Source organism: Comamonas sp. JNW (assembly GCF_003105075.1).
Taxonomy (GTDB): Bacteria; Pseudomonadota; Gammaproteobacteria; order Burkholderiales; family Burkholderiaceae_C; genus Comamonas; species Comamonas squillarum.
On the sequence record NZ_QETI01000007.1, the window covers coordinates 168,981 to 271,413 of the forward strand.

Genomic DNA, 102,433 nt, shown 5'->3' on the forward strand with positions numbered 1-102,433 from the left:
CCTTCAACGGCAAAAAGACCGCCTCTAACCAATGGGATGGCGCTTACAGCCAGAAATACACCAATGCCCGGGGCTACAGCACCACCACGACCTACGACAGCAACTACCAACCGCTGCAAATCACCCATCCCGATGGCAGCGTGGAGAAGTACACGTATGAGCCCGTGTTTGGACGGCAGAGCAGCTACACCAACCAGTTGGGGGTTGTGAGTACCTGGCGCTATGACAGCAAAGGCAATGTCATCGAATGGGTGGAGGCCAAAGGCCTACCTGAGCAGCGCACCACCCTCTACACCTACGACCCCTACAGCCAGCTCACCAGCAGCACAAAGGGCGCGGGCGATGCGACCAAGGCGGATGCGATTACCCAAAGCTGGCAGTACGACAGTGCGGGCAACGTGACCGCCCAAACCGATGGGGAGGGGCACACGAGAACGATGGCGTATGACTTGCGCGGGGCCCCCACCAGCAAGACCGATGCACTGAACCGCACAACCAGCCTGGAGGTGGATGCCGCTGGCAATGTGACCAAGGCCTCCAATCCATTGGGCCACGCTACCCAAATCCGCTATGACGCGAGAGGCAGGCGCACCCATGTCATCAGCCCCATGGGCAACACCCAGGTCACCCGCTACGACCAGCGGGGCCGAGTGATTGAAATCCTGGCACCAGGCGAGACCGAAGGCGCGGGCCGCAGAACCGCCTATGACAGCAATGGCTGGCCTATCCAGTCGATCAGCCCAAGCGGCCTGGTCACAGAAACCACCTATGACGCGAGAGGCCGCATTCAGGCCACCAAGGACCCTGCAGGCAACACCACCAGCTACGAATACGGGGCAGATGATACCGAGCAGGCAGGGCTGCTGATAGCCACCCAGTACCCCACCTACAAAGAGACCTACCGGTATGACCAACAGGGTAGGCTAACGGCGACCACCCAGCACCTGGGTGGCGGAGAGAGTCGCACACAAAGCCAAACCTATGATGTGCTGGGCCAGCGTGTAGCGAGCACCGATCCTGCAGGCAAGACCACGCTGGTTGAGTACGATGCACTGGGCAGAAAGATCAAGGGCACGGACCCCGCAGGGCAATCCACCCAACAAAGCTGGAATGCCTTTGACCAGCTTGTCAGCTTGAGTGATGCCAAGAGCAACACCCACAGATTTGAATATGACAAGTCAGGGCAGCAAATCAAGGAAACCCGCCCCATGGGTGGAGCCATTGCCTACCGCTACGACGCTGCCCACCAACTGGTCTTGCGCACTGATGCCGGTGGCAATACTCGCAGCTACCGCTACGATGCGGCTGGCCGCATGACGCAAGCGCAACACCAGCTTGGCGGCACCACGCTCGATGAAAAAACCAGCTACCAGTACGACAACGATGGGCGCCTTGCTGCCTACGAACAGCAAGATGGCAACGGCCAACTTATCAGCAGCGCCAGTTACAGCCACGATGCCCAAGGACGCACGGCACAAAGCCAAACTACGTATGGAAAAGTAGATGAATCTGGAAACTTCAGCTTCACCACAGGCCAAAGCTTTAACAGCGACGGCCAACTGGCAAGCCACACCTATCCGGACGGCAGCACCCAAACCTATAGCTACACCCAGGGGCAACTCGCCCACATCACGCTACCCAACAGCAGCGAGATCCGCTACCAAAACTACCAGTGGAATATGCCCACGGTCATTCAAACCCCAGGAGCAACCAAATCCTCGGTACTGGATGCCCTGCAACGTCCCACCAGCATCCAAGTCAAGAACGGCAGCAACCAGGTTCTCGCCAGCAAGGCCTACCAATACGACAAGGCTGGCAATATCACCCAGATCGACAGCGACCTGGGCACCACCCAATACGGCTATGACAACCTGGACCGCCTCACCCAGGCAATCCCCGACCAAAGCCTGCAGGGCCTGGGCCTGCCCAGCGAACACTATGGCTATGACGCCGTAGGCAATCGCACCAGTAGCGCGCACCAGCCGGGAGCCTGGGGCTACAACGCCGACAACCAAATGGTCCGCTATCCCCAAAAAGAGCCGTTTAGCCAAAAGCCAGCAGTAGACACCCAGGTGAGCTACACCCCGCAGGGCCATACCCAACAGGAAACGAGTGGGCAGGACAACAAGACCTACCGCTACAACGCGGCCGAGCGGCTGATCACCTACGAGAGCACTGACGGCACGCAAGCGCAGTACCGCTACGACCCATTCGGCCGCAGAATCAGCAAGAGCGTGACCAAAGACGCGGCCACGCAAGTGACCTACTTCATCTACAGCGAGCAGGCGCTCATCGGGGAGTTGGATAAGGATGGCAAGCTGCAGCGAGCCTATGGGTTCAATCCTATTGCGGGTCAGCAGGGGTTGTGGAGTACAGACCCGGTTTGGCAGGCAGAGGTTGTTAATAGTGATTTAGCTAGTTCCCAAACCGGCTATCACTATCTGCATACGGATCATCTGGGTACGCCTGATATAGCGACAGATAAGGCAGGCACGGTTACGTGGAAAAAGATCAATGACGCGTTTGGAACCACTCAAACTGTGGAAAGTATCGCGCAAGTCAATCTCCGATTCCCTGGGCAATATTTTGATGATGAAAGCGGTGTTAATAACAATTACTTTAGAGAATACAACGCAATCATTGGTCGATATATAGAATCTGATCCACTCGGATTAATTAGTGGAGTCAATCTATACTCTTACTCAGTAAATAATTCGTTAGTCAATTATGATGCATACGGCCTTGAATCAAATCAACAATGTGTGGCGGCATGTACTGCTGTGGGGGGCGTGGTTGGAGGGCTTGCAGGACGAGCTGTGGGGGGGGCGGTAGGCGGCTTAGTTGGAGGTGTAGGGGGGACAGTTATTGCTGGTCCGGGTGGAGGTGTTGCGGGCGGCGCAAGTGGTGCAGTAGTAGGAGGGAATGCAGGAGGAAATGCTGGTGCAGCAGGGGGTGCTGCAGCCGGTTATGCATTAGGGAAGGCGCTTTGCCCAGATAAATGTGATCCTCCTGAAGGGACCATTTGCTCGGAATTTCATGCCGATGGAACTCCGCATAGCTCTTCGGATATGGAGGGTAATAATGTAGGTCCTACAATACCACATTGGCATACTTGGCAAATGAATAAAGGTCCGAAGGGTTGTATTTGGAATAAAAGAAAACATTGGAAATCTACATTTAATCATGAGCCTGCGGGAGTGCTTCCCTGCAGCGCCTACCCTAGCTGGAATAATCAAGGAGGACGATAATGGATTATGTGTGTATTGGATTTGATATTCGAATGTGGCCGAGTGAAAGAGAGCAAAGTTCCGAGTGCTCTATTTGGGGTCAGAATGATGAGGTCATCAATATAATCAAGGAGAAATATGATATTTTTGAAAATTTATATCAGCTGTTTGATTTAATAAATCCTTCTGTTTTTCAGTCTATTTGTGATGAGGTTGTGGGTATTCAGGAGTGTAAAGTGATATTAATGCTGATTCCTAAGTCTGTAGCCTTATTGAATCTAGAGAAATTCGGTTATCCTCTTTATGAAAATTTTGATTTTGGAAATTTCTATGAGCTCGGATTGGATGTTAGCGACATAAATGGATTTTATTCTGCGCTTCAAAATCCAGTGATTAAAAGCTTCAGAGGAACAAATGAGTTGTTTTCCCGCGCCGAGCCGCTTGAGGTTCTTGAGGTGTTGCAGCTTGCTGGATTCTCTGATGGAGGGCATAGTCCATATTGCGTAACAAAAATAATGGCTCTAAAAGATAAGTGATAGGCGTTGGAGGTGAGTTTAAGTGATTTGCATTATTTGCATATTAATAGCAAATATAAAATCATTGGGTTTTTGAATATAAATAATTATGCCATTAACCTTGTTGCATAAGTCAGTCGCATTGGTTATGATCTATGGATTTTTTATGCATGCCTCAGCTTCTTATCCTCCTGCCATTAGTTTTTCCGATGTGGTTTGCACTTCGGATGAAGTTGCGTTAGTGCATGTGCATCGAAAAGTTCCTGAGGAAATTGCAGACTCTGTATATAACTTCACCGTAGTTGAAAATATAGTAGGCAACTTTTCAAAATATTCAATGAAGCTAAATGTAAAAAATGCTAATAACCCAGTTCCCACCGAAAGTCATTATGTTGTTTTCTTGAGGAGGGTTGGTGTAGAATATTTCTTCTCTTATGGCTACTTAGGTATGTTTAACGTCTTGAATGTCAAAAGTATGTTTTTGTAAAAATAAATTTGACCAAGAGGTGTATGATTTTTCTAGGTTTTATGAGAAGGTGAAAGCCGCTAAGCTTTTGTGTCCACAACCTGCTCGGTGACAAATTGGGAGTTTGCTATTTCGTAGTGATGGTGAAATAAATAAATGAGGACAATCAAGATAGCAGAGGGACTGAATGAGCGCTTATTTCGAATTGACATTTTTCAAACGGCTTCAAGTAGTCGGCGTGCTGCATACAAGGTCTGTTAATTATTTTTGAACGATTGTTTGAGGTGATGTCCTTGTGGATGGACTTCGGCTGGGAAAGGGTCTTGCTGACCATTGCTTTCTGGTTTATTAGTCCCACCCCACCTCACCAACGCGTTTGAAGTAGGCCTTTCCCCTCTCCAACAGAGACCGCAGCAGAAATCCAGCACTGATCGCAGCGAGACCGCGTTAGAACCACCGCAAGGCGTTCCATTGGCGGCACAAGGCACAACATTCGATGAAAAACCAGCTGCCAATACGACAAGGACGGGCGCCTTGCTGCTTACGAACAGCAAGATGACAACGACCAACTTGTCAGCAGCGCCAGCCACAGCCACGATGTCCAAGGGTGGGCGGCTCAAAGCCTAGGGCTGGATCTTAGTTTGGCAGTAGGAATGGGGCAAAGTGCAGTAGTTTCGGTCGTTGAGGAGAAATGCGGTGAGTGTGAATGATGAGCTAACATTATTCCAGCGTCTTCAAGTAATTAGTGTTTTGCACGCGTGCATACTAATGATTTTGTTTTTATTGGAGATTTTTTTCGATATTCCACTCATAGATTGGTGGTTTGATTCGGATGTTGTAAAAATAGTAATAGCTATTATTCTTTGGTTAATTGATCCAAAGATTGTTGAATTCTTGAATCTGAAGGTGTAATTGGTCGGCCATAGGTTATTCAAATCCGAGGGCTGATAGAAGAATGGACTGAGCCGGTGGGTGCTTCACACTTCGCGTCTTTTGGCGTCATGTAATCGGGTATGTATCAGTCCAAGTAGTGTCAGCTTGATCAGCCCTCGGACAGGCCCGTTGGTTGGCGCAGGCTCAGTCCAAACAAACACTTCAAGGTCTAGCAGAACTGGAGCGCAGCATCGCTGAGCACAGGGGCGCCTGTGGTCGACCACGTACAGGAGCTTGCCATTGGAGTTCGGCATAGAGCCAGACCGATCCCCGGTGCTTGAGCATCTCGTTGTACTCAGAGTCACTAACACCCCATGACACCGAAGATTTACGGTTAAGGCTAGGCGTTAAGCAGCTCGACGCGATTGGTATGATTTTAGTAAAACCAATAGAGGTTTGTTGGCGGAAACTTAACGGCATTGGATGGAATTTCTTTCCAAATGGGATCGTTTGTAAAGTATTATTGAATAAAATAAGAAATTTCTTATCAAGATACTTCTAGATTTAGGAAAGGCACATGCTGTCAAAAGAATTAAAAAATGGGATTATTTTCTCCGCATTGATTTCGTTAATGACATGTATTATTTTGTTTTCATTTGATGAGCAAGTTGCGCGAGTTGATTGCTTGTACCAAGGAAGTGGCGCCGCTAGTGAAATTGCAGAATCTAGCATCAGAAGTCTTTTGGAAATCGAGGAAAAACAACCTATCAATTATATTAAAAGCGAATCTAAAGAGGGCGGGGTTGATTATTATTTCTCCATTGCGGAAAAGGCTTTTAAAGCAAATGTTGTTGACGAAAAGTGTGTTATGGAAATCGAGCGAGTAAATTGATTTAAATTTAAAGAGATTATTGCTTATCCCTGAGATGATCCGCGCGGCGCTGTTGCATAAATAGGCCATAGGCCGAGGCACTCCCAATCCCAAATGGATTTAAGCAGCAGCGACCGTCGGGGCGTACCCAGCGCGGTAAATTGATTGAGGATTGACTCTCGGATATTGAACTCGGCTACCGGACGGTCAAATGTCCTGGCCATCACCTTCTCGCCAAGACGCTTGAGCATTCATCTCGGTTTCTACCAGAGACCTTCGTTGGTAGCTGCTCCATCTTTGCCACATAGCCCGCCCCAACTTCCTACACGCCTTGACCGCTTCATTGCGGTGAGTAAACGCCAGCCCTTTGCGCAGCGTCGCTCCTTTGCGTGGCGGGAAGATTGGAATGGCTTCCCGCAGTTAGAAAGCCTTATGTAAATCCAGCGTGTCGTACGCTTTATCGCCGGTAAAGCTAGCTATCTCTTTATTGCTTGGGTTGACTTAGCAGGTCAGCTGCCATGGGCGAGTCGCCCCTTCATTGGTTGTGACTGCGAGCGATAGACACCCCAACACAGACTTCTCATATCCATATTTGAAATTCTTCGTGGTGCAAAGCCAGCCCGAAAGCTCCAATGGAGGCTTCGTTGCTGCTGCCGCCATGTGATGGCGCAGTCTTTACCTCCAGAAAGACGTCCCATGTTTCAGAGTTTCAAGCGTGTGCTGATCTCCGCTGCCATTGCTGTGGCGGTGCTGCCGGCTGTGGCGGCAGACAAGCTCAAGATCGCTGTCGTGCCCGGTGCCTATGCCGATTCCATCAATGCGGCGGCCAAGGATGCCAAGGCCCAGGGGATCGAGGTGGAGGTGATCGAGTTCACCGACTGGACCACACCGAACGTGGCGGTCAACAACGGCGATATCGATATCAACTACTTCCAGCACCAGCCGTTTCTGGACAACGCGGTGAAGAAGAACGGCTACGCGCTGGCCAGCGCCGGCACCGGCATTCTGGCGAATGTGGGCCTGTATTCGCTCAAGCACAAGAACGTGGCCGATGTGCCCAACAACGGCAAGGTGGGCATTGCCAGTGATCCGGTCAACCAGGGCCGGGGCCTGTTGCTGCTGCAAAAGGTGGGGCTGATCACGCTCAAGCCGGGTGTCGGTTATCTGGGCTCCATCAACGACATTGCCAGCAACCCCAAGTCGCTGCGCTTTGTCGAGGTCGAAGGGCCGCAGCTGGTGCGCATCACCGGTGATGTCGATATCGCCCAGGGCTACCCGCACTTCATCGTGGCAGCCAAAGCCTTTGATCCATCAAGCGGCCTGGCGTACTCGGGCATCGAGGACCAACAGTTCGCCATTCAGTTCGTGGTCAAGAAGGACCGGGTCAACGACCCGGTGGTGCAGAAGTTCATCCGCATCTACCAGAACTCCGAGACCGTGCGCACGGTCAGCAAAAAGTCTTTCAGCAATGACGACCGGCTCTACACGCTGGCCTGGCTGAAGAAGTAAGCCGCGTACCAAGACCTTTCATCAAGCAAGCGAGAAAAACATGACGAACAAGATCAACAGACGCGTGGTGGCTGCAATTGCAGCAGCGGCCATGCTGGGAGGGTGGCAACTGGCGCAGGCAGCGGACAAGATCCGCATCGCCTCCACGCCGGGGGCCACGGCCGACGCCATCAAGGCGGTGGTTGCCGACGCCAAGAGCCAGGGCCTGGATGTGGAGCTGGTCGAGTTCACCGACTGGACGGTGCCCAACGAGGCCGTCAACAACGGCGATGTGGACCTGAACTTCTTCCAGCACCAGGCCTTTTTGAACAATGTCATCAAGGAGCGCGGCTACCAGCTCAAGTTTGTGGGCTTGGGCCTGCTGCAGAACATCGGTATCTACTCCGAGCGCCATCAATCGCTGGCCGATGTGCCGGCCAAGGCCAAGGTGGCGATTGCCAATGACCCGGTCAACCAGGGCCGGGGCCTGGCACTGCTGCAAAAGGCCGGGCTGATCCGCCTGCGCACCGGTGATGCACCCGGCGCCACGGTGGCCGATATCACCGACAACCCCAAACAGCTGCGCTTTTATGAAGTCGAAGGCCCGCAGCTGATCCGCTCGCTGCCCGATGTGGACCTGGCCGTGCTCTGGCCGAGCTACTTTGTCAGCGCCGGCAAGAAGGAGCAGGCCAGCAAGGCCCTGGCCTATTCGGGCATTGCCGACCGTTTCTATGCGATGGGCTTTGTCTCGCAGGCCAGCCGCGCCGACGACCCCAAGCTGCGCAAATTTGTCCAAGTGTTCCAGAACTCTGCGGCAGTCAAGCAGGCGATCAGCCAGCAGTTCAACAACGACCCCAAGCTCTACACCTTGCCCTGGTAAGGGCAGGACACCAGGAGAAGCACATGGCCCTTTCCGCCGTATCCAACGTATTGCGCAGGCAGTTCCGCGCCGAGGCCGAGCCGGCCGCCGAGGGCCGTGCTGCGCGCGCCAGCGCAGCGGTACCAACCGCCGCAAGCGGCCAGGCGCCGGTAGCCGCCGCCCCCTTGGGCACCGTGGTATTCCGCGATCTGGGCAAGGTCTACCGCTCATCGGCGGGTGAGGTGCCTGCGCTGCAGAACATCACCTTGGACATTGCTGCGGGCAGCATCTTCGGCATCATCGGGCGCAGCGGCGCGGGCAAGTCCAGCCTGCTGCGCACCATCAACCGGCTGGAAGCGCCCAGCAGCGGCCAGGTGCTGGTCGATGGTGTCGATATTGGCACCTTGGATGAAGCGGGCCTGGTGCAACTGCGCCGCCGCGTCGGCATGATTTTTCAGCACTTCAACCTGCTGTCGGCCAAGACGGTGTTTGAGAACGTGGCGCTGCCGCTCAAGGTCGCAGGTGTGCCGGCTGCGCAGATCCAGCAGCGCGTGACCGAGTTGCTCGACCTGGTGGGCCTGCAGGACAAGCACAAGACCTACCCCAGCCGTCTCTCGGGCGGGCAAAAGCAGCGCGTGGGCATTGCCCGGGCGCTGGCCACCCGGCCCGAGATTCTGCTGTGCGACGAGGCCACCTCGGCGCTGGACCCGGAAACCACGCAGGCCATTCTTGCGCTGCTGCGCGATATCAACCGCCGCCTGGGCATCACGGTGATCCTGATCACCCATGAGATGAGCGTGATCCGCGAGATTGCCGACCAGGTGCTGGTGCTGGAGAAGGGCGAGATTGCCGAGCTGGGCGACGTCTGGCAGGTGTTTGGCAACCCGCGCCATGCCGCCACCCAGGCCCTGCTGGCACCGCTGCGCCACGGCGTGCCCGATGACCTGCAGCAGCGCCTGCAGCCGCAAGCGCCCGGCACCGGCCGCTTTGAGCAAGTACTGCAGCTGGGCTACAGCGGCCATGACGGGCTGGAGCCGGACTTTCCCCGCATTGCCGAGGCACTGGGCGCCAAGGTGCGCCTGCTGCACGGCGGTGTGGATCGCATCCAGGGCCATGCCCAGGGCCAGCTCATCATCGCCATCGATGGTGCCGCCGCCCGCAACGACTGGGCCGCGCTGACGCAAGGCCCTGCCACCATCGCACATGAAATCAGGGTACTGGGCTATGTTGTTTGAACTGAGTATTTCCATCGACCGTTACTGGAAGGCGCTGGCCGACACCTTCATCATGGTGTCCACCTCGGCCGGTATCGCGCTGCTGGCGGGCATTCCGCTGGCCATCTTGCTGATCGTGACGGCACCTGGTGGCTTTCTCGAATCGCCCCGCACCAACCGCGCCGTCGGCAGCGTCGTCAACGGCTTCCGGGCCACGCCCTTTATCGTGCTGCTGGTCGCGTTGATTCCGTTCACCCGTCTGGTCACCGGCACGACGATTGGCGTCTGGGCGGCGATTGTGCCGCTGGCCATCAGTGCCACGCCGTTCTTTGCGCGCATTGCCGAGGTCAGTCTGCGTGAGGTCGATCCCGGCCTGATCGAGGCGGCACAGGCGATTGGCTGCAAGAAGTGGGACATCGTGCGCCATGTCTACCTGCCAGAAGCGCTGCCCGGCATCATCGGCGGCTTCACCATCACCCTGGTGGCGCTGATCAGCTCGTCGGCCATGGCCGGCGCGGTGGGGGCCGGTGGCCTGGGCGACCTGGCGATCCGCTACGGCTACCAGCGCTTTGATACGCAGGTGATGCTGATCGTGATCGCGGTGCTGATTGCGCTGGTCACCATCGTGCAGACCGCTGGCGACCGCGTGGCGCACTGGTTGCGCAGCCGCTGACCGTCCGCGTTATCGCGGCCCACCACGGCGCAGTGCCGTGGTCTGCAGGCCAGGGCGTGTCTCTGGACTGTCTCTCTCCGAACCCCTTTCAGAAAGCACCGAATGACTTCAGCGGTTGCCCTGGGCGCAGCGTTGCCCGCCGATTCCCCACCCCGCCTGCCTTTGCCGCCCAGCCAGCCCGCGCAGATCCGCAGCGAGGCCGAGGCCTTGCAAGTGGCCGCTGCGCTGGCCGAGAGCTTTCGCGGCGGCGCGGCCCGGCGCGACAGCGAACGCCTGTTGCCCTGGGACGAGATCGAGCGCTATACCGCCAGCGGCCTGGGCGGCATCACCGTGCCGCGCAGCCATGGCGGCCTGCAGGCCAGCTGGCACACCGTGGTGCAGGTGTTTGCGACCATCAGCGCGGCCGATGCCTCGCTAGGGCAAATTCCACAAAACCACTTTGCGCTGGTGCAGAACCTGCGCGATACCGCGAGCCCCGCGCAGCAAAGCCGCTGGTTTGCCGATGTGCTGGGCGGCTACCGGCTGGGCAATGCCGGGCCTGAGCGCAAGGGCCGCGCCGCCCAGCTGAGCGATGCCACCGCCAGCCTGCGCCGGGCGGCCGATGGCCGGCTGCTGGTCAACGGCACGCGCTACTACTCCACCGGATCGTTGTTTGCCCACTGGGTGCCTTTCCGCGCCGAGGACGAGGCGCAGCGCCCCGTGCAGGTCTGGGTGCGGCGCACGGCGCCGGGCCTGCAGATCATCGACAACTGGAACGCCTTTGGCCAGAAGACCACTGCCAGCGGTGGTGTGGTGCTCAAGGACGTTGAGGTCGAGCCGCGCGATGTGATTGCGCTGCATGACCTGAAGGACCGGCCGACCCTGTCCGGCCCGGTATCGCAGATTCTGCAGGCCGCCATCGACATGGGCATTGCCCAGGGCGCGTTCGACGAGGCGCGCCAGTTTGTGCGCGACAAGACCCGTGCCTGGGTGCACTCGGGTGTCGAGCATGCCTGGCAGGACCCCTACATCATCCAGGAGTTTGGCCTGCTGCAGGTGGAGCTGGATGCCGCGCGCGAGGTGCTGCTCGATGCCGCGCAGCAGTTGGATGCCTTCGCTGCCCAGCCCGTCACCGACGAGAGCAGCGCCGAGGCCTCGGTGGCCGTGGCGCGCGCCAAGATCCTGACTACCGAGGCGGCGCTGAACGCCAGCGAACGCCTGCTGGAGCTGGGCGGTACCTCATCGGCCCGCGCCGGCTACAACCTGGACCGCTATTGGCGCAATGCCCGCGTGCACACCTTGCACGACCCGGTGCGCTGGAAATACCACCTGCTGGGCAACTACCTGCTCAATGGCCGCGCCCCGCGCCGCCACCAGTGGAACTGAGCCGCCGCAACGCACAACGACTTTGAAGGGCCAGGCCAGCGCCATGCTGCTGCCAAGCCCATGAGCCACCACCATGACTACCTCTCCCCCTGTGATCGCCGCTGCCAGCCCGGTGGCCCCCGCCCCCGCACCACGCCAGCGCCCCCCCGTGTTTGCCAGCGAGCAGGCCGCACTGCAACAGGCCCAGCAGCTGGCCGATGCCTGGGCCGGTGATGCGGTACTGCGCGACCGCGAGCGTCGCCTGCCCTGGGCAGAAATCGAGGCCTACAGCGACAGCGGCCTCTGGGCCATTACCGTGCCGCGCGCCTACGGCGGCCTGCAGGCCAGCGCCTGGACGGTGGCGCAGCTGATCGCCACCGTGGCGGCGGCCGATGGCTCGCTGGGCCATATTCCGCAGAACCATTTCTATGCGCTGGAGGTGCTGCGCGTGGGCGGCAGCGCGGCGCAGCAGCGCTTTTTCTACGAACGGGTGCAGGCGGGCGAGCGCTTTGGCAATGCACTGTCCGAGATCGGCCACCGCGACTACCGCCGCCGTTCGCGCCTGGAGCGGGGTGACTCCGGCTGGGTGCTCAATGGCCGCAAGTTCTACTGCACCGGCGCCATCTTTGCGCACTGGATTCCGGTGCAGACCATGCAGGTGATCGACGAGGCCCAGGACCCCGTCAGCGTGATGGTGTTTGTTCCGCGCAGCGCGCCGGGCGTGACGGTGATCGACGACTGGGACGGCATGGGCCAGCGGGTCACCGGCAGCGGCTCGGTGCTGCTGGAGAACGTCGCCATCGATGAGGCCTGGATCGTGCCTTTCCAATCGAGCTTTGACAGCCCCAGCACCATCGGGCCGTTTGCGCAGATCATCCATGCCGCCATCGACCTGGGCATTGGCGAGGGCGCGCTGCGTGCCACCTTGCCCTTTGTGCGCAACCAGTCGCGCGCCTGGGTGGATGCCGGCGTGGCGCAGGCGAGCGACGACCCCTTGACCCTGCAGGCGCTGGGCAATGTGGAGCTGCGCCTGCATGCGGCGCGGGCGCTGCTGCGGCGCTCGGGCAGCCTGGTCGATGCCGCGCAGCAGGAGCCCACGGCGCATACCGTGGCTGCGGCCTCGGTGGCCGTGGCGCAGGCACGTGCGCTGGCGCATACGGCCGGCCTGCTGGCGGCCAACAAGCTGCTGGAGCTGGGTGGCACCTCGGCCACCTTTGCCGAGCACGGCTTTGACAGCTACTGGCGCAATGTGCGCACCCACACCCTGCATGACCCCGTGCGCTGGAAATACCATGCCATCGGCAACTATGCGCTGAGCGGCGTACTGCCCCCGCGCCACGGAGCACTGTGATGGCCAGCACCGCTGCCAGCGGGCGTGCGCCCATCATCCTCAATGCCTTCAACATGGCCAGCGTGGGCCATATCAACCATGGGCTGTGGACGCATCCGCGCGACCAATCGAGCCACTACCACCGCCTGGACTACTGGACCGGCCTGGCCAAGGAGCTCGAGCGCGGCCTGTTCGATGGGCTCTTCATCGCCGACATCATCGGCGTCTATGACACCTACCAGCAGTCGGTCGATGTGACCCTGCGCGAGTCGGTGCAGCTGCCAATCAACGACCCGACCCTGGTGGTGCCCGCGATGGCGGCGGTGACCGAGCACCTGGGCTTTGGCGTAACGGTCAACCTCAGCTACGAGCAGCCCTATCTGCTGGCGCGGCGCTTTTCTACCTTGGACCACCTGACCCAAGGCCGCATTGGCTGGAACATTGTCACTGGTTATCTGGACTCGGCTGCCCGCGCCATGGGCCAGCGCCAGCAGCTGGCGCACGATGCGCGCTATGACCGCGCCGATGAGTTTATGGACGTGCTCTACCAGCTCTGGGAGGGCAGCTGGAGCGACAGCGCCGTGCTGCGCGACCGCACGCGCCGCATCTATGCCGACCCGCAGCAGGTGCGCCGCGTGCAGCACAGCGGCCCGCATTTTCAGGTCGATGGCTACCACCTGAGCGAGCCCTCGCCACAGCGCACGCCGGTGCTGCTGCAGGCGGGCAGCTCGGGCCGGGGCCTGCAGTTTGCCGCGCGCCATGCCGAATGCGTGTTCATGGCCATCCAGGACAAGGCCGCCACCGCCACGCTGGTGCGCCAGCTGCGCGCCGAAGCCGTGCGTGCCGGCCGCCAGCCGGGCGACATCAAGGTGCTGGTGGGCATGACGCCCGTGGTGGCCGCCACCGCGCGCCAGGCCCAGGAAAAGTACCAGGAGTACTGCCGCTATGCCAGCCCCGAGGCTGCGCTGGCGCATTTGTCGGCCACGGCCGGCATTGATTTTTCGACCTACCAGCGCGACACGCCGCTGCTGCAGCAGCACCGCAGCAATGGCATCGAGAACTCGATCAAGCGCCTGGCCAATGGCCGTGAGGACTACCGCCTGGGCGACCTGCTCGATGAGCTGTCGCTGGGCGGGCGTTACGCCACCTTCGTGGGCGATGCCCAGCAGATTGCCGACGAGATGCAGTCCTGGGTGGATGAGGCTGGTGTTGATGGCTTCAACCTCGCCCGCACTGTGGTGCCCGAATGCTTTGGCGACTTTATCGACCTGGTCGTCCCCGAGCTGCAGTCGCGGGGCCTGCACAAGAGCGCCTATGCGCCCGGCAGCATGCGCCACAAGCTGTTTGGCCAGGGCGACCGCCTGCCGGCCCACCACCATGCGCAGCAGTTTCGCCAGCAGCCCTCCGTCGGTGGCGCCAGCGTTGCTGCTTCTCCATCCCTCTCCACACCCCGCGCCCAGGCCTTGGCCTGAGCGCCATCCAGGAAACCCCATGTCCCAGAACCCTTCTTCTCCGCTGCCAGGCCAACGCCGGCGTTTTCTGTCCTCGTCGCTGGCCGCTGGCGCCGCGCTGGCCACGGGCGCCTGGCGCAGCACGGCGCAGGCCGCAGTGCCGGTAACGACCAAGGTGCTGAAAGTGGGGGTGACCTCGGGCCCGCATGAGCAGGTGTTCGAGGCCGTCAAAAAGGTCGCCGAGCGTGACTATGGTCTCAAGATCGAGATCGTGTCCTTCAGCGACTATGTGATGCCCAATGCCGCGCTCGATGCGGGTGACCTGGATGCCAACAGCTTCCAGCACGGCCCCTTCCTGCAGGCGGCAATCCGTGCACGCGGCTACAAGCTGGTGGGCTTTGGCCGCACCTGGGTGGGCCCGATTGCGCTTTTCTCCAAGCGCTACAAGCGGCTCGAAGACGTGCCGGTGGGCGCGCAGATTGCGCTGCCCAATGACCCGGCCAATGGTGGGCGCGTGCTGCTGCTGTTGGAGAAGGGCGGTCTCATCAAGCTCAAGCCCGGCATCGACCCGATCAAGGGCGTGTTTGCCTCGACCCAGGACATCACCGACAACCCGCGCAAGCTGCGCTTTGTCGAGCTGGAGTCGCCCATGCTGGTGCGCGCGATGGACGATGTGGAGCTGGCTGCCATCAATGCCGACTATGCCTACAAGGCGGGGCTCAACCCCACGAAGGACTCGCTGCTGGTCGAGGGCGGGGACAGCCCCTATGTCTGCCTGATAGCAGTGCAGGAGAAAAACCGCAACGCCCCCTGGGTGCCGCAGCTGGTGGCCGCCTACCGCACCGACGAGGTGCGCAGCTATATCCAGCAGGCCTTCAATGGCGTGGTCATCCCTTCGTGGTGATCGGCGTCGCTACCCCTGGCATTCACTGATTGCGCTCACCCGCACTGGTTATGACTGACAAAAAAATCATGCATGTCAACGCGTTCAACATGAACTGCGTCGGACATATCCACCACGGCCTGTGGACGCATCCGCGCGACCAGTCCACCCAGTACCACACGCTCAATTACTGGACCGATATCGCCAAGCTGCTGGAGCGCGGCCTGTTCGACGGCCTCTTTATCGCCGACGTGGTGGGCTACTACGACGTCTACCAACGCGGCGTGGACCTGACCCTGCGCGAGGCGATCCAGCTGCCGGTGAACAACCCCTGGCTGCTGGTGTCAGCCATGGCGGCGGTCACGGAGCACCTGGGCTTTGGGTTGACGGCGACGGTCAACGCGCACCAGCCCTACACCTTTGCCCGCGATGTCAGCACCCTGGACCAGCTGAGCAATGGCCGCATTGGCTGGAACATCGTCACCGGCTATGTGGACAGCGGCGCGCGCGGCCTGGGCCAGGATGGGCTGGCCGACCATGACAGCCGCTATGACCGCGCCGACGACTTTCTGGCGCTGGCCTACAAGTTCTGGGAAGGCAGCTGGGAGGACGGCGCCGTGATCGCCGACAAGGCGCGCCGCATCCACACGCTGCCGGGCAAGGTGCACCCCGTTGTGCATGACGGCCCGTTCTACCGCGCCAATGCGATCCACATGAGTGCGCCATCGCCCCAGCGCACGCCGGTGCTGTTCCAGGCGGGCACCTCGCAGCGCGGGCTGCAGTTTGCCGGCCAGCATGGCGAGGGCATCTTTATCGGTGCGCGCACGCCGGAGGCGGCCAGGGGTGCCTCGCGCAAGCTGCGTGCCGCTGCCGTGGCCGCTGGGCGCAGGGCCGATGACATCAAGATCTATGTGGGCGCAGCCGTGGTGGTGGCGCCCACCCAGGCCGAGGTCGAGGAGAAATACGCCGACTACCTGGCCTATGCCAGTGCCGAAGGCGGCCTGGCGCATTTTGCCGCCAGCACCGGCGTGGACTTTGCGCAGTACGACCTCGACGAGCCCATCGTCTACGGCCAGGGCAATGCCATCCAGTCGGCCGTGCAGGCCGCCCAGCAGCAGGGCCTGACCACGCGGCGCAAGCTGCTCGAACAGTTCAGCCTGGGCAGCCGCTACAACACCATCGTCGGCGACCCACAGCAGGTGGCCGATGCGCTGGAGCGTTGGATCGATGTCGGCGAGATCGATGGCTTCAATCTCTCCCGCATCGTCGTGCCCGAGACCTGGGAGGACTTTGCCAGCCTGGCCGTGCCCGAGCTGCAAAACCGCGGCCGCTACCGCACGCGCTACGAAGAGGGCAGCCTGCGCCACAAGCTGTTTGGCCGTGGCGATGGACTACCCGCCAACCACCCCGGCGCGCAGCAGCGCCGATAAGAGCCGCTAACACAACCCTTGATACGTCGTTGCCCTGCCTTGTCGTACTACTGTACTGCCTGCGGCAGGACGCCTAGTCTCAACCGCAAACCTTCGGTTTGCTGGGTCGTGTTACCGGCTCTAAGTACCGAGATTTTTTGAAAGCAGCCATGAAGTTTTTCCCCGCTTTGACAGCCCTGCTGCTGTCGCTCGCCACCTTGGGCGCCGCCCAGGCCCAGCCACTGCGCGTTGGCGTCACGCCCGGCTCGCTCGCCGATTCCGCCCAGATCGCGGCGCGCGAAGCCAAGGCCCAGGGGCTCGACGTTCAGATCGTCGAGTTCACCGACTGGACCCTGCCCAATACCGCGCTGGTCAACCGCGATCTGGACCTGAACTACTACCAGCACCAGGCCTTCCTCGATACCTTCAACCGCGAAAACCGCCAGGACCTGCGCGCGGCGGCCGTGGGCTCGCGCGGCAATATCGGCATCTTCTCCAAGCGCTACAAAAGCCTGGCGAGCCTGCCCACCGGCGCCAGCGTGGCGCTGGCCAATGACACCTCGAACCAGGCACGTGCCATTGCCACCTTGCGCGATGCGGGCCTGGTGACCCTGCGCGCCAATGCGCCGCAGCTGGCCCAGATCGACGACATCGCCAGCAACCCCAAGAAGCTCAAGTTCATCGAAGTGGCCGGCCCCCAGCTGGCGCGGGCGCTCGATGATGCCGACATCACCGTGGTGAGCCTGGGTGGACTGCTGCAGGCGGGCCAGCTCGAGACCGCCCGCCAGGGCCTGTACTACAGCGTCGGCACGGATGCCTTCTGGGCCATCCACTTTGTCACCCGGGCCGATAACGTGAAGGACGCGCGGGTGCGCCAGTTCATTGATATCTACCAGCAATCCCAGGCGGTGCGCCAGCAGATCCATGCCTCGTACGCCAATGAAAGCCGCTTCTACAGCCTGCCCTGGCTGAAGTGAGCCAGCCACCTACCCAAGGAAAGACGATGAAGACATTTGCGCTGAAAAAATACCTGCTGGCGCTGGGCGCCGGCGCCGTTATGGCCACCGCTATGGCGGCCACCGCCGTGGCAGCCCCGCTGAAAATCGGTGTCACGCCCGGGTCGCTCGCCGATTCGGTCCAGGTCGCTGCCAAGGAGGCGCGCCAGGCCGGGCTGGATGTGCAGGTGATCGAGTTCACCGACTGGACCACGCCCAACACCGCGCTGGATGCCGGCGATATCGATATCAACTACTTCCAGCACCAGGCCTTTTTGGACAATGCGATCCGCGACCGGGATTACAAGATCGAGAGCGTGGGCGTGGGCCTGCTGCCCAATATCGGTCTGTATTCGAAAAAGCATGCGGCGCTGGCCGATATCCCCGCCGGCTCCTCGGTCGGTGTGGCCAATGACCCGGTCAACCAGGCCCGGGGCCTGTTGCTGCTGCAAACGGCCGGGCTTATCAGCCTGCGCCCCGGCGTGGGCGCCAAGGCCAGCGTGAACGACATCGTCGGCAACCCGCGCAAGCTCAAGCTGCTGGAGGTCGAAGGCCCGCAGCTGGTGCGTGCGCTTGACGATGTGGCCCTCGCCCAGGGCTATCCGGCCCACCTGGTCAACGCCGGCCAGCGCGAGCTGGCCAGCCGCGCGCTGCTGTATTCGACCGTCGATGACCTGTACTACGCGATCCGCTTTGTGGCCCGCAGCGACCGCAAGCAGGACCCGCGCATTGCGCAGTTTGTGCAGCTCTACCAGGCGTCGCCCGCGGTGGCCAAGCAGATCAGCGCCTCGTTTGCCGATGACGCCAAGCTCTATTCGCTGCCCTGGAAGAACGCCGCGAAGGCCGCGCCATGACCGAGGCCACACTGACACGCCCCGTGCCCGAGGTTGCTGATGCCAAGGCCCCGCGCCTGGCCGATCTGCAGCAGCGCTTTGCGCCGGTGTTTGCGCGCATTGCCGAAGGTGCTGCCGAGCGCGAGCACAGCCGCACTCTCGCCCATGCGCCGCTGCAATGGCTGCGCGAGAGCGGCTTTACTGCCCTGCGCCTGCCCCAGGCTTTGGGCGGCAGTGGCGCATCGCTGGAGCAGCTGATGGCCTTGCTGGTGGACCTGGCCGAGGCGGACCCTAACCTGACCCAGATCCTGCGGCCGCATTTTCTGTTTGTCGACCGCGTGCTCTACCAGGGCTCGCCCGAGGCACAGCGCCATTGGCTGCCGCTGGTGGCCCAGGGCGCCACCTTTGGCAATGCGACGACCGAGGTGGGCGAGGGGGCCGTCGGCAGCCTGCAGACCACCTTGGTGCCCGACCCAGCGGTGCCTGGCCAGTGGCGGCTCCATGGCCAGAAGTTCTACAGCACCGGCAGCTTGTATGCCGACTGGATCAGTGTGCTGGCGCGCGCGGTGGTGCCCGGCCAGCCGGACCAGACGGTGCATGCGCTGGTAGCGGGCGGTGCGGCGGGCGTGGAGCGGCTCGATGACTGGCGCGGCTTTGGCCAGCGGCTGACCGGATCGGGCACCACGGTGCTGCGCGATGTGCCGGTGCCAGCGCATGCGGTGCTGCAGTTCCGCGCGGGCGAGCCTTCGCCCATCGTGGCCTTTGCGCAGCTCTTCCACCTGGCGAGTCTGGCGGGCATTGCCCGCGCGCTGAGCCGCGACACGCTGGCCTATGTGCAACAGCGCCGCCGCGTGTTCAGCCATGGCGCGGCCGCCCTGCCCAAGGACGATCCGCTGGTGCAGCAGATTGTGGGCCAGCTGGCCAGCACCGCCTATATGAGCGAGCTGGTGGTGCGCGATGTGGCCCAGGCGCTGGGCCCGATCTTGCGCAGCGCCGAGGCTGGCCATGAGCGCGCGGACAAGGCCCAGCTCGATGCGCTGGAGCTGCGTGCCGCTCAGGCCCAGGTGGCGGTGGTCGATGCGGTGCTGCAGGCGGCCACGCGCATGTTTGATGTGGGCGGGTCGAGCGCGCTGGCCGAGGACCTGCGGCTGGACCGCCACTGGCGCAATGCCCGCACGCTGGCCTCGCACAACCCGGTCATCTACAAGGCCAAGTCGGTGGGCGACATGCTGCTCAACGGCGCCGAGCCGGTCTACTTCTGGCAGGTGGGGCTCGCAGCAAAAAACGCATAAGAACATGAGATTTCATTCCTTGGCCTGCGGCGGCGCAGTGGTTGTAATGGTTGTCTTGACGCTGGAGGCAGCGACCCGGATAGGCCGGGCCCTGGCCCCTTGCGTGTGAACGACTGGAATGAACATGAGCCGCATCTTGAAAACCGTCATCGTCAATGGCAGCCTGGGCAAGCCTTCGCGCACCCGCAGCCTGCTCGACAGCTTGCATCTGCAACTGGGCCAGGCCCTGGGCCAGTCGGCCCAGGCGGTGCGCCTGGATGTGCGCCATATCGACCTGGTCGATCTGGTGGCCGACATCGGCCCGGTGCTGTACAAGGATGCGCTGTCCGCCGCCGCCCGTGATGCGCTGGAAGCGATCGAGACCGCGGACTTCCTGATCGTCGGCTCGCCCGTGTTCCGGGGCAGCCTGCCGGGCCTGCTCAAACACCTGTTTGACCTGGTGGACCAGCATGCGCTGCAGGGCACGCCCGTGCTGCTGGCTGCCACCGGCGGCAGCCCACGCCATTCGCTGGTGCTGGACCACCAGCTGCGCCCGCTGTTCGGCTTTTTCTCGGCCTTGACCTTGCCGATCGGCGTCTATGCAACGCCCGAAGACATCCAGGGCGGTGTGGTGGTGAGCGAGGCGCTGCACAAGCATATCTCGCTGGCGGTGAGCCTGGCGGTGCCGGTGCTCAGCGCGCTGGCGCACAGCCAGCGCAGCAGCCAGCCTGCCTTGCATGCGCTGGAGCGCCAGGCCGCTTAAGCGCGTTCAGGCTTCTTTTCAAACGCCACCCGCCTGCATACGCTGCGGTCGGGCTGGCGCAGCATGCCCTGCGGCGTCTGCTGCACGCCCCTTGCCTTGCAGCCATCCTGACCCTTTGCCATGGCCTCTACCTCATCCCCACCGGAGCTGTTCTGGTTCCTGCCTACCTCCGGCGATACCCGCTACCTGGGCGCCTCGGACTTTGGCCGCCAACCCACGCCCGAGTACCTGCGCAGCATTGCCACGACCAGCGAGAACCTGGGCTATGACGGGCTGCTGATTCCGACCGGCAGTTCGTGCCTCGACCCCTGGGTGGTGGCATCCAGCTTGGTCGCGGTCACCCAGCGCATCAAGCTGCTGGTGGCGCTGCGCACCTCGCTGGGCATGCCGGTGCCCAGTGCGCGCCAAGCCGCTACCTTGGATCAGGCGCTCGCCGGGCGTTTGCTGCTCAATGTGGTGCCCGGGGGCGATGCCACCGAGCTGGAGGCCGATGGCGTGTTTCTGGCCCATGACGAGCGCTATGCCTATGCCGATGAGTTTCTGAGCATCTGGCGGCGCCTGCTGGCCGGCGAGACGGTGGACCACGAGGGCAAGTACTTCAAGGTCAAGCAGGGCAAGAACTTTTTCGAGCCAGTGCAAAAACCGTATCCGCCTTTGTACTTTGGCGGCTCCTCCGACGCCGCCCATGACCTGGCGGCCAAGCATGTCGATGCCTACCTGACCTGGGGCGAGCCGCCCCAGGCCGTGGCGCGCAAGTTTGCCGATATCCGGGCACGTGCCGCCGCTGCCGGCCGCCAGCTGCGCCTGGGCGTGCGCCTGCATGTGATCGTGCGCGAGACCAACGAGGAGGCCTGGGCCGATGCCGAGCGCCTGATCAGCAAGCTGACCGACGAGGACATTGCGAAAGCTCAGCAGAACTATGCGCGCATGGACTCGGTCGGCCAGGCGCGCATGGCGGCCTTGCATGGCGGTAACCGCCAGAAGCTGGAGGTGGCACCCAACCTCTGGGCCGGTGTCGGCCTGGTGCGCGGCGGTGCCGGTACCGCGCTGGTGGGCGATGCGGCCACCGTGGCCGAGCGCCTGCGCGAGTACATGGACATTGGTGCCGATACCTTTGTGCTGTCGGGCTACCCGCACCTGGAGGAGTCGATCCGCTTTGCCGAATTGGTGTTTCCGCTGCTGGGCAAGAAGAGCGTGACCACCGCGCGCTCGCAGACTGGCGGCGCGTTTGATGTTCGTGGTGTTCAACAATGGAAGGAGTCGGCTTCATGAGCCTGCCCGTGATCGATATGCGCTGCCGGCCAGCGTTCTTGCACAACTTTTTTGGCGCAACGCCCGGCTCGCCCGAGCATGACACCGCCCGCTGGCTGAACCGGCGCGTGGGTACGCGCGGCAGCGATACGCACTTTGAGGAATCGCTGACCCAAGACGGCTTTTTAAAGGCGGTGCGCGATGCCGGCCTGAGCCAGGCCGTGGTCGTGGGGCGGCACACGCCTTCGCAGCACCTGCCCAACGATACGATCCACCAGATCGTGCAGGGCCACAGCGAGTTGCTGGGCATTGCCGGGGTGGACCCGGTGCTGCAAGGCGAGCAGGCGGCGCTCGACGAGATCGAGCGGGCCGTCAAGCAGCTGGGCCTGCGCGGCATCGACCTGGAGCCCGGCTTTGGCGACCCGGCGCGCCACCCCGATGACCCCGTGTACTGGCCCGTTTATGAGCGCGCGCGGGAGCTGGGTGTGCCGGTGTTCCTGATGAGCGGCCCGACCACACCGGACCCGAGCTTCAACGACCCGGCGCGCCTGGCCAAGGTGGCCCAGGCCTTTCCCGATCTGCCGCTGGTCGTCTACCACGGCTACTGGCCGCGTGTGCAGGAGGCCATTGGCCTGGCCTTCCGCTACGCCAATGTCTACCTGGTGCCGGACATGTATGTGTTCCAGCCCGGCCACCAGGCCTATGTGCAGGCGGCCAACCAGTTCCTGGGCGACCAACTGCTGTTCGCCTCGTCCTACCCCTTCCGCCCCATCGGCCAGAGCATTGACGACTTTCTGGCGCTGGGCTTTGACGAGGCCGTGCTGCCCAAGCTGCTGCATGGCAATGCGGCGCGCATTTTGGGGCTGTAGTCGGCCTGCGGCGAATGCTGCGCCGCTCCCATCCCACTCCACCAAGGGCTCCCGACAGGAGCCCTTTTTTGCGTATGCGGCGAGGGCCGCGTGGCAGACCTCTCTGCCGGGCGGGAGCGCGGTGGTGCGCCATCGGCTGCACGGTCGCTGTTATCCAGAGCAACGCCCCCATGGCCATCGACTTCTTGCACGCCATGGCGATCCAAACCGCCTGCGCCCCCCGCCGCCGCTACCTGGGGTTTACCCAAGGGTAATTGTCAATAAATCGTCAATAGATTTACAACAAATGTTTCTTAATGTTTTGTTAACCAAGCGGTTGGTACATTTTCTAACAGGTTGCGGATAATTGCGTCTTTGGTTTTTTGCTGAGAGAAGTGCTTTTATGTGGGTACTTGCTGCTTTTTGAAGAATTCGGAAACCAGGAAATTTTTTTCCTGAATTAATGCATTTTCTCTATCGCAAATTGTTTTTTTATTATTTATGTGGAAAGAACAATGATGCTCAAACAATCATGGTGGCCATTTTTGCTGCACCGCGCTAAGGCCAAGGCTGCGGTGCTGCTGTTCGCTGCCTCGCCGCTGTACGCGCTGGCCCAGGTGGCTGACGTGCAAATCACCAAATCCGGCCCATCATCGGCTGTGGGCGGCACGCCGGTGAGCTATGTGCTGGAGATGGATAACAACGGTCCCAACGCGGCGAATGGCGCGCGTTTTGAGGACGTGTTGCCCGCCGGTCTGGCGAATGTCACGCTGGCCTGTACGCTGGCCACGGGTGGTGCGACCTGCCCGGCCGATCTGGCCTTGGCCGGTGGCGTGGTGTCTGGCACGTTGGCCAGCTTTCCCAACCAGGGCAAGGTGCGGGTGGAGATCCAGGCCCGTTTTGGCGTGACGGGCCCCAGCACGTTGACCAATACAGCGACCATCAGTGCCCCGGCAGGGACCTCCGATCCGGTGCCGGGCTCCAACAGCAGCTCGATCAGCACGGCCATGCGCTATGAGGTGAACCTGGCCGTCACCAAGACGCAAAGCAGCGACAGCTTCCAAAGCGGCGTGCCGCTGACCTACACCATCAGCTTGCGCAACAACGGCGTGGGCGCTGCCGATGGCGTGGCGCTGTACGACCGGCTGAGCAACAGCTTTATCAGCCACATTGGGGCAGATCTGGTGTTCAACCAGTGCACGGCCAGCGGTGGCGCGCAATGCCCGGACAATGCCAGCTTCCCCAACCACAGCGGTGCCAACGACTACAGCCCGGTGTTCAACGCCACGGTGCCAGTGTTGCCGCCTGGTGGCGCGGTGGTCGTCACCTATACGATGACGCCTTATCTGGTGCCCAATGCCGCCTGCGGTCGCCCCGCCGGCCAGTTGTTCAACCAGGCTTCGCTCCAGCTGCTCGATGGCATGGTGGACACCACCCCGGCCGACAACCAGCAGACTGCCATTTTGCAGGTGCCCGGCACGCCCGCCTGTCCCACGACGGATCTGCAGGTGAGCAAGACCCAGGACCCGCCGGTGCCTGCCATGGGGGATTTGTTGACCTATACGATGACCTTGGTCAATGCTGGCCCGAACGCGGCCAACGGCGCCAGCATCGCGGACATCATCCGCACCCATGGCGGCTCGGCCAATTACTTCGCGGTCGACACGCAGTTTCAAAGCTGCTTCGCCGAAGGGGGCGCAGTCTGCCCACCGTCCTCGGAGTTCCTGGAGCCGAGCGGCAATGCCTCGTATGTGAGCTTGTTCAATACCCAGGTGCCGGTCTTGCCCGTCAACGGGCGGCTGACCATCATCTACCAGGTGCAAACCCGCTTCAATGGCAGCATTCCATGCGGGCGCACCCTGGGTGGTCTGAACAATGAGTTCTCGGCGAACCCGCCCGACAACATGACCGACTCCAACACCAGCAACAACGTGGCGTCGGTGGGTATCCTGGTGCCGGCCACGCCGGCATGCCCCAGAACGGATCTGGCGGTGACCAAGACGCAAAGCGCGGACCTGTACCAGCCGGGTGTGCCCGTCCATTACACGATGACCGTGACCAACAAGGGCCCTGCAGCTGCCGATGGTGCGTCCATCGCCGATCGTCTGATCACGTTTGAGTTGGCCAACCGCCTGGATGTGCAATCGTCTGCGATCAGCTGCTCAGCAGCCGGTGGTGCCGTGTGCCCGGACGCTTCAGTGTTTCCTGCGCCTTATACGGGCAGCATCAGCGGGTTTTCCTGGCCTTTCCAGGCGCAGGTGCCACAGCTGCCGGTGGGTGGCAGTCTGACCATCGGCTACAGCCTGACCTACAGCTATTCCCAAAGCAGCTGTGACTGGCCATCGGGCTATCTGGTCAACGAGTTCTCGGCCAACCCTGGCGATGGCGTCGAAGAGGCGGTGCCTTCCGACAACGTGGCCACGACGACCATGCAGCGCTTTAGCTGCTCGAACGTGTCGGTCAACAAATCGGTCAACCCGGTCACGGCCACCAGCGGCGCGCAGGTGACCTACGCGGTGGACATGCACAACGCCGGCCCGGCCGACACCAGCAATGTGGTCTTCTCCGATCCACTGCCCGCTGGCGTGGTGTTCAGCGATGCCAGCTGCAGCGTGCTGGTGGCACCTGCACAGTGCGGCGCAACGGTCGACTATGACCCGGCCACCCGCACCGTGAGCAGTGTGGTGACGTCGCTGGGCAATGGCGGCGCGGTGCGCTTTGTCATCCAGACCACCGCGGGTGGCCAACCGGGCACCTACACCAATACCGCCTATGCGGCGGTACCTGCTGGCGTGATTGACCCCATCCTTGCGTCCAACGAGAGCTATGTGAACCTGCAGATCTTTGCACCGACGACCACCAAGACGGTGACCAAGAGCATTGCAGGCCTGGCGACGGGCTTGCCCCAGGCGATGACCTTCAGTGGCAGCCTGAGCTGCGGCACGCAGCCTGCGCAAACCTGGACGGCCACGGTCGCCGCAGGCGCGACCAGCGGCACCAGCGCAGCACTGACGGTGTTTGAAGGCGACAGTTGCACGGCCACCGAAGACACGCCGCCGGCGGCCCCTGCGGGCTATGGCTGGAGCGGTGCGCCAGAGATTGCCGAGCAGGCCCAGGGCTTTACGGTGACCAACCGCCTGCAGCGGCTGACGGGCGGTGTGCAACTGACCAAGCGCATCACCGGCCCGGCAGCAGGCGTTGCAGCCGCCAATGGCAGCTTCGACTTCAGCCTGGATTGCGGCCCGGACGGCATGCACACCGCCAGCGTTACGGTAGCCAATGGGCAAGAAGCCAGCGTCCACTTGGCCGATCTGCCTGCGAATGCCAGCTGCACAGTGACTGAGACGGGCAAGGCCGCAGCGCCTGCGGGCTACCACTGGGGGGCGCCGGTGTACAGCGCCAACCCGGTGGTGATACCTGCTGGCAGCGATGTGGCGCTGAGCGTCAGCAATCCGCTGACCAGTGATGGCAGCGTGGTTGACCCCATCGATGGCGGCAACAACGGCAAGCTGCGCGCGGTGCCGGTGGGCAGTCCCTGGGCCTATCTGGTGCTGACGGGCCTGATCGCGGGCCTGGGTATGGCGCGCAGAAGGCGCATGCTGTAAGCGCGCAGCGCTTGAGCGCTGCGACCTAGCCAACCTGTGCCCGGCCGCCTCAGCAGCCGGGCACTTTGGCGAATGCGGCCGCCAGATGGTCGATCAATGCCCGCACCGCCGGCAGCATGCCCCGGCGGGAGGCGAATACCGCATGCACTGCCTCCTTGCGCGGGCCCCATTCGGGCAGCACTTTGACCAAGGTGCCTTTGTCCAGCTGCTCGTGCACCATGATCATCGGCAACTGCACGACACCCAGGCCGGCCATCGCCGCACTGCGCAGTGCCACCATGTCGGTCGTGATCAGGCGAGGCGTGTGCGGGACCTGGATGCTGGGCATGCTGTCGTGTTCGAGCTTCCACACAAACTGCTGCTCGGGCGAACCCAGCCAGAGGCTGGGCCACTGCGACAGATCGGCAGGGCTGCGCACAATGCCCTGGCGCGCGGTCAGGATGGGGCTGGCCACCAGGTGCTGGGCATGGACAGAAAGCATGCGCACCGACAGGTCACTGTCCTCCAGCGGCATGGTGCGCACGCGAATCGCCAGGTCAAAGCCCTCGCCAATCACATCGACCGGGCGGTTGGTGGCCTCCAGCTGGATCGTCACCTCGGGGTACATGACCATGAAGTCGGTCAGCATGCGCTCGACCAGTTCATGGAGCAAGGTGATGGGGCAACTCAGGCGCACGACGCCCCGGGGCTGGGACTGCACCGCCTCGATGCTCAGCTGCGCGGCCTCGGCCTCGACCAGCATGGCCTTGCAGTGCTGGTAGTAGGTCTGACCCAGCTCGGTCACCGCGAACTTGCGTGTGGAGCGCAGCAAAAGGCGCACGCCCAGGCGCTCTTCGAGCAGCGCAATGCGGCGGCTGAGCTTGGACTTGGGCATGCCCAGCGCGCGCCCGGCGGGCGCAAAGCCGCCATGGTCGACGACTTGGACGAAATAGAACAGGTCATTGAGGTCGAATGGCTGCATGGGGTGCTCTGCGGGATGGTCTTATCGTTCAAAAAATAGAACTATCAAGGCGAATTATGCCGTCTACCGCTCGCAGTGTTTCAACCCCACAATAACGGTACAGCCTTCCGACACCTAGCTTGGAGGCCAGACAGGAATCCCCGATGAAAAACGTACTGCATGTCCAAGACGCACCCCGCCAGCATTGGGTTGGCGACGGCTTTCCTGTGCGTTCACTGTTTTCCTACCAAAGCCACGGCAAGCTGCTGAGCCCCTTTTTGCTGCTTGATTGTGCCGGCCCGGCCGAGTTTGCCCCTGCCAGCGCGCCGCGCGGTGTGGGCCAGCACCCGCACCGGGGCTTTGAGACCGTGACCATCGTCTATGACGGCGAGGTCGCGCACCGCGACTCGACCGGCCAGGGCGGCGAGATAGGCCCTGGCGATGTGCAATGGATGACGGCCGGCGCTGGCATCCTGCACGAGGAGTTCCATTCGCCTGCGTTTACCGCCCATGGTGGCACGCTGCGCATGCTGCAGCTGTGGGTCAACCTGCCTGCCAAGGACAAGGGCGCGCCCGCGGGCTACCAGGCGATTGTCCAGTCGCAGATCCCTGCGGTGGCCTTGCCTGGCGGCGGCCAGCTGCGCGTGATTGCCGGCGATTACCAAGGCCAGCAGGGCCCTGCCAAGACCTTCACGCCGATGCAGGTCTGGGATCTGCGCCTGGTCGCCGGTGAAAAGCTGGAGCTGGAGCTGCCCGAAGGCTGGAGCACGGCGCTGGCCATCGTGCAGGGCACGGTGCTGGTCAACGGCAACGATGTGGCGCGTGAGGCGCAGCTGGTGGTGATGGCCCAGGAAGGCCGCAAGCTGACACTGGAGGCCAATGGCGATGTGGCCTTGCTGCTGATGAGCGGCGAGCCGATTGACGAGCCCATCGTCGGCTACGGCCCCTTTGTGATGAACAGCCAGCAGGAAATCGTGCAGGCGGTCAATGACTTCAACAGCGGCAAGTTTGGCAGCATGCGGGCTTGATCGGCGGGTCTGAGATGCCGCAGCCGTGTTGAGGCGGCCATAAAAAAATGGACACCTTGGTGTCCATTTTTTCGTTAAGCGCTTGCCAAGGACAGCAGCTTACCAATTCGCCTTCATGCGGTCATAGACCCAGTCGCCAAAGCGGCGGTGCGCTTGGGGCGTGTAGTTCACCAGGTCGGAGAACAGGTACTGGTCGACCTTGGAGGCTTCCACCAAGGTGTCGGCGGTGCACAGCGAGGAGTTGATCTGGTTGACGCCAATGTTCAGGCCATTGGTGGCATCTGCGGTCGTGCAGGCCGGATCGGTGGAGTTGGTGAAGCTGTAGCTGCCGGGGTTGCCGGTCATCGAGTTGAAGTAGTACTGCACGTCAGCGTACAGCACTTCGGTGCCCGACAGGCCATACAAGGCGTTCAGCAGGCCATTGTTGAAGGCGGTGGTGGCCGCTTCCAGCGTGTTCGATGGCTTGGGGTCGGCGCTGGGTTGCGCGTTGTCCAGGCTGGTGGCCCATAGCGTGCGGCCCAGGTTGGGCGTGCCCACGGTCAGCACGCGGGGGGCGCCTGCGCTGTTGAGGCGACGCACCTGCGCTGCCATCTGCTGGCCAGCGGTGGTCATGTCGGCCAGGTACTGGTCGCGGGTCTTGGTGCCGGCGGCGTATTCGTTGTAGCCGGCGATCACGTCGCTCATGCCGCCACTCATCAGCACAAACTGGTTGCTGGTGAAGGTTGGGTGGGCCGCCAGGTAGCTGTCGATCTGCGCGGTGATGGAGGGGGCATTGGTCACGCCGGTGGCATCGGGCTGGGAGACGCGGGCATTGCCGTAGGCATAGGCGGTGCCACCATCCTTGGCCGCGGTGATCGTCAGGTCATAGCGGTAGGCGATTTCACGCGTCCAGTTGTTGTAGCTGCCGTTGCTGACCGAGTAGGGACGGCCATTGGGGTTTTGGCCCAGGTCGGTCATTGCATCACCAAAGGTGATGATGCTGTCGGGGCGAATCGAGTTCGCGGTTGAGCTCGATCCGCAGGCCGCCAGCATGGCCACCGAGGCACCAGCCACGGCGGTCAACACGGTACGGCGCATCCAATTTGCTGCCATGTGAGTTCTCCAGTAAGTAGAGCGTAGTGTAGCGAGGCTGATCCAGGCCACCAAGGTGATGAGGTAAAGAGAGGTAAAACGCCAGGGGCTAGGCGGCTCAGCCAGCCGCCGCCGCGCGCTGCAGACGGTCGCTGACGCCTTCCCAATCTGCCGTCTCCGGCGGGGTTTCGATCCAGATGAGCTTGGCGCCCCAGTCGTCCAAGTCGCGCAGCAGGCCAAACAGCTCGCGGGCCGCAGCCAGCGGCGCATGGGGCATGGGCTGCAGGCGCAGATGGGGGCTGGCGCTGCGCAGTGGGCCGCGGTGGTAGATGGCGATATGCCGCGCGTCGGCCCCCAGCACATCGAGCGCCGATTGCAGCTGCTTGGCATCCATCAGCCTGACCTTGGCGCTGGGCGCATAGTGCGCGAGCAAGGTGCCCGAGGCGCGCGGGGTATCGGCCGTCAGCTCCTGCATCGACAGCGGGCGGGTGCCGCAGGCGCGCTCGATATCGTCGCGCGTGATGGCGCCGGGGCGCAGCAGCACGGGCACGCCACGCGTGCAATCGACAATGGTCGACTCAATGCCGATATCGCAGGCGCCGCCGTCGAGCACCAGCAGTGCGTCACCCAGTTCGGCCGCCACATGGGCGGCCGTGGTCGGGCTGACGCGGCCAAAGCGGTTGGCGCTGGGCGCCGAGACGCCCCAGACGGGCGGGCTGAGCTGCTGGCAGGCCTGCAGCACCGCTTGCGCCACCGGGTGCGAGGGGCAGCGCAGGCCCACGCTGTCCTGTCCGGCCGTCGATGCCATCGCCGCACCGGGCAGGCGCGGCAGGATCAGGGTGAGGGGCCCGGGCCAGAACGCATCGATGAGCTGCTGGGCAAACACCGGCACGGCCTTGGCGTAGCGCTGCACGCCTGCGGCATCGGCCACATGCACGATCAGCGGGTGGTCGGCAGGCCGGCCCTTGGCGCTGAAGATCTGCGCCACGGCGGCGTCGTTGTCGCTGTCGGCGGCCAGGCCGTAGACCGTCTCGGTCGGCAAGCCAACCAGTTGCCCCGCCTGCAGCGCCAGCGCGGCGGCGCGCACCGAGGCGTCGAGCTTTCCATCCAGAATCACGTGTAGTCCTCTTAGAACGCGGCAATGCCCAGGATGGCAGCAGCTTTGAGGGCCGTCTCGCGCACCTGCTCGGGCGTGGCAGCCGTGATGTTCAGGTGGCCCATCTTGCGGCCACGCTTGGCATCGACCTTGCCGTACAGGTGCAGGTGGCAGCCGGGCAGGGCCAGCACCTGGTCCCAGGCGGGGGTCTGCGCGCTGGCGCTGTCCTGGAACCACAGGTCGCCCAGCAGGTTGAGCATGATGGCAGCGCTGTGCTGGCGCGGTTGCACCAAGGGCAGGTTGGCCATGCAGCGCACCTGCAGCTCGAACTGCGACACATCCAGCGCGTTCTGGCTGTAGTGGCCGCTGTTGTGCGGGCGCGGGGCGATCTCGTTGACGACCAGCTGGCCGCCATCGAGCACAAAGAATTCCACGCAGAGCACGCCGACATAGTCCAGGCCCTGGGCCACCGACTGGGCCGCCGCAATGGCCTGCTCGGCCTGCGCGGCAGGCAGGTTGCCGGCATAGACCTCGGTCACCGCCAGAATGCCTTCGCGGTGCAGGTTGCGCTGCACCGGCAGGTGCACGATATCGCCCTGGCGGCTGCGCGCGACGATGACCGAGCACTCATGGGCGAGCGGCAGCATCTTCTCGAGCACGCAGGCCACCTGCTTGAGCTCGGTCCAGGCCGCAGTCAGCTCCTCGCGGGTCTTGACGCGGATCTGGCCCTTGCCGTCATAGCCCATGCGGGAGGTCTTCAAAATGCCGGGCAGCAGCGCGTCGTTGACGGCGGCCAGCTGCTCGGCCGTCTCTATGACCGCATAGGGTGCGCAGGGCACGCCGCATTTCACAAAGTGGGCTTTTTCCGCAGCGCGGTCCTGGGCGATGGCCACGGATGCGCCGGCGGGCGACACCGGCAGGCTTTGCGCGAGCTGGTTCAGCGCGGCGGCGGGCACATTCTCGAACTCGGTGGTCACCGCAGCGCACAGGCGCGCCAGCTCGGCCAGGCCTTGCGGGTCTTCATAGCCGCTGCGCACATGGTGGTGGCTGACCAGGCCGGCCGGGCTGGTCGCATCCGCATCCAGCACGGCGGTGAAGTAGCCCATCGACTGGGCGGCATGGGCAAACATGCGGCCCAGCTGGCCGCCGCCCAGCACGCCCAGGGTGGCGCCGGGCAAAATGGCTTGGGCCTGGTCTTGCGCCGAGGCGCTGTGGCTGGTGGTGCTCATGCGTTCACCGGCAAGGTCATGTTGCGGGCCGCTTCGGTCTGCTCGGCGCGGAAGGCATCGAGCTTGGCGCGCAGCGCAGGGTCTTCATTGGCCAGCATGGCCACGGCAAACAGGGCGGCATTGGCCGCACCGGCCTGGCCGATCGCGAAGGTGGCGACGGGCACGCCCTTGGGCATCTGCACGATGGAATGCAGCGAATCAACGCCTTGCAGGTGGCGGCTGGCCACGGGCACGCCCAGCACGGGCACCGGGGTTTTAGCGGCTATCATCCCAGGCAGGTGGGCTGCGCCCCCAGCGCCGGCGATGATGGCCTTGAGGCCCCGTTCTACGGCGCTCTCGGCAAAACGGAACATGTCGTCAGGCATGCGGTGGGCCGAGACCACCTGGGCCTCAAAGGCAATACCGAATTGCTGGAGAATGGCTACTGCGTGCTGCATGGTCTCCCAGTCGCTGCTGGAGCCCATGACCACGCCAACTTGGATGGGTGTCATAGTGTGGGTTGGCGGGTGTCTAAGGCAAGAATGCCGGCCCCGCGCCAGGGTGGAACCCGCCATTTTACTTTTTGCAGTGAAGCTGCCTGATCAACACGGATTTTTAGCGACATGATCGACGTCACCATTGAGAATTTTGAAGCCGAAGTCATCCAGGCATCCATGCAGGTGCCCGTGCTGGTGGACTTTTGGGCACCTTGGTGCGGCCCTTGCAAAACCCTGGGCCCCTTGCTGGATAAGCTCGAAGTCGACTACGGCGGCCGCTTCAAGCTGGTCAAGATCGATTCGGACCAGGAGCAGCAGCTGGCAGGCATGTTCGGCATCCGCTCCATTCCGACCTGCGTGCTGATGATCGGCGGCAAGCCCGTCGATGGTTTCATGGGCGCCCAACCGGAAGGCAAGCTGCGCGAGTTTCTGGACAAGCATCTGCCGTCGGAAGCAGCCATGGCCGCCGAAGCGGGCGCCGATGAGGCCCAGCAACTGCTGGACAGCGGCGATGTGCAGGCCGCGCTGCAGATGCTGCAAGAGTCGCTGGCGGCCGACCCCAGCAATGACGATGCCCGTTTTGACTATGCCCGCCTGCTGATCCAGACGGGCGCGGTGACCGAGGCTGAAGCCCAGATCGAGGAGCCGCTCAAGCGCATCCAGCAGCCGCTGCGCTTTGTGGCCTTGAAGGCCTGGGCCCAGGCGATCCGCTTTGTGCACGAGGACGACCGGGGCGATTGGCCGCTCGAGCAGTTCGACGCGGCCATTGCCGCCAACAAGCGCGACTTCGACACGCGCTTTGCGAAGGCGCAGGCGCTGATGGCCGAAGGCCAGTGGACCGCCAGCATGGACGAGCTGCTGGAGATCATCATGCGTGACAAAACCTGGAACGACCAGGCTGCACGCAAGCTGTTTGTCGCCATCCTGGAGCTGCTGACCCCGCCCAAGCCCAAGGCCGCAGACACGGTGCCCGGCACTACGGCCGGCGGCATTGCGCTGACGGGCAAGGCCAGCAAGCAGGAGGACGAGGTGGGTGCATTGCTCAGCAGCTACCGCCGCCGTCTGAGCATGGCGCTGAACTGAGCCCCACTGGCGTGGCGGGTGCTGGTAGGCGAGGGCCGGTTTTTTGGGCAGCGGCCCAGCCCTTCCTGTACAGTAGTGGACCTACACCCCGTTGCAACTGCAAAACAGGGGTATGGTGGTTTGCACCTATACTGATAGCAGCAAAGCGGCGATGGGTGCGCGCAGGTGCCCATTTTGAGCGTCAATAGGCCCAAAGCTGTGGTCTTTGACGCTTGGGGCGCATGGGGCGTGCCGCTACCGCAGGAGAATCAACACCATGGGATTGTGGCAAAAACTGTTTGGCTGGCTGAGCCCCTCTGCGCCAACGGCTGCCCCCGCTGAAACCCCGACCCCGCACCCCGCCGCAGCGGCAGGCGGTACGCCGCAGGAGCCTGCGCGCGGCACGCGTGAGCCGGCCTTTGACCCGGCGGCCGAGCTGGCTGCGCCCTTGGTCGGCACGCCCAGCGCTGGCGATGTGCCCGCAGCACCCGCTGCCCATCTAGCAGCCGAGGCAGCGCCCAGCCCGCAGGCCGATCTGTTCGAGGCCGCAGCGGCCCGTGAAGCCGAAGTCCCTCCGTCCATTGCCGATCCCGCACTGCGCGAGGCGCTGTCCGCCTATGCCGGCATGGCCTGGGACCGCCAACTCGATTTTGCCGAGAGGGTGGGTGACCGCCCCTGGTCGGCCGATACGGCCCAGGGCCTGATCGCCTTTGGCGATGACCTGCGTTTTCGCATGCAGGTGCTGGGCTCCTACTCCTTCCAATCAGGCACCTGGCTGTGGATCTGGGCCCATACCCAGGCCGAGGTGGCGCCCGCCTTTACCGAAGTGGCACGCCAGCTGCAAGGCTTTGGCGCGGCCAAGAACCTGGCGCTGTTCACCGAGCCGCGCACCGCGCTGCGCCAGGAAGACCTGCATGTGATCGGCCTGATTGCCGCTGGCGCCGACAACAGCGCTGGCTACTACCTGGGCAACTATGGCGAGGGCATCTTGCTGGCGCTGATCGATCCCGACCATGGCCTGCCCACGACCGCGCCCCAGCCCGAACGTGTGCCGACCGTCGTGTCGCAACTGATCAGCGATTTCGAGCTGGACCACCGTGTGCTGCTGCAGCACTACCTGCCGGCCAAGGGCTTCAGCGTGCAGGAGACGGGCTCGCGCATCACCGGCCAGCATGGCCCACACCGCATCGTTGCCGATCTGGACGGCCAGGGCCGTATCAGTGCGATCTCCGGCAGCCTGGGCCCTGCCGTCTGATCGATCAGAAGCGGTAGTCCAGTGTCTTGCCGGGCGTACCGGCTGGCCCCACCTCGACACCCTGGTCGATCGTCTTGCCGCCATCGGCGCTGGCCTTGACTGTGTAGCGACCGCTGTCCAGGCGCAGCAGGCAGACGGGCCCTTGGGCCTGGAACTGCGCCACTTCCTGCCCCTTGCCATCGGCAATCACCACCTGGATCTTTGCGAGGTAGTCGCCCGACTTGGTCGCAAACAGCAGCGACAGCGGGTAGTCCTTCATCGCCGCACGCATCGCGGTCGATTCATCAATGCCAATGCCGCCGCAGACATACTGCACATCACCTGCTTTTTGCAGCGCGGGGTGCTGCGCATGGGCCGCAGTAGCCGACAGCAGCGCGGCGCAGAGCACGGCGGCACTCAGGGTGGGGGTGTGGTTTTTCAAGGCAGTCCTTTGCAGTCATGGATCTGCCTTGACTGTGCCTGGGCGTGGCTGTACCGCCTGTCAGCGAAGGGCGGACATGGCGGTACGCCTGCAGCGGCTTAAAAGCGTGGCAGATCGGGATGGGACAGCTTGCCCGCGCGCACCAGCATCTTGCCGTAATCGGCGCAGCGGTTCAGGGTCGGGATCACCTTGCCGGGGTTCAGCGAGCCCTGCGGGTCAAATGCGGCTTTCAAGGCCAGCATCTGCGCGTTCTCCTCGGCCGAGAACTGCACGCACATGCTGTTGAGCTTTTCCACGCCCACGCCATGCTCGCCGGTGACGGTGCCGCCCATGGCAACGCTGGTCTCCAGAATGTCGGCGCCAAACAGCTCGCAGCGGTGCAGCTGGTCGGGGTCGTTGGCATCGAACAGGATGAGCGGGTGCAGGTTGCCGTCGCCGGCATGGAAGACATTGGCGCAGCGCAGCTGGTACTTTTTCTCCATCTGCTGGATGGCGAGCAGGATATCGGCCAGGCGCTTGCGCGGAATGGTCGAGTCCATGCACATATAGTCTGGGCTCATGCGGCCGCTGGCGGGGAAGGCGTTCTTGCGGCCGCTCCAAAAGCGCAGCCGCTCTTCTTCGTCCTGGCTGATGCTGATGGCGGTGGCGCCTGCGGCGCGCAGCACCTGGCTCATATGGGCGACCTCTTCGGCCACCTCTTCGGGCGTGCCGTCGCTCTCGCACAGCAAGATGGCTTCGGCGCTGAGGTCATAGCCGGCATGCACAAAGTCCTCGACGGCAGCAGTCATTGGCTTGTCCATCATCTCCAGCCCGGCCGGGATGATGCCGGCGGCAATCACGGCGGCCACCGCATCGCCCGCCTTGCGCACATCGTCAAAGCTGGCCATGATGCAGCGCGCCAGCAGCGGCTTGGGAATGAGCTTGACCGTCACCTCGGTGGCCACGGCCAGCATGCCCTCGCTGCCGATCACCGCGGCCAGCAGGTCGTAACCCGGCACATCCAGCGCCTGGCTGCCAAACTCGATGGGCTCGCCCTCGACGGTGAAGCCCTTGATCTGCAGCACGTTGTGCACCGTGAGCCCGTATTTGAGGCAGTGCACACCGCCGGAGTTCTCGGCAATATTGCCGCCAATGGTGCAGGCAATCTGGCTTGATGGATCAGGCGCGTAATAGAGGCCGTAGGGTGCCGCAGCATCGCTGATGGCCAGGTTGCGCACGCCGCATTGCACCACCGCCGTGCAGGCGGCCGGGTCGATGTGCAGGATCTGGTTGAAGCGCGCCATCGACAGGGTCACGCCCAGCGCAATCGGCAGTGCACTGCCGGACAGGCCGGTGCCTGCGCCGCGCGCCACCACGGGCACCTGCAGCGCATGGCAGGCCTGCAGCACCGCCTGCACCTGGGCATAGGTCTCGGGCAGCGCTACTACCAGCGGGCGCTGGCGGTAGGCCGTCAGGCCATCGCATTCATAGGGTGTGGTGTCCTCGTCGTGCCACAGCAGGCAGTCGTCGGGCAGCAGCTTGCGCAGGGCGGCCACGACTTCGCGCTGGCGTTCTGCGCGCTCGGTCAAGGCCGCTGGGGGGGTGGAGAGGTCAACCTGGCTCATGCCCACACTGTAGCAAGTTGCGGGCAGCGTGCCGGTCACCGGGGCAACCGCCTGCCGGCAGCGCCCCGGGGGGGCATCAGCGAAAGATGACCGTCTTGTGGCCGTTCATCAGCACGCGGTACTCGCTGTGCCACTTCACTGCGCGGGCCAGCACCTGGCTCTCGGTGTCCTGGCCGCGGGCGGTCAGGTCTTCGACGGTGTCGGTGTGGTAGGCGCGGGCCACATCCTGCTCGATGATCGGGCCTTCGTCGAGGTCGGCCGTCACATAGTGGGCGGTGGCGCCAATCAGCTTCACGCCCCGGTCATGGGCCTGGTAGTAGGGCTTGGCACCCTTGAAGCTGGGCAGGAAGCTGTGGTGGATATTGATCGCACGGCCCGACAGCTTGCTGCACAGGTCGTTGGAGAGCACCTGCATGTAGCGCGCCAGCACGACCAGCTCGGCGCCTTCGGCCTCGATGATCTCGAACTGCTTGGCCTCGGCCTGGGCCTTGGTCGCCGCCGTCACCGGGATGTGGTGGAAGGGGATGTTGTAGCTGGCCGCCAGCTGGTAGAAATCGCGGTGGTTGCTGACGATGGCGCGGATGTCGATCGGCAGCAGGCCTTCCTTCCAGCGGAACAGCAGGTCGTTCAAGCAATGGCCCTGGCGGCTGACCATGATGACGGTCTTGATTTTTTCATCGGCCGCATGCAGGCGCCAGTGCATCTCAAAAGGCTTTGCAAAGGCATCCAGGTCTTCGCGCAGCTGGCTGGCAGCGCCGGTGCTGGCAAAGCGCACGCGCATGAAAAACAGGCCAGTGGCCGGGTCGTTGAACTGGGCGGCTTCTTCAATATTGCTGCCGTGCTCCAGCAGGAATCCGGATACCGCGTGGACCAGCCCCCGGCGATCAGGGCACGAGAGAGTGAGGATGTAAGCGTTGGTCATAACCTGCCATTGTCGCAGCGTTGGCCCGGGATCCTCGGTAAAACCCTCGCCCAATGGGATGGATGCGGATCGGGATGAGGCGCAAGGCGTCTTTCGCAGTCAATAGCGAGCTATTGACAAGGAAGGCAACGCAGCGGATCGCCCGAGCCCGCATTCAGACCATGGCAGGGATTTTTGCCGAGGATCCCTTGGGGAGTTCCCCAGTCGGGATTTGGTTTTATACCCTGGTAAAACGAGGTTCCGACTTTGTAAATAAACGTCAAGATTATAAATTTATTGTTCTGTCATCCTGTGGTCATCTGGGCAAGCAGCTGACCCGGAAAACTGCAGAAAATCAAAGACATCGACCAGAACCCGTGCGGCTTTGAAAAGGATGGTGGATAAGCGCTTCCTCGCTTTCCAGGCGTTGGCAGCACGGCATTTCCGCAATCAGTCCAAGCGGGTATGCAGCCACACCACAAGGGTGGTTTCGTGGTTTTCATGTTCGGCAATTGGGGGTAGATTGGCAGTTGGTCTCCAACCCCAAGTGAGTTTGGATTGGCCTATCGATTTCACCAAACTGCCGCCCTGACCGTGGGCATGCCCGAGCGCCATGTCCCGCTGCATGGGGCCGGGGTGCGGGTCGTCTGGCGCCAGTGCTGCCCCAGGGGCGGCCATCGCCGTGATCTGCGGGCACACGACCGATTTTTTGAGGATTTAACAGATGAAACGCGACACCATCACCCCGTCTCCCCAGGCCCTGGCTGCCCAGGCACCCCAGGCCATCAGCCTGGATGTGCTCAAGGAGAAGTACTTCAAGGGTGATGAGTCCAGCATCGAAGACCTGTACAGCCGCGTCGCACGCGCGCTCGCGGCGGTGGAAAAGCCCGAGCTGCAGGCCGAATGGGAAGCCAGGTTCTACGCCAACCTGCATGCCGGCGCCATTGGCGCGGGCCGCATCATGTCGGCCGCCGGTACCGACATCCAGGCCACCTTGATCAACTGCTTTGTGCAGCCGGTGGGCGACTGTATCCAGGGCTTTGACGACGAAGGCTACCCCGGCATTTACGAGGCGCTGCGCGAAGCGGCGGAGACCATGCGGCGCGGCGGCGGGGTGGGCTATGACTTCTCGCGCATCCGCCCCCGGGGCGCCGAGGTCAAGGGTACGGCCTCGATGGCCTCGGGCCCTTGCAGCTATATCAATGTGTTTGACCAGAGCTGCTCGACGGTGGAATCGGCCGGCGCACGCCGGGGCGCGCAAATGGGCGTGCTGCGCATCGACCACCCCGATGTGATGGAGTTCATCACCGCCAAGCGCACGCCGGGCCGCTGGAACAACTTCAATGTGTCGGTGGGTGTGCCCGATGCCTTCATGCAGGCGGTGGTGGACGATGCCGACTGGCAGCTGGTGCACAGCGGCAAGCCCAATGCCAAGCTGCGCGCCGAAGGCGCGGTGCTGCGGGATGACGGCCAGTGGGTCTACAAGACGGTGCGTGCCCGGGCGATGTGGGACACGATCATGACCTCGACCTATGATTTTGCCGAGCCGGGCATTTTGTTCCTCGACCACATCAACGACGACAACAACCTGCGCTACTGCGAGCGCATTGCCGCCACCAACCCCTGCGGCGAGCAGCCGCTGCCGTCCTACGGCTGCTGCGACCTGGGCCCCATCATCCTGACCCGCTTTGTGCGCAACCCCTTTGGCTTTGGCGGCCTGCCGAGCTTTGATTTCGACAGCTTCGAGCAGGTCGTGGCCACCCAGGTGCGTGCGCTGGACAATGTGCTGGATGCCACCTTCTGGCCGCTTGAGCAGCAGCGCGAGGAGTCGGCCGCCAAGCGCCGCATTGGTGTGGGCTTTACCGGTATGGGCAATACCTTGACGATGCTGACCCTGCGCTACTCCGACCAGGAAGGCCGTGACATGGCCAAACGCATTGCCGAATGCATGCGCGATGCCTCCTACCGCGCCTCGGTCGGCCTGGCCAAAGAGAAGGGTGCTTTCCCCAAGTTCGATGCCAAGGGCTATCTGGCCAAGGGCACCTTTGCCAGCCGCCTGCCCCAGGACATCCAGGACGACATCCAAAAACACGGCATCCGCAACAGCCACCTGCTGTCGATTGCGCCCACCGGCACCGTCTCGCTGGCCTTTGCCGACAATGCCTCCAATGGCATCGAGCCAGCCTTCTCCTGGACCTACACGCGCAACAAGCGCGAGGCCGATGGAAGCAAGAGCCAGTACCAGGTCGAGGACCACAGCTGGCGCCTGTACCGCGAGCTGGGCGGTGATGTGGAGCAGCTGCCTGCCTACTTTGTCTCGGCGCTGGAGATGTCGGCCACCGAGCACCTGGCGATGATGGAAACCGTGCAGCCCTATGTGGATACCGCCATCTCCAAGACGGTGAACATCCCTGCCGACTATCCCTACGAGGACTTCAAGAACCTGTACCTGCAGGCCTGGCGCGCCAATCTGAAGGGCCTGGCCACCTACCGCCCCAACAGCATTCTGGGTGCGGTGCTGGAGACCACGCCGGCCGCCAAGCCCGAGGCCCCAGCCGCCGAGAAGGCCCCGGCAGCGGCGGTCGTGGACCCGATGAAGCTGGTGATCGAGCGCCGCCCCGAGGGCGAGCTCAGCGCCGTGGCCGACAAGGTCGAGTACTGGACGCAGGAAGGCCAGCAGCGCCTCTACATCATCGTCTCCTTCCTGCCGGTGCCCAGCGCCGACGGCAAGAGCATGGTGGACCGCGCGGTGGAGTTCTTCATGCCGGTGGGCCAGAGCGGCGAGTCGCAGCAGTGGATTACCTCCAGCATGCGCCTGCTGTCGCTGGCCGCGCGCGGTGGTTTCCTTGAGCGTGCGCTGGCCGACATGCGCAAGGTCGCCTGGGACCGGGGCCCCGTGCGCCTGGGTACCTACCAGCGCGCCGATGGCACCCATGTGCCGATGTGGCATGACTCGGAAGTGTCCGCCATCGCCTACGCGGTGCAGCAAATCCTGGAGCGCCGCCGCCAGCAGAACCTGCCAGGTATCAGCCACTCCACCCTGACCCCGGCCGTGCCCGCCCCCGTGGTGAGCCAGGCGATGCAGACCATGGCTGGGAAAAAGTGCAACGAATGCGGCGCCCATGCGGTGATCCGCAAAGATGGCTGCGAGTACTGCACCTCCTGTGGTGCAGTGGGTGCCTGCGGCTAAGCCTGAAGCAGGGGCTGAACCTGGCGCCTTGCCCCCTAACGAAGAACGCCCGTGTCGCAAGACCGGGCGTTGGTGTTTTCAGGCTGCTTTGAACAGGTTCTCAGACGGGCATCAGCGCTGCGGCACCTTGGGCAGGAAGATGGCGACCATGCCCAAGAGCGGCAGGTAGGCGGCCATCGCGTAGACCTGTTCGATACCGCTGCGGTCGGCGATAACGCCCAGCACGGCGGCGCCCAGGCCGCCCATGCCAAAGGCCAGGCCAAAGAACAGGCCCGAGACCATGCCGATCTTGCCGGGAATCAGCTCCTGCGCGTAGACCAGGATGGCCGAGAACGCGGAAGACAGCACCAGGCCGATGATGATGGTGAGCACCACCGTCCAGGCCAGGCTGGCGTGAGGCAGGATCAGCGCGAACGGCGCCACACCCAGGATCGAGGCCCAGATCACGGGCTTGCGGCCGATGCGGTCGCCAATCGGGCCGCCCACCACCGTGCCCACGGCGGAGGCCAGCAAAAAGACAAACAGCAGCAGCTGCGCGTTTTGCACGCCCACGCCAAAGTGCGCCATCAGGTAGAAGGTGTAGTAGCTCGAGAGGCTGGCGATGTAGAAGTATTTGGAGAAGATCAGTACCAGCAGTACGCCCACGGCGCCCAGCACCTGCGAGCGCGGCAGGCCATTGGCCACCGGGGTGCGCGCGCCTTTGGCCGCGCGGTGCTGCACGGCGTACCAGCGGCTCACCCAGGCCAGCAGCGCAATGCCGCCGAGCGCCGCCAGGCCAAACCAGGCAATGCTGCGCTGGCCAAAAGGCACGATCACCGCTGCGGCCAGCAGCGGGCCCAGCGCCGTGCCGGTGTTGCCACCCACCTGGAACAGCGACTGCGCCATGCCATGCTTGCCGCCCGAAGCCATGCGGGCCACGCGCGAGGATTCGGGGTGGAAGATCGACGAGCCCGTGCCTACCAGGGCGGCGGCTACCAGCACCGTGCTGTAGTTGGGCGCAAAGGCCAGCAGCAGCAGACCGCCCAAGGTAAAGCACATGCCCAGCGGCAGCGAATAGGGCGTGCTGCGCTTGTCGGTGTAGAGGCCCACCAGCGGCTGCAGCAGCGAGGCGGTGACCTGGTAGACCAGGGTGATAAAGCCGATCTGGCTGAAGCTGAGCTGGAAGTTGCCCTGCAAGATGGGGTAGAGCGCCAGGATCAGCGACTGCATCATGTCGTTGACCATGTGGGCGGTGCTGATGGCACCTAGCACGCCAAAGGCGGTGCGGGGCGGGGCAGCTTGGCGCTGGGCGGGATGGGCGGCGAGGGAGGAGTTCATGGCGGCATGGGCCTGTGCGGTTCAAGACAAAGCCGCCATGCTAGGGCCGGGCCATTTGCCTGTCTTGCGCATTTTGGGCTAAAGTCTTCGCAAAACGGACATTTGATGCCTTACTACTTCCAGACGCTGGAGGAGATGGAGCGCAGCCCTGTGCCCATCGCCTGCCATGCCACCGATTACGCGCCGGGCAGCAGCACCGGCACGCACCGCCACCCTTTCCACCACCAGCTCATCCATGCGGTGCATGGCGTGATGCTGGTCGCCTCCGACGGCGGCCAGTGGATCGTGCCGCCCACGCGTGGCATCTGGATGCCGGCGGGTACCGAGCACCAGGTGCGCCATATCGGCGAGGTGCGCATGCGCAGCCTGTTTGTGCGCCCCCATGCCGCGCCCGGTCTGGCCGAACAGGCGCAGGTCGTGGGCATCTCGCCGCTGCTGCGCGAGCTGATTCGCGCGGCGATGCAGATCGACATCCCTTACGCGCCCGATTCACGCGATGGCCGCTTGATGCGGCTGCTGCTCGACGAGCTGCAGGCGCTGCCGGTGCTGCCGATGCACCTGCCCAGCCCGGCCGACCCGCGGCTGCAGCGCATCTGCGGGCATATCCAGCGCAAGCCCGACGATCAGGCCACCTTGGCTGATTGGGCGCGTTTTTTCGAGGTGGACCCCAAGACCTTGCAGCGCCTCTTTCTGCGCGACACCGGCATGGGCTTTGCCCGCTGGCGCCAGCAGGCGCGGCTGCTGCAGGCGCTGGAGCGGCTGGCACAGGGCCAGAAGGTGATCGATGTGGCGCTGGCGCTGGGCTATGACAGCCCGGGCGCCTTTGCCACCATGTTCAAGCGCCAGTTCGGTCAGACGCCGTCGGGGTTCTTCCGCTGATCAGGCGCCAGGTGCAGGATGCTGCGCAAACACCTCCTTGGCCACAAACAGGCCATTGAGCGCGGCCGGAAACCCGGCATAGACGGCCATCTGCATGATGATCTCCACCACCTCCTGCTGGCTGCAACCCACATTCAGTGCCGCCTGGATATGCACCTTCAGCTGCGGTGCCGCATGGCCCATCGCGGTGAGGGCGGCCACCGTGGCTATCTCGCGGCTTTTGAGGTCCAGCCCCGGGCGGCTGTAGATGTCGCCAAAGGGGAATTCGATCAGGTAATCCGCAAAGTCAGGCGCGATACCGGCCAGGCTGGCCACCACCTGTTCGCCGGCATGGCCATCTATCTCGCGCAGCTTGTCCAGGCCACGTTGGTAGCGGGAGGTTTCAGCCATGGTTCGGGTCCTTCTTTGGAGCGGCGTTTTTGCGGGGCGGCGCAGAGTCCGCGCTTTCCAGCGCCAGGTAGTGGGCAATCTTGTCTTGCAGCGCCTGGGCGGCTTGCTGCATCGCGGTGATTTCGGCCTGCACCTCGGCCAGGTGCGTTTGCAGCATGGCGCGCCGCGCTGGCACGGTGGCATCGCCGGTGCTGCGCAACTGGGCGAACAGGCGCATCTTCTGGATGGGCATGCGGGTGGTGCGCAGGCGGGTCAGAAAGGCGAGCCAGGCCAGGTCTGCTGCGGCATAGCGGCGTTGGCCGCCGGCCGCACGCGCTACGGCGGCAATCAGGCCAATGCGTTCGTAATAGCGCAAGGTGTGGGCGCTCAGCCCGGTGCGTTGCGATGCTTCTTCAATGCTGAGGGGTGGTTCCATGCAGGCATTGTCGAAGTTAGAGCGCACTCTAAGTCAAGCGTCGCCGCCGCTTTTGGGCAAAAAAAACTGTTTGCGCCTGGAGGGTACGCAAACAGCGGGGATGGGGGGCGAGAGGTGCGGCGTTTAGTGCACGATCACCGGTTGCTGGGCCAGGCCGGTATAGCGGTCCAGTGTGGCCTCGACTTCTTCTTCCGTCGGCGCATTGGCTTGCCAGGCCTGGATTTGCTGGTGGAACATTTCTGCCCAGGCACCATCGAGGTACAGCTCCTTGCCGCTGCGCTTGTCCACAATCTCAAAACCCTGGCGCTGCAGATGGCGCAGCGGCTCGGTAACGGTGGGGTTGGTGACGGAAGCACCATCGTTGGACAGGGGCAGCTCTGGCGTCAGGTGCAACACCACAAAAGAGTCCGAGTCGTAAATCATTTGCATGATGTTCCTCCTTGTGAAGTGCAGGTGGTGGCAGTTTGCGGATTTGCAAGTCTGCGTCCACATGTCCGTTGTAGCAGGTTTTGATGGCATTCCTGGCAATTGGCGCCCTTTTTACGGCCAAACGTCGCAAATCAGGGACGTATCGCGCAGGCTTTGTCGTACAAAGCCGCGCAGCGCGGCGGTTCAAGGCGGGCTGTCCACCGTTGCCGCCTGCAGTTGCAGATCGGCAAAATCGCCATTGGACTGGGACAGGCGGATGCGCACCGGCAGGTACTGCAGCGACGGGGCCAGCCAGAGATGGGCCGTTTGGTCCTGGCCCTTGCGCGGCTGGCGCGTCAGGCGCAAGCTGGGGGTGGGCCCGGCGGGCAGATCCAGCGTTTCGGGGCCGTCGACGACAAAGGTCCAGACCTCGGCGCTGCGCGCGCTGGTCACGTTGATCGCCACCGTGCTGCCCGGCGCATAGCGCTCGGGGTTGGCCGCCACCATGCTCGAGAGCTGCAAAAAGATCGACAGCCGGTCTTGTACGCCAGCGCTCACGGCCTGGGGCTCGTCGCCGTCGCTGTAGCGGATACGGGCTGCCGGGGCATCGAGCTCGGCGCTGCGCTCTTTGCGCGCCTTGTCGACAAAACGCTGGGGCGCCAGGCCGTGGGGCGTAATCAGCCCGCTGCTGGTCTGGCTGCGGCTGCCCATCAAAAAGGCCGACACCTCCTGCTCGGCCTGGTAGCGCTGGCCATCGGACTTGAACGTCAGCTGCGCCTTGGCCGAATACTGGAAGCCCTTGGCCGAGCCCTTGGCCTGGAACTGCAGCCGCGCCGAGGGCGGCAGCTTGATCGCTGGCAGCGGGCCGGCATAGCCGGGGCTGCCAATGCCTATCGCGGGCGCGGGTTCGCTGGCGCTAGCACTGGGCGCCTCCGTCTCGGCCTTGGCCTCCGAGGTGGATGGACTGGCGCTGGGATTGGCATCGCCCTGGTCTGCAACGGCATGGAGCGGCTGCAGATCGGCCGCAGAGCCGGGGATGGGCTCCGGCATGGGCGCGGGGCTCGCTTCGCCGGATGCGAGCAGTTGGTCCAGAGCCGAAGGGGCAGTGGGTGCCGCGTCGGCTTCTGTGGTGGGCGCTGCCTCCGAGGTGGCTGGTTTTTCGGTGGACGCTTCCCGGAACTTGGGGCCCACACTCGCGCGGCTGGCGGGCGTCTGTTCTGGCGGCGCTTTTTGGACCTGGGGCCGGGGGGCGGCAGGCGCCGCTTGCGCCACGCTGGGCCTGGAGGCCGGCGTGGGTGCAGGCGGCACGGCAGCCGGGGGCGGTGGGGCTATTTGGCGCACCTCAAAGCGCAGCTCCTTGGGGGTGCTGCCGGTGATGCGCGCCTTTCTCAGCGCCTCCTGCACCCCGGGCCAGGCCAGCAGCAGCCCATGGGCGGCCAGCACGGCAAAAGTCAGCAGGATGAGGGGGCGTTGGCGCATGAGACGCCCAGTGTAGTGCCTGCTGCGCAGGCCCACAGGGCAGCTGGATTAGGTTGGCTGCAGGGCCTGACCGCCTGGTTCAGTGCCGCTGTAACCCAGCGCGTGCGAGAGCTGGGCGGCGATGGTCTGCAGGCCCTGGGCGATCGCGCCTTGGGGGGCGGGGTCGAATGTGGCCTGCGTGCCCAGGCTGGTGATGCCCAGCACCAACTGGCCGCGCGCATCGAAGACAGGCGCACACAGTGCGACCACGCTGGGCAGCAGGGTGTCGACCACGCAGGCGGTGCCCTGGCTGCGCACCTGGGCGAACAGCTGGTGCGCGGCGGCGGCGGTCTGGGGCAGGTCGCTGCGCCCGGCCAGGCGCGCCTGGGCCAGCTCGCGCTCCAGGGCGGCTTCGGTCCGTGCGGCGGGCAGCCAGGCGCCAAAGCAGCGCCCGGTAGCCGATGAGAGCAGCGGCATCACATCGCCCAGGCGCAGGTGGCCGGTGGTGCCGTGGGGCGGCTCCTCCCAGTGCACGATGGTGGCGCCATGGTTGCCCCAGACGGCCAGCGCCACCGTGTGGCCCAGGCGGTCGAGCCAATCGGGCATGCGCTCGCGCGCCAGCCGCACCGCATCGCTGCGGCGCAGTGCCGCCAGCCCCAGCTGCAAGGCCATCGGGCCCAGGTCGTAGCGCGAGGTGGCCGCCTCCTGCTTGACCAGGCCGCTGCGCTGGTAGCTCACCAGATAACGGTGGGCCTTGGCTGCCGGCATCGCAGCGGCCTGCGCCAGGTCTTTGAGTGCCAGCGGCCCACGGGCCTCCACCAGCGCCTGCAACAGCGCAAATCCCACCTCGACTGACTGAATGCCTGCACGATCCTTGTCCATGGCGGTAGTTTAAGGTATTCTAAAAAAAAGGAATGCATTTTACTAATCGTAATTTGGCGGCATAAAGCATGGCCATCGGCATGTGCAAGGGCTGCGCCAAGCACCCAGCCCGGGGGCAATCTGGCACGATAGAGGCATGTTTGACTGTGAGACACCGGTATGAAGCTTGCAAGCTATAAAGACGGATCGCGCGACGGCCAGCTGGTCGTTGTCTCGCGCGACCTGCGCACGGCCCATTACGCCTCCGGAATTGCGCACCGCCTCCAGCAGGTGCTCGACGACTGGTATTTCTACGCCCCCCAGCTGCAGGATCTGTACGACGCGCTCAATGCTGACCGCGCGCGCCACAGTTTTGACTTCAACTCCGCCCAGTGCATGGCACCGCTGCCGCGCGCCTACCAGTGGCTCTGTGGCGCCGCCTACCTGAGCCATGTGGCCTTGCTGCGCCAGGCTCCGGGCGAGGATTTGCCCGCTGCGCTGAAGACCGATCCCTTGGTCCACCAAGGCGCGGGCGACGCCTTCATCGGCCCCTGCGACGACATCGTCGTGGCCAGCGAGGCCATGGGCATTGATTTCTCGGCCGAGCTGGCCGTCATCACCGGCGATGTGAAGCAAGACAGCAGCCCCGAAGATGCGCTCGACAGCGTGCGCCTGCTGATGCTGGCCAACCCGGTGAGCCTGCGCCAGCTGCAGGCGGCCGAGCAGGACAAGGGCGCGGGCCTGGTGCAGAGCAAGCCAGTGACGGCCTTCAGCCCGGTGGCCATCACCCCCGATGAACTGGGCGACGCCTGGCGCGGCGGCAAGGTGCACCTGGCCTTGCAGACCAGCTGGAACGGCCGCAAGGTCGGCATGTGCGATGCGGGCCCGGAGATGGATTTTCACTTTGGCCAGCTGATCGCCCATGCCGCCAAGACGCGCCACCTGCGCGCCGGCACCGTGCTGGGCAGCGGCACCGTCAGCAACAGCGGCGCCGAAAAGCACGGCCGCATGGACTGGCCCAAGGGCTACGGCTGCATTGCCGAAAAGCGCAGCATGGAAGTGCTGCAAAAAAGCAAGAGCACCACCGGCTTCATGCAGTTTGGCGACACGGTGCGCATCGAGATGAAGGGCAAGGACGGCCACAGCCTGTTTGGCGCGATTGACCAGAACGTGGCCTCGCTCTACCAGACGCAGGCCGATGCCGTGGCCGAGCCGGAGGCCGCTGCATGACGGCCAGGCTGCATGCATGCCTGCGGCGGACGCAGCCGCTGCGGCGCCGTGCATGCAGCCCTGCGGGCCGCAGGGCGGCGCTAATCGGGCAGGCTGGTCTGGCGCGCGTGCTGCAGCAGGCGGTCGAGCAGCACACTGAGCTGCTCGCGCTCGTCGATCGTCAGCGCCGAGAGAATCTCTTCATTGCGGCGGGCGATGACCACCATCACTTTTTCCCAGCATTCGCAGCCCTTGGGCGTGAGGCTGAGCACCACGCCGCGTCCATCGACTTCGCTGGCTTGCTTGAGCACCAGGCCCTGCTCGACCAGTGCCTGGGTGGAGCGGCTGGCCTGGGCCTTGTTCAGGTTGGCGCGCATCGCCAGGTCATTGACCGACAGGGGATGGAACGCGCCAATGGCTGCCAGGCAGCGGGCCTCGCTGATAGGAATGCCCACCTCTTCCTCGTACACCATCTGGGTGGTGCGGTCGGTGACTTTGGCCAGTGCATGCAGGCGGTGGGTATAGGTACGGTCCAGCGGCGTGTTCAACGCGTCTCCTTGGTTTTGTATCAATGCTGGCTGGGAAAACAGCTACCGCGACTATGTCACGGAGCCCCGCTTTGCGGAAGCGCCCAGGGCACGCCCACGTCCAGTATTTTCCCTAGGGATTCCTAGTGATCGCTTCACCGCCAGGTCTGCACGGCCGGCACACCCGCCCCAACAACGACTGAAAGGAGACATGCATGCGCAGTTTGAACGCCGAGCCCCGGCACTATATGACAGGTTTTGCCAACGAATGGGCGACCGAGGCCGAGCCGGGCGCGCTGCCTGTGGGGCGCAATTCGCCGCAGGTCGCGCCGCTGGGCCTGTATGCCGAGCAGCTGTCGGGCACGGCCTTTACTGCGCCACGCCACAGCAACCGCCGCAGCTGGCTCTACCGCATCCGCCCCGGCGCCATGCATGAGCCCTTTGCGCCGCTGGCCCTGCCGCGCTGGCAAAGCCATGTCACTGGCGGCTTTGACGAGGTGCCCACGCCGCCCAACCAGCTGCGTTGGGATCCGCTGCCACTGCCCGATGCGCCCTGCGATTTTCTGCAGGGCATCGTCAGCATGGCCGGCAATGCCGCCTGCGGCATCCACCTGTATGCGGCCAACCGCAGCATGGAGGGGCGCTACTTCTACAACGCCGATGGCGAGCTGCTGATCGTGCCCCAGCAAGGGCGGCTGCAGATTGCCACCGAGCTGGGAACCTTGGAGGTGGAGCCGCAAGAGATCTGCGTGGTGCCCCGGGGGGTGCGTTTTGCCGTCACCCTGCTCGACGGTACGGCGCGCGGCTATATCTGCGAGAACTACGGCGAGCTGCTCAAGCTGCCCGACCTGGGCGTGATCGGCTCCAACGGCCTGGCCAACCCGCGTGATTTCCAGACGCCGGTCGCCGCCTACGAGGACAAGGAGGGCGACTTCGAGCTGGTGGCCAAGCTGCGCGGCCACTTCTGGTCGGCGCACATCGGCCACTCGCCCCTCGATGTGGTGGCCTGGCATGGCAACTACGCGCCCTACAAATACGATCTGCGCCGCTTCAACACGATCGGCTCGATCAGCTACGACCACCCCGATCCGTCGATCTTTCTGGTGCTGCAATCGCCCACCGCGCTGCCCGGCGTGGATGCGCTGGACTTTGTCATCTTCCCGCCGCGCGTGCTGGTGGCGCAGGACACCTTCCGTCCGCCCTGGTTCCACCGCAATTTCGCCAGCGAGTTCATGGGCCTGATCGAGGGCGCCTACGACGCCAAGGCCGAGGGCTTTGTGCCCGGCGGCGCCTCCTTGCACAACTGCATGAGCGGCCACGGGCCCGATGCCGATACCTTCGACAAAGCCAGCCAGGCCGACACGCACAAGCCGCACTACATCGACAACACGATGGCCTTTATGTTCGAGACCCCGGCCGTTATCCAGCCCACCGCCTACGCGCTGGAGACGGTGCAGCTGCAGCATGAGTACTACCGCTGCTGGCAAGGGCTGCAAAAGCATTTCAAGCCCCAGCGCAAAGCCTGAGGCGATTCCCCCACTTGGAGACATCAAGCATGACCCTGCTCAACGAAACCCATGACCCCGCGCTGCAAAGCTGGGTTCCTAGCGCCCAGGCCGCTGGCAGCGATTTTCCGCTGCAGAACCTGCCCTTTGCCAGCTTTCGCCGCCAAGGCAGCCAAGAGGCCTGGCGCGGCGGCGTCGCCATTGGCGACCAGATTGTCGACCTGCAGGCGCTGGCCGCCAGCGGCAGTCTGACGGGTGATGCGCAGCGCGCCGCCGAGGCGGGTGCGCAGGCTTCGCTCAACGCCTTGATGGCGCTGGGCCCCCAGGCCTGGAGCGCACTGCGCCTGGCGCTGTCGCGTGGCCTGCGCGTGGGCGCGGCCGAGCAGGCGCAGTGGCAGGGCTTCCTGGTGCCGCAAGCGCAGGCCGAGTACAACCTGCCCGCGCGGATTGGCGACTACACCGACTTCTACACCTCCATCCACCACGCGACCAATATCGGCAAGCAGTTCCGCCCGGACAACCCCTTGCTGCCCAACTACCAGTGGGTGCCCATTGGCTACCATGGCCGCTCGTCGAGCATCGTGGTCTCGGGCACGCCGTTCAAGCGCCCGGTGGGCCAGACCAAGGCGCCCGATGCCGCGGTGCCGACGGTCAAGGCCAGCGCGCGCATGGACATCGAGCTGGAAATGGGCATCTTCATGGGCCAAGCCAATGCGCTGGGCGAGCCCGTCAGCATCGGCGAGGCCGAGGACCATGTGTTTGGCCTGTGCCTGCTCAATGACTGGTCGGCGCGCGACATCCAGCCCTGGGAATACCAGCCGCTGGGCCCGTTTCTGTCGAAGAACTTTGCCTCGACCCTCTCGCCCTGGGTGGTGACCCTGGAGGCGCTGGCCCCCTACCGCGTCGCCTTTGCGCGCCCCGAAGGCGATCCGCAGCCGCTGCCCTATATGGACAGCGCCCACAACCGCGATGCCGGCGCTTTCGACATCGCGCTGGCCGTGGACCTGCAGACGTCCAAGATGCGCGCCGCCGGCCAGCCAGCGGTGCAGATCACCCAGTCCAACTACCGCCATGCCTACTGGACCGTGGCGCAGCTGGTCGCCCACCACACCGTCAACGGCTGCAACCTGCAGCCCGGTGACCTGCTGGGCACCGGCACCTTGTCCGGCCCGAGCCTGGACCAGGCCGCCGCGCTGATCGAGCTGACCGTGGGCGGCAAGCAGCCGCTGACCCTCCCCAATGGCGAGACCCGCACCTGGCTGGAAGACGGCGACGCCGTGGTGCTGCGCGGCTGGTGCGAACGGCCCGGTGCTGCCCGCATCGGATTTGGCCCTTGCGAAGGCCAGATGCTGCCGGCGCGTACGCTGTAAGCGACAGGTGAGGGGCTGGGGGCAGGTGGACAATGCCATCAGGCCCCGGCTGGCGCCCGTAGCCCCGCGCAGCTGAGACAACAAAGATTACTGACAGGAGACAACACCATGCCCACCCCTTTTTCCCTGCGCCAGCTACTGGCTGCCGCCGCGCTGGCCTTGCCCGCTCTTGGCCATGCCGCCTACCCCGAGCGTCCCATTGAATGGGTCGTGCCCTATGCGGCAGGCGGCGGCTCCGATGTGGTCGCCCGCGTGGTGGCCGAGCCAATGGCCAAGGCCCTGGGCCAGTCGATCATCATCCTCAACAAGCCTGGCGCGGCCACCAACATTGGTGCCGATTACGCCGCCCGTGCCAAGCCCGATGGTTACACCTTGCTGACGGGCGACACCGGCACCTTGGCGGCCAATGCCTACCTGTACCAAAAGCTCAGTTACAGCGCTGAGAAGGACTTTGCGGCGGTGGGCATGCTGGTGCGCTTTCCGCTGATCCTCGTCGTCAACCCCAAGCTGCCGATCAAGAACCTGGCCGAATTCACTGCCTGGGCCAAGGCGCAGCAGGGTGGCGTCAGCTATGCAACGCCCGGCGCCGGCTCGCCCCACCACCTGGCGACCGAGATTTTCAAGGAGCAGGTCAAGCTGAGCCTGGTGCATGTGCCTTACAAGGGCGCGGCGCCTGCGGTGCAGGACGTCCTGGGCGGCCAGGTGCCCTTCATGTTTGTCGACTCGGTCGCCGGCTTTCAGAACATCCAGGCGGGCAAGCTGCGCGCCATCGGCATTGCGACGCCGCAGCGCTCCAAGGTGTTTCCGGACGTGCCCACCCTCGACGAGCAGGGTCTGAAGGGCTTTGAGGCCTATGCCTGGCAGGGCCTGGTCGTCCCCAAGGCAACGCCTGAGGACCGGGTGAACCGCTTGAGCGAGCAGCTGCAGGCCACGTTGAAGGACCCGGCCGTCGTCAAGCGCCTCGAAGACATGGGACTGGAAGTGACGCCGACGAGCCGCAGCGAGATGGAAAAATTCCTCGTGTCCGAGCGTAACAAACTCGGCCCCGTGATAAAAACCAACAATATTCAATTAGATTAGTTAAAAATTGTCGAATTGCGTTAAAATCGAAGCGCCAGTTGGTTAACCATTCGGGTTAAAAAAGTTAAGTCACCAAGCGCGATGTCCTAGACATCGCGCTTTTTTTGTGCCTGCGCTCTCAAAGAACCCTCGGCTGACACCTTCGCGATAGGGCGCCTGCCCGTGCTGGCGCATGCTCGGCGGTGTTTTTTCTTTGTTGGAAACCCACCCATGGCTGTAGCGCACCCCCAGATTCTGGCGTTTGACGTATTTGGCACCGTGGTGGACTGGCACGGCAGCATCGCGCGCGAAATGGCCGCCCGCTACCCCCAGGTGGATGGCGATGCCTTTGCACTGGCCTGGCGCAAGGGCTACCAGCCCGCGATGGACCTGGTGCGCCAGGGCCAGCTGGGCTGGACGCGCATGGATGCGCTGCACCGCCGCATTCTGGATGGCATCCTGCCGCAGTTTGGGCTGGGCGACATGCCCGAGGCCGAGCGTGCCGACCTGAACCGGGTCTGGCACCGGCTGGCGCCCTGGCCGGATGCCGTTGCCGGCCTGCAGCGGCTCAAAAGCCGCTTTGTCATTACGCCGCTGTCCAACGGCAATATTGCCTTGCTCACCCACATGGCCAAGAACGCCGGGCTGCCTTGGGATTGCGTGTTGTCGGCCGAAGTGTTTCAGGCTTACAAGCCCGATCCCCGGGCTTATCTGGGTGTGGCGGATGTTTTTGGGGTGGAGGCTGCTTCCGTGATGCTGGTCGCTGCGCATCACAGTGATTTGGCGGCGGCGCGTCAGTGTGGGTTGCAGACGGCTTATGTTGAACGGCCGCTGGAGTATGGAGCCAACCAGCCCAAAGATGTGACCCCCCAACCCGACAACACCTACCACTGTCGTGATTTGTTGGATCTGGCGGATCAGTTGGGGTGTTGAGGCTTTTTCCCTGGCGTGTGTTCTGACCGTTAATCGTGCTGTGGCGCCGATATAGGGCCTGATCCTTCGTTGCGCAGCCTTGCCGTACAGGCGTACTGTCTGCGCCTGCGCGCCTCGTCTCAAACCCTTTCTCGGCGTTGGGATGGTGGGGTTGGGCGTTGCGCTTGCTTCTTGAGCCCGCTCCGGCGGACCATGTGATTTTATGCGGCGCTTGAGGGCTAAGCCGTTCCGTTGGGGTGCTGAGTTTTGTTTGTTTTTTGGAGGTTTGGGCTGTCGATCGTGCGGGGGCGCCGATATAGGGCCTGATCCTTCGTTGCGCAAGCTTGCCGTACAGGCGTACTGTCTGCGCCTGCGACGCCTCGTCTCAAGCCCTATCTCGGCGTTGGGGTGGTGGGTTGGGCGCTGCGCTTGCTTCTTGGGCCCGCTCCGGCGGACTGTTTCATTTCATCTGATGCTTGGGCTGGCGCTGTTCTGAGTTTTTGAGTTTTGGGCTGTTAGTCCTGCGGGGGCGCCGATATAGGGCCTGATCCTTCGTTGCGCAAGCTTGCCGTACAGGCGTACTGTCTGCGCCTGCGACGCCTCGTCTCAAGCCCTATCTCGGCGTTGGGGTGGTGGGGTTGGGCGTTGCGCTTGCTTCTTGAGCCCGCTCCGGCGGACTGTTTCATTTCATCTGATGCTTGGGCTGGCGCTGTTCTGAGTTTTTGAGTTTTGGGCTGTTAGTCCTGCGGAGGCGCCGATATAGGGCCTGATCCTTCGTTGCGCAGGCTTGCCGTACAGGCGTACTGTCTGCGCCTGCGACGCCTCGTCTCAAGCCCTATCTCGGCGTTGGGGTGGTGGCGTGGGCGCTGCGCTTGCTTCTTGGGCCCGCTCCGGCATACCGGGGCGGGTGTGCAGATTTTGGAGTTGGCTGTTGCACATGGGGTGTCGAATGCAAAAAGCGCCCGGGGTGTCCTCGGGCGCTTTTTGCTTGCTTTGCTTCGCTTATTTCTTCGCTTGGGCCAGCCACTTGGTGGCCAGCTCTACCCAGTAGGTGGCGCCCAGGGGGATCAGGTCGTCGTTGAAGTCGTAGCTGGGGTTGTGCAGGGTGCAGGGGCCGCCGCCGTGGCCGATGGCGCGGTGGTCGCCTTCGCCGTTGGCGATAAAGCAGTAGGCGCCGGGCTTGGCTTGCAGCATGAAGGAGAAGTCTTCGGCGCCCATCGTGGGCTCTTGCGCTTTCACCTTATCGGCGCCGATGATGTCGACCATCACCTGGCGGGCGAACTCGGCTTCGGGAGCGCTGTTGACGGTGGCGGGGTAGTTGCGGTTGAAGTGGAACTCGCACTGGGCGTTGTTCATCGCGCAGCAGCCTTCGGCCACCTGGCGCATGCGTGACTCGATCAGGTCCAGCACTTCGGTGCGGAAGGTGCGCACCGTGCCTTGCAGCTCCACGCGGTCGGGGATCACGTTGTTGGCTTCACCGCCGTGGATCATGGTCACGGAGATCACGCCGGTATCGAGCGGCTTCTTGTTGCGGGTGATGATGGTCTGGAAGGCCGTCACGATCTGGCAGGCGATCGGCACGGGGTCGTTGCCCATGTGCGGCATCGCGCCGTGGCCGCCCTTGCCGGTGATGGTGATCTTGAAGTCGTTGCTGGAGGCCATCACCGGGCCGGGGCTCACGGCCATGTTGCCCGCAGCCATGCCGGGCCAGTTGTGCATGCCAAACACCGCCTGCATCGGGAATTTCTCGAACAGGCCATCCTTGATCATCTCGCGCGCGCCGCCACCGCCTTCTTCGGCGGGCTGGAAGATCAGGTAGACCGTGCCGTCAAAATCGCGGAACTTGGAGAAATGCTTGGCAGCGGCCAGCAGCATGGCGGTGTGGCCGTCATGGCCGCAGGCGTGCATCTTGCCGGCATGGCGGCTGGCGTGGTCAAAGGTGTTGGACTCCTGCATCGGCAGCGCATCGATATCGGCGCGCAGGCCCACGGCCTGGCCGCTGGCGCCGCCGTCCTTGCCGTGCACGATGCCGACCACGCCGGTGGTTCCCAGGCCGCGGTGGATCGGAATGCCCCATTCCGTCAGCTTGGCTGCCACCAGATCGGCCGTGCGCACCTCTTCAAAGCACAGCTCCGGGTGGGCGTGGATGTCTTTGCGGATCTGGGCGATGCTGGCCGCTTCGGCCACGATGGAATCAATCAGCTTCATGGAAAATCCTGTTGGCTACATGGGGGTGTATCTGTCTAGCGGCGCCTGGGGGGCCAAGGTGTTGGCGGGCGGCGTGCCAAGCCCTCTATGGTGCAGCAAAGCCGGGCGCCCCTGCGCTGAAATGTCTTGGGAATAACCCTGGGCCTGGGCCTGGGCCCCGCTCGAAAACGTGCTGCACGCGACCCCAGCCCCTGCCATCTGGCGCTACCATGTGCAGCACAACTCTCCCCCCGATTTTGCGCCCTTCTGGGCGCCGCCACTGCCATGACCACTTCCGCTGCCACCACTACCGTTTTGGGGGCCTGCCCCCATGACTGCCCCGACACCTGCTCGCTGGTCACCACGGTGGTCGATGGCGTGGCCACCAAGGTCAGCGGCAACCCCGCGCATGGGCATACCGGCGGCGTGCTCTGCGCCAAGGTGAGCAAATACACCGAGCGCAGCTACCATGCCGACCGGGTGCTGCAGCCGATGAAGCGGGTGGGGCCCAAGGGCAGCGGCCAGTTCCAGCCGGTGGGCTGGGACGAGGCGCTGGCCGATATCAGCGAACGGCTGCACCGCATTGCGCAAACCGATCCGCAGGCCATCCTGCCCTACAGCTATGCCGGCACCATGGGCCTGGTGCAGGGCGAGAGCATGGACCGGCGCTTTTTCCACCAGCTGGGCGCCTCGCTGCTGGACCGCACCATCTGCGCCAGCGCGGGGTCCGAGGCCTTGCTGCACACCTATGGCGGCAAGCTGGGCATGCGGGTGCAGTTCTTTGCCGAGAGCCGGCTGATCCTGATTTGGGGCAGCAACAGCATTGGCAGCAACCTGCATTTCTGGCGCTATGCGATGGAGGCCAAGCGCCATGGCGCCAAGCTGGTCTGCATCGATCCGCGCAAGAGCGAGACCGCCGACAAATGCCATGAGCACCTGCAGCTGCTGCCCGGCACCGACGCGGCGCTGGCGCTGGCACTGATGCATGAGCTGATCACCCACGACTGGCTGGACCACGACTACATCGCCCAGCACACGCTGGGCTGGGATGCGCTGAAGGAGCGTGCCTTGCAGTGGCCACCCGAGCGTGCCGCCCAGGTCTGCGGCATTGATGCCGCGCAGATCCGCAGCCTGGCGCGCGACTACGGCACGACCGAGCTGGCGGCCATTCGCCTCAACTACGGCATGCAGCGCACGCGCGGCGGCGGCAATGCCGTGCGCGCGGTCGCCTGCCTGCCAGCGCTCGTGGGCGCCTGGCGCCACCGCGCAGGCGGCCTGCTGCTGTCGAGCTCCTCGTCAGCCCCGGCACGCCGGGGGGCGCTGCAGATGCCGGCGCTCTTGGGCGCGCGCCAGCCCCGCACCATCAACATGAGCACGATTGGCGATGCGTTGCTCAAGCCCGCCAGTGCTGAGTTCGGCCCGCAGATTGCAGCGCTCCTCTGCTACAACAGCAACCCGGTAGCCGTCGCCCCCGATTCGGCCAAGGTGGTCCAGGGCTTTGCGCGTGAGGACCTGTTCACCGTGGTGCTGGAGCACTTCATGACCGACACGGCCGACTATGCCGACTATGTGCTGCCCGCCACCAGCCAGCTCGAGCACTGGGACATCCACACCAGCTACGGCCACACCGATGTGCTGCTCAACCGCCCGGCCATTGCGCCGCTGGGCCAGGCGCGCAGCAATGCCCAGATCTTCCGCGACCTGGCAGCCCAAATGGCGCGCTACGACAGCGCCTTTGCCGCGCCGCATTTTGCCGACAGCGACGAGGAGCTGTGCCGCCAGGCGGTCGATCCCACGCGCATCCCGTTCGAGCAGCTGCTGGACCAGGGCTTTGTCGCGCAGGACCTGCCCGACGCCCCTTTTGCCGAGGGCGGCTTTGCGACGCCCTCGGGCAAGTGCGAGTTCCACAGCGCTGCGCTGGAGGCCATGGGCATCAACCCCTTGCCCGACTACCTGCCCAACCATGAGCTGCCCACGGCCAGCCACCCGCTGGCGATGATCTCGCCGCCGGCGCGCAATTTTCTCAACTCCACCTTCGTCAACGTGCGCCAGCTGCGCAGTGCCGAAGTGCGCCCGATGCTGGAGATGCACCCCAGCGATGCGCAAAGCCGAGAGATTGCCGATGGCGATCTGGTGCGCGTGTTCAACGACCGGGGCGAGCATGTCTGCCATGCCAGCATCAACGGCCGCGCCCGGCCCGGCGTCGTGGTGGGGCTGGGCATCTGGTGGCGCAAGGATGGGCCCAATGGCACCAACGTCAATGAGCTGACCCACCAGCAACTGACCGATATCGGACGCGCACCGTCCTTTTATGACTGTGCGGTGCAGGTCGAGCGCATGGTCAATGCCGACGTCAGCCATGAAGGAATCGCCGCATGAGCGCCGTAGAACAAGCCTTTTCAGCCAGCTATGCTGCAGCACGCCAGCAGTTTCTCGAGGCTGCCGCCTCGGCCGGAATGGCGCTGCAGTCTCAGTCCCATCCGTTGACCGGGGTAGAGGGCGAAGCGCTGGCCATGGATGTGGCCCGCGATGGCCCGGCCGATGCCGACCAGCTGCTGATCCTCAGCAGTGCCTGCCATGGCATCGAAGGCTATTGCGGCAGCGGCGTGCAGGTCTATGCGCTGCGCGATGCCGAGTGGCTGGACAAGGCGCGCAGTGCCGGCGTGGCCGTGCTCTATGTGCATGCGCTCAATCCCCATGGCTTTTCCTACGGCCGGCGTGTGACGCAGGAGAACGTCGACCTGAACCGCAACTTTGTCGATTGCTCCCAGCCGCTGCCGGGCAACCCGGCCTATGACCAGCTGCACGACGTGATCGTGCCGGCCCAGTGGCCGCCCACGGCCCAGGTGCAGCAGGCGATGCAGGACTTTATCGACGCACATGGCCTCAAGGCCTGGCAGGCCGCTGTGGCCCAGGGCCAGTACCGCCATCCGCAGGGCGTGTTCTTTGGCGGCCAGGCCCCCACCTGGAGCAACCAGACCCTGCGCCAGGTGCTGCGCCAGCACGGCCAAGCGGCACGCCAGATTGCCTGGATCGATGTGCACACCGGCCTGGGCCCTAATGGCTATGGCGAGCGTATCTTTACCGGCCCGCCCGGCGATGCGGCCATGCTGGCGCGGGCGCGCCGCTGGTGGGATGGCGCCGGCGCCACGCCAGTTACCTCGCTGGACGATGGCAGCTCCTCGTCGCCGCCGCTGACCGGCTTGCTGTGGAACAGCGTGGCGCAGGAATGCCCGCAGGCGGCCTTTACCGGCATGGCCCTGGAGTACGGCGTGCTGCCGGTGCATGCCACCTTGGATGCCTTGCGTGCCGACCACTGGCTGCACCAGCACCCCGAGGCGCCGGCAGACCAGCAGGCCGCCATCCACCAGCAGATGCGCGAAGCTTTCTACGACGAGAGCGTGGCCTGGAAGGGGCAGATCATCAGCCAGGCGCGGCAGGCGCTGTTCCAGACGGTCGATGGGCTCAGCCGCGAGGCGCGCTGATCTCCAGCTGAGCGTCCTGCACCGCGACCTGCTGGCAGCCCCAGTGGTGCAGGCATTCGCGCAGCACAATCAACAGTGCCGCCTGCGCCGGCGCCAGCTGCAGGCCGCTGCGGCTGCCGCCCATCATCTGGTGGGCATAGCGGTTGAACAGCTGCTCGATGGCGTCGGTCGTCTGCAGGGCAGCTTGCGGATCGGGCAGCTGCGCCGCGAGGGCTGCCATGTCCGGCGCGCGGCACAGCAAAGCCAGCTGGGGCCCCGGCGCTGGCCAGCTGCGGGTCAGCGGCATGATCTGGTCCTCGACCAGCTCAATCACCTGCTCCACCTGGCCGGCGCCCACGGGTGGGCGGCTCAGATACTGTGTTGCCAATTGGCCATAGCCCAGTGGCAGATCGTGTCGAATAGGTGACGCGTTTTGCGGCGCCAGGCGCCAGACATGGCAGGCATCCGGGTCGGCTTGCAGCACCACCCAGTCATGGTCTGGAAAGCGCGCTTGCAGCGCGGCAAAACCCTGCAAAATCGCGGGGTTTGAAGGGATGGTCGGGTCGGAGGGCAGGGATGTGGACATGGTCGCTGGGCAATGCTAAGCGCGCTTGATCGGCGCTGCTCGCTGTATCTTTTATACATATGCTGTCAGTAGGTGTGTCAGACAAATGCCATTGACGGCGCGAAGCGGCGCCACACAATAAGTGCCATGAATATCCTGCAGTCCAAGCTCGAAGAGAAGCTGGCGGGTTTGCCAGTGTCGGTTGCCATCTCCATGCCCCAGGGCGGATGGATCGGTCCACCGGACCAGGCGCAAGTGCGTATCCGCTGCCACAATGCGGCGGCGCTGGCCTCGCTGGCTGCGGGCGATGTGGGGGTGGTCGGCGCGGCCATCGTCGAGAGCCATGTCGAGATCGAAGGCACGATGCGCGATGCTATGGCCGCAGCGGTGGCCTTGATGCCCGCCGACCCGGTGGCCGCGCGCTCGACCTGGTGGAGCCGGCTGCTGGCGCGCTCCCGCTCGGCAGCGCTCCATACCTTGACCAAGGATTCCGAGCAGATCCAGTTCCACTACGACGTCTCGGACGACTTCTACGGCCTGTGGCTGGACCCGCGCCGCGTCTACTCCTGCGCCTACTATGCCGAGCCCGGCTACAGCCTGGCGCAGGCGCAGGAGGCCAAGCTCGATCTGATCTGCCGCAAGCTGCGGCTGCAGCCCGGCGAACGTTTTCTGGATGTGGGCGCCGGCTGGGGCGGTCTGCTCTTGTGGGCAGCCGAGCACTACGGCATCGAGGGCACGGGCATCACCTTGTCGAAGAACCAGCATGCCTATGTCAACCGGCTGATCGAACAAAAAGGCCTGCAGGGCCGGGTCCGGATGCTGCTGACCGACTACCGCCAGCTGCAGGTGGACCAGCCCTTTGACAAGATCGCTTCGGTGGGCATGTTCGAGCATGTGGGCCGCGCGCATATGCAGGAGTACTTCAGCGTGCTCAAGCGCCTGATCAAGCCCGGCGGTTTGCTGATGAACCATGGCATCACCGCTGGCGGCACCGACAACGAACAGCTGGGCGCGGGCATGGGCGATTTCATCGAGAAATACATCTTCCCTGGCGGCGAGCTGATCCATGTCAGCGCCGTGCTCGAAGAGATGGCGCATGCCGGCTGGGAGATGGTGGACACCGACAACCTGCGCCCCCATTACGCCAAGACCTTGTGGGCCTGGTCCGATGCGCTGGAGGCGCAGCTCGATGAGGCGCTGGCCATCCTCTCGCACAAGGGCAACCCCGCGCAGGCGGCCAAGACCTTGCGCGCCTACCGCCTCTACCTGGCCGGTTGCGCCACCGGTTTTGAGCACAGCTGGGTGGCGCTGCACCAGATGCTGGCTGTCATGCCCGATAGATCGATGACGACAGGGACCATGCCTGGTGCACAATCACAATACCCGTTCACCCGGGACTATATGTATCGATAAGGAGCGCACCGTGCTATTCAAATTCAAATCGCAGGCCACTGCAGACATGATCATGCTCGAGCCCGATGCCCGCAAGGTGCTGCAGATCATCGGCAAGGACGCCTCGCCACGCGGCATCATCACCACCGACCAGATTCCGCAGGCCATTGCGGCGCTGCAGGCCGCCGTGGCGGCTGAAGACGAGCGCGCGCAGGCGGCCAAAACCCAGGATCTGGACCAGGACCCCGAAGACGCCGATGGCCAGGATGTGAAGGCCAGCGTCGGCCTCAAGCAGCGGGCGGTGCCCTTTATCGAGATGCTGCGCCGCAGCGCGGCTGAGCAGGCCGATGTGGTCTGGGGCGGTTGATACGCACAGTAGCAACGCGCCGCGTCCAACGAAAAAAAGACTGCCGAGGCAGTCTTTTTGCATGGAGGCTGAGGATCAGTCGGCGAAGGTGCCAGCAGCCTTGATGATCGGCGTCCACTTGGCGATCTCGGCCTGCACAAAGGCCTTGTGGCCTTCGGGTGTGATGCGCTGGTCGGTAGCGACCACGGCGCTCAGGTTCTCGGACTTCTTGATGAACTCGGGGTCCTTCAGGGCCACCTTCAGCGCGTCGTTGACCTTCTTCAGGATGTCGGCCGGCGTGCCCTTGGGCGCGTACAGGCCGTGCCAGATCGTCACTTCAAAGCCCTTGAGGCCTTCTTCCTGCAGGGTCGGCAGGTCCTTGAGCGATGGCGTGGTCAGGCGCTTGGAAGTCGTCACCGCATAGGCCTTGACCTTCTTGCCCTCGATCTGGCCGGTGGTGTTGGTGGTCTGGTCGCACAGCACATCGACCTGGTTGCCCATCAGGTCGGCAATGGCCGGAGCGGCGCCCTTGTACGGCACGGCGGTCAGCGGGATCTTCAAGGTGCTTTGCAGCAGCAGGCCGCACAGGTGCGAGGCAGAACCGATACCGGCATTGGCCAGGTTGACCTTGTCCTTTTCCTTGTTCAGGTAGGCGGCCAGTTCCTTGTAGTTGTTCGGCGCCAGGGTGGGCTTGCCGATCAGCGTCATCGGCACGTCGTTGATGATGCCCAGGTATTCGAAGTCCTTGGTCACATCGAAGGACAGCTTGCGGTAGAGGATGGGGGCCGTGGCCACGCCGATGTGGTTGAGCAGCAGGGTGTAGCCGTCTGGTTTGGCACGTGCGGCCTTGGCCATGCCGATGGTGCTGCCTGCGCCGTCGGCATTGTCGATGACCACGGTCACGCCATTGAGGGGCTTGCGCAGCGCCTCGGCCAGGTCGCGTGCCACGCGGTCGGTCGGGCCGCCAGCGGTGAACGGCACGACGATGGTGATGGGCTTGTTGGGGTAGGAGGCGTCAGCATAGGCGCCGGTGGCGGTAGCGGCCGCCAGGGCCAGTGCAGTCCATTGCATCATCTTGTTCATAACGGCTTGTCTCTCTTGAGGGGAAAAAGACTGCCATCCTAACGAGAACAGACTGGGGTTTTTTCTAAGGTAAACCCTTGTTTTTCCTGAGTGTTTCGAGTTTTTGACAAAGGTTTTTTTTGCGAACTTAAAGCCAAATGGCCGCCCGGCTCAACCACGGTTTGTGATAGATGCTATCAATATTGATAGTTGAAATGTCGTAAGCCTTGGGCGAAATGTCGTGCGACCAGAGGCAGTGATGGACATTTATTTGCGCTGGCGCAAGCCGTTTGGCCCGCAACCAGGGGCTTCCAAGCCAAGCAATATCCGTAGCCTTCCTATGGCTTTCACCCCGCTTACGCGCTCAGCGACCCGCTGACGATGGCTGCCGCCGCCGCGCGGGTCTCCACGCCCAGCTTTTCAAACACATGCTCCAGGTGCTTGTTGACGGTGCGCGGGCTCATGCCCAGGATCTGCGCAATGTCGCGGTTGGTCTTACCCTTGGCCAGCCAGCCCAGCACCTCCGTCTCGCGCGGCGTCAGCGCCGCGTCCTGCAGGCGCTGGGTGCTGGCGCGCAGGCCCTCATGGCCCAGGCGCAGCACCAGCATGCGCTCGCCAATGCCCACCTCGCCCACCGACTGGGCCAGCAGGCTGCCGCTGCCCAGCGGGTGCTGGGCGGCGGTTTCCCAGGCTGACTGCAACCAGGCCGTTGCCGCTGCCGCGCTGGCGCCAAAGGCCTGTTCCAGCCACAGCGCTGCTTGCGGCGAGCGCCAGGCCAGGCGCCCCTGGCGGTCGAGCACCACCACGCCCATGCCGGCCACATCGACCGCGGCCTGGGCCATGCGGCCCACATGGGCGTTGTGCATATGGCGGGCCAGGCGCGCGAGCACCTCGGGCAGCTTCAGCGGTTTGACGACATAGTCCACGCCACCGCAGGCAAAGCCTTCGACGATATGGTCGGTCTCCGACAGCCCGGTCATGAAAATGACCGGCACATGGGCCCAGGCCGGGTGGGCCTTGATCTTGCGGCACAGCGAAAAGCCGCTCTCGCCGGGCATCACGCAGTCGAGCAGTACGGCGTCCGGCGTGGCGATCTCCAGGCGCTCCAGCGCCTCGGCCGCATTGCGGGCGACCAGCACGGTGTAGTCCTGCTGACTGAGCGCGTCGCAGAGAAATCCCAGGGTCTCGACGGCATCGTCCACGACGAGAACAACACCGGCATGGGGCGTGAAAGTGGGCATGGTCAGTGGTCCGCAGGCCCTGCAGGCCCGAGGCTCTCAAGAATGAGGGGAAAGTCAAAACGCTGGGCAGCGGCATCGAGGGCCTGCAGCGTGCCGCGCGATTGGGGGTGGCTGGCCTGGGCGGCCGCCAGCAGTTTGCGCAGGCCGGCGCCATCGCCAAAGCGCGCCAGGCGCGTGATGTCCGACTGCAGATCCGGCGGCAGGGGCGGCTCCTGCGGCGCCGGTGGCGGCGCTGCGGGGGCCGTGGTCGCAGAGCCAGCCGAGCCAGCCGAGCCAGCGGCCATGTCTTCTATCCATTCGAGCTTCAGCAGCCAGGCCAGCGTGTCCATCAGCTCGGACTCCAACACCGGTTTGCCGACAAAGGCCTGGCAGCCGGCGCGCTCGAGCTGCTCGGGCTGGTTCTCGAACAGGTCGGCCGAGACAATGACGATGGGCAGGTGCATGGCGCTGTACTGCTGGCGCACCAGCGCAGCGGTCTGCCAGCCGCTCAGGTCGTCCATGCTCAGGTCCAGCAACAGGGCGTCGGGTGGCGTGTCGCGGATGACCTCCAGGCATTCCTGGCCGCTGGCCGCCTCCAGCACGGTAAAGCCCAGCGGGATCAGCACGCCGGCGATCAGCTGGCGGTGGATGGGCTGGTCATCGACCAGCAGCAGGGTTCTGCGCGGGCCCAGGTAGCCGCCGATAAAGGGGCGGGCCTGGGGCTGGCCGGCCGGTGCGCGCGGCGGGTTGTGCACCTCGCTCAGGTACAGGCGCACCGAGAACGTGCTGCCCTGGCCGGGCGTGCTTTGCAGGCTCAGCTCCCCGCCCATCAGCAAGGTCAGCATGCGGGTGATGGTCAGGCCCAGGCCGGTGCCGGTGCTGGCGGCGCGGCGCCCGGCACTGCCCCGCTCAAAGGGCATGAAGATGCGCTCATGGTCCTGCGGCGCGATGCCGATGCCCGTGTCGCGGATGTCAAAGCGCACCACATCGCTGTGGCAGTCCACCTGCAGGCGGATGCTGCCACTGTCGGTAAAGCGGATGGCATTGCCCAGCAGGTTGATCAGAATCTGGCGCAGGCGCTTGGCATCCGCCCGCACCCAGGCGGGAATGCGGCCTTGCGTCTGCAGCTCGAACTGCAGGCCCTTGGCCTGGGCCTGCGGCCGCACCATGCGATTGACCGCTTCGAGAAACTCGGGGAACTGCAGCGGCGCCGGGTCCAGCCGCAGGCGCCCGGCCTCGATGCGTGCCAGGTCCAGCAACTCGTCGATCAGCGAATGCATGTGCTGGCCGCTGTGCAGCATGGTGCTGATGTTTTCGTGCGCGGGGCCGGGCAGGTCGCTGCGCCGCAGCAGCAGCTGGGCATAGCCCAGGATGCTGGTCAGCGGCGTGCGCAGCTCATGGGCCATGCCGGCCACATAGCGTGACTTGGCCTGGTTGGCCGCCTCGGCATGCTCCTTGGCGGCCTGCAGCTGGGCATCGGTGCGCTGGTGGGCCTCGATCTCCTGCATCAGCATCTGCGTCTGGCGCTCGGACTCCTCGCGCGCCATGCGCCGGCTGTCCTTGGCCAGCACCAGCCACCAGGCGTAGAGCGCGCACAGCAGCGCCAGCAGCGAGAACGCGCGCACAAAGGCCCAGCGCAAATCCGTCTGCCCGGGCGAGAGGCTTTGCTGCATATAGACCACGAACAAGGCCAGCGCCATGGGGCTGGTCAGCAGCAGCACCGTGCCCGCATAGGACGCGAGCCGAAAGTTGATGCTGCGCTGGATGCGCTGGGGCAGCAGGCTCTCGTAGAGGCTGCGCCACTGCACCTGGGCCCGCGCCGTGCTGGGCTTGCAGCGGTCGTGGCAGCGCGAATCGAGCGAGCAGCACAGCGAGCAGATCGGCGCGCCATAGGCGGGGCAGCCGGCCATGTCGGCGCGCTCGAACTGGTTCTGGCAGACAGCGCACTGCAGCTGCGCAGCCTCGAATTGCTCGGGCTGGCGGGCGATATACCAGCGCCCGCCGGTGGCCCAGGCCAGCAGCGGCGATACCAAAAGCGCAATGGCCAGCGCAATATAGGGCGCAAAGGCGCTGGCCAGCTCGCCCAGCAGGCCACTATAGGCAATGCCGGCGGCCAGCGCGGCAATGCCCATGGCGCCCAGGCCGACCGGGTTGAGGTCGTGCAGGTAGGCGCGGCGGAACTCGGTGCCCGTCGGGCTCAGGCCCAGCGGCTTGTTGATGACCAGATCGGCCACCAGCGCGCCAACCCAGGCGACGGCGATATTGCTGTAGATGCCCAGCACCTTCTCCAGCGCGCTGAACACGCCCAAGGTCATGATCAGCATCGCAATCATCACGTTGAAGACCAGCCACACGACGCGGCCGGGGTGGCTGCGGGTGAGGCGCGAGAACACATTCGACCAGGCGAGCGACCCGGCATAGGCATTGGTCACATTGATCTTGATCTGCGCCATGATGACGAAGACCAGCGTAATCCAGAGGGCGACGCCCGGGTCCTGCACGATCTTGCCAAAGGCGGTGAGGTAGAGGTGGGTGGGGTCCGAGGCCTCGGCCACGGTTGAGCCAAACTGCAGCGCCACATAGGCCAGGTAGGCGCCGCCCAGCATGCGCGCCGCACCCAGCAGAATCCAGCCGGGCCCGCCCATCAGCACACAAAACCACCAGCGGCCCCGGTTGGAGGCCGTCTTGCGCGGCATGAAGCGCAGGTAATCGACCTGCTCGCCCACCTGCACGATCAGCGCGAAGATCACCGTGCTGGCCGAGCCGAAATACAGCCAGTTGAAATCGGCGCTGCCCGAGGTCAGGCCCGACAGGCCCGGCAGCTCCTGCACAAACTGCGGCTGCTGGAAGGCCAGCCACAGGTAGGGGGTCAGCAGCATCACGGCCCACAGCGGCTGGGTCCAGGCCTGCAGCTTGGAGATGAAGGTGACGCCATAGAGCACCATCGGGATCACCACCAGCGCGCACAGCACATAGCAGACCACCAGCGGCCAGCCCAGCGCCATCTGCACCGCCAGCGCCATGATGGCCGCCTCCAGCGCAAAGAAGATAAAGGTGAAGGTGGCGTAGACCAGTGAGGTGATGGTCGAGCCCAGGTAGCCAAAGCCCGCGCCCCGGGTGAGCAGGTCCATGTCCAGCCCATAGCGCCCCGCGCAGACCGAGATGGGCCAGGCGGTCAGAAAAATGACGATGCCCATCACCGCAATGGCCCAGGCGGCGCTGCTAAAGCCATAGGCCAAGGTGATGGTCGCGCCAATCGCCTCCAGCGCCAGAAAGGACAGTCCGCCCATCGCCGTGTTCAGCAGCTGCCACTCGCTCCAGCGCCGGGCCTTTTGCGGCGTATAGCGCAGTGCGTAGTCCTCCATGGTCTCGTCGGCCACCCAGGCGTTGTATTCGCGGCGGATCGGGAAGATCTTTTGGGACGGTTTGGTCATCACAGGCAGCGCACAGGCGCTGGGGGCAAGGGATCCGCAGACTAAGCAATATTCAGGCCACGGCAAGGCTGGTGCGGCCGGCGAGGTGTGGCCGGCGAGGTGTGGCCGGCCAAGTGCAGCCGGCCAGGTGTGGTCGCCGAGACGTGGCCGGTGAGGTGCGGCCGGTGAGGTGCACCCCAAGGTGCGTTGGGCGAGCAAGCTTAGCCTGCGGTGGCTACGCAGGTGCTACGTCAAATGACGTATGGGTGTTTGGCGGCCGCACTTTTAGAGTGGCTACAGGTTTCAACCCGTTACCAGTTCAGCCCGCTGAACCACTTGAGGAGAAAAGCATGTCTCAGGATTTCCATCAGTCGCTTCGCCGCCGCCGTCTCTTGCAAGGCCTGGGTGCCATCAGCGTGGCGGGTCTGCCCATGCTGGCCCGCGCCCAGACCCCGCCGACCGCCCAGGTCAACACCACCAAGCTGGCGGTGACCGATACCGAGGTGGTGGTCGGGCAGCTGCACTCGTCGACTGGCACGATGGCGATCTCCGAGACCGGCTCCATCCAGGCCGAACAACTGGCCATTGACCAGATCAACGCGATGGGCGGTGTGCTGGGCCGCAAGATCCGCGTGATCAAGGAAGACGGCGCCTCCGACTGGCCCACCTTTGCTGAAAAGGCCAAGAAGCTGCTGATCAGCGACCATGTGGCCACCGTGTTTGGCTGCTGGACCTCGGCCTCGCGCAAGGCCGTGCTGCCGGTCTTCGAGAAGGAAAACGGCCTGCTCTACTACCCCACGTTCTACGAAGGCCTGGAGCAGAGCAAGAACGTCATCTACACCGGCCAGGAAGCGACCCAGCAGATTCTGTACAGCCTCGACTGGGCCAAGAAGGAAAAGAACGCCTCCAAGGTGTTCCTGGTGGGCTCGGACTACATCTGGCCACGTACCTCGATGAAGATTGCGCGCAAGCACATCGAGACCTTCCAGAAGGGCAAAGTGGTGGGCGAAGAGTACTACCCGCTCAGCAACACCAACTTCAACTCGCTGATCAACAAGATCAAGGTGGCCAAGCCCGATCTGATCTTTGCCGCTGTCGTGGGTGGCTCCAACGTGGCCTTCTACAAGCAGCTCAAGGCCGCAGGCATCACCGGTGACAAGCAGTTCCTGGTGACCCTGTCGGTGACCGAGGACGAAATGCTGGGCATTGGCGGCGAGAACTTTGCCGGCTTCTACTCGAGCATGAAGTACTTCCAGACGCTGGACAACCCCAACAACAAGAAGTTTGTCGAGGCCTTCAAGGCCAAGTACGGCCCCAAGTCGGTCATCGGCGATGTGACCCAGGCCGGTTACCTGGGCCCCTGGTTGTGGAAGGCCGCTGTCGAGAAGGCCGGCAGCTTCGATGTCGACAAGGTCGTGGCCGCCTCGCCGGGCATCGAGCTCAACACTGCCCCGGAAGGCTACGTGAAGATCGACGCCAACCACCACCTCTGGAGCAAGTCGCGCATTGCGCAGGGCCTGCCGGACGGGACCTTCAAGGTGGTGTCCGAGTCGCCCGAGTTGATCAAACCTGATCCGTTCCCTAAAGGCTACCAATAACGCGGCCCCTCCGGCGCGGGCCATAGGCAAACACCCTCTGGCCCGCGCTGCCGCCGACCACCACCCGACAAGAGAGCGCCATGACTTTTTCTGAAATGATGAATATCGGGCTGATGCAGGGCTTTGCGGGCCTCAGCCTGTTTGCGGTACTGCTGCTGATGGGCCTGGGCCTGGCGATTATTTTTGGCCAGATGGGTGTCATCAACATGGCGCATGGCGAGTTCATGACCATTGGCGCCTACACCGTGTTCATGGCCTCCACCTTGGTGGAAGCCCATGCCCCGGCCTGGACGCCCTACTACTTCCCCTTGTCGATCGTGGCGGCCTTTGTGTTTGCGTTTGTGCTGGGCTGGCTGGCCGAGTGGGCGTTGATACGGCACCTGTACAAGCGCCCGCTCGATACCCTGCTGGCCACCTGGGGCCTGAGCCTGGGGCTGCAGCAGGTGTTCCGCACGGTGATCGGCCCCAAAGAGGTGAGCCCCACCCTGCCTGACTGGCTGATGGGTTCCTGGTCGCCCAGTGAGGGGCTGGACATTCCGATCAACGGCATGTTTGTGCTGGCGCTGGCGCTGCTGGTCACAGCCGGCGTGCTGATCGCGCTCTACCGCAGCCGCTGGGGCCTGCGGGTGCGCGCCACGGTCATCAACCGCGTGATGGCCAACGCCATCGGCATCAATACCAAGAAGACCGACCGCCTCACCTTTGCCATTGGCTGCGGGGTGGCGGGCATTGCCGGGGCGGCCTTCACCACCATCGGCTCGACCGGGCCCACCTCCGGCTCGCTCTACATCGTGGATTCGTTCCTGGTCGTCACCTTTGGCGGCGCTGCCAGTCTGCTGGGCACTGTGGCATCGGCCTTTGGCATTGCCCAGGTGCAGTCGATCACGGAGTTCTTCCTGAGTGGCTCCATGGCCAAGGTGCTGACCTTGTCCTTCATCGTCGTGGTCTTGATGCTGCGGCCCCAAGGTCTGTTTGCCAGCAAGGTGCGCCGCTAAAGCCGGTGCAAAGGATGACAACCATGAAAGATATGCGTGTGTGGCTGGAGCGAACCGGCCTGGGCCATGTGGCCATCCTGGCCGTCGTGCTGCTGGCGCTGCTGCCGCTGGGGCTGGACATCTTCCGCCTGAACCTGGTGGGCAAGTACCTGTGCTACGCCTTTGTGGCCGTGGGCCTGGTGATGCTCTGGGGCTGGGGCGGTGTGCTGAGCCTGGGGCAGGGCGTGTTCTTTGGCTTGGGCGGCTACGCGATGGCCATGTTCCTCAAGCTCGAAGCCTCGGACAAGGTCAGCACCGCGATCCAGTCCACGCCGGGCATCCCCGACTTCATGGACTGGAACCAGCTCACCGCGCTGCCGCTGTGGTGGACGCCGTTCGAGTACCTGCCGTTTGCGTTGTTTGCGGTGGTGGCAGTGCCCGCACTGCTGGCCTTCATCATCGGCTTTGCGATGTTCCGCCGCCGCGTGGGCGATGTCTACTTTGCCATCATCACCCAGGCGGTGGCGCTGATCCTGACGGTGCTGATCATCGGCCAGCAGGGCTACACCGGCGGGGTCAACGGCATGACCGATCTGCGCACCATGCTGGGCTGGGACATCCGCACCGACAGCGCCAAGTACATCCTCTACTACGTCTGCTGCGGCCTGCTGCTGCTGTCGGTGGTGGCCTGCCTCTGGATCCAGAAAAGCAAGCTGGGCACCTTGCTGCTGGCGATGCGCGACAAGGAAGACCGCGTGCGCTTCTCGGGCTACGACGTGTCGATGTTCAAGGTCTTTGTGTTCTGCCTGGCCGCTGCGATATCGGGCATTGGCGGCGCGATGTTTGCGCTGCAGGTGGGCTTTATGTCGCCATCGATCGTCGGCATTGTGCCCTCCATCGAGATGGTGATCTTTGCCGCCGTCGGTGGCCGCATGAGCCTGGTGGGGGCCGTCTACGGCGCGCTGCTGGTCAACTTTGGCAAGACCTATTTCTCCGAGACCTTCCCGGATCTGTGGATGTTCTGCATGGCGGGCCTGTTCATCGTCGTGACCATGTTCTTCCCCAATGGTCTGGCGGGCCTGTATGCCAGCAAGGTCAAGCCGCTGCTGGCCCGGCGCGCAGCCAAACCCGCCAGTACACCCAGCCACGGCGCCGCCCCTGCCAGCACCAAGCCCGCAACCACCAGCAGCAAAGCGCAGGAGCCCGTCGCCGGCAAGCCTGCGGCCGAAGGCGTCTGAACCAGGAGCATGCAATGAGCAATACCGATTTCGCACTGGCGGTGGAGGGTTTGACGGTCTCCTTTGACGGCTTCAAGGCCATCGAGGACCTGACCCTCTATGTCGACAAGAACGAGCTGCGCGTGATCATCGGCCCCAACGGCGCGGGCAAGACCACCTTGCTCGACCTGATCTGCGGCAAGACCAAGGCCAGCAGCGGCAGCATCAAGTTCCAGAACCAGGAGCTGACGGGCATGGACGAGTACCTGCGTGTGCGCAAGGGCATAGGCCGCAAGTTCCAGACGCCCTCGATCTACGAGAACCTCTCGGTCTTCAAGAACCTGGAGGTGTCCTACCCTGAGGGACGCTCGGTGTTTGGCGCGCTGCGCTTTCAGTGCACGCCCGCTGTGCAGCAGCGCGTGCAGGCGGTGGCCCAGGAGATTGGCCTGGACCATGTGCTGGAGATGGAATCGGGCCTGCTGTCGCACGGGCAAAAGCAGTGGCTGGAGATTGGCATGCTGCTGATGCAGGAGCCCGAGCTGCTGATGCTGGACGAACCGATTGCCGGCATGAGCGCGCGCGAGCGCGAGTTGACGGCCGATCTGCTCAAGCGCATCTGCGTGGGCCGCTCGGTGATCGTGATCGAGCACGACATGGAGTTTGTGGCCCGCATTGCGCACAAGGTCACCGTCATGCACCAGGGCAAGATTCTGGCCGAGGGCTCGATGGAGGCCGTGCAGTCCGACCCCAAAGTCATCGATGTCTACCTGGGCCACTGAGGAGCCGCATATGCTGAAAGTCAACGATATCCACGTGGCCTACGGACAGAGCGAGGCGCTGCACGGCATCTCCTTCGAAGGCCGGCCCAACGAAACCCTGGCCATCATGGGCCGCAACGGCATGGGCAAGACCACCTTGTTCAAGGCGCTGATGGGTGTGCTGCCGCTCAAGAGCGGGGCGGTGCAGGTGGCGGGGCAGGATGTGTCGCGCGACGAGAGCTATCTGCGCGTGGCCAAGGGCATTGCCTATGTGCCCCAGGGCCGCATGATTTTCCCGACCCTGAGCGTCGAGGAGAACATCGAGACCGGTCTGGAAAATTCCCGCGACCGCAAGATCCCCGACGAGATCTATGCACTCTTCCCGGTGCTGTGGGATATGCGCCGGCGCAAGGGCGGCAACCTCTCGGGCGGGCAGCAGCAGCAGCTGGCCATTGCGCGTGCGCTGGTCACCAACCCCAAGGTGCTGCTGCTCGACGAGCCCACCGAGGGCATCCAGCCGTCCATCATCAAGGACATCGCCAAGGCGCTCAATGAGATCCGCAAGATGCGCGAGATCACCATCGTGGTCTCCGAGCAGGTGCTGCATTTTGCGATGGATGTGGCCGACCGTCTGTTCGTGATCGAGGGCGGCCGCATCGTGCACGAGACCGACCGCGCCAACACCAACGAGGCCCACATCAAGTCGTACCTGTCGGTTTGACACCGCTTGCGCGGGCCGCCCGCGCGTTTCTTGTTCCATTGACTGCATCACAGGAGTTGCACATGCCCGAAACCCTGATCAAGGTTGATCTGTCCCAACCGGCCCCTTCCAACGAGAAGGTGCACAACCGCTGGCACCCCGATATTCCGATGGCCTGCTGGGTCAACCCCGGCGATGACTTTGTGCTGGAGACCTACGACTGGACGGGGGGCTTCATTAAGAACAACGACAGCGCCGACGATGTGCGCGATGTGGACCTGACCACGGTGCACTACCTCTCGGGCCCGGTCGGTGTCAAAGGAGCCGAGCCCGGTGACCTCTTGGTCGTGGACCTGCTCGACATCGGTGCCAAGGACGAGAGCCAGTGGGGCTTCAACGGCTTTTTCTCGCAGAAGAACGGCGGCGGGTTCCTGACCGACCACTTCCCGTCGGCGCAGAAGTCGATCTGGGATTTCCAGGGCATGTTCACCACCTCGCGCCATATCCCTGGCGTGCGCTATGCCGGTTTGATCCACCCGGGCCTGATCGGCACCTTGCCCGACCCCAAGATGCTCGAGACCTGGAATGCGCGCGAGCAGGCGCTGATCGACACCAACCCGGACGGCAACCTGGCCAACCCGCCCTTCATGGCGACGGCGCACATGGGTCAGCTCAAGGGCGAGGCGCGCGACAAGGCCGCTGCCACCGGTGCGCGCACCGTGCCCCCGCGCGAGCATGGCGGCAACTGCGATATCAAGGACCTCTCGCGCGGCTCCAAGATCTTCTTCCCGGTCTATGTCGATGGCGCCGGCCTGTCGGTGGGCGATCTGCACTTCAGCCAGGGCGATGGCGAAATCACCTTCTGCGGCGCCATCGAGATGGCCGGCTGGGTGCACATGAAGGTCTCCATCATCAAGGGCGGCATGGCCAAGTACGGCATCAAGAACCCCATCTTCAAGCCCAGCCCCATCGTGCCGACCTACAACGACTATGTGATCTTTGAAGGCATCAGCGTCGACGAATCGGGCAAGCAGTACTACCTGGATGTGAACGTGGCCTACAAGCAGGCCTGTCTCAACGCCATCGAGTACCTGAAGAAGTTTGGTTACTCGGGCGCGCAGGCCTATTCCATCCTCGGCACCGCCCCCGTGCAGGGCCATATCAGCGGCGTGGTGGACGTGCCCAATGCCTGCGCCACCCTGTGGCTGCCCACGCAGATCTTTGAGTTCGACATCAACCCGAGCGCGGCCGGCCCGGTCAAGTACCTGGACGGCAGCATCGATATGCCGATCTCGTACGACAAGTAAGACGCTGGCTTGCGCGGGCCGCTGTGCCGGCCCGCTTTTATCTTTGAGTGCAGGAGACTTTGATGCCAACTTATGACTACGCCTGCCAGCGCTGCGGCCAATTCGACGCGCTGCGCCGCCTGTCCGACCGCAACCTGGCCTGCGTCTGCCCGCAATGTGGCGCGGCCTCCGAGCGCGTCATCACCCAGGCCCCGCGCCTGGCCTGCACCTCCCCCCAGCAGCGCCGCGCCGCCGAGGTCAACGAACGCGCCCGTCATGCGCCGCGCATGTCGCGTGATAATGACCCTGCTGCGGGCAACTATGGGCGGCTGCGGCATCCCAGTGGGTGTGGGTGTTGCAGTGGGGGCGCCAAAGCCGGTAGCGCTGCGGCCTCGGCGCAGCCGGCGCTGAAAAGCCAGGTGGGGAACCGGCCTTGGATGATCAGCCACTGAGGGGCTGGGATCAGAGATGCGTCAGCGCACAGCCAGGCCAGTTTTGGAGACGCCATAGACATTTGCGGCGTTTAGGCCTATTATTCACCGCATGTTTAGCGGTGAATATATCTGGAAATCCCCGCACTGGCCTCAGTGGCAGTTCGATAGCGATGCCCTGGCTGCTCCGCTGGCGCAGGTCAGCCAGGCACAAGGCATGCTGCTGGGCCGCTTGGCGGATGTCGGCATGGGCCTGCGGGACCAGGCGAGCCTGGCTGCGCTGACGCAGGATGTGCTCAGGACCTCCGAGATCGAAGGGGAGTCGCTCAATGTGGCATCCGTGCGCTCTTCCATCGCCCGGCGGTTGGGGCTGGATATTGGGGCGCTTGCACCGGTAGACCGCCATGTGGAAGGGGTGGTGGAGATGGTGCTCGACGCGACGGCAAACCACCAGCAAGCCGTCACCGAGCAGCGCATCTATGGCTGGCATGCCGCCTTGTTCCCGACCGGCTATTCGGGCATGAGCAAGATAGCGGTGGGCACGTGGCGCGATGACGCAGCGGGCCCTATGCAGGTAGTATCCGGCCCGATCGGCCGCCAGAAAGTGCATTACGAAGCGCCTCCGGCGCCCCAAGTACCAGCGGAGATGGCCAAGCTGCTGGCCTGGATCAATGACCCGGCGCCTTCCACCCTTCCGGCATTGCTCAAATCCGGTTTGGGCCATCTGTGGTTTGTGACCATCCACCCATTTGATGACGGCAATGGTCGTATGGCGCGGGCCATTGGTGATCTGCTGTTGGCGCGTGCGGATGGCAGTGCGCAACGCTTTTACAGCCTGTCTGCCCAGATACAGCGGGAGCGCAAGGCCTATTACGAGGTGTTGGAGCGCACGCAAAAAGGCGGCATGGATGTGACGCCATGGCTGCTGTGGTTTTTGCAGACCTTGCACCAGGCGGTCCTGCAAGCGAACGAGGGCTTGGAGGTCGTCCTGTACAAGGCGCAGTTTTGGCGCCATTGGGCGATGACGCCGATGAATGAGCGCCATATCAAGGTGCTGAACCGCTTGCTCGATGGCTTTGACGGAAAGCTCACCACCGGAAAATGGGCGGCCATTGCCAAGTGTTCCAGCGACACGGCACTGCGGGATATCAACGAGCTGTTGGCGCTGGGGGTATTGGACAAAGAGGCGGCTGGTGGGCGTAGCACAAGCTATTTGCTGAGCGCGGTGTAGCGCCATCACGCTGCTCCCGGTGCTGTGGGACATGCGCCGACGCAAGGGCGGCAGTCTCTCGGGCGGGCAGCAGCAGCTGGCGATTGCCCGCGCCGCAGCGCCAGCCCGCTTTTATCTGCAGGAGAGACCCATCTATGCCCACCTATGACTACGCCTGCCAGCAATGCGGTGAGTTCGACTAGCTGCGTCGCCTGTCTGACCGCAACCTAGCCTGCGCCTGCCCGCACTGCGGCGCCGCCGCCGAGCGCGTCATCACCCAGGCCCCGCGCCTGGCCTGCACATCGCCGCAGCAGCGTCGCACCGCCGAGGTCAACGAACGCGGCCGCGATGCGCCGCGCATGTCGCGTGACAACGACCCTGCTGCGGGCAACTATGGGCGGCCGCGGCATCCCAGTGGGTGTGGTTGTTGCAGTGGGGGGCGCTAAAGGCAGTAGCGCTGCGGCTGCGGCGCAGCCGGAGCTCAAAAGCCAGGTGGGGAACCGGCATTGGATGATCAGCCATTGAACACTTTTACTGGGCTAATCGCAAACAGGGGGCGATAGACGCGGAGCGATACATCAACGAATCAAGTTTTTTGTAACCCATTTTTTCTGGAGGCAGAACTGAGCTACTGAGGTGCCCAATGCCACTTAGCAATGCACTTACAGCTGCAAACCAATTTGTAACTTTATTCTGATAGTTTATCTGAATAACTATATTGAATATTGCGCAATATGGTTGCTGTCACAGGGCGCTGCGGGGCGCATTGCGTGGTGAGCAAGATGACTTATTGTTAATATGAAGTTATCAAGTTGGATAAAAAAATTCTATATTATTTTGATTAATTGATGTGGCACCTAAATTTGCATTGAGTTGCAGTTTTTCTAATTCATTCGTGCGGTGAAATAAATGAAAATTCAAGAAATGTTTGTTTGCGTTTACTTCGATGCGTGTCGCGTGGGAGCGCACTCCCGCTTGCAACTTAAGTCCATAGCTGTCTCGTAGACGGACATCAATCTGACACTTCTCCTAAGTAAATAGTGGTTAACGATTGCTAGAGACTGATAGTTTTTGGCAAAAATCGAACTGCTTCTTTACACCAAACACGAGTGCGCCAACCGTATATCCCACTCCCAAGCGAGTGGGAGTGGTTATGGTCTTGGCTGCCTCAAGAGGAGAAACTATGTCAGGGATATTTGATCGGGGCTCTCAAAGGATAATTAAAAAAACACCTGGGTATCGCCAAAAAAAAGTTGGTCACTCAGTCATTTATGCTGCAGCATTAATGGTTGTTCAGGGCGCCTATGCCCAATCGGACGAATCAAGCCTTCCTAGTATTCCTGATTTTTTCGAAGAAAAAGCTGCATCATTAGGTGGGTCTGTATCGCACTCTCCCAATGAGATGATAAGTACTTTTACCGGGAAATTAAGTTATACAGTTACCGACTTGGTAATTCCTGGAAATGGTGGAATGGATCTTGCCATCCAACGTAGCTATAATAGTATCGATGATCCCTTCGCCACTACTTCCACATGGGCTGACTTTGAATACAGCCCTGTTGGGCTGGGATGGACCATGCATATGGGGCGCGTGCTGCGAGGGTCCAATAAAGCTTTGTGTTCTTCTTCATGGACAGTCGCTTCGGCCAATCCCGTATTCGAAAAGTCAGATGGAAGCCGGCAAATATTCTACGAGCAAGCGTTTGATGGCGATTTAACTTGGATGACCAAAGATTTTTGGCGTGCCAAGTGTATTGAGGGCGTTTTTATTGTCCAGTCTCCTGATGGTCATAGCTTTCGGATGACTAAAAAAGGGAATTCATTTGGGGCAGTGAGCAGCAAGCAAACGGCTTACTATCCTGAAAGAATCACCGATAGAAATGGCAACTGGTTCAACATCAGTTATCAATTTCTGGACAATGGCGTCATGGCAATGACCAAGGTCGCAACAAGTGACGGGCGTGGCTTGGATTTTAATTATGTCGATTCCAAGCTTTCAAAGGTGGTTGATGCGGGCAACTCGCGTGAGTGGGAATACACCGTCACTCCAGGCGCAGGGTCTCGCAATTACTTAACAGCCGTAAAAAGACCAGATGGTCATTCCTGGAATTACAGCTATGAAGCCACTCCTGGTGTGGGATCACTCAGCAAGGTGGGTTATCCGAGTGGTGGGACTATTGACTATCGCTACGGTCATGTTGACTTCTTGGCTGGGACACCGCGTAGTCGCCAAAGCACTGTAGTGGTAGGGAAAACTGCCAATGCTGGCCCAGAAGAGAGTCAGTCCGGAAATTGGAATTACGTTTATGGAGTCGCTACTAACGAGCTGCCCGTGAGTCGTGTTGGCAACTCAATAACACATTCGTACAGCATGCCTCCGGATGACAGAAGTCAGGTTAATATTACCCAGATTACAGATCCAGCTGGAAAAGTTGTAGAACATTATCATGCAGGCTACCACTCTGTACGTCAGGCTCCCACATCTGTTGGTATCTACCTTGGGCGTACCAGTGACCATGAAAACGTATTACTGGCCTATCAGGACTTTATAATTTCTAGTCAAATAGATGTTGTAGCCCAAAACTATACAAGCAACAGCTTCAATCCGGTTGCGCGCGTTCCCCGGATTGAGAACTACAATCGTATTGGTGAGCGCTTTACGCTAACGAATTCTGATTTCGATGGTTATGGAAATGCGCGTAAGGTGGTAGAGATGGCGACAAATGTCGCAGACCGGACTTATATCCGAGAAACCGCACTGAAACACCATGTTGATACGGATAAGTGGATAATAAATCGCGTTGCAAGTGCTGTTGTGGTCAGTGAGGGGGAGCAGCATGAAACCAAACGCCAGTTTGATGCGAATGGGAATGTGGTGTTGGAGAGTATCGCTGGGGTCGTGAGCTCAGCAACATACCATCCAACAGGCGATATCGCGACTAAGGTTAATGCGCTAGGGCAGGTAGAAAGCTTTTCTGATTATCACCGGGGTATTCCCAGAAAAGAAACATATGCTGATGGCTCCACTGTCGGTAGATCTGTCAATGATGCTGGTAATGTAATTGCTGAAACAGATGCCCGTGGAAATATCACAAGGTTCACACACGATTTGCTGAATCGTGTCACTTCGGTTGCAAAGCCAAGTGGGGCAGTAATATCCGTGGCTTGGACTCCAAATACCCGTGTTGTGGAAAGAGGTGATATGACTGAGGCCACCTCCTTCGATGGGTTCGGTCGTACCCTCCGTCGGGAGGCAAGTGCTCCAGGACAGGTACCTGTCTGGGTTAACTACAGTCACAACGTGATGGGTGAGCTCATCCATCAATCCTATCCCAACAGTACGATGGGGACGGGCTATGTCTACGATGGGTTAAGCAGGGTTGTCGCTACTCTCAATGGTAATCCGGTAGGCACGACAAATGCCCAACATATCAACTACACCAGCTATGGCAATCTATATGTGGTGAACCAAGATTCCACGGGGCGTGCATCGATCGACTATTACAGGGCTTACTCTGATCCTGATAAGCGTGAACGAGTTAGGCTCGCGTCAGGTGAAACGGTAAATGGAAGTTTGTTCGCGCTTGCCGATGTGCGCCAGACCAGGAATATTCTTGGGCAGCTAACGACGGTGAGCATGGATGGGAAAACCCGCGGCTATGGTTATGACATTCGATATTTCCTGACTTCAAAAACTGATCCTGAAATAGGCACAACAAATTTTGAGAGGGATGCTATTGGGAACCTGATAAGCCAGAGGATCGGAGCAGGCCCAGCAACCATATACGCTTACGACAGTCGCAATCGGCTGACAGATATCAGCTATCCCAGCTCGGAAGATGCGGCGGTGCCAAATGCCCCTGCAGTGAAGAATACCTATGATGCCAACGGCAATCTGGTTGTCTCACTAAGCGGCGATATTTCGCGCAGCTTCAGCTATGACGAAAACAACAAGATCACCAAAGAAAGCCTGAGCGTCGGTGCAAGCACCCAAACATTGGGTTATGCCTACGACAGCAATGAAGCGCTGGCGTCTATCACCTACCCATCAGGCAATCAGGTCAGCTACGAGCCTGATGCATTTGGGCGAGCACGTGCAGTACTGCCTTATATACATAGTGTGGACTACCACCCGAATGGAATGCCCAGCCAAATCAGCTATGCCAATGGCGTGGTCTCCACTATGGGCATCAATAGCCGGCAGTGGCCCTCAGATTTGACATATGGCCAAGGCTCCAGCCGATTTGTGAATAGCACCTATGTCTATGATCCCGTAGGGAACATGGTCAACATCAACGAACTGGCCGATGGCGTGTACGCAAGGGCATTCGCATACGACAAGCTGGACCGCCTTATCACGGAGGCAACGACCACAGTTAACCGTCAGTACGGGTACGACAGGACCGGCAATCTAACGTATTTGCGTACACCTACGGGTCTCAACACCTACACCTACGACACTGCAACAGGACTGCTCACAGGGGTAGCAGGTGGTTTCTCTCGAAGCTTTGAATACGACCAGGCGGGTAATGTGAGTGCCAACGGATACAACACCTTTGGTCACGATCGTGCCAACAACCTGCGCTGCACCGATTGTGGGACCGCAGTGCAAAAGCTGCATGACTACGACGGCTCCAACATGCGGGCTCAGACTGTAGCTGCGCAGGGCACCACCCAGTATTTGCATGACTCGCAAGGCCTGCTCATGCAGACCATGGATTCGAGTCTGCGCAAAGAGCTTATCTATCTGGGGCGGCGCCAAGTGGCGGAACGCAGCATCGAGTTGAACTAAACCACCAAGGATCTACGCCATGAATAACTCGCATACATCGCGGCCTATGTGCTCTCCCACCTACACACGCTTTGGAAACCTGGTCTTGTTGCTGTCCTTGAGCCTGTTTGCTGGTGCTGTCCACGCCCAGGCCGTGGTAGTTCCTGCTGGCAGCGGCATAACGATCGAGCTACCAGACAACAAGCCCTCTGCTCCTTTGCAAACCAGCGATCTGAAGGCGACTCCTGAATCGATTCCCTTGCCGGTATGGGCAACACCGCGTGGCATGGAGACAGCCAAAACCGCAGTCAACGCAGGGCAGCTGAAATATGAGGCCCGCAAGCTCCAGGGCATCCCAAAACTGGTCGGTAGCACGGTAAGTACCCCTGAGACCTGCACCACCAGAGCCGTCACCCAAGAAGAGGCGCGGCAGCTGACAGACGACAACCAAGTGCTTTGCACGCAAGACAACTGAATGGAGGAGAACCATGGAACAGCACTTGAAGCAATCGTCCCCGTTCGGTTTATTCCTCCGGTTGATCTCCACCTTCTGGCAGACAAGGACCACACGGCGCAAACCTAGTGTGTGGTTGAGAGCGATGTTAACCGTCGCCATTAGCAGCATGCTTTTAGCCACAGGGGGATTGGCCACCGCCAAGGAGACCGTCACCTACATCCATAGTGACATCAGCGGCAGCCCGCTTGCCGCAACCGATGCTGCCGGCAATGTGCTCTGGAAGGAATCATATTTCGCCTACGGCCAAAAGACGGAGTGGCAGCTGGAGAGCGAAGCGCAGACCCAGTGGTTTCACGGCAAGGAGCAAGATGCCGACACCACCATGCAGTATTTTGGAGCGCGCTACTACGATCCTGGGATTGGGCGGTTTCTTGGCATAGACCCGGTTGATTACCAAGATGGGAATCTGCACAGCTTCAACCGTTATGCGTATGGGAACAATAATCCCACTAAATATCTAGATCCAGATGGGCGCATTGCCTTTCTAATCCCCTTTGCGCTGACTGCGACGGCGCATGCTGCTAGAACAGTAGCTTTGAGGTTTGCCGTCACTGCAACTGTGAATGCCTCAAGGGTTGGCATCGTAGCTGGTGAGATTGCGGCAGGGGAGGCGTTAGGTGGTGCTGCTTTGGCGGGGGGAGCGGCTGCAGTTGGCGCTGCTGCAGCAAAGGGCGCAAGGGCGGGCGAGTTTTCAATTGTGAATTGGGCGGGCTATCCAGCTGGCGTGCCCAAGCCGCAAGGGCCGTTGCGATTGCTTGAGGGTGCTGAATATGATGCTGCGCGGATGGCAGCTAATGCAGCCAATAGCACAATTCGTCGAGAGCAAGGTCTTGTCGGCAAGGCTGTCGATGTTCACGAAATTCAGCCCGTCAAATTCGGCGGTAGTGCAACTGATCCAGCCAACAAGGTTGTCTTGCCTCGTGATGTTCATCGTCAGCAAGTCACCCCATGGTGGAATCAATTGATGAGAGACGTGAGCGGCCAATAAAGGAAACGACAAATGAGCATTCAAGACGTATTGAAGGATGGACAACTGAACGAGGGAGCCTCTAGTGCGGCAATCCAGGCTGCTATTGCTGCCCTTGGTCGGTCATTGCCATCTGATTACTTACAGTTCATCGGTGAACACGATGGAGGCGAAGGGTTCATTGGCGATAACTACTTGATTCTCTGGAGTTCTGGGGAACTGGCCACCTTCAATCATGAATACGAGGTCGAACAGTACGCACCGGGAATCGTGCTCTTTGGGTCCGATGGTGGTGGCGAAGGGTATGGGTTTGATACGCGAGAGGCGTCTATGCCGGTAGTTCGGATTCCGTTCATTGGTATGAATCTTCGATATGCCACGCGTGTCGCCGAAAACTTCAATGATCTCCTTGTCCAGTTGGCCAAATGACGAAGTCCTCTGATCCGCGTGGCGATGCGCGTCCGCCAAGCATGGAATTATTCGATATCACGCCGTTGATTCTCGGCGGTGATCCGAACGATCCCAATAACAAGGCTTGGTTGACAAGGCGGCAACACATTGAAGCGGTGCGGTATTGGAATCGTGTGATTCGTAAGTTGCGCGAGGGCAAGTCTGGATGATGTTAGAGCTAATACAAAGAACTGCTGACAGCAGCCCTCGGTAATAGCAGCAAAAGAAGATGGATATGCTTATGTTTTTATTTAAATAAATTTCATAATGTATTGCGAAAACTCCAATAGAGTAAAAATACCAGAAGGATTATGTTCTATAGTTGTAGTCAGATCGCAAATCGATAATTTGGTGTAGGTGGCTGAAGGATATAACCACAGCCATGGCATTAAATCGTAAGCATGTTGATTCTGTTCTCGCGCTGCCTGATAAGAAGCGTTTTGATCACTTTGTCAAAGTTGTTGCCGATAGGCAAGAAGTCTGGGGTCTTTATCAAGGTGGATGGGCTCTTGCCGCTACAAATGATGGTGTTACGGTATTTCCACTTTGGCCAGCCAAAGACTATGCGCAGTTATGTGCAGTCTGTGAATGGGAGGGTTATGAGCCACGTCTTATTACGCTTGCAGAGTTGATGGATGATTTATTCCCTAAACTAAAAAAAGATGGGGTATTGCCTGGGGTTTTTTCAAGCCTGAGGGTAAAGGGATGACTCCAAGTGTAGATGATTTGAATATGGCGCTTGTTAGTGAATTGCAGAAGTATTGAATTCAGTCTTCATGTTTAAAATCATGGCACTTGTCATTTGTTTGATGGAAGTATGCACGAATCAGATTTTTTTGAGGACATAGCGGTATCAATGGACTCTTGGGTCAAGGCAGCGGGAGATGCCTTGACGAAACCTGAAACTGACTTGGTATGGGTGGAGGAGCAAGAGCCCTACCAAAATCTGCAACGAGCTCTTGCCGCAGCAGGAGTCGATGGGGACGATGTCAAAAAGGTATTTGCAGAGTGTCTGAGAGGTTTTGCTGTCTCCATTTTGACTTCCATCGATGGAGGAACTGCCTTGGCTGAGAAGGGCCGCGTGCATCTAGTGGATGAGGACGGCAATAACTTAGGTGAAAGTCTGCACGATGGCTTTGTGGGCTATCTGCTTGAATCCGGTCGTTTGAGATAGCGGGCAAAACGGTATTGGCACATACGGCTCTGGGCATCGATTTTGTTAGTTTCATAAATAGAGTTTGGCCGTCTGTGTGGTCTCTCCGACGGCGAGGAGGAAAAATGACATTGGCTGACGCAAAACAAGTGCTCGGGTTGTTGGCGCAAGGATTGGACCCCAAAACTGGGCATCTGCTGCCTGAGGACAACCCCGTTCATAGCCCCGATGTCATTCGGGCGCTGAATATGGCGGTCATGGCGCTGGACAAGACAGCTGAAAAGCCGTTACGGCCCAAGATGGAGGGGGCGAGCAAGGCAGGGCAGTCCTGGTCGCCGGAAGAGGATGAGCAACTGCTTTCAGCTTTTGATGCGGGATTGGATGTGTCAGCGCTGGCAAAGGCACATGAGCGAACTCGTGGTGGTATCACATCACGTCTGCTTCGGCATGGCAGGTTGCAAGCAGATCGTAGGGAAGACGCATAGGCGCAAGCAGCGTTTGGAGCGCACTGCACGACTGAGAACTGCTTAAACACCGACTCTGTTTCTGTGGCCGCCAGAAGCGCAGACATCCAGATAGCGGCTTTGAGCTTGGTCAAGCGGGCGACCGTCGTTGCGCAATTGCGAGAGCGGCTTGGTGTTGATGCGGAGCATCCCCCACCTTGGGATAGCCGTTCCGCGCCTGAGGGGGTGTCCTCGAGCCGATGGCTGAGAGCTCATTTCTCAATATGTTGGCCCCGCGCGCTGCATCATGTTCCTGCCGAGTGCGGCAGCAATTTGGCAGTGGCACTGGACTTCTAGGTGTGCGATGACGAAACGCGCTATTTGCCCTGCTGCAACGAACACGACATTTTGATCGGTTGGGGCATTGTCGCGCCATGGGTTGCGAGTCTGGCGCATGCCTAGCGTAGCGTGATGTCTAGGCGCGAATCAGCACAGCAGCGGCCTCCCAGGCAGTCCATGCGGCGATTAAAAGTGCTATTCACCGCATATATTGCGGTGAATAAATCAAACAAAGCATCGAATGGGGCGAGAGGCAGTCACCTCAATGGCTTCTGCTCCCCCACCCAATGCCTGACAGCCCACTCAGTCATAACTCCGCGCATCCTCAATCACCTTGCCATCATTGGGCAGCTCGCCCGGGCGCAGCAGCGCGATGTCGGCGCGCAGCTTGGTGACTTCGCGCACGGCGTCGGCAATCTGTTCGGCCAGGCCCGCGCCCAGCTCGGTGGTTTCCACCTGCAGGCTCATCTGGTCCTGGGCCATCGCGCCGCTGACGACCAGGCGGGCCTTTTGCACTTGGGGGAAGCGTTTGACGACCTCGGCGATCTGGCCGGGGTGCACAAACATGCCGCGCACCTTGGTGGTTTGGTCGGCGCGGCCCATCCAGCCCTTGATGCGGGTGTTGGTGCGGCCGCTGGGGCATTGGCCGGGGAGGACGGCCGACAGGTCGCCGGTGCCAAAGCGGATCAGCGGGTAGTCGGTGTTGAGGGTGGTGACGACCAGCTCGCCGACCTCGCCTTCGGCCACCGGGTCGCCAGTGCCGGGGCGCACGATTTCGACAATCACGTTCTCGTCCAGCACCAGGCCTTCGCGGGCTTCGGTCTCGTAGGCGATCAGGCCCAGGTCGGCGGTGGCATAGCACTGGTAGGCGGCGACACCCCGGGCGCTGAACCAGTCGCGCAGCGACGGTGGGCAGGCCTCGCCGGAGACCAGGGCCTTGGTCAGCGAGGCAATGCGCTGGCCCTGGGCCTCGGCTTTTTCCAGGATGATCTTCAAAAAGCTGGGCGTGCCGATATAGCCGTGCGGGTGCAGATCGGCCATGGCCTGCACCTGCTGCTCGGTCTGGCCGGTGCCGGCGGGGAAGACGGTGGCGCCCAAGGCCTGGGCGCCCGATTCCATCATCGAGCCGGCGGGCACAAAGTGGTAGCTGAAGCTGTTGTGCACCAGCTCGCCGGCACGAAAGCCGGCCGCATAGATGGCGCGGGCCATGCGCCAGTAGTCACTGCGCTGGCCTTCGGGTTCATAGATGGGGCCGGGGCTGGCAAACATGCGCGGCATGGCGCTGCCAAACGGCGCGGTGTTGAAGCCGCCAAAGATGGCGCGGCCCGGGTGCTGGGCGCGCTCGGCCTTCTGGCGCTCGAGCAGCTCATGCTTGCGGGTGACGGGCAGCTGCGCCAGCGCGGCGCGGCTGTTGATGCTGGCGGCATCGACGCCTTGCAGGATGCTGGCAAAGGCGGGGGCGTGTTGCTGGGCGTGCCGAATCTGGGCGGGCAGGCGGGCCATCAGATCGGCTTCGCGGGCAGCGGGGGCGCGGGACTCCAGATCGTCGTAGTGCGGGCTCATGCGGTTTCTCCGGGACGGGTAATCGGTATTTTTTTGGGGCGAATCTGCCGCAGACGCCGGCATCTGGGCATCGGCCGGCGCGGTAATCGGATCGTTGCAGGGGCTTAGGCTAGCCAGCGTTTTCTGCGCTTGTAGCTCTTGACGTCCTTGAAGCTCTTGCGCTCGCCGCCGCCCATGCCCAGGTAGAACTCCTTGACGTCCTCGTTGTTGGCGAGGTCCTTGGCGGCGCCGTCCATCATGATGCGGCCGCTCTCCATGATGTAGCCGTAGTCGGCGTACTTCAGCGCCATGTTGGTGTTCTGCTCGGCCAGCACGAAGGTGACCTTTTCCTTCTGGTTCAGGTCCTGCACGATGTTGAAGACTTCTTCAACGATCTGCGGCGCCAGGCCCATCGAGGGCTCATCGAGCAGCACCAGGCGCGGGTTGCTCATCAGCGCGCGGCCAATGGCGCACATCTGTTGCTCGCCGCCCGAGGTGTAGGCCGCCTGGCTGGTGCGGCGCGTCTTGAGGCGGGGGAAATAGTTGTAGACCTTGTCCAGATTGGCGGCAATCTCGCCCTTGCTGGTGCGGGTGTAGCTGCCGGTCAGCAGGTTTTCTTCAATGGTCAGGTGGGCAAAGCAGTGCCTGCCTTCCATCACCTGCACGACGCCGCGCTTGACCAGGTCCGACGGGGTCAGCGCCTCGATGCGTTCGCCTTCGAGCTCGATGCTGCCCTTGGTGACCTCGCCGCGCTCGCCCTTGAGCAGGTTGGAGATGGCGCGCAAGGTGGTCGTCTTGCCGGCGCCATTGCCGCCCAGAATGGCCACGATCGATTCGCGCGGCACCGACAGCGAGACGCCTTTGAGCACCAGGATCACATGGTTGTAGATCACCTCGATGCCGTTGACGACCAAAAGCGGCGCTGCTGCGGATGGGGTGGAAGCTGTTTGCGGGGAATCGGTCATGCCGTCACCTGATCTCTCAACAAAATGGAGGGCGGGCGGCCCCGGGGGAGCGGGCGCCTTCCGCCAAGGAAGGGCGCCAGGGGCCAGCCACGAGAGGCCCCGGGCCCATCAGGCCCAGGGACCACGCAGCCTTAGCTGCAGGAACGCGGCGTCACGTTCTTTTCCTTGGCGTACTTGTCGGCGTACTCCTTGACCAGCGGGTCGATCAAGGTCTTGTCCGATTGGTACCAGTCCGAGGTCACGTTGAACTTGCTGCCGTCCCAGGTGGCGATACGCGCCCAGTCGGCACCCAGGTGGTTGTCACAGCTGGTCTTGAAGGGGCGGATGATCTTGCCAAAGCCCAGCTCGTTCAGGCGCTCCTGGGTCATGTTCATGTTCTCCAGGCCCCAGCGCACCTGCTCGGAGGTCATGACCTTGCCCTTGCCGTACTTCTCTTGGGCGGTGCGGATGGCTTCGACCTGCAGCATCGCGATCACCATGCCGCGCGTGTGTGCCAGCTGGCCCAGCTCCTTGGGATCGGACGCGGTGCCCTGGCCCTTGTCGTACAGCGTGGCCTTCACGTCGTCATGCACCTTGTCGCGCTCGGCGGTGTTGTGGATGGTGACGGTGTTGTAGCCCTTGGCGCCGGCGCCGATGTCCTTGACGTCATGGTCCGAGCCGCCCCACCAGATGGCGTACATCTTCTCGCGCGGGTAACCGGTGGCCTGCGCTTCGCGCACGGCAGTCGGCGTCATCACGCCGGCCGACCACAGCAGCACATAGTCAGGGCGGTTCTGGCGGATCTGCAGCCAGGTGGATTTCTGCTCCACGCCGGGGGCGGTGACGGGCAGCAGCATCAGCTCAAAGCCTTCCTTGGCCGCACGCTTTTGCAGCAGCGGGATGGGTTCCTTGCCATAAGGCGAGTCGTGGTAGACCAGCGCGATCTTCTTGCCCTTGAGGCTGCCCTTTTCCTTCTTCAGGATGTCCTGCACGATGGAATCGGCAGCGGTCCAGTAGTTGCCCAGCAGCGGGAAGTTCCACTCGAACACCTTGCCATCGGCCGATTGCGACAGGCCATAGCCGGGGGTGATGACGGGCATCTTGTCGCCCGCGGCCTTGTCGGTCACGGCAAAGGTGATGCCGGTCGATTGCGTGTCAAAGCCGGAAGCGCCGCCGTCGCGGCCCTTGAGGCGCTCATAGCATTCCACGCCCTTGGCGGTGTCGTAGGCGGTTTCGCACTCTTCGAACTTGATCTTCACGCCGTTGATGCCGCCCTTGGCATTGACGAGCTTGAGGTAGTCCTGCTTGCCGTCACCCCATGGGATGCCCAGCGGCGCGAACTGGCCGGTGCGGTAGACCAGCAGCGGAACGAATTGCTCCTGGGCTTGCGCGGCCGGGGCAGCCATCATGGCCCCCATACCCAGGGCTGCCGTAGCAGCGGCGATCACAGCTTTCTTGAAAGACATGGTTCTATCTCCTTAGGGTTGTTGGGGCGGGTGACCCCCACTTGCGAACACTCTGCGTTGCTCTCGGTAAAAAACACTCAATGCGGGAACGGCCACAGACGCAGCTTCTGGCGGGCCGTGGCCCACAGCTTGGCCAATCCATGGGGTTCGACAATCAGGAAAAACACGATCAGCGCGCCAAACACCATATGCTCCAGGTAGGTGGCGGTCGCCGTCGAGATCGGCAGCCCCAGCCAATGCGGCACCTGGGTCAGAAAGATCGGCAGCAGCACAAAGAAGGCCGCGCCAAAGATGCTGCCCACGATGGAGCCCAGGCCGCCGATGATGATCATGAACAGCAGCTGGAAGGACCGGTCCAGGCTGAAGGCCGCAGGCTCCCATGCGCCCAGGTGCACAAAGCCCCAGAGCGCGCCGGCAATGCCGACGATGAAGCTGCTGACCGCGAAGGCCGAGAGCTTGGCATACATGGGGCGGATGCCGATCACGCTGGCGGCCACATCCATGTCGCGCATGGCCATCCACTCGCGGCCCACGGCGCTGCGCACCAGGTTCTTGGCCATCAGGCCCAGCACGCAGAGGATGACCAGGCAGAACAGGTACTTCTGCACCGGCGTCTCGATCGGCATGCCGAACACTGACAGCTTGCCGGCGCTGACCGAGCCGGACGAGGAGTAGTTGCTGACCCAGGCGGCGCGGCTGGTGAGCCAGTCCATGAAGAACTGGGCCGCCAGGGTGGCCACCGCGAGGTACAGACCGCGAATGCGCAGGCTGGGCAGGCCAAACAGCACGCCAACCAGCATGGACACCAGGCCGCCACCGATCAGCGACAGGATCAGCGGCATGCCTTCAAAGCGCACATGAAAGTTGTAGGCCGCATAGGCGCCAGCTGCCATGAAGGCACCAGTACCCAGTGAGATCTGCCCGCAGTAGCCCACCAGGATGTTGAGCCCGATGGCGCCCAGCGACATGATCAGAAAGGGGATCAGCACTGCCTTGAAGGTGTAGTCGCTGAAGCCAAAGGGCACCAGCACAAAGGCCACCAGCAGGAAGGCCAGCATGGCCCACTTGTCCTGCAGCACCGGGAAGATCTGCTGGTCGGCCGCGTAGCTGGTCTTGAACTGGCCATTTTCACGATAAAACATAGGTCAGTTCTCCAATTACACGCGGTCGATAATTTTGTACACATGGGCGCAGCCTGCGGCTGCCTGCTGCAGCAGCTTGCTGCAGCCACCGCATTCGCACAGCGAATGCGGTGCCGATTTCGCAAAATTCTTGTAGATGTATTTCATACACGATCAATAATTTTGTCCCCGAAGAGACCTTGAGGGCGAAACAGCAGGAAGCACAGCGCCAGGCCGTAGGCAAACCAGGTCTCGATACCGCCGCCCACATAGGGGCCCAGGTAGACCTCGGAGAGCTTCTCGCCCACGCCGATGATCAGGCCGCCGACGATGGCGCCAGGCACCGAGGTGAGGCCGCCCAGAATCACGACTGGCAAGGCTTTGAGCGCCACCAGCGACAGCGAATACTGCACGCCCAGCTTGGAGCCCCAGATGATGCCCACCACCAGCGCCACGCAGCCGGCCACCGACCAGACGATGACCCAGATGCGCGAGAGTGGAATGCCGATGGACTGGGCCGCCTGGTGGTCGTCGGCCACGGCGCGCAGCGCCCGGCCGGTCTTGGTCTTTTGGAAGAAGACGCTCAGCACCAGCACCAGCACGGCGGCAATGCCGGCGGCATACAGGTCTTCCTGGCTGATCAGCACGCCGCCCTGGAACATGTTTTCCAGGACGAACATGGGGTCCTTGGGCATGCCCACATTGATGCTGTAGACGGCCGAGCCAAAGATCATCGGGCCCAGGCCGTCGAGGAAGTAGGCAATGCCCAGCGTGGCCATCAGCAGCGCGATGGGCTCCTGGTTGACGAGGTAGCGCAGCGCAAAGCGCTCGATCGCCCAGGCTACGCCGACCATGATGACCATCGCGACGACAAGCGCCAGCGCGATGCTGAGCACGCCGGGCTCCATGCCCAGCCATTTTGGAATCCATTCGGAAAAGCGTGCCATCGCCAGCGCGGCAAACAGCACCATTGCCCCCATGGCGAAGTTGAAGACGCCTGAGGCCTTGAAGATCAGCACAAAGCCCAGCGCGATGAGCGCGTAGAGCATGCCCACCATCAGGCCACCAAACAAAGTTTCAAGAAAAAATGCCATTGCGGTCCCCTGGGGTGTGTGCTCAGTGGCCTGCGCCCAGATAGGCGCGGATCACATCTTCGTTATTGCGGACTTCTTCGGGTGTGCCGTCGCCGATCTTCTTGCCGTAATCCAGCACCACCACCCGGTCGGAGATATCCATCACCACGCCCATGTCGTGCTCGATCAGCACGATGGTGGTGCCGAACTCGTCGTTCACATCGAGGATGAAGCGGCACATGTCCTGCTTTTCCTCGACGTTCATGCCGGCCATCGGCTCGTCGAGCAGCAGCACCTTGGGCTCCATCGCCAGCGCGCGGCCCAGGTCGACCCGCTTTTGCAGGCCGTAGGGCAGCTGGCCCACGGGTGTCTTGCGAAAGGCCTGAATCTCCAGAAAGTCGATGATGTGCTCGACAAACTCGCGCTGCTGGATCTCCTCGCGCTGGGCCGGGCCCAGGCGCAGCGCCTGCAGCAGCAGGTTGCTTTTGATCTGCAGGTTGCGGCCGGTCATGATGTTGTCGATCACGCTCATGCCCTTGAACAGCGCCAGGTTCTGGAAGGTGCGGGCCACGCCCATCTCGGCGACCTGGCGGCTGTTCATGTGCGCAAAGGTCTGGCCGCGAAAGCTGATCGCGCCTTCCGAAGGCGTGTAGACGCCGTTGATGCAGTTGAGCATGGAGCTCTTGCCGGCGCCGTTGGGGCCGATGATGGAGCGGATCTCATGCTCCTTGACGTTGAAGGAGATATCCGTCAGCGCCTTGACGCCGCCAAAGCGCAGGCTGATGTTCTTGATGTCAAGAATGACGTCACCGATTTTTTTGCTCATGGGTGGCTTTCTCTTGGCTGGGCGCTCAGGCAACCGACTTCAGCGGCGCGAAGGTCTTGCTGTCGGCGATCTTCAAGGTGGCGCTGACGCTGCCGCTGCGGCCGTCCTCGAACTTCACCTGGGTCTCGATGAACTGCTCGCTGCGCCCCGCGTAGAGCGCATCGACGAGCACGCCGTACTTGTCGGCGATAAAGCCACGGCGGACCTTGTTGGTACGGGTCAGCTCGCCGTCGTCGGCATCGAGCTCCTTGTGCAGAATCAAAAAGCGCGTCACCTGGCTGCCCGCCAGCATGGCATCGGTGGCCAGGTCGGCATTGACTTTCTCGACACAGTTCTGGATCAGCGTGTAGACCTGCGGCTTCTGCGCCAGGTCGGTGTAGCCGGCGTAGGGCAGGTTCTGGCGTTCGGCCCAGTTGCCCACGGCCTCGAAGTCGATATTGATCATCGCGCAGACCTTCTCGCGCCCATCACCCAGGGCCACAGCCTCCTTGATGAAGGGGAAGAACTTGAGCTTGTTCTCGACATACTTGGGGGCAAACATCGCGCCGTCGTTGCTGCCGCCTTTGAGGCGCCCGACATCCTTGACGCGGTCGATGATCTTGAGCTGGCCGCTCTTGTCCAGAAAGCCGGCATCGCTGGTGTGGTACCAGCCGTCTTCGCTCAGCACCTCGGCCGTTGCCTTGGGGTTCTTGTAGTACTCTTTGAGCAAGCCCGGCGACTTGACCAGGATCTCGCCGTTGTCGGCCATCTTGATCTCGACGCCGCGAATCGGGTTGCCCACGGTATCGGCAAACACCTGGTTGTCCGGCTGGATGCAGACGAACACGGCGGTCTCGGTCGAGCCGTAGAGCTGCTTCAAGTTGATGCCGATGGAGCGGAAAAAGCTGAACAGGTCGGGGCCAATCGCTTCACCGGCCGTATAGGCCACGCGCACGCGGCTAAAGCCCATGTTGTTGCGCAGCGGGCCAAACACCATCAGGTCGCCCAACTTGTAGCTGATCTTGTCGAGCAGGCTCACCGGTTGGCCGTCGCGCAGCGCCGGGCCCACGCGCTTGGCCACCGCCATGAAGTGCTGAAACATCTTGCGCTTGATGAGGCCGGCGTCTTCCATGCGGATCATCACGCTGGTCAGAATGCCTTCGAACACGCGCGGCGGCGCAAAGTAGTAGGTGGGGCCGACTTCCTTGAGGTCGATCTGCACGGTGGCATTGGATTCGGGGCAGTTCACCACATAGCCGCAGGCCAGCCATTGCGAGTAGCTGAAGATGTTCTGGCCGATCCAGGCCGGGGGCAGGTAGGCCAGCACTTCCTCGCCATGGCCGAGCTTTTCAAACTCGGCGCCGGCCGAGGCGCTCTCCAGCAGCGAGCGGTGGGTGTGCACCACGCCCTTGGGGTTGCCGGTGGTGCCCGAGGTGAAGAACATCGCCGCCACATCGCCGTTGTGGGTGGCCTCGACCTGCTGCTGGAACCAGCCGGGGTTGGCCGCCACAAAGGTCTCGCCGCTGGCGATCAGGCTGTCGAGCGAGGCCAGGCCGGGCTCTTCGTAGTTGCGCAGGCCGCGCGGGTCGTCGTAGTAGAGATGGCTGATCTGCGGGCATTGCTCGCGCAGCTCCAGCAGCTTGTCGACCTGCTCCTGGTCTTCGACCAGGCAAAAGCGCACCTCGGCATTGTTGAGCGGGAAAACGCATTCGGCCGCCACCGCATCCTGGTACAGCGGCACAGGAATGGCGCCAATCGACTGGGCCGCCAGCATGCTAGCATACAGGCGCGGGCGGTTGGCGCCCATCAGCACCAGGTGCTCGCCGCGCGCCAGGCCCGCTTGCGACAGACCAGCTGCTATTTTGGCCACCATCACGGCCAGCTCGGACCAGCTATAGCTTTGCCAAATGCCGTATTCCTTTTCACGCAATGCGGCGGCCTCGGGCCGCTGGGCCGCGTGCTGCAGCAATAGCTTGGGAAATGTCGTTGACATGGTTGTCTCCTATGCCGTTTTTTGTAGATCGCAAGTGCCATGCCTTGCGTCCTGTTGAAACCGAATGTAGGTTCAGCTTTGACGTTGTTTTGTCTTTATGACGACAATCTGCGGGAAAACGCTGTAGGTACTTTCCTGCGGCTGGCAAATATTCCAGCGCTTGGGCTGGAGACAGGAAGGAAGTGGATGAAGCGTTGTCGATCTGCGCTGTTGGCGGCACTGTTGGCCAGCATCGCCATGCTGGCGCAAGGCGCGGGCCTGCACCGGTTCACGGTCGCGGGCGAGCCGCCGCTGCAGGCCTTGCTCTGGACGCCTTGCGCCCAGCCGCCGGCGTTGTTGAAACGCGGGCCTTTTGAGGTGATGGCCACCGAAGATTGCCCGGTGGCTGCCAGCGGCAAGCTGCCCTGGGTGGTTATCTCGCATGGCTATGGCGGCAGTGCGCTCAGCCACTGGAACATGGCCGCCGCTTTGGCCGATGGCGGCATCGCCGTGCTGAGCCTGAACCACAGCCTGGACTCTGCGCTGAACCTGGCGCAAGGCGGCAGTTTTGCGGCGCTGGAGGCCCGGCCCGCCGATGTGCGCCGCGCGATCGATGGCGTGCTGGCAGACAGCCGCTGGCGCGCCGTGCTGGATGCGCAGCGCATCGGCTTTTTGGGCTTTTCACGCGGGGCCTATACCGGCCTGGTGCTCGCCGGTGCTAGGCCGGATTTTGCGCAGTTGGCGGGCCATTGCCCCGAGCCGCCATCGCCCCTGTGCCAGGCGATCGCGCAAGGACAGATCCCTGCGCTGAAGCCCCAGCCGGAGCCACGCATCAAAGCCATGGTGCTGGCCGATCCGCTGGCGGCCTTTGGTGCCAGCAGTGGTTTGGAAAAGCTGAAGCTGCCGCTGCAGCTGTGGGCTTCAGAACAAGGTGGGGACGGGGTGCCTGCGGGCTCGGTGCAGGCGCTGGCCGCGCTGCTGCCTGCCGGCAAGGCTGACAAGCCGCCCCTGCATGCCGTGGCAGGTGCCGCGCACTTTGCGTTTTTGGCGCCCTGCAGTGCGCAGCTGGCGGCTGCCGCGCCGCAGATCTGCAGTGACCCGGCGGGCTTTGACCGCCGCGCCTTTCAACCGCGCTGGGCGGCCGAGGCGCTGGCGTTGTTTCGCCAAAAACTATAGAGAGAGCTTGCTTACAGCAGCTCTTGGATCATGTCGATGTACTGCTGCTTGGCGTCATCCTGCGCCATGCCCTTGCACTGGTTCCAGGCGTTCCACTTGGCCGAGGCAACAAAGTCGGTAAAGCCGGGCTTGGGCTCGTTGTTGTCGCCATGCGCGCCTTGCTTGTACAGGCCATAGAGCTTGAGCAGGGTCTGGTTGTCGGGGCGCTCGCTCATGTTCAGGGCGGCTTCCTTGGCGGCTTCAAAGGCGGTATTCAGATCGGACATGGGGACCTCATGGTGTGGGGATGATGGAGCAGGGCTGCCAGTGTAGCTTGCAGCAGCGCGCGCAAGCGCTGGCATTTTTCTGATGTCTTACGGCTGCGACCGCCCGCAGCGCTGGCTTGCTGCGCAGGTGACAAATGCAGGACTGGCGTTGGTAGCCACCCCCTTTGCAGCCGCATCAAGCTGGTGCATTCTTGGCCGCCATGAGCCCGCATGCCTCTCTCTACCAACGCCGCCGTGCCCCGCATGCTGCGGAAGTGGCCGACATCCCCTGGATTCCCGTTCTGCAACCCGCCGAGCGTGAGTACGCGGTGCGCCAGCTGATGGTGACCGAGGCCGAGCCGGGCGAGTATGTCTGCCGCGTAGGCAAGCCGGTGACCTACTGGTTTGGCGTGATCGAAGGCCTCTTGAAGATGAGCGCCGAAGACAGCGAGGGCCGCACGATGACCTTTGCCGGGCTGCCCCGCACCGGCTGGTTTGGCGAGGGCACGGCGCTCAAGCGCGAGATCTACCGCTATGACATCCAGGCGCTGCGCAAAAGCTCCGTCTGCGGCATTCCGGTCGATGCCTTCCATTGGCTGCTGGACCATTCGCTGGGATTTAACCGCTTTGTGATGCACCAGCTCAACGAGCGGCTGGCGCAGTTCATCAGCGCCCGCGAGATCGACCGCTTGAACCGCCCCGAGGAGCGGGTGGCGCGCACACTGGCTGCGCTGTTCAATCCCGTGCTCTGCCCGGGGGTGAGCGACGTGCTGCGCATCACCCAGCAAGAACTCGCCTACCTGGTGGGCCTGTCGCGCCAGCGGGTGAACGAAGCCCTTGCCGCCTTGCAGCACCAGGGCTTTATCCGCATCGAATACGGTGGCCTGCGTGTGCTCGACCTGCAGGCCCTGCGCGGACAGGGCTGGCTGGTCAAACCGCAGCGGGCGGATTTTGACTTGTAGTGCTGTTATGGCTTGGTGGCCGGGGCCGCTGGCGTCTCGGGCGTCGCCCCTGCTGGTGGCGGTGCGGGCATGGAGCCACCGGGCGTGGTGTTATCCGGGGTGGCGCGCGGCATCGGCGCGGTCGAGGCGCCCTTGTCGCAGCCGCTCAGCGCCGCGGCGCCCAGCACCAGGGCCAGCGCGGGCAGCCAGCGCAGCGCCTTTTGCGATGAAAGAGAGGACGGTGCTTGTGCCATGGGAATCTCCTAAAAATAGATAAGCTCATGCTACGCCCCAATAATTGAAGTTTTTCTGGCTGGTTTGCAGTGCTCACATCTGTATGCATTCGGATGCATATCGGCTGCGCCCTCGCAGGCTGGGGCTACGGCGTTCACACCAGCAGGGCTGGGCGGAGGCGGTCGAGCCCCTGGCCGGGGTTTTCCGTAAAAACCGGTGCAAGTTGTAAACGCACCGGCCGGGGCCAATGCCGCGCGCTGGCAGTTCTGCACAGACTTGTCCACAGGCTTCATAGCCGTGCGCGCAGCTTGGAATGGCAAGACACGCGACAATGGCGGGCTATGTCAAATCCCCGCTCTCCTGCTGATACGCCTGCCGCCGACGATGGCGAAGGCCGCAAAAAACTTACCCTGACCCGCAAACCCGCGCCTGCACCTGTTGCGCGTGGCCGTGACGGAGGGCCGGGTGCGGACCGTCCGCGTTCAGCTGGTGGCCCGCGCCCCACAGGGCCCCGTCCTGGCGGCGACAGCCGATTCAGCGACAACCGAGGCGGCAGGGACAGCCGTGATGGTCGTGATAGCCGCGATGCGCGCGACAACCGGGGTGAGCGTGGCAGCAGAGACAGCTGGCCGGACCGCGATAGGCCGGACCGCGATGGCGGTTTTGGCCGTGGTGAGGCACGCGGTGGTGGCTATGGCCAGGACCGTCGTTTTGGCGACCGCGCTGACGGTGGCCGCCGGGACGATGCGCGCCCTTATGCAGGTCGCCCGGATGCTGGGCGCCCCTACGCCGGGCGCCCCTATGCCGGGCGCGGTGACTTTGTCTCCGTAGGTGCTGGATCGCGCGACCCGCGGCAGGATGGCCGCCGACCCGCAGGCCCACGCCAGGACGACCGCCGTAACGAGGGCCCACGTAGCTTTGGCCCCCGCCAGGATGACCGCCGCAACGAAGGCCCCCGTGGCTTTGGCCCCCGCTCGGACGGCCCCCGCATGGGCGGACCCCGTTCCTTTGGCGCCGGCCCACGCCAGGATGGCTTCCGCTCGGAGCGCCCACGCGACGAAGCGCCACACCGGGACGGCCCACCACGCCGGGATGCCCCGCGCCGCGAGATGCCGTCCAACGTCTGGCGTGCCGATGCGCCCCAGCGCACGATGCAGACCGCCAAGGCCCAGGCCCAGAATGAGCAGTTGAAGGCCGAAGGCCAGGTGCGCGTGAACAAGCGCCTGTCCGACCTGGGTCTATGCTCGCGCCGCGAGGGCGATGCCTGGATCGAGAATGGCTGGGTGCTGGTCAATGGCGACATCGCGACGATGGGCCAGATGGTCGAGTTGACCGACAAGATCGAGATCCAGCGCGAGGCGCAGGACTTGCAGGCCCAGCAGGTGACGATCCTGATCAACAAGCCCATGGGCTATGTCAGCGGCCAGGCCGAAGATGGCCATGAGCCGGCGATGGTGCTGCTCAATCCGCCCAACCACTGGCGCGAGGACCACAGCAAGACCCGTTTCAACTTCAGCCAGCTCAAGGGCCTGGCCCCTTGCGGCCGCCTGGATATCGATTCGGTCGGCCTCTTGGTGCTGACCCAGGACGGCCGCATTGCCAAGCACCTGATTGGCGAGGACTCCGAGGTCGAGAAGGAATACCTGGTGCGCGTGACCTATGGTGCGGTGGACCAGGATGTGCAGCGGCATTTCCCCGACGACAAGCTCGCGCTGCTGCGCCACGGCCTGTCGCTGGACGGTGAGGCCTTGCTGCCCGCGGGTGTGGAATGGCAGAACCCCGAGCAGCTGCGCTTTGTGCTGCGCGAGGGCAAGAAGCGCCAGATCCGCCGCATGTGCGAGGCCGTGGGCCTGTTTGTCGTGGGCTTGAAGCGCATCCGCATTGGCAAGGTGGTGCTGGGCAATCTGCCCGTGGGGCAGTGGCGTTACCTGGGCGAAAACGAAGAGTTTTAAGCACTGATCCGCCGCCGCAAGCCTTGGGTTTGCAGCGCTGCATGAACCCCTCTGTGGCCTTCACGGGCCTTGGAGGGGTTAGCTTTTTGCGATGGGTGGTTTTTGGGGGCGGGCCGGTGCGATACCTCGGGCCATGCGGGCATTGCGTACCGCCGCCACCGTCAGACCCAGCTGCGTGGCCACATCGGCATCGGATGCGGTGCCCAGCAGCATCACTTCGTTGGGCTGCCAGCTGTGCTGGCTGTGCTTGCCCCGGCTGCTGTCCAGCGGGGCAATGCCTAGGGATCCACGCTTGGCCACGACGCTGGCCTTGCTGATGCCCCATTGCGTGGCCAGGCTGGCATCGCTTTCCTGGCCCAGCGCGGCCAGCATCTCCGGCGTCCATGCCACATGGCCAAAGGCGGCAATGCCCAGGCTGTTGCGCTTGAGGTTCACGGTTTTGGCGCTGGTGCCCCAGCGCTCGGCCAGTACCGCATCCTTGTCCGTCCCTAGCGCGGCCAGCATCTCATCGGTCCATTGCAGGCTTGCGCGTCCCATGCTGCGGCCTTACTGCGCCAGCGCCTGCTCGGCAGCGGCGGCCAGGGCCAGCAAGTGGGCATCCTGCATGCGCGCGCCCACCAGCATCAGGCCGACCGGCAGGCTGCGCGCAGAGCGGGGCAGCGGCAGCGAGATGGCCGGCAGGTCGTAGAAATTGAAGATCGAGGTGTTGCGCAAAATCAGCGCATTGGCCGCGAAGAAGGCGCTGTCGTCGTCCAGCAGCGGCGCAATGCGCGGTGCGGTGATGGCGATGGTGGGCAGCAGCAGCAGGTCCACCTCCTGCATGGCGGCATCCATCTGCGCCATCCATTGCTGGCGCTGTTGCAGCAGCTGGATGTAGTAGGGCGCGCTCAAGGCTCGGCCCTTGTCCATGCGTGAGAGCACGCGCGGGTCAAAGGCATCGCGCGCGCTCACCAGCGCCTGCTGGTGGATGGCGGCGGCCTCGGCCGCAATGAGGGTGCCTTCGCTTTGCAGCTGTGCAGGGGCGGCCATCAAATCTTGCCAGGGCAGCTTGCGGAAGGCGGCGCCCTGCGCCTGCAGCACAGCGATGGCATTGTCGGTCTGGGCCAGCACCTCGTCGCTGCAGTCGGTCCAGGGCAGGCCCTGGGGCAGGCCAATGCGCAGGCCTCGCAGGCTGCGCTGGGGCAGCGGCTGGGGGGTGGCGCCGGCCATGGTGGCGTCGGCGGCCGCGCAATCGGCCACCGTGCGGGCCAGCGGGCCCAGCGCATCGAGCGTGTAGGACAGCGCAAATGCCCCGTCACGCGAGACCCGCGCCTGCGTGGGCTTGAAGCCGGTGACCCCATTGAAGGCGGCCGGAATGCGCACCGAGCCGCCGGTGTCCGAGCCAATGGCGATATCGACCAGTCCCCGGCCCACGCTGACCCCGGCACCGGAGGACGAACCGCCGGGGATGTGCAGCGCGTTGGCGGCATTGCCCGGCGTGCCGAAATGGGGATTGATGCCCACGCCCGAGAACGCAAACTCCGTCATATTGGTTTTGCCCACGATCACCGCACCTGCGGCGCGCAGGCGCTGCACCACCGGCGCATCCTGCGCGGCCGGGGCGCTGCGGCGGCGCATGGCGGCGCCGGCGGTGGTCACCTGGCCTGCGACATCGAGCAGGTCCTTGATGGACACGAGCTTGCCGTCCAGCGGGCCCAGCGACAGGCCGCGCGCGGCGCGCTGGTCTGCGGCCTGCGCCGCTTCCTGGGCGGACTTGGGGTAGAGCTGGGTGAAGATGCGCTGCGCCTCGTCGCCCAGCGCGGTCAGGGTCTGCAGGCTTTGGGCAAGGCGTTCGGCGCTGGTAGGCATGGCGAAATCGTTCAAAAATCTGATGGGATTGCCATCGTAACCAATAACTGCGCGCCGATCCGTATGGCGGCGCTGGGAATCCCTCAAGGCACGGCCGCGGTAAAGCTCAGCTGCCCGCTGTAATTACCGGCGGTGCGGCTGATGGCGCTGTTGTAGGCAAAGGTCCAGTTCGCATTGCGGATGGTGACCAGGCTATTGACCGTGCCCGTGCCGCCGCCTGTGACATTGACGCTGGTGCCGGTGCCGCTGGCGGGAATGGTGGGCGCCGGCAGGGCTGCGTCGCTGCTGGTGATACTGACCATATTCATCGGAATGGTGTTGGCGCCGCTGGTCAGCGCGGTGGTGACGGTGGCGAACACGCTGACCTGTCCGCCATTGCTGCGCACCTCTACGGGCAACACATTGCCGCTGGCGGCGACCGCAAAGGTGGGCGCGGTGCCATTCCAGTTCACGGCCGTGTTGTTGCCTGTGGTCGGGGTGGTGGGCACCGCAGGGATGGACGGGCTCAAACTGAAGCCGACCTGCGAGGTGGTGCCGCCCGGCGTGGGCCAGGCGCCGTCGCCGATGCGGAAGAACAGAAACTTGTCGATCTGGATGGAGAAGTTCAGCGCTACCGCGGGTGTAGTGCGCGGCAGGTTGCCAGTGCCCGAGGTCGCACTGGCTGCCTGCGCGCTGCTGCTGGCAGCGGCCAGCGCCAGGGGCCACAGCGCCAGGCACAGTCGGTGGAGCGGGCAGCGCTGCGTGCTCATTGGAAATCCGCATTCAGCTTGAAGCTGCCCTTGTCCCAGTCCAGCAGGCCGCTGGCCTTGATGGGGTAGCTCGGTTGCAGGGCCGCCTGGCCATCCTCGGCCTTGGGCACCAGGGCCAGGTGCCGGGTCTGGCCGGGCATGATGGGCGTGCCCTCAACGGCCAGCATAAAGCTGCGGCCCTGCGCATCCTTGGCATCGACCGTGCCATCGAGCCGGCCATGGGCGTCGCCGGTATTGCGCACGGTGATGGAGGGGCTGCGTTTGCCGGCGATATCGCGCATGCCGATCTGCTGGACTTCGAGCTTGGGCTCGGCGCCGCCCAGCATCACATAGACGGCCACGGCAATGCGGCCGGTGACCGGCAGACTCAGGCTGGCGCCCCCGCTCTGGATGATGGTCTGCTGGGCCGGCTCCACCCCTTCAATGGCGATCATGAAGCGGCATTCGCCACGCGGCGCATCGGCCGGAGGTGTGATCTGGAAGCGGAAGGCCTGCTTGGTCTGCGCGGGGACCTTGACGGTGCGGCGCTCCAGCGCCACCCAGGGGCGGCAGCTGCCGGGCAGCAGCTCGTCATGGTAGGTAATCTGGCCGTCGGCCGAATAGCTCCAGTCCAGGGTACGCACCGACAGAGCGGTGGCGGCCGAGCCCAGGTTGTGCAGATCGATGGACTGGCCCAGGCGCTCGCCGCTCTTGGCGGTGAGCTCAAAGCGCGATGGGGAGACCGCCATCTCGAACGGTGCTGCCTGCGCCAGGCAGGCGATAAGCGGCAGGGTCAGGGCCAGAGAACGGCGCACGAAGGAGGAAAAGCTCATGGCTGGGTCTCGATTTCAAAATAGGATTCAAAGCGCAGGCTGCCGCCTTGGCCGATTTGCAGCTCGCGGCGGTCAATGCGCAGCTGCAGGTCAAAGTTTTCGGTGATCCAGGGGGTGCGCACCACACCGGTCCAGACCTGAACCCGGTCACCGGGGCGGCCCATGCCGGGCTGGAAACGGCCGCTGCTGCGCCACTGCACCTGCATGCCCGCGGGCGAGCGCAGACCCGCCACGGCAAGCGGAATGACGTAGTAAATGCGCGCCTGCTTGCCTACATAGGCGGCGGTGGCCAGGCGGTATTCCACATGCCCAAAGGGCAGGCTGATGGTCTGGTTGTCCAGCATCTGCGCCTGGCGGAAATCAGCGTTGACCTGGGCCCGGGGGGAGGTGGAATCATCCAGCCGGATGGCCTGTGCATACGCGCCTGGGGCCCAGGCGCATGCGGCTGCCAGCAAGACGCTGAAGCACGGAAAGCGAAAACGTGGCATGCGCGAGCCTCCTTTATTCCATCGACGCGGTGAAGTACACCGTGCCCTGGTAGGTGCCTGCCGGGTAGATCGTGTCGTTGGCATAGCTGAACGTCAAACGCGTGGCGCTTATCGCATTGGACTGGTAGGTCCAGCCCAAGCAAAAAATAATGAGCGGGAACGAGCAGAAGGTGGCATTGGCGTTGAAGCTGGCTAGCTGCTGGTTAGCCACGCCGCTGAACTGACCGTTCTGGATATCGCCACCACTGCCGTTGCCAGTGCTGGTCCAGCTGATTTTGCTGAACGGTATGTTGGTGCCGCCACAGGGGCCGCTGACACAGGCCAGTGCAACGCTGGAGTCCACCCGCACTGTCACCGGTCTGGCGGTGGATGAGGTGGAAACAGGCCGCATCGGCGTGACCGAGATATCAATCGCCGGCGTACCCGTCACAGGCGTGGGCGTGAGGCCCACGTTGTTCCCGGTGACATTGAACTGCACGGTGTCCACCCCGGCAGCAGACCCCACCTGCAGCGACAGCGCATAGCTGCTGCCACTGTCGCTGACGGTGGTGATCACGGCGTTGGCAGGCACGCTGATGCCGCAGGCGAGCAGCACCAGCCCCGCGCTTAGCGGTGCGCGCACTGCCTGCAAGGCGGCGCGGGCGGTGGTGGTTGCATCGCGCTTGCGCATCAGACGCCCGTGGCCGTGTAGGTGACGGCGTTGGTGTAGGTGCCCGCCGTCCAGCTGCTGGCCGTGCCGGTCAGTGCATAGGTCCAGGTGCCGCTCATCAAGGTGTTGGTCGAGATGGTGGTGGAAGCGCAGGAGCCCAGGTTGGCGCCGGGGTGGGGCAGCGGCGTGGTGCCGCCGGAGGTGACCGTAAAGCTGGCATTGGCTGGGCCGCCGGTGGCGCTCCAGGTGCCCATGGCGCAGTTGATGGTGGCCGAGCCGGCATTGGTCCAGGCGGCCACATTCAGCACATTGCCGGAGGCGGTCGTCGTCACCGTCGGGGCGGTGCCATCCCAGGGCACCTGGACATTGTTGGCCGTGGCCGTGGGCGTGGTTGCCGGTGTGCCGGGAATGGTCAGCGAGGCGGCCCAGGAGACGGTGTCCTGCGTGGCATTGGTGGTGCCGACCTTGAGCAAGATCAGCTTGGGGATGACCACGCTCAGGTTGACCTTGGCGGTGGCGGTCACGGTGCCGCTGCCGGTGGCGGCGAAACCGTACTGGCTCTCAGCCAGGGCATGGCCGGTGCAGGCCAGAGCCAGAGCGGTGCCCAGGGCCAGTGCATTCAATTTTGGGTGTTTCATATCAAAGTCCTCGAAGAAAGAAGCGCATGTTGGCGCACAAGTTCGGTCCATGCCGTGCATCGCAAATAACGCGCGTCGGACCTGGGATCTGCTGCATGGTTATTCCTCCACCTTGGTGATGGGGATCTCGGCGTTGGCTTCGCCACGCAACGGAACATCAACGCTCAGTACCGTGCCGTCGGCAGCGCCCCAGGGCAGGGGCACGCTGTCGAGCGTGAGGCTGAGCTGATGGCGGCCTACGCCAACCATCGGGAAAAAGAAACGCCCTTCGGCATCGGTGGTGCTGCGGTAGCGGCCGTCCAGCACCACCTCAATGCCCTGCGCTCCTGACTCATCGGCCTGGATGCGGCCATCCTTGTTGGCGTCATAAAACACGCGGCCAGCGACACTGCCGCTGCCATTGCCAGGCATGCCACCGGCCACGGCAAAGGGCCGGCCGGTGCCGCCTTCCCAGCGCAGATAGACATAGGCGGTCTTGTCGTTGCTGCGGTAGATTTGCGGGCTGGTCCAACTGAGCACCTGGGTGGTGGCCAGGCGCGCCTGGTTGAGCAGCACGCCCAGGC

The 102,433-nt window shown here is 62.9% G+C and carries 90 protein-coding genes and 3 pseudogenes (1 of these 93 running past the window's edge); 54 read left to right on the plus strand and 39 right to left on the minus strand.

All coding sequences use genetic code 11. The features are described from left to right. From DCO45_RS23240 to DCO45_RS22715, 4 genes are all read left to right on the plus strand, one after another. Positions 1 to 3,248 carry the 3' portion of an RHS repeat-associated core domain-containing protein gene (locus DCO45_RS23240; RefSeq protein WP_279324815.1) on the plus strand. 457 nt of this gene lie to the left of the window's left edge, so only the last 3,248 of its 3,705 coding nucleotides appear in the window; its start codon lies beyond the left edge, outside the window; the stop codon is at positions 3,246 to 3,248. Continuing rightward, on the plus strand, positions 3,248 to 3,763 hold the full coding sequence (locus DCO45_RS22705) for a hypothetical protein (RefSeq protein WP_133248148.1): 516 nt from the start codon (positions 3,248 to 3,250) through the stop codon (positions 3,761 to 3,763). The genes DCO45_RS23240 and DCO45_RS22705 overlap by 1 nt, the downstream gene beginning before the upstream one ends. 145 nt (positions 3,764 to 3,908) lie before the next feature. After that, positions 3,909 to 4,229: a hypothetical protein gene (locus tag DCO45_RS22710; RefSeq protein WP_165841192.1), complete on the plus strand. Its 321-nt coding sequence runs from the start codon at positions 3,909 to 3,911 to the stop codon at positions 4,227 to 4,229. A 1,429-nt stretch (positions 4,230 to 5,658) separates the two neighbouring features. Next, entirely contained in the window at positions 5,659 to 5,973 is a 315-nt protein-coding gene (locus DCO45_RS22715; RefSeq protein ID WP_133248150.1) for a hypothetical protein, read from the plus strand. 116 nt (positions 5,974 to 6,089) lie between these two features. Here the strand turns inward: DCO45_RS22715 and DCO45_RS12385 are convergent. Continuing rightward, a pseudogene (locus tag DCO45_RS12385) lies at positions 6,090 to 6,510 on the minus strand (transposase); the annotation flags it as partial. Positions 6,511 to 6,648: 138 nt separating this feature from the next. Between DCO45_RS12385 and DCO45_RS12390 the strand changes: the two are divergent. From DCO45_RS12390 to DCO45_RS12465, 16 genes are all read left to right on the plus strand, one after another. After that, on the plus strand, positions 6,649 to 7,461 hold the full coding sequence (locus tag DCO45_RS12390) for a MetQ/NlpA family ABC transporter substrate-binding protein (protein ID WP_116926129.1): 813 nt from the start codon (positions 6,649 to 6,651) through the stop codon (positions 7,459 to 7,461). Positions 7,462 to 7,501: 40 nt separating this feature from the next. Continuing rightward, positions 7,502 to 8,320, plus strand: coding sequence for a MetQ/NlpA family ABC transporter substrate-binding protein (locus tag DCO45_RS12395; RefSeq protein ID WP_116926130.1), 819 nt, complete (start codon positions 7,502 to 7,504; stop codon positions 8,318 to 8,320). Positions 8,321 to 8,343: 23 nt separating this feature from the next. Next, complete coding sequence (locus tag DCO45_RS12400) at positions 8,344 to 9,534, plus strand: ATP-binding cassette domain-containing protein (RefSeq protein ID WP_116926131.1); 1,191 nt, start codon at positions 8,344 to 8,346, stop codon at positions 9,532 to 9,534. After that, positions 9,524 to 10,186, plus strand: a complete 663-nt coding sequence (locus DCO45_RS12405; protein ID WP_021026291.1) for a methionine ABC transporter permease — start codon at positions 9,524 to 9,526, stop codon at positions 10,184 to 10,186. Before DCO45_RS12400 ends, DCO45_RS12405 begins: the two co-directional genes overlap by 11 nt. A gap of 102 nt (positions 10,187 to 10,288) precedes the next feature. Continuing rightward, positions 10,289 to 11,551: an SfnB family sulfur acquisition oxidoreductase gene (locus DCO45_RS12410; RefSeq protein WP_116926132.1), complete on the plus strand. Its 1,263-nt coding sequence runs from the start codon at positions 10,289 to 10,291 to the stop codon at positions 11,549 to 11,551. Between the two features lie 73 nt (positions 11,552 to 11,624). Further along, positions 11,625 to 12,881 carry an SfnB family sulfur acquisition oxidoreductase gene (locus DCO45_RS12415; protein WP_116926133.1) on the plus strand — a complete coding sequence of 419 codons (1,257 nt, stop codon included), beginning with the start codon at positions 11,625 to 11,627 and terminating at the stop codon, positions 12,879 to 12,881. After that, positions 12,881 to 14,332 (plus strand): LLM class flavin-dependent oxidoreductase, encoded by a 1,452-nt coding sequence (locus DCO45_RS12420; RefSeq protein WP_116926134.1) that lies wholly within the window; start codon positions 12,881 to 12,883, stop codon positions 14,330 to 14,332. The genes DCO45_RS12415 and DCO45_RS12420 overlap by 1 nt, the downstream gene beginning before the upstream one ends. 19 nt (positions 14,333 to 14,351) lie before the next feature. After that, complete coding sequence (locus DCO45_RS12425; RefSeq protein WP_116926135.1) at positions 14,352 to 15,215, plus strand: MetQ/NlpA family ABC transporter substrate-binding protein; 864 nt, start codon at positions 14,352 to 14,354, stop codon at positions 15,213 to 15,215. A 50-nt stretch (positions 15,216 to 15,265) separates the two neighbouring features. Continuing rightward, entirely contained in the window at positions 15,266 to 16,624 is a 1,359-nt protein-coding gene (locus DCO45_RS12430) for an LLM class flavin-dependent oxidoreductase (RefSeq protein WP_116926136.1), read from the plus strand. Between the two features lie 149 nt (positions 16,625 to 16,773). Next, positions 16,774 to 17,580: a MetQ/NlpA family ABC transporter substrate-binding protein gene (locus tag DCO45_RS12435; protein WP_116926137.1), complete on the plus strand. Its 807-nt coding sequence runs from the start codon at positions 16,774 to 16,776 to the stop codon at positions 17,578 to 17,580. Positions 17,581 to 17,660: 80 nt separating this feature from the next. Beyond that, positions 17,661 to 18,452: a MetQ/NlpA family ABC transporter substrate-binding protein gene (locus tag DCO45_RS12440; protein WP_116926208.1), complete on the plus strand. Its 792-nt coding sequence runs from the start codon at positions 17,661 to 17,663 to the stop codon at positions 18,450 to 18,452. Then, a complete protein-coding gene (locus DCO45_RS12445; RefSeq protein ID WP_116926138.1) occupies positions 18,449 to 19,723 on the plus strand; it encodes an acyl-CoA dehydrogenase family protein in 1,275 nt (424 codons plus the stop codon). The genes DCO45_RS12440 and DCO45_RS12445 overlap by 4 nt, the downstream gene beginning before the upstream one ends. Before the next feature lie 124 nt (positions 19,724 to 19,847). Next, positions 19,848 to 20,465, plus strand: a complete 618-nt coding sequence (locus DCO45_RS12450; RefSeq protein WP_116926209.1) for an NAD(P)H-dependent oxidoreductase — start codon at positions 19,848 to 19,850, stop codon at positions 20,463 to 20,465. A 120-nt stretch (positions 20,466 to 20,585) separates the two neighbouring features. Continuing rightward, a complete protein-coding gene (gene ssuD, locus DCO45_RS12455; protein WP_116926139.1) occupies positions 20,586 to 21,737 on the plus strand; it encodes an FMNH2-dependent alkanesulfonate monooxygenase in 1,152 nt (383 codons plus the stop codon). Continuing rightward, positions 21,734 to 22,585 (plus strand): amidohydrolase family protein, encoded by an 852-nt coding sequence (locus tag DCO45_RS12460; RefSeq protein WP_207788075.1) that lies wholly within the window; start codon positions 21,734 to 21,736, stop codon positions 22,583 to 22,585. The genes ssuD and DCO45_RS12460 overlap by 4 nt, the downstream gene beginning before the upstream one ends. A gap of 497 nt (positions 22,586 to 23,082) precedes the next feature. Beyond that, positions 23,083 to 26,169, plus strand: coding sequence for a DUF5979 domain-containing protein (locus DCO45_RS12465; RefSeq protein WP_165841193.1), 3,087 nt, complete (start codon positions 23,083 to 23,085; stop codon positions 26,167 to 26,169). Between the two features lie 49 nt (positions 26,170 to 26,218). On the opposite strand, the gene DCO45_RS12470 is transcribed toward DCO45_RS12465, so the two are convergent. Next, positions 26,219 to 27,130 (minus strand): LysR family transcriptional regulator, encoded by a 912-nt coding sequence (locus DCO45_RS12470; RefSeq protein WP_116926141.1) that lies wholly within the window; start codon positions 27,128 to 27,130, stop codon positions 26,219 to 26,221. Between the two features lie 143 nt (positions 27,131 to 27,273). On the opposite strand from DCO45_RS12470, the gene DCO45_RS12475 reads away from it, so the two are divergent. Then, the gene (locus DCO45_RS12475) at positions 27,274 to 28,137 is read left to right on the plus strand and encodes a pirin family protein (protein WP_116926142.1); all 864 of its coding nucleotides are present in this window, start codon (positions 27,274 to 27,276) and stop codon (positions 28,135 to 28,137) included. Positions 28,138 to 28,236: 99 nt separating this feature from the next. Here the strand turns inward: DCO45_RS12475 and DCO45_RS12480 are convergent, their stop codons facing one another. The 4 genes from DCO45_RS12480 to purE all read right to left on the minus strand — a co-directional run bounded on the left by DCO45_RS12480 (position 28,237) and on the right by purE (position 32,024). Beyond that, positions 28,237 to 29,229: an SGNH/GDSL hydrolase family protein gene (locus tag DCO45_RS12480; protein ID WP_116926143.1), complete on the minus strand. Its 993-nt coding sequence runs from the start codon at positions 29,227 to 29,229 to the stop codon at positions 28,237 to 28,239. Between the two features lie 97 nt (positions 29,230 to 29,326). Further along, positions 29,327 to 30,325 (minus strand): L-threonylcarbamoyladenylate synthase, encoded by a 999-nt coding sequence (locus DCO45_RS12485; RefSeq protein WP_116926144.1) that lies wholly within the window; start codon positions 30,323 to 30,325, stop codon positions 29,327 to 29,329. A gap of 11 nt (positions 30,326 to 30,336) precedes the next feature. After that, the gene (locus tag DCO45_RS12490; RefSeq protein ID WP_116926145.1) at positions 30,337 to 31,533 is read right to left on the minus strand and encodes a 5-(carboxyamino)imidazole ribonucleotide synthase; all 1,197 of its coding nucleotides are present in this window, start codon (positions 31,531 to 31,533) and stop codon (positions 30,337 to 30,339) included. After that, complete coding sequence (gene purE / locus DCO45_RS12495; RefSeq protein WP_116926146.1) at positions 31,530 to 32,024, minus strand: 5-(carboxyamino)imidazole ribonucleotide mutase; 495 nt, start codon at positions 32,022 to 32,024, stop codon at positions 31,530 to 31,532. Before purE ends, DCO45_RS12490 begins: the two co-directional genes overlap by 4 nt. 111 nt (positions 32,025 to 32,135) lie before the next feature. Between purE and trxA the strand changes: the two genes are divergently transcribed. Both trxA and DCO45_RS12505 read left to right on the plus strand, forming a co-directional pair. Continuing rightward, on the plus strand, positions 32,136 to 33,092 hold the full coding sequence (trxA, locus tag DCO45_RS12500; RefSeq protein ID WP_116926147.1) for a thioredoxin: 957 nt from the start codon (positions 32,136 to 32,138) through the stop codon (positions 33,090 to 33,092). A gap of 256 nt (positions 33,093 to 33,348) precedes the next feature. Next, positions 33,349 to 34,326 (plus strand): DUF6882 domain-containing protein, encoded by a 978-nt coding sequence (locus tag DCO45_RS12505; protein WP_133248151.1) that lies wholly within the window; start codon positions 33,349 to 33,351, stop codon positions 34,324 to 34,326. A 4-nt stretch (positions 34,327 to 34,330) separates the two neighbouring features. Here the strand turns inward: DCO45_RS12505 and DCO45_RS12510 are convergent, their stop codons facing one another. The 3 genes from DCO45_RS12510 to purU all read right to left on the minus strand — a co-directional run bounded on the left by DCO45_RS12510 (position 34,331) and on the right by purU (position 37,273). Continuing rightward, positions 34,331 to 34,747, minus strand: a complete 417-nt coding sequence (locus DCO45_RS12510) for a carboxypeptidase regulatory-like domain-containing protein (RefSeq protein WP_232539502.1) — start codon at positions 34,745 to 34,747, stop codon at positions 34,331 to 34,333. Positions 34,748 to 34,845: 98 nt separating this feature from the next. Then, positions 34,846 to 36,351, minus strand: coding sequence for an FAD-linked oxidase C-terminal domain-containing protein (locus DCO45_RS12515; RefSeq protein WP_116926150.1), 1,506 nt, complete (start codon positions 36,349 to 36,351; stop codon positions 34,846 to 34,848). A gap of 76 nt (positions 36,352 to 36,427) precedes the next feature. Beyond that, positions 36,428 to 37,273, minus strand: a complete 846-nt coding sequence (gene purU / locus DCO45_RS12520; protein WP_116926151.1) for a formyltetrahydrofolate deformylase — start codon at positions 37,271 to 37,273, stop codon at positions 36,428 to 36,430. A gap of 703 nt (positions 37,274 to 37,976) precedes the next feature. Here purU and DCO45_RS12525 point away from each other — a divergent pair. After that, the gene (locus DCO45_RS12525; protein ID WP_116926152.1) at positions 37,977 to 40,442 is read left to right on the plus strand and encodes an adenosylcobalamin-dependent ribonucleoside-diphosphate reductase; all 2,466 of its coding nucleotides are present in this window, start codon (positions 37,977 to 37,979) and stop codon (positions 40,440 to 40,442) included. Positions 40,443 to 40,553: 111 nt separating this feature from the next. Here the strand turns inward: DCO45_RS12525 and DCO45_RS12530 are convergent, their stop codons facing one another. After that, positions 40,554 to 41,759 carry an MFS transporter gene (locus DCO45_RS12530; RefSeq protein ID WP_116926153.1) on the minus strand — a complete coding sequence of 402 codons (1,206 nt, stop codon included), beginning with the start codon at positions 41,757 to 41,759 and terminating at the stop codon, positions 40,554 to 40,556. A gap of 105 nt (positions 41,760 to 41,864) precedes the next feature. Here DCO45_RS12530 and DCO45_RS12535 point away from each other — a divergent pair, with 105 nt between their 5' ends. Then, entirely contained in the window at positions 41,865 to 42,638 is a 774-nt protein-coding gene (locus DCO45_RS12535) for a helix-turn-helix transcriptional regulator (RefSeq protein ID WP_116926211.1), read from the plus strand. On the opposite strand, the gene DCO45_RS12540 is transcribed toward DCO45_RS12535, so the two are convergent. From DCO45_RS12540 to DCO45_RS12560, 5 genes are all read right to left on the minus strand, one after another. Then, positions 42,639 to 43,028, minus strand: coding sequence for a carboxymuconolactone decarboxylase family protein (locus DCO45_RS12540; RefSeq protein ID WP_116926154.1), 390 nt, complete (start codon positions 43,026 to 43,028; stop codon positions 42,639 to 42,641). Then, positions 43,021 to 43,443, minus strand: a complete 423-nt coding sequence (locus DCO45_RS12545) for a MerR family transcriptional regulator (protein ID WP_116926155.1) — start codon at positions 43,441 to 43,443, stop codon at positions 43,021 to 43,023. Before DCO45_RS12545 ends, DCO45_RS12540 begins: the two co-directional genes overlap by 8 nt. Positions 43,444 to 43,566: 123 nt before the next feature. After that, positions 43,567 to 43,872, minus strand: a complete 306-nt coding sequence (locus DCO45_RS12550) for a DUF3567 domain-containing protein (protein ID WP_021027590.1) — start codon at positions 43,870 to 43,872, stop codon at positions 43,567 to 43,569. A gap of 183 nt (positions 43,873 to 44,055) precedes the next feature. Continuing rightward, positions 44,056 to 45,330, minus strand: coding sequence for a DUF3108 domain-containing protein (locus DCO45_RS12555; protein WP_116926156.1), 1,275 nt, complete (start codon positions 45,328 to 45,330; stop codon positions 44,056 to 44,058). 48 nt (positions 45,331 to 45,378) lie between these two features. After that, complete coding sequence (locus tag DCO45_RS12560; protein ID WP_116926157.1) at positions 45,379 to 46,191, minus strand: IclR family transcriptional regulator; 813 nt, start codon at positions 46,189 to 46,191, stop codon at positions 45,379 to 45,381. Positions 46,192 to 46,350: 159 nt separating this feature from the next. Between DCO45_RS12560 and DCO45_RS12565 the strand changes: the two genes are divergently transcribed. Next, complete coding sequence (locus DCO45_RS12565; RefSeq protein WP_116926158.1) at positions 46,351 to 47,400, plus strand: fumarylacetoacetate hydrolase family protein; 1,050 nt, start codon at positions 46,351 to 46,353, stop codon at positions 47,398 to 47,400. Between the two features lie 80 nt (positions 47,401 to 47,480). Here DCO45_RS12565 and DCO45_RS12570 read toward each other — a convergent pair whose 3' ends face one another. Beyond that, on the minus strand, positions 47,481 to 47,927 hold the full coding sequence (locus DCO45_RS12570; protein ID WP_243419335.1) for a MarR family winged helix-turn-helix transcriptional regulator: 447 nt from the start codon (positions 47,925 to 47,927) through the stop codon (positions 47,481 to 47,483). Positions 47,928 to 48,121: 194 nt separating this feature from the next. Between DCO45_RS12570 and hmgA the strand changes: the two genes are divergently transcribed. The 4 genes from hmgA (at position 48,122) to DCO45_RS12590 (ending at position 52,773) form a co-directional block, all read left to right on the plus strand. Further along, positions 48,122 to 49,432 (plus strand): homogentisate 1,2-dioxygenase, encoded by a 1,311-nt coding sequence (hmgA, locus tag DCO45_RS12575; protein WP_116926159.1) that lies wholly within the window; start codon positions 48,122 to 48,124, stop codon positions 49,430 to 49,432. A gap of 29 nt (positions 49,433 to 49,461) precedes the next feature. Continuing rightward, on the plus strand, positions 49,462 to 50,781 hold the full coding sequence (fahA, locus tag DCO45_RS12580; protein WP_116926160.1) for a fumarylacetoacetase: 1,320 nt from the start codon (positions 49,462 to 49,464) through the stop codon (positions 50,779 to 50,781). 108 nt (positions 50,782 to 50,889) lie between these two features. Then, positions 50,890 to 51,861, plus strand: coding sequence for a tripartite tricarboxylate transporter substrate binding protein (locus tag DCO45_RS12585; protein ID WP_116926161.1), 972 nt, complete (start codon positions 50,890 to 50,892; stop codon positions 51,859 to 51,861). 210 nt (positions 51,862 to 52,071) lie between these two features. Continuing rightward, positions 52,072 to 52,773: a haloacid dehalogenase type II gene (locus DCO45_RS12590; protein WP_116926162.1), complete on the plus strand. Its 702-nt coding sequence runs from the start codon at positions 52,072 to 52,074 to the stop codon at positions 52,771 to 52,773. A 981-nt stretch (positions 52,774 to 53,754) separates the two neighbouring features. Here the strand turns inward: DCO45_RS12590 and DCO45_RS12595 are convergent. Continuing rightward, the gene (locus tag DCO45_RS12595) at positions 53,755 to 54,960 is read right to left on the minus strand and encodes a M20 aminoacylase family protein (RefSeq protein WP_021028679.1); all 1,206 of its coding nucleotides are present in this window, start codon (positions 54,958 to 54,960) and stop codon (positions 53,755 to 53,757) included. 264 nt (positions 54,961 to 55,224) lie between these two features. Between DCO45_RS12595 and DCO45_RS12600 the strand changes: the two genes are divergently transcribed. Further along, positions 55,225 to 57,318 carry a molybdopterin oxidoreductase family protein gene (locus DCO45_RS12600; protein WP_116926163.1) on the plus strand — a complete coding sequence of 698 codons (2,094 nt, stop codon included), beginning with the start codon at positions 55,225 to 55,227 and terminating at the stop codon, positions 57,316 to 57,318. Then, on the plus strand, positions 57,315 to 58,424 hold the full coding sequence (locus DCO45_RS12605; protein ID WP_116926164.1) for a M14 family metallopeptidase: 1,110 nt from the start codon (positions 57,315 to 57,317) through the stop codon (positions 58,422 to 58,424). Before DCO45_RS12600 ends, DCO45_RS12605 begins: the two co-directional genes overlap by 4 nt. On the opposite strand, the gene DCO45_RS12610 is transcribed toward DCO45_RS12605, so the two are convergent. Beyond that, positions 58,405 to 58,989, minus strand: a complete 585-nt coding sequence (locus tag DCO45_RS12610; RefSeq protein WP_133248152.1) for a hypothetical protein — start codon at positions 58,987 to 58,989, stop codon at positions 58,405 to 58,407. The two genes, DCO45_RS12605 and DCO45_RS12610, sit on opposite strands and share 20 nt — an antisense overlap. Positions 58,990 to 59,115: 126 nt before the next feature. Here DCO45_RS12610 and DCO45_RS12615 point away from each other — a divergent pair, with 126 nt between their 5' ends. Next, on the plus strand, positions 59,116 to 60,381 hold the full coding sequence (locus DCO45_RS12615; RefSeq protein WP_116926166.1) for a class I SAM-dependent methyltransferase: 1,266 nt from the start codon (positions 59,116 to 59,118) through the stop codon (positions 60,379 to 60,381). A 10-nt stretch (positions 60,382 to 60,391) separates the two neighbouring features. Then, entirely contained in the window at positions 60,392 to 60,727 is a 336-nt protein-coding gene (locus DCO45_RS12620) for a DUF1840 domain-containing protein (RefSeq protein ID WP_116926167.1), read from the plus strand. A gap of 75 nt (positions 60,728 to 60,802) precedes the next feature. Here DCO45_RS12620 and DCO45_RS12625 read toward each other — a convergent pair whose 3' ends face one another. The 3 genes from DCO45_RS12625 to DCO45_RS12635 all read right to left on the minus strand — a co-directional run bounded on the left by DCO45_RS12625 (position 60,803) and on the right by DCO45_RS12635 (position 66,422). After that, positions 60,803 to 61,789: a tripartite tricarboxylate transporter substrate-binding protein gene (locus DCO45_RS12625; protein WP_116926168.1), complete on the minus strand. Its 987-nt coding sequence runs from the start codon at positions 61,787 to 61,789 to the stop codon at positions 60,803 to 60,805. Positions 61,790 to 62,124: 335 nt separating this feature from the next. Further along, positions 62,125 to 63,009 carry a response regulator gene (locus tag DCO45_RS12630; RefSeq protein WP_116926169.1) on the minus strand — a complete coding sequence of 295 codons (885 nt, stop codon included), beginning with the start codon at positions 63,007 to 63,009 and terminating at the stop codon, positions 62,125 to 62,127. 2 nt (positions 63,010 to 63,011) lie between these two features. After that, a complete protein-coding gene (locus DCO45_RS12635) occupies positions 63,012 to 66,422 on the minus strand; it encodes an ATP-binding protein (RefSeq protein WP_116926170.1) in 3,411 nt (1,136 codons plus the stop codon). 329 nt (positions 66,423 to 66,751) lie between these two features. Here DCO45_RS12635 and urtA point away from each other — a divergent pair, with 329 nt between their 5' ends. The 17 genes and pseudogenes from urtA (at position 66,752) to DCO45_RS22725 (ending at position 82,918) form a co-directional block, all read left to right on the plus strand. Continuing rightward, the gene (urtA, locus tag DCO45_RS12640; RefSeq protein WP_021028658.1) at positions 66,752 to 67,999 is read left to right on the plus strand and encodes an urea ABC transporter substrate-binding protein; all 1,248 of its coding nucleotides are present in this window, start codon (positions 66,752 to 66,754) and stop codon (positions 67,997 to 67,999) included. An 80-nt stretch (positions 68,000 to 68,079) separates the two neighbouring features. Next, positions 68,080 to 68,994 (plus strand): urea ABC transporter permease subunit UrtB, encoded by a 915-nt coding sequence (gene urtB / locus DCO45_RS12645; protein ID WP_116926171.1) that lies wholly within the window; start codon positions 68,080 to 68,082, stop codon positions 68,992 to 68,994. Positions 68,995 to 69,017: 23 nt separating this feature from the next. Further along, positions 69,018 to 70,211 carry an urea ABC transporter permease subunit UrtC gene (gene urtC / locus DCO45_RS12650; RefSeq protein ID WP_116926213.1) on the plus strand — a complete coding sequence of 398 codons (1,194 nt, stop codon included), beginning with the start codon at positions 69,018 to 69,020 and terminating at the stop codon, positions 70,209 to 70,211. 14 nt (positions 70,212 to 70,225) lie between these two features. Beyond that, the gene (urtD, locus tag DCO45_RS12655; protein WP_021028661.1) at positions 70,226 to 70,969 is read left to right on the plus strand and encodes an urea ABC transporter ATP-binding protein UrtD; all 744 of its coding nucleotides are present in this window, start codon (positions 70,226 to 70,228) and stop codon (positions 70,967 to 70,969) included. 10 nt (positions 70,970 to 70,979) lie between these two features. Further along, positions 70,980 to 71,669 (plus strand): urea ABC transporter ATP-binding subunit UrtE, encoded by a 690-nt coding sequence (gene urtE, locus DCO45_RS12660; RefSeq protein WP_116926172.1) that lies wholly within the window; start codon positions 70,980 to 70,982, stop codon positions 71,667 to 71,669. A 62-nt stretch (positions 71,670 to 71,731) separates the two neighbouring features. After that, positions 71,732 to 72,955 (plus strand): formamidase, encoded by a 1,224-nt coding sequence (fmdA, locus tag DCO45_RS12665; protein ID WP_116926173.1) that lies wholly within the window; start codon positions 71,732 to 71,734, stop codon positions 72,953 to 72,955. 62 nt (positions 72,956 to 73,017) lie between these two features. After that, positions 73,018 to 73,386, plus strand: coding sequence for a zinc ribbon domain-containing protein (locus tag DCO45_RS12670; protein WP_116926174.1), 369 nt, complete (start codon positions 73,018 to 73,020; stop codon positions 73,384 to 73,386). 91 nt (positions 73,387 to 73,477) lie between these two features. Next, a complete protein-coding gene (locus DCO45_RS12675; protein WP_116926175.1) occupies positions 73,478 to 74,596 on the plus strand; it encodes a Fic family protein in 1,119 nt (372 codons plus the stop codon). Between the two features lie 10 nt (positions 74,597 to 74,606). Beyond that, positions 74,607 to 74,690, plus strand: a pseudogene (locus DCO45_RS12680) (ABC transporter ATP-binding protein); the annotation flags it as partial. A 1,068-nt stretch (positions 74,691 to 75,758) separates the two neighbouring features. Continuing rightward, entirely contained in the window at positions 75,759 to 79,367 is a 3,609-nt protein-coding gene (locus DCO45_RS12685; RefSeq protein WP_165841194.1) for a DUF6531 domain-containing protein, read from the plus strand. Between the two features lie 19 nt (positions 79,368 to 79,386). Further along, on the plus strand, positions 79,387 to 79,821 hold the full coding sequence (locus tag DCO45_RS22720) for a hypothetical protein (RefSeq protein WP_133248153.1): 435 nt from the start codon (positions 79,387 to 79,389) through the stop codon (positions 79,819 to 79,821). Positions 79,822 to 79,834: 13 nt separating this feature from the next. After that, a complete protein-coding gene (locus DCO45_RS12695) occupies positions 79,835 to 80,851 on the plus strand; it encodes an RHS repeat-associated core domain-containing protein (protein ID WP_207788076.1) in 1,017 nt (338 codons plus the stop codon). A gap of 12 nt (positions 80,852 to 80,863) precedes the next feature. After that, positions 80,864 to 81,259, plus strand: a complete 396-nt coding sequence (locus DCO45_RS12700) for an SMI1/KNR4 family protein (protein ID WP_116926178.1) — start codon at positions 80,864 to 80,866, stop codon at positions 81,257 to 81,259. Next, positions 81,256 to 81,450 carry a hypothetical protein gene (locus DCO45_RS12705; protein ID WP_116926179.1) on the plus strand — a complete coding sequence of 65 codons (195 nt, stop codon included), beginning with the start codon at positions 81,256 to 81,258 and terminating at the stop codon, positions 81,448 to 81,450. Before DCO45_RS12700 ends, DCO45_RS12705 begins: the two co-directional genes overlap by 4 nt. A gap of 212 nt (positions 81,451 to 81,662) precedes the next feature. Further along, the gene (locus tag DCO45_RS12710) at positions 81,663 to 81,989 is read left to right on the plus strand and encodes a DUF2750 domain-containing protein (RefSeq protein WP_243419336.1); all 327 of its coding nucleotides are present in this window, start codon (positions 81,663 to 81,665) and stop codon (positions 81,987 to 81,989) included. Positions 81,990 to 82,097: 108 nt separating this feature from the next. After that, complete coding sequence (locus DCO45_RS12715; RefSeq protein ID WP_133248154.1) at positions 82,098 to 82,454, plus strand: hypothetical protein; 357 nt, start codon at positions 82,098 to 82,100, stop codon at positions 82,452 to 82,454. A gap of 104 nt (positions 82,455 to 82,558) precedes the next feature. After that, on the plus strand, positions 82,559 to 82,918 hold the full coding sequence (locus tag DCO45_RS22725) for a hypothetical protein (RefSeq protein WP_133248155.1): 360 nt from the start codon (positions 82,559 to 82,561) through the stop codon (positions 82,916 to 82,918). A 600-nt stretch (positions 82,919 to 83,518) separates the two neighbouring features. Here the strand turns inward: DCO45_RS22725 and DCO45_RS12720 are convergent. From DCO45_RS12720 to DCO45_RS12750, 8 genes are all read right to left on the minus strand, one after another. After that, complete coding sequence (locus tag DCO45_RS12720; RefSeq protein WP_116926181.1) at positions 83,519 to 84,778, minus strand: AMP-binding protein; 1,260 nt, start codon at positions 84,776 to 84,778, stop codon at positions 83,519 to 83,521. Between the two features lie 104 nt (positions 84,779 to 84,882). Beyond that, positions 84,883 to 85,722: an ABC transporter ATP-binding protein gene (locus tag DCO45_RS12725; protein ID WP_021028666.1), complete on the minus strand. Its 840-nt coding sequence runs from the start codon at positions 85,720 to 85,722 to the stop codon at positions 84,883 to 84,885. A gap of 131 nt (positions 85,723 to 85,853) precedes the next feature. Beyond that, positions 85,854 to 87,167 carry an ABC transporter substrate-binding protein gene (locus DCO45_RS12730; RefSeq protein ID WP_116926182.1) on the minus strand — a complete coding sequence of 438 codons (1,314 nt, stop codon included), beginning with the start codon at positions 87,165 to 87,167 and terminating at the stop codon, positions 85,854 to 85,856. 77 nt (positions 87,168 to 87,244) lie between these two features. Further along, the gene (locus DCO45_RS12735; protein ID WP_116926183.1) at positions 87,245 to 88,309 is read right to left on the minus strand and encodes a branched-chain amino acid ABC transporter permease; all 1,065 of its coding nucleotides are present in this window, start codon (positions 88,307 to 88,309) and stop codon (positions 87,245 to 87,247) included. A 15-nt stretch (positions 88,310 to 88,324) separates the two neighbouring features. Beyond that, positions 88,325 to 88,456, minus strand: coding sequence for a hypothetical protein (locus tag DCO45_RS23365; RefSeq protein ID WP_260718758.1), 132 nt, complete (start codon positions 88,454 to 88,456; stop codon positions 88,325 to 88,327). Beyond that, on the minus strand, positions 88,453 to 89,382 hold the full coding sequence (locus tag DCO45_RS12740; protein ID WP_021028670.1) for a branched-chain amino acid ABC transporter permease: 930 nt from the start codon (positions 89,380 to 89,382) through the stop codon (positions 88,453 to 88,455). The genes DCO45_RS23365 and DCO45_RS12740 overlap by 4 nt, the downstream gene beginning before the upstream one ends. A 22-nt stretch (positions 89,383 to 89,404) precedes the next feature. Next, positions 89,405 to 90,187: an ABC transporter ATP-binding protein gene (locus DCO45_RS12745; RefSeq protein ID WP_021028671.1), complete on the minus strand. Its 783-nt coding sequence runs from the start codon at positions 90,185 to 90,187 to the stop codon at positions 89,405 to 89,407. Positions 90,188 to 90,212: 25 nt separating this feature from the next. Continuing rightward, positions 90,213 to 92,159, minus strand: a complete 1,947-nt coding sequence (locus tag DCO45_RS12750) for an AMP-binding protein (RefSeq protein ID WP_116926184.1) — start codon at positions 92,157 to 92,159, stop codon at positions 90,213 to 90,215. Between the two features lie 186 nt (positions 92,160 to 92,345). Between DCO45_RS12750 and DCO45_RS12755 the strand changes: the two genes are divergently transcribed. Beyond that, a complete protein-coding gene (locus DCO45_RS12755; RefSeq protein WP_133248156.1) occupies positions 92,346 to 93,314 on the plus strand; it encodes a dienelactone hydrolase in 969 nt (322 codons plus the stop codon). Between the two features lie 11 nt (positions 93,315 to 93,325). Here the strand turns inward: DCO45_RS12755 and DCO45_RS12760 are convergent, their stop codons facing one another. After that, positions 93,326 to 93,580, minus strand: coding sequence for an acyl-CoA-binding protein (locus DCO45_RS12760; RefSeq protein ID WP_021028674.1), 255 nt, complete (start codon positions 93,578 to 93,580; stop codon positions 93,326 to 93,328). Between the two features lie 200 nt (positions 93,581 to 93,780). Here DCO45_RS12760 and DCO45_RS12765 point away from each other — a divergent pair, with 200 nt between their 5' ends. Then, entirely contained in the window at positions 93,781 to 94,521 is a 741-nt protein-coding gene (locus DCO45_RS12765) for a Crp/Fnr family transcriptional regulator (RefSeq protein WP_116926186.1), read from the plus strand. 5 nt (positions 94,522 to 94,526) lie between these two features. Here the strand turns inward: DCO45_RS12765 and DCO45_RS12770 are convergent, their stop codons facing one another. Then, positions 94,527 to 94,754, minus strand: a complete 228-nt coding sequence (locus DCO45_RS12770) for a hypothetical protein (protein ID WP_116926187.1) — start codon at positions 94,752 to 94,754, stop codon at positions 94,527 to 94,529. A 321-nt stretch (positions 94,755 to 95,075) separates the two neighbouring features. Between DCO45_RS12770 and DCO45_RS12775 the strand changes: the two genes are divergently transcribed. Further along, complete coding sequence (locus DCO45_RS12775; RefSeq protein ID WP_116926188.1) at positions 95,076 to 96,686, plus strand: pseudouridine synthase; 1,611 nt, start codon at positions 95,076 to 95,078, stop codon at positions 96,684 to 96,686. Between the two features lie 78 nt (positions 96,687 to 96,764). Here DCO45_RS12775 and DCO45_RS12780 read toward each other — a convergent pair whose 3' ends face one another. The 8 genes and pseudogenes from DCO45_RS12780 to DCO45_RS23000 form a co-directional block, all read right to left on the minus strand. Continuing rightward, positions 96,765 to 97,223, minus strand: coding sequence for a hypothetical protein (locus DCO45_RS12780; protein WP_116926189.1), 459 nt, complete (start codon positions 97,221 to 97,223; stop codon positions 96,765 to 96,767). A 9-nt stretch (positions 97,224 to 97,232) separates the two neighbouring features. Next, a complete protein-coding gene (locus DCO45_RS12785; RefSeq protein ID WP_116926215.1) occupies positions 97,233 to 98,534 on the minus strand; it encodes an amidase in 1,302 nt (433 codons plus the stop codon). 83 nt (positions 98,535 to 98,617) lie between these two features. Then, the gene (locus DCO45_RS12790; protein WP_116926190.1) at positions 98,618 to 99,283 is read right to left on the minus strand and encodes a hypothetical protein; all 666 of its coding nucleotides are present in this window, start codon (positions 99,281 to 99,283) and stop codon (positions 98,618 to 98,620) included. Next, complete coding sequence (locus DCO45_RS12795; RefSeq protein ID WP_116926191.1) at positions 99,280 to 100,095, minus strand: hypothetical protein; 816 nt, start codon at positions 100,093 to 100,095, stop codon at positions 99,280 to 99,282. Before DCO45_RS12795 ends, DCO45_RS12790 begins: the two co-directional genes overlap by 4 nt. Then, positions 100,092 to 100,583 (minus strand): hypothetical protein, encoded by a 492-nt coding sequence (locus tag DCO45_RS12800; protein WP_232539504.1) that lies wholly within the window; start codon positions 100,581 to 100,583, stop codon positions 100,092 to 100,094. The genes DCO45_RS12795 and DCO45_RS12800 overlap by 4 nt, the downstream gene beginning before the upstream one ends. A 13-nt stretch (positions 100,584 to 100,596) precedes the next feature. Further along, positions 100,597 to 101,253 carry a hypothetical protein gene (locus tag DCO45_RS12805; RefSeq protein ID WP_232539505.1) on the minus strand — a complete coding sequence of 219 codons (657 nt, stop codon included), beginning with the start codon at positions 101,251 to 101,253 and terminating at the stop codon, positions 100,597 to 100,599. Continuing rightward, positions 101,253 to 101,870 carry a hypothetical protein gene (locus tag DCO45_RS12810; RefSeq protein ID WP_116926192.1) on the minus strand — a complete coding sequence of 206 codons (618 nt, stop codon included), beginning with the start codon at positions 101,868 to 101,870 and terminating at the stop codon, positions 101,253 to 101,255. Before DCO45_RS12810 ends, DCO45_RS12805 begins: the two co-directional genes overlap by 1 nt. Positions 101,871 to 101,969: 99 nt before the next feature. Next, positions 101,970 to 102,433, minus strand: a pseudogene (locus DCO45_RS23000) (MSCRAMM family adhesin SdrC); the annotation flags it as partial.

Bases quoted from the DNA above. Each gene is read 5' to 3' on its own strand.
- DCO45_RS12585 (WP_116926161.1), top strand. From the start codon at position 50,890: ATGCCCACCCCTTTTTCCCTGCGCCAGCTACTGGCTGCCGCCGCGCTG.
- DCO45_RS12810 (WP_116926192.1), bottom strand. From the start codon at position 101,870: ATGAAACACCCAAAATTGAATGCACTGGCCCTGGGCACCGCTCTGGCT.
- DCO45_RS12415 (WP_116926133.1), top strand. From the start codon at position 11,625: ATGACTACCTCTCCCCCTGTGATCGCCGCTGCCAGCCCGGTGGCCCCC.
- DCO45_RS12525 (WP_116926152.1), top strand. From the start codon at position 37,977: ATGAAACGCGACACCATCACCCCGTCTCCCCAGGCCCTGGCTGCCCAG.
- DCO45_RS12460 (WP_207788075.1), top strand. From the start codon at position 21,734: ATGAGCCTGCCCGTGATCGATATGCGCTGCCGGCCAGCGTTCTTGCAC.
- DCO45_RS12800 (WP_232539504.1), bottom strand. From the start codon at position 100,583: ATGCCACGTTTTCGCTTTCCGTGCTTCAGCGTCTTGCTGGCAGCCGCA.
- DCO45_RS12780 (WP_116926189.1), bottom strand. From the start codon at position 97,223: ATGGGACGCGCAAGCCTGCAATGGACCGATGAGATGCTGGCCGCGCTA.
- DCO45_RS12470 (WP_116926141.1), bottom strand. From the start codon at position 27,130: ATGCAGCCATTCGACCTCAATGACCTGTTCTATTTCGTCCAAGTCGTC.
- DCO45_RS12695 (WP_207788076.1), top strand. From the start codon at position 79,835: ATGGAACAGCACTTGAAGCAATCGTCCCCGTTCGGTTTATTCCTCCGG.
- DCO45_RS12595 (WP_021028679.1), bottom strand. From the start codon at position 54,960: ATGAAGCTGATTGATTCCATCGTGGCCGAAGCGGCCAGCATCGCCCAG.
- DCO45_RS12480 (WP_116926143.1), bottom strand. From the start codon at position 29,229: ATGGCAGCAAATTGGATGCGCCGTACCGTGTTGACCGCCGTGGCTGGT.
- DCO45_RS12750 (WP_116926184.1), bottom strand. From the start codon at position 92,159: ATGTCAACGACATTTCCCAAGCTATTGCTGCAGCACGCGGCCCAGCGG.
- DCO45_RS12760 (WP_021028674.1), bottom strand. From the start codon at position 93,580: ATGTCCGATCTGAATACCGCCTTTGAAGCCGCCAAGGAAGCCGCCCTG.
- DCO45_RS12725 (WP_021028666.1), bottom strand. From the start codon at position 85,722: ATGACCGATTCCCCGCAAACAGCTTCCACCCCATCCGCAGCAGCGCCG.
- DCO45_RS12795 (WP_116926191.1), bottom strand. From the start codon at position 100,095: ATGAGCTTTTCCTCCTTCGTGCGCCGTTCTCTGGCCCTGACCCTGCCG.
- urtC (WP_116926213.1), top strand. From the start codon at position 69,018: ATGAAAGATATGCGTGTGTGGCTGGAGCGAACCGGCCTGGGCCATGTG.
- DCO45_RS22710 (WP_165841192.1), top strand. From the start codon at position 3,909: ATGCATGCCTCAGCTTCTTATCCTCCTGCCATTAGTTTTTCCGATGTG.
- DCO45_RS12615 (WP_116926166.1), top strand. From the start codon at position 59,116: ATGAATATCCTGCAGTCCAAGCTCGAAGAGAAGCTGGCGGGTTTGCCA.
- DCO45_RS12445 (WP_116926138.1), top strand. From the start codon at position 18,449: ATGACCGAGGCCACACTGACACGCCCCGTGCCCGAGGTTGCTGATGCC.
- DCO45_RS12730 (WP_116926182.1), bottom strand. From the start codon at position 87,167: ATGTCTTTCAAGAAAGCTGTGATCGCCGCTGCTACGGCAGCCCTGGGT.
- DCO45_RS12515 (WP_116926150.1), bottom strand. From the start codon at position 36,351: ATGAGCCAGGTTGACCTCTCCACCCCCCCAGCGGCCTTGACCGAGCGC.
- DCO45_RS12700 (WP_116926178.1), top strand. From the start codon at position 80,864: ATGAGCATTCAAGACGTATTGAAGGATGGACAACTGAACGAGGGAGCC.
- DCO45_RS12425 (WP_116926135.1), top strand. From the start codon at position 14,352: ATGTCCCAGAACCCTTCTTCTCCGCTGCCAGGCCAACGCCGGCGTTTT.
- DCO45_RS12625 (WP_116926168.1), bottom strand. From the start codon at position 61,789: ATGAACAAGATGATGCAATGGACTGCACTGGCCCTGGCGGCCGCTACC.
- fmdA (WP_116926173.1), top strand. From the start codon at position 71,732: ATGCCCGAAACCCTGATCAAGGTTGATCTGTCCCAACCGGCCCCTTCC.
- DCO45_RS12590 (WP_116926162.1), top strand. From the start codon at position 52,072: ATGGCTGTAGCGCACCCCCAGATTCTGGCGTTTGACGTATTTGGCACC.
- urtE (WP_116926172.1), top strand. From the start codon at position 70,980: ATGCTGAAAGTCAACGATATCCACGTGGCCTACGGACAGAGCGAGGCG.
- DCO45_RS12390 (WP_116926129.1), top strand. From the start codon at position 6,649: ATGTTTCAGAGTTTCAAGCGTGTGCTGATCTCCGCTGCCATTGCTGTG.
- DCO45_RS12685 (WP_165841194.1), top strand. From the start codon at position 75,759: ATGTCAGGGATATTTGATCGGGGCTCTCAAAGGATAATTAAAAAAACA.
- urtB (WP_116926171.1), top strand. From the start codon at position 68,080: ATGACTTTTTCTGAAATGATGAATATCGGGCTGATGCAGGGCTTTGCG.
- DCO45_RS12765 (WP_116926186.1), top strand. From the start codon at position 93,781: ATGAGCCCGCATGCCTCTCTCTACCAACGCCGCCGTGCCCCGCATGCT.
- DCO45_RS12715 (WP_133248154.1), top strand. From the start codon at position 82,098: ATGCACGAATCAGATTTTTTTGAGGACATAGCGGTATCAATGGACTCT.
- DCO45_RS12535 (WP_116926211.1), top strand. From the start codon at position 41,865: ATGCCTTACTACTTCCAGACGCTGGAGGAGATGGAGCGCAGCCCTGTG.
- DCO45_RS12565 (WP_116926158.1), top strand. From the start codon at position 46,351: ATGAAGCTTGCAAGCTATAAAGACGGATCGCGCGACGGCCAGCTGGTC.
- DCO45_RS12805 (WP_232539505.1), bottom strand. From the start codon at position 101,253: ATGCGCAAGCGCGATGCAACCACCACCGCCCGCGCCGCCTTGCAGGCA.
- DCO45_RS12440 (WP_116926208.1), top strand. From the start codon at position 17,661: ATGGCCACCGCTATGGCGGCCACCGCCGTGGCAGCCCCGCTGAAAATC.
- DCO45_RS12550 (WP_021027590.1), bottom strand. From the start codon at position 43,872: ATGCAAATGATTTACGACTCGGACTCTTTTGTGGTGTTGCACCTGACG.
- DCO45_RS12775 (WP_116926188.1), top strand. From the start codon at position 95,076: ATGTCAAATCCCCGCTCTCCTGCTGATACGCCTGCCGCCGACGATGGC.
- DCO45_RS12605 (WP_116926164.1), top strand. From the start codon at position 57,315: ATGAGCGCCGTAGAACAAGCCTTTTCAGCCAGCTATGCTGCAGCACGC.
- DCO45_RS12395 (WP_116926130.1), top strand. From the start codon at position 7,502: ATGACGAACAAGATCAACAGACGCGTGGTGGCTGCAATTGCAGCAGCG.
- DCO45_RS12710 (WP_243419336.1), top strand. From the start codon at position 81,663: ATGGCATTAAATCGTAAGCATGTTGATTCTGTTCTCGCGCTGCCTGAT.
- urtA (WP_021028658.1), top strand. From the start codon at position 66,752: ATGTCTCAGGATTTCCATCAGTCGCTTCGCCGCCGCCGTCTCTTGCAA.
- DCO45_RS12740 (WP_021028670.1), bottom strand. From the start codon at position 89,382: ATGGCATTTTTTCTTGAAACTTTGTTTGGTGGCCTGATGGTGGGCATG.
- fahA (WP_116926160.1), top strand. From the start codon at position 49,462: ATGACCCTGCTCAACGAAACCCATGACCCCGCGCTGCAAAGCTGGGTT.
- DCO45_RS22720 (WP_133248153.1), top strand. From the start codon at position 79,387: ATGAATAACTCGCATACATCGCGGCCTATGTGCTCTCCCACCTACACA.
- DCO45_RS12755 (WP_133248156.1), top strand. From the start codon at position 92,346: ATGAAGCGTTGTCGATCTGCGCTGTTGGCGGCACTGTTGGCCAGCATC.
- DCO45_RS12790 (WP_116926190.1), bottom strand. From the start codon at position 99,283: ATGAGCACGCAGCGCTGCCCGCTCCACCGACTGTGCCTGGCGCTGTGG.
- DCO45_RS12705 (WP_116926179.1), top strand. From the start codon at position 81,256: ATGACGAAGTCCTCTGATCCGCGTGGCGATGCGCGTCCGCCAAGCATG.
- DCO45_RS12610 (WP_133248152.1), bottom strand. From the start codon at position 58,989: ATGTCCACATCCCTGCCCTCCGACCCGACCATCCCTTCAAACCCCGCG.
- DCO45_RS12405 (WP_021026291.1), top strand. From the start codon at position 9,524: ATGTTGTTTGAACTGAGTATTTCCATCGACCGTTACTGGAAGGCGCTG.
- DCO45_RS12530 (WP_116926153.1), bottom strand. From the start codon at position 41,759: ATGAACTCCTCCCTCGCCGCCCATCCCGCCCAGCGCCAAGCTGCCCCG.
- DCO45_RS12420 (WP_116926134.1), top strand. From the start codon at position 12,881: ATGGCCAGCACCGCTGCCAGCGGGCGTGCGCCCATCATCCTCAATGCC.
- DCO45_RS12450 (WP_116926209.1), top strand. From the start codon at position 19,848: ATGAGCCGCATCTTGAAAACCGTCATCGTCAATGGCAGCCTGGGCAAG.
- DCO45_RS12630 (WP_116926169.1), bottom strand. From the start codon at position 63,009: ATGCCCACTTTCACGCCCCATGCCGGTGTTGTTCTCGTCGTGGACGAT.
- DCO45_RS22705 (WP_133248148.1), top strand. From the start codon at position 3,248: ATGGATTATGTGTGTATTGGATTTGATATTCGAATGTGGCCGAGTGAA.
- DCO45_RS12560 (WP_116926157.1), bottom strand. From the start codon at position 46,191: ATGGACAAGGATCGTGCAGGCATTCAGTCAGTCGAGGTGGGATTTGCG.
- ssuD (WP_116926139.1), top strand. From the start codon at position 20,586: ATGGCCTCTACCTCATCCCCACCGGAGCTGTTCTGGTTCCTGCCTACC.
- DCO45_RS12635 (WP_116926170.1), bottom strand. From the start codon at position 66,422: ATGACCAAACCGTCCCAAAAGATCTTCCCGATCCGCCGCGAATACAAC.
- DCO45_RS22715 (WP_133248150.1), top strand. From the start codon at position 5,659: ATGCTGTCAAAAGAATTAAAAAATGGGATTATTTTCTCCGCATTGATT.
- DCO45_RS12490 (WP_116926145.1), bottom strand. From the start codon at position 31,533: ATGAGCACCACCAGCCACAGCGCCTCGGCGCAAGACCAGGCCCAAGCC.
- DCO45_RS23365 (WP_260718758.1), bottom strand. From the start codon at position 88,456: ATGAAATACATCTACAAGAATTTTGCGAAATCGGCACCGCATTCGCTG.
- urtD (WP_021028661.1), top strand. From the start codon at position 70,226: ATGAGCAATACCGATTTCGCACTGGCGGTGGAGGGTTTGACGGTCTCC.
- DCO45_RS12505 (WP_133248151.1), top strand. From the start codon at position 33,349: ATGGGATTGTGGCAAAAACTGTTTGGCTGGCTGAGCCCCTCTGCGCCA.
- hmgA (WP_116926159.1), top strand. From the start codon at position 48,122: ATGCGCAGTTTGAACGCCGAGCCCCGGCACTATATGACAGGTTTTGCC.
- DCO45_RS12540 (WP_116926154.1), bottom strand. From the start codon at position 43,028: ATGGCTGAAACCTCCCGCTACCAACGTGGCCTGGACAAGCTGCGCGAG.
- DCO45_RS12600 (WP_116926163.1), top strand. From the start codon at position 55,225: ATGACCACTTCCGCTGCCACCACTACCGTTTTGGGGGCCTGCCCCCAT.
- DCO45_RS12670 (WP_116926174.1), top strand. From the start codon at position 73,018: ATGCCAACTTATGACTACGCCTGCCAGCGCTGCGGCCAATTCGACGCG.
- DCO45_RS12745 (WP_021028671.1), bottom strand. From the start codon at position 90,187: ATGAGCAAAAAAATCGGTGACGTCATTCTTGACATCAAGAACATCAGC.
- DCO45_RS12720 (WP_116926181.1), bottom strand. From the start codon at position 84,778: ATGAGCCCGCACTACGACGATCTGGAGTCCCGCGCCCCCGCTGCCCGC.
- DCO45_RS12435 (WP_116926137.1), top strand. From the start codon at position 16,774: ATGAAGTTTTTCCCCGCTTTGACAGCCCTGCTGCTGTCGCTCGCCACC.
- DCO45_RS22725 (WP_133248155.1), top strand. From the start codon at position 82,559: ATGACATTGGCTGACGCAAAACAAGTGCTCGGGTTGTTGGCGCAAGGA.
- purE (WP_116926146.1), bottom strand. From the start codon at position 32,024: ATGACACCCATCCAAGTTGGCGTGGTCATGGGCTCCAGCAGCGACTGG.
- DCO45_RS12475 (WP_116926142.1), top strand. From the start codon at position 27,274: ATGAAAAACGTACTGCATGTCCAAGACGCACCCCGCCAGCATTGGGTT.
- DCO45_RS12770 (WP_116926187.1), bottom strand. From the start codon at position 94,754: ATGGCACAAGCACCGTCCTCTCTTTCATCGCAAAAGGCGCTGCGCTGG.
- DCO45_RS12400 (WP_116926131.1), top strand. From the start codon at position 8,344: ATGGCCCTTTCCGCCGTATCCAACGTATTGCGCAGGCAGTTCCGCGCC.
- DCO45_RS12430 (WP_116926136.1), top strand. From the start codon at position 15,266: ATGACTGACAAAAAAATCATGCATGTCAACGCGTTCAACATGAACTGC.
- DCO45_RS12555 (WP_116926156.1), bottom strand. From the start codon at position 45,330: ATGCGCCAACGCCCCCTCATCCTGCTGACTTTTGCCGTGCTGGCCGCC.
- DCO45_RS12545 (WP_116926155.1), bottom strand. From the start codon at position 43,443: ATGGAACCACCCCTCAGCATTGAAGAAGCATCGCAACGCACCGGGCTG.
- DCO45_RS12675 (WP_116926175.1), top strand. From the start codon at position 73,478: ATGTTTAGCGGTGAATATATCTGGAAATCCCCGCACTGGCCTCAGTGG.
- DCO45_RS12465 (WP_165841193.1), top strand. From the start codon at position 23,083: ATGCTCAAACAATCATGGTGGCCATTTTTGCTGCACCGCGCTAAGGCC.
- DCO45_RS12735 (WP_116926183.1), bottom strand. From the start codon at position 88,309: ATGTTTTATCGTGAAAATGGCCAGTTCAAGACCAGCTACGCGGCCGAC.
- DCO45_RS12410 (WP_116926132.1), top strand. From the start codon at position 10,289: ATGACTTCAGCGGTTGCCCTGGGCGCAGCGTTGCCCGCCGATTCCCCA.
- purU (WP_116926151.1), bottom strand. From the start codon at position 37,273: ATGACCAACGCTTACATCCTCACTCTCTCGTGCCCTGATCGCCGGGGG.
- DCO45_RS12785 (WP_116926215.1), bottom strand. From the start codon at position 98,534: ATGCCTACCAGCGCCGAACGCCTTGCCCAAAGCCTGCAGACCCTGACC.
- trxA (WP_116926147.1), top strand. From the start codon at position 32,136: ATGATCGACGTCACCATTGAGAATTTTGAAGCCGAAGTCATCCAGGCA.